Here is a 111,442-nt window from a genome sequence, read left to right as displayed (position 1 = left end):
AAAACTTTTCCATATCTTCCCAACCGTCCGCTGGACGATTGGCAATCAAATCTTCCACCTGTCCCTGGCTCAGCTTACCGTCGAACATCCCCACCAACAGGGAGGCCCGCTCTACCGGAACGGTATTCACGTTCACCACCTGAGTGGTGTCGCCGGGGATCACGCAGACATAATCCTTCAGAACTTCATACATGGGCTGGCTGATTCCCAGCACCGCCCGCATTTCGCTGTGGTGCCACAGGGGTTGATTGGCGGCGCGATAGGGCACTTCGCGGGCTTCATAGTCCGGATCTTCCGCGCCATAGCTGCCTTCGGCACGATCATCTTCGTCGATGTAGTCGTGCAACCGCTCTGTCGCCATCTCCGCCAGGTAGAGATCCATCCCCAGGTCCTCGAGCATCGCCTGGAACTGCTTCTGTACCAGAGGCTTCTGGTTGGGGTTTTCGTTTTTCTCAGCCTGAGTCAGTTCCTGGCCCAGGGCATTGAGGTTGAAGCAGCTGCGCATATCATCGATATGACCGATCAGCTGTCCCCCGTCTACCGGATAGATCACATCCGTCGTGGCCCAGTATTGCTGAAGGTGCACCGTATCGTCGGCGTCCTCCATATCCTGCTTCAGGGCTCGCTTGGCCAGCTCCTCCACCGACAGGGCAAACCAATAGGCCTGGGTCAGCTGGTGATGATTGACGGTGCGTCTCACCGCCAATCGGCTGCGCTCATTGAAGCTGGCGGCGATGGTGGTCATCACCGCCAACACCAGCAAAACCGTCAGCAGGGCCACCCCTTTCTGTCTGGAGAACATCAGTTGCCCTCCTCATTGCCACCGGAGCCACCTGAGTTGCCACCGTTCCCACCGGACCCGCCGTTACCACCGGAGCCATTGTTACCCCCGGAACCGCTGTTGCCGCCGTTCCCATTGTTCTCATCGGAGTCCGACTTGGCACTGCCCACGCCGTCCGGAAGCAGGAAGCGACGCTCGATCTCACCAAAGTCTTCCAGCTCCAGCTTCACCGACACAGCCCGGACCAGGGGGCTGCCCTCCAGTTTGGTTTGCCACTTGTCATCCACATAGAAGGCCAGCTTGAGATCCAGCACCCGGTCCAACAGCACCAGCTCTTGTGGGTCGGTATCCACCACGGGGTCCGGGTAGATGTGGTGCAAACGCTGCAGTTGGTTCTTCTGCAGTCGGTACCCCACCTGCTGCAGGCTTCCCCTCGGCAGCTGTCCCCGGGGATTCAGCCATCCCAGTCGAAAAAAGCTGATGCCGTCGGCGTCCGACTCCAGCCAGCCATCACCAAACTGATACTTGGAGTCACTGGGCTTACTGCCCGCTCCCCGTACCGGCCTCATCACCAGCTGGCTGAAATCCCGCTCCATCATCGACATCGCCCGCTGCACCTGTTTCAGTCGCAGATGGTGGGTCTCGCTGGTCTCACTGATGTTGAGGATGTTAGAGAGCACCGCGGCGGTGCTCACCCCCAGCAGGGCGAAGATCGCCATCGCCAGCATCATCTCCAGCAAGGTAAAGCCAGACGCCTTAGTCCGGTTTGGCCACATAGGTGGTTACCTCACTGATTATATTATCGAAATCTTCATCCAGGCTCACTTTAACCCGAATGGCACGGAACTCCGCGTCGCTGGTTTTCACCACTTCCTGTCGCCAGTGCCACTGGCGACCGGCAAGCTCAACCCGACCCTTCTTGCTGTTGCCCAGCTCGGGAAACTCAGATTCCAGCCGGGCGTCCACCAATCGGTTGTGGGCCACGTAGTTCGCAAAGGTCTTCTCCCGAAGAATCGGCACGGCACTGAGCTGCTCGCCGGCGCTGTTGAGCACAGCCACGGCGGCCAGGGCAAACACCGCCAGGGCCACCATCACCTCCAGCAGGGTAAAGCCACGCGGCCTCATGACTCCTCCTCGGTGCGGCGGATGTCACCGATGGCGTTGCCCTCCAGTTCAATCACCAGAGTTGGGCGGGCGCTGATCTCTTCAAACTGCAGGGTGAAGGGGGTGATCTCCCCGGAGGGAAGCAGAATCAGCTGAGGCTCGGGGGTCTTGCGCTTCTCCTCATCACTCTTCTCAAACAGGGAGCGATCCAGGCCAAACTCACTCTCCTCATCTTCGTCTGACTGCTTCAGGGGCATCCCCTCCACCGACAGACTCAGGATCACCCCGTCGGGCATGCGTCGCTCGCGGTAGAGGCGGTCCCCCACCAGCTGTTCCCAGTCATTCTTGTCCAGGTTAAAGCGGGCAAACAGATAGTGGTCTTCCTCCACCACCAGCCCCAGCTCCTGGCCGGAGATCACCGACTCTTCCAGAGCCATGGACACCACGGCGGCAAACTCATTGGCCGCCTTGTCCAGGGTCTCCTGGCGGGGGTCTCCCCCCACCGTCAGGGTCACCGACATCGCCGCCACCCCGATAAGCACCAGCACCAGCATGATCTCCAACAGGGTAAACCCCGCCTGGCGCCGCGCCCGTTTCATCATTACTGGTATTCCGTCAGGTTCCAGTTACAGATGTCGTCATCGCTGCCCAGCTGAAAGTCGGGACCGGCGGAACAGAGATCGTAACGCCCCTTCTCACCCGGGCTCAGCAGCACATAGTCATTACCCCAGGGGTCCTGCGGCAGACGCTTGATGTAGCCGCCTTCGCGGTAGTTGCGAGGCTCAGGGGAGTAGTTGGGACGGTTCACCAGGGCAGTCACGCCCTGCTCGGTGGTGGGGTAGATGTTGTTGTCCAGGCGATACATGTCCATGGCGCCCTCCAGAGTCACGATGTCCGCCACCGCTTTCTGGATGTCCGCCTTGTCTTTGGATCCCATCAGGTTGGGGGCGATCAAAGAGGCCATAATGCCGATGATCACCAGTACCACCATCACTTCCAGCAGGGTAAAGCCGCGCTGGCGGTTATGTTTTTTACTCATGTCTAACCTCAAAAGGCGTTATCAGATAAAGGTATTCATTGCCATCATGGGCTGCATGATGGCCACAACAATAAAGAGCACCACACCGGCCATGGTCACCACGATCAGCGGTTGCAGCACCGCCATGGCCACACTGACCAAGGTCTCAAATTCCCGGTCCTGGTTGTCCGCCGCCCGGGACAGCATGCTGTCCAGTTCACCGGACTTTTCGCCGGAGGCGATCATGTGCAGCATCATCGGCGGAAACAGGCCGGTATGCTGCAGCGACGCCCGTAAGCTGGCGCCCTCACGCACCTTGGTGGTGGCTTCCGCCACCGCATCCCGAACCCTCAGGTTCAGCAGCACGTCCGAGGCGATCCCCATCGCCTCCAGCAGGGGAACCCCGGAGGAGGAGAGGGTGCTCAGGGTGCGGGCGAAGCGGGCGGTGTTCAGCCCCCGGGCCACCTTGCCGATCACCGGCATGTGCAGCACCGAGTTGTGCCACTTCAGCTTGAAATCACGGTTGCGCTGAGCCTGCTTGAACAGCACCAGCGCCACGACCACAGCCCCTACAATGTAGAGACCCCAGGCCTGCAAAAATTCCGATGCGTCGATCAAAAATTGGGTGGTCCAGGGCAGGGACTGGCCCATGGAGCTGAACTGATCCACCACCTGGGGCACCACGGCCACCAGCAGGAAGGAGACCACGCCAATGGCCACCAGCGTCAGGATGATGGGGTAGACCATCGCCTGGATAAGCTTGGAGTTCAGTTCCTGCTGACGCTCCTTGTAATCCGCCAGTCGCTCCAGCACCACTTCGAGATGACCGGACTTCTCCCCTGACGCCACCATGGCCACATAGAGCTCATCGAAGATGTGGGGGAACTCCTTCATGGACTCGGCCAGGGAATACCCCTCCACCACCTTGGAGCGCACCGCCATCACCATACCCTTGGTTCTGGGTTTCTCGCTCTGCTCCGCCACCGCCTTGAGGGCTTCCTCGATAGGCAGGCCACCGGCCACCAGAGTGGCCAGCTGACGAGTCAGCAGCGCCAGCTCCGTGGTCGAGATTCTGGGTTTGAACAGGGTCAGGGAGAACCCCTGGCTGTCACTGCGCTTCTCCTGGGCCGCCGCCTCCTGGAGATCCAGGGGCACCAGCTGCTTCTCGCGCAGCAGGCTGCGGGCCTGGCGGGGGGTGTCTGCTTCGATCACCCCCTTGACCTGGCGCCCCTTGCTGTTGAGCGCTTTGTATTCGAAGGCCGCCATGGATTACTCCTCCCGAGTCACCCGGAGCACTTCCTCCAGGGTGGTGCGACCTTCCAGTACCTTGGCGCAGCCATCGGCACGAATGGAGGGCACGTGTTGGCGCACATACTTCTCAATGGCCAGCTCACCCCTGCCACCGTGGATCAGCTCGCGAATCTGATCGTCCACCACCAGCAGCTCATGGATGCCGGTTCGGCCACGATAACCACTCTGGTTGCAGGCGTCACAGCCACAGGCTCGATAGATGGTCACCGGCTGGGACAGGCCCAGCAGCTCCATCTCACGGGCGTCGGTCTGGTGAGGGATCTTGCACTCGTCACACAGGGTGCGCACCAAGCGCTGGGCCAACACCCCGAGCAGAGAGGAGGAGACCAGGAAGGGTTCCACCCCCATGTCCTGCAGGCGGGTAATGGCCCCGGCGGCGGTGTTGGTGTGCAGGGTGGAGAGCACCAGGTGGCCTGTCAGCGAGGCCTGAACCGCAATGGAGCCGGTTTCCAGGTCTCGAATCTCACCCACCATCACCACATCGGGATCCTGACGCAGGATGGCGCGCAGGCCACGGGCAAAGGTCATGTCCACCTTGGTGTTGACCTGGGTCTGGCCGATGCCTTCAATCTCGTATTCGATGGGATCTTCCACGGTCAGGATATTGCGATCCCGGCTGTTGATCTCGGTCAGTCCGGCATACAGGGTGGTGGATTTACCCGAACCGGTGGGGCCGGTCACCAACAGGATGCCGTGGGGCTTGCGGATCAGGGTGTCGAACTCTTTTCGAAGGGCAGCGCTCATCCCCAGCTGTCTCAGGTTGAGCATCGCCTGATTCTTATCCAGCAGACGCAACACCACCCGCTCCCCGCGGGAGCCAGGCATGGTGGACACCCGCACATCCACGGCTCGGCCACCGATGCGCAGGGAGATGCGGCCATCCTGGGGCACCCGTTTTTCGGCGATGTCCAGTCGGGCCATCACCTTGATGCGGGACACCAGCAGGGAGCTGATCTTACGCTGCTGCTTGAGCACTTCGCGCAGCACCCCATCCACCCGGAAACGCACCACCAGCTCTCGCTCGTAGGTCTCCACATGGATGTCCGACGCACCCACCTTGATCGCCTCAGACAACAGGGCGTTGATCAGGCGAATGATGGGGGCATCATCCTCCGCATCGAGCAGATCTTCCGTCTCCGGCAGCTCGTCCGCCAGAGAGGTCAAATCATCGTCTTTGCCGATGTCTTCCATCAGCTGCTGAGCTTCGGAGCTGTCCTGCTGATACACCTCGGTCAGCTTAATATCGAAGGCGCTCTGATCCAGCGGCTGCAGGCTCACCTGACCACCGGCCAGGCGCCGGGCTTCCAGCAGCGCCTTGGGCGGGCAGTTCGGGCCATAGCTGAGCACCAGCTCGCCGCTGTCGGCGTCGCTGAGTACCAGGCTGAAACGCCGGGCAAAGGCAAACGGCAGGCGATGTTCAGGGCCCTGTTGCGCCTCCTCCATCGCCTCCAGGTCCGCCTCTTGGGCGGCCTGCTCCAGAGCCTCGGTGTGAGTCACTTCGGCCATGGATTACTCCTCCACCGGCGGAATGCCGTTGGTCTTATCCTTCTTGAGACGATCCATCTGGTCATTCATCCAGCTGGAATCATCGCGGATGGGGGTCTCCATATCGTTGCCCTTCTGGTAGTTCTCCAGAATCTCCAGGGCTTCCGGGGTCAGGTTGTTGGGCTGGACCCACTCAGGCAGCACCGGTACCGAGGTGTTGGGCATCAGTGCCACGCCCTCTTCATCCTGGGCCAGCTGGGCGGCGCGGATGTAGTTGTACTTGCGACCGGACAGACCGTTCATGGTCACCCCATCACGGATGATGGTGGGCTTGATGAAGATCATCAGGTTGCGCTTGGTCTTCCTGGAGGAGGTGGAGGTGAACAGCGCGCCCAGGTAGGGGATGTCACCCAGCAGAGGGATCTTGGAGACGCTCTCCTGCACATCTTCGTTGAGCAGGCCGCCCAGGACGATGGTTTCTCCGGAGTCCGCCAATACCGTGGTCTTCAGTTCACGCTTGCCGAAGGTCACGTCCACCGAGGTACGGCCATTGACGTTGGAGGTCTCCTGGACGATCTCCATCTGCACCGCGTCCCCCTCGTTGATCTGGGGTTTGACGGTCAGCTTGATGCCCACCTCTTTCCGCTCCACGGTCTGGAAGGGGTTGTCGTTGCCGGAGCTGGCGGCGGAACCGGTGATCACCGGCACCTCATCACCGACGATGAAGCTGGCTTCCTGGTTGTCCAGGGTGGTGATGCTTGGAGTGGCCAGTACGTTGGAATTGGAGTCGGACGCCACCGCCTGTACCAGGGCACCGAAGTCACCGATCTGCATCCCCCAGGCCATGCCGTTGATCTTGGCCAGGGCGCTGGCCAGGGTGGAGATGTCTCCGGGCTGATCAGGATTCTCGGTACAGGTATCGCCAGTACACACTGTGCTTCCCGGGGTCTCACGGGCATCCCACAGGCCGGCGGCGATCTCACCGATGGTGACGCCGTTGCCGTTGTTAAACTGGGTCAGGGCGCCGGACTCGTGGTACATCTGCACCCCGAAGCTGATGTCATCGCCCTCGGCGATCTCGACGATCACCGCTTCCACCAGCACCTGGGCACGGCGGATGTCCAGCTGGCGGATGACGCTCTCGATCTCCTGCATCTGGTCCGGCTTGGCGTTGATCACCAGGGCATTGGAATCGGCATGGGCCATGATGGTGATGCCCTGATTCTGCTTGCCGCGGGTGCCACCCTTGGCGGCGTCTTCCGCCTGCTCCAGGCTCTCGGCAAAACCAGACAGCACCTCCTGCAGCTCCTCGGCCTGGGCATACTTGAGGTAGAACACCCGGGTGTTGCCGGAGTTACGCATATCCTGATCCAGGGAGTGCACCAGCTGTACCGCACGCTTACGGGCCTTTTCGTCGCCGGAGATCACCACGGAGTTGGTGCGCTCATCCGCCACCACCTTGGGCACGGAACCGGCGGCGGTGGACTGCTGGGCGCCGCTGCGATACAGGGCGTCGATGATGCGAACCATCTCGGCGGCGGAAGCGTACTGCAGCTTCACCACCTGAACCTTGGTGTCACCCTGCAGGTCGACCCGCTTGACGATCTCCACCAGCTTGTTCACTGTCGCCGCGCGACCGGTGATCATCAGCACGTTGGAGGGGTCGTAGTTCACCACGTTGCCGCCGTCGCTGTTGTCGTTGAGCTGACGCAGCAGCGGAGCCAACTGCTTGGCCTCGACGTTGTAGAGGGGGACGATGCGGGTGACCATCTCGTCACCGGCGCCGGGCTGCTGCTCATCAGCCACCCGGATGGCGGCATTCTTGGCGTCTTTGCCTTTCACCACCTTGATGACATTGCCGTCCATCTCCACCACGGCGTAGCCATACACCTCCAGCACCGACAGGAAGAACTGGTAGTACTGGTCGTCGTTGAGCAGGTCATAGCTGCGGACGTTAATCTTCCCCCGCACCGTGGGGTCGACGATGATGGTCTTCTGCAGGTTCTTACCAACGATGTTGATAAACTCCTGGATGTCGGTGCCTTTGAAGTTGGCGGCGTACTGGGCGGCCATCGCTGGCATTCCCATGGCCAGTACGGACGCCCCGGCAATCAGGCCGGCGGCAATCCGGTTGCGAATCCAGGGCATCCGGCGTGTTTGTGTCTTCATTCTCATCCCCATAGCCATGATCAGTTTTGGTTTGGCAGGCTAAACATGATTTCCGTAAGTTGACCTTCCCTCTCCACCATCACCGACATTTCGGTCAGCTCCGGCAGTTCGGCGAGCACCTGCATCGCCTCGGACATCTGGGTCAGGTCGTAGCCATTGATGGCCACTGCGAGATCGCCGGCCTTCAGCCCGGCTTGGGTAAACAGAGCCCGGTCTTTGCCTGGGTTCAGTCGATATCCCTTCAGTCCCCCCTCCTGGGATTTGACCGGACTGATAGAGAGGTAATCGGTCAGTTTGCCCGGATCGCTCAACAACGCACTGCGAGCTTCATCCAGCTGCTGGGAAACGGCCTGGTTTTCCCGCAGGTCCTGCTGTTGTGGTTCAGTTGGAGTCTGCTTTAACCGTTTCGTTTCATCGGTGATGGTTTTACTGTACTCAATGCCATCCAGCATCACAGTTTCGTAACGCCCGCGATTGACGATGATCGCCCGGTCCGCGTAGACCTCATGCAGGCTTGCTGAGGTGCCTTTGATCTTGTCGCCGATGCCATAGGTTTCCTGGCTGCCGGCGCTCTCGATAATGGCAATCCCCCGCTCCTGTTCTGAACTGGCCACCAGGCCGGTCAGCAGGATTCTCAGGGTGGTCTTGGGCGCGTCGGTGATCAGGTTGGTTTCCACCACGGGCTTCTTGGTGGCCTGGGTTTTTTCCGCCTTACCAAACAGGTTCAGTGACTGAACCTGGCTCATGTCCCGCCCCTGGGTCTGGGTACCCTGCTGGGCTTGGGGGCGCCAGGCCTGCTGAGGGCCACTCTCCGTGGGCACCATCATCCAGGTCAACTGCGACGCAAGGTAGATGGCGTACACCGCCAACAGGGCAGTCAGGACGCGAGCGATGGCCGCTTGAGGCAGTTTGGCAAGGCCATTGAGTCCCTGCTGCAGATAATCCATAAATTCAGTGCTCTTTACTCTTAGTGCCGGCAGCGTATCGAGTTAGAAATAATAAGAAAATTCGTAAAGTTCATGCTAACCCACCACCTAAGGTGCAACAACCCTTAACCATACTTGGTGGCAGCCCGCCTGTCATGGTCAAATTTGGCTAGTTATGCTACCCTTGGCGGCCCCATCACGCTGTGAGGCTCCCCCAGTTTTTGATCTTCATAGTTCGCGCGACCTCTCGCTTTAGATAGTAGAACATCAAATCATGGCCAAAAAACAACCGCATACAGAATTGACTTCAGTCCGCATCGACAAATGGCTGTGGGCGGCACGGTTCTACAAGACCCGGCCACTGGCCCAGGAGATGGTCAGCGGCGGCAAGGTCCACTATAACGGCCAGAGATGCAAGCCGAGCCGACTCATCTCCGTCGGCGGAACCATCACCCTGTGGCAGGGCAATGATGAGCGGGAGGTGGTGATCCAGGGGCTGTCTGAGAAGCGCCTCTCAGCCCCCCTGGCACAAGAGATGTACCGGGAAACGGACGAGAGCTTGAAAAAGCGGGAAGCCGCCTCCACATCACGGAGACTCGAGGCTGCGGGTCAACCCCTCACCTCCTCACGGCCGGACAAGAAACAACGCCGCCAGATCATGAAGCTGAAGCAACAGTAAGCAAAGAGACCATCATGAGCCAAGACAAGTTATACCGTTACCTGTTTGACCAAGCCGATGTGCGCGGCGAGATCGTACAACTGCAGCAGAGCTACCAGCAGATGCTGGGCGGCAAAGAGTACCCGGATGCGGTCGCCCGCCTGCTGGGTGAAACCCTGGCTGCCACCTCTTTGCTGACCGCCATCCTCAAGTTTGAGGGGGAGATCGCCGTTCAGCTTCAGGGCAGCGGCCCCATCAGCCTGGTGGCCATCAACGGCAACCACAACCAGCAGCTGCGCGGCATTGCCCGCTGGGAAGGCACGCCCGAAGGCGATCTGAAACAGCTGGTTGGCCAGGGCCATCTGGTGATTACCATCACCCCGGACCAGGGAGAGCGCTATCAGGGTATTGTCGCCCTGGATCAGGACACCCTGGCGGGCTGCCTGGAGCAGTACTTTGCCCAGTCCGAGCAGTTGAAAACCCGACTGTGGCTGCACGCCGACAATCAGCACGCCGCCGGCATGCTGCTGCAGATCCTGCCTGAGAGTGCCAAGGAGCAGGAGGTGGAGTTTGAGCACCTGGAGTCCCTGACCGATACCATCAAGCCGGAAGAGCTGTTCTCCCTGGATGCGGAAGAGGTACTGCATCGCCTTTACCACCAGGAAGAGGTGCGCCTGTTCGACCCTGCCGAGATCAGCTTCAAGTGCGGCTGTTCCCGCGAGCGCAGCCTGTCCGCCCTCTCCACCCTGCCGAAAGAGGAGCTGGAGAGCGTGCTGGAGGAGCAGGGTCAGATCGCCATCAACTGCGACTACTGTGGTGCCGGCTACCGTTTCGACCGCATCGACATGGAAGCCCTGTGGGCGGGATCAGCCGCCAGCTCCAGCCAGAGTCACTAGCACATACTGGCTAATAGCCAACATCAATCAGCAGATAAGGGCGGCCACTGCGCCGCCCTTTGATCTTTGTCACAAATATCGATTTTTTGCCCCATCGACGCTACACTCCCCCCGTTGAACAGAAACTGTTCACACCCTACAGACCCCCTCTATAAATAGAAATCAGGCGAACGGCAGGAGCCCCGACGCCAAGGAGTCAAAACAGTATGACTACATGCAGGATGCGTGTATTGAGCAACCTCTCCGCCGCAGAGCTGGTTGAGCATGCCCTCGACCGCGGCGAAGGCACCCTGGCCGACAACGGCGCCCTCTGTGTCGAAACCGGTCAGCGCACCGGCCGCTCCCCCAACGACCGCTTCATCGTCAAAGAACCCTCCACCGAAGCCGACATCGACTGGGGAAAGATCAACAAGCCCTTCGATGCCGACAAGTTTGATGCCCTCTGGTCTCAGGTTGAAGCCTACCTGGCCGAGAAAGAGTGCTTCCAATCCGAACTGGAGGTGGGTGCCGACCCGGAGCACTACCTGCCGGTTCGGGTGACCACGGAAACCGCCTGGCAGCAGCTGTTTGCCCGTAACCTGTTCATCGTCCCCAAGCGTTACAATCAGGGCGACAAGGCCGAGTGGCAGATCTATAACGCGCCCGGCTTCCAGTGTGTGCCCGAACGGGATGGCACCAACTCCGACGGGGCGGTGATCATCAACTTTGCCCAGCGCAAGGTGTTACTGGCAGGCATGCGCTACGCCGGCGAAATGAAAAAGTCGATGTTCTCCGTGCAGAACTTCCTGCTCCCCGCCAAGGGCGTACTGCCGATGCACTGCTCCGCCAACGTGGGCGAGATGGGCGACACCACTCTGTTTTTTGGCCTCTCCGGCACCGGCAAGACCACCCTGTCCGCCGACCCCAAGCGCGCCCTGATTGGCGACGATGAACATGGCTGGGCACCCGGCGGCGTATTCAATGTCGAGGGTGGCTGCTACGCCAAGTGCATCGACCTGTCTGCCAAAAATGAGCCGGTGATCTGGAACGCCATCCACTTCGGCACCGTACTGGAAAATGTGGTGCTCAATGAAGAGCGCACCCCAGACTATGGCGATGACCGCCTGACTCAGAACAGTCGTGCCGCCTACCCCCTGGAGCACATCGCTCGCCGCATTGAAGCCAACCGTGGGGCCGAACCCCATGCGGTGGTGTTCCTCACCTGCGATGTGTCCGGCGTCCTGCCTCCGGTCTCCTGCCTGAGCAAGGAAGCGGCGGCCTACCACTTCCTCTCCGGCTATACCGCCAAGGTGGGCTCCACCGAGATGGGCAGTGCCGCAGGCATTCAGTCCACCTTCTCCACCTGTTTCGGCGCCCCCTTCTTCCCCCGCCCTGCCGGGGTCTATGCCGAGCTGCTGATGAAGCGAATTGATAGCTTCGATACCAAGGTGTACCTGGTGAATACCGGCTGGACCGGCGGCCCCTATGGCATTGGCCAGCGGTTCGATATCCCGACGACCCGAGCCATCATTGACGCCATCGTCTCCGGTGAGCTGGCCGATGCCAAGACCCGGCACCTGCCCCAGCTGAACCTGGAGGTGCCCTTGACCATCGCCGGTGTCGACAGCAAGCTGCTCAACCCCAGAGACACCTGGGAGGACGGTCAGGAGTACGACCGCTACGCCGCAAAGTTGGCCGCCGAGTTCAAAGAGAACTTCAGCCAATACGAAGTATCTGAAGGGATTCGACGCGCCGGGCCTCAGGGATAACGCCTGAACCAGACTCAAAAAACCAACGGGCCGCCAATATGTTAGCGGCCCTTTTGCATTTCTATTCGCCTCAAAAATAATTCGCCGAATGATTAATTATTTCGACGCACATTCGTTCTGGGCGATCTCCTACGCAATCGATTGGAAAACGGCCCATTTCATTGACCAAGCCGGGACGGATTTTCCCTTTACCCACCCCAACTTAGTGAAATTGCGACACTTTATCAGGTCGCAATAACCAATGCTTCAGAACGTTAAATTTGTAATGATTTTGTTTATTTTGGTCGAAATTCTGAGCAACACCCCATTGAGAGTTATTTCCGGCGGTGATAGGTTCGGCAGGTCAACGTATGGAAGGCGTTGATTAATCAGCAATCACAATTAGGAAATAACAATGATTCAAGGAAAAGACTTGACCAAGCTGGCACTGTGCGTCGCCCTGGGCTCCGCCGTTGCCGCACCGGCCATGGCATGGGAGCCTGCCGGACAGGGTGGATTCAAGAGCTTCAATCTGATGCTGGACGATCAGAGTGCAACCGGGCCTCAGACCCGTTTTATTGTCCGCTACAAGCAAGAGAGTAACGCGCCTTTCCTGTTCTCCTTCATGGGCAATGGCAACCAGGCCAGCCTGATGAAAGAGAAGGCCCGCACCATGGCGGCCCAGCTGGGCAGTGATATGCGCTTCGTCCGCAGCATGGCCCTGGCCAAGCACCACGTGTTCGCCATGAAAGGCGCCATGAGCAAGCAGGAAGCCAAGCAGGTGATGGAAACCATGCTGGCTGCAGACAGCAACATCGAGTCCATCGAGCTGGACCAGATGCTGCGCCCCATGGCCACCCCCAACGATCCCCGCTACGGCGATCAGTGGCACTACTTCGAGTCCGCCGCCGGCATGAACCTGCCTGCGGCCTGGGACAGCGTAACCGGTGCAGGCACCGTGGTGGCGGTACTGGACACCGGCTATCGTCCCCATGCCGACCTGAATGGCAACATCCTCCCTGGCTACGACATGATCAACGACACCTTCGTCTCCGTGGACGGTGATGGCCGCGACAGCGATGCCACCGATCCCGGCGACCACGTTCAGGCCGGTGAGTGCGGCAACGGTTATCCTGAACAGGATCAGGGCAGCTCCTGGCACGGCACCCACGTCGCCGGTACCGTGGCGGCGGTGGCCAACAACAACACAGGTGTGGCCGGGGTGGCCTACGGCGCCAAGATCGTTCCGGTACGTGTACTGGGCAAGTGCGGCGGTTACACCTCGGACATCGCCGACGGCATCATCTGGGCCTCCGGTGGCAGCGTCCCCGGCGCCCCCGCCAACGCCAACCCCGCCGACGTGATCAACATGAGCCTGGGCGGCGGCGGCAGCTGCTCCTCCACCACTCAGAACGCCATCAACACCGCACGCTCCAACGGCGCTACCGTGGTGGTGGCCGCCGGTAACTCCAACCAGAATGCCGCCAACTTCAACCCGGGCAACTGTGACGGCGTAGTCAACGTGGCCGCCCTGGGACGCGACGCGACCCGCGCCTACTACTCCAACTACGGCAGCGCCATCGACGTTTCCGCTCCGGGCGGCGCCATGAGCTTTGCCGGCGACTCCAACGGCATCCTCTCCACCCACAACAGCGGCAGCCTGGGCCCCGCGTCCGATAACTACGACTATCTGCAGGGCACCTCCATGGCGGCCCCTCACGTAGCCGGTCTGGTGGCGCTGATGTATGAAGCGGATCCCACCATGGATCCCGATAAGGCGGAGAGCATCCTCAAGTCCACCGCCCGCGCCGACAGCTGCTCCAACTGTGGTGTTGGCCTGGTCGATGCTGCAGCCGCGGTGGCCGCCGCTGCTGGCGGAGACACCGGCGGTGGTAACGGCAATGGTGAAGGCAACAGCTGGACCTTCGACAACCTGTCTGCCTCCCGCCGTGACTGGGTGATGTATGAAGTGGAGGTGCCTGCCGGTGCCACCAACTTCACCGCCACCATCAGCGGCGGCAGCGGTGACGCTGACCTCTACACCCGCTTCGGCGCCCAGCCGACGACCCGCTCCTACGACTGCCGCCCCTACGAGTCCGGCAACAGTGAGAGCTGCGTCGAAGCCAACCCCAGCGCCGGTACCTGGTTCGTGGGCATTCGCGCCTACCGCGCCTTCTCCGGCGTTACCCTGAACATCAGCTACGAGTAACAGCGTCGCTGGAAACAGAAGAGGACTCCCTGGGGAGTCCTCTTTTTTGTTGGGGTGTCCTAGTCCGTAGACACCTGCGGCGGCTGCCACAGCTGCCAGCCATGATCGCTGACGTCACTGGACTCCTTGCCCAGCAGCAAGGTGGTGGGCGACACCCAGGTCAGCGCCTCCCACTGACCATCCTCAAGAGGGGTGTAACGCTTGGCGGTATCCCAGTTCACTCCGCTCTCATCCATCTGGGCTATCCAGATGAAGGGACGAAACGCCAGTCCGCCACGGTACCCCAGCAGGGCGATGCGGCCGGTCTCCGGCTGCCAGTCCGCTGCGGTAATCTGGCCGTGCACCGCCAGGGTCTGCACCGCGGTCGGGCTGTACTCACCCGGCTCCTTGGGCAGGCGGTATACCCGGCTCTGACCGTCCCCCCAGTTCTTGGAAAACACCCAGAGAGCGCTTTCAGTCGCGGCGATCGCCTCACAGTCGAAGTTGTGGATGTAGCCTTTGCGGCTGAAATCCTTCTGTTCGGCAAAGGAGAAGTGGATGGGCACCGCACTGACCTTGCCGCCCTCCTCTGCGGGGAGAGGGGTGCGGTAGATGGTCAGATCCCGGCGATTGCCCCTGTTGTTGCCGCAATCAGCCACGAACAGGTGCTCGCCATCACTGGTCATGTCCTCCCAGTCCCGGGCATCGGCGCCGTGAAATCCCACCCGTCCCAGATAACGTCCCTGGCCGTCAAACCGGTAGATCCTGGGCCCATCGCCACTGTCGTTGTGGGCCCACAGATGCTGACCATCAAAGGCCAGGCCGGAGATCTCCTCCATCAGGGGAGGCAAGGGTTGCAAGGGGGCCGCCAGGGCAGCGGCCAACATCAGGATCGGGGTAACCATACGGTTGCTCGTAAGCCTCCATGACTGCGGTTGGCCAGCTCAACCCGGCCAGCTTCACTGTCCACCACTCGTTTGACGATGGCCAGGCCCAGGCCGGAGCCTACAGAGCCTCGAGCCACATCCCCCTGGGTGAAGGGTTCAAATAGAGATTCAATCTGTTTGGGGGGGATACCCGGCCCATTGTCGGACACGGCGAACCACACCCAGCGACCGTCGTAGCCGGAACTCAGCTTGAGATCGCCCCCGCCGTAGCGCACACCGTTCTCAATCAGGTTGGCCAGCACCCGCTTGATGGCGATCACCGGCATGGCAACCGGCGGCACCTTGCCCAGACTCAGCTCCACCTTGGTGTGGCGAAGACTCTCCTGCTGGGCCGCCTCCTGCAACAGGTCATCCAGGCTGATTCTGCTGTGCTCCTCCGCCGGACTACCGCGGACAAACTCAATAAACTGATCGATGATGTTGTTCATATCATCGATGTCATGCTCTATCCCCTCTTTGAGGAAGCTGTCCTGGTCGCTCATCATCTCACTGGCCAAACGGATTCGGGTCAGGGGGGTGCGCAGATCGTGGGACACCCCGGCCAGCAGCAATTGCCGGTCGGTCTCCAGCTGCTTCATGGAGCGGGACATCTGGTTGAACGCCTGGGTTACCGCCACCACCTCCGCGGGCCCCTTCAGTGGCAGGGGATCGGGAAACTTTCCCCGGGAAACCGCCAGGGCCGCCCGCTGCAGGCGCCTCAACGGCCGGCTCTGTTGACGGGCAAACCACCAGCCTCCGGCCACGGACAGGGCACCGATCACCATCAGGTAGACGGTCAGCGGGGAGATCACCGACTCATCGAAGCCGGTCAGGGGCACCCTCAGCCACACCGTGGGTGCCTGAGGGGGGCGAATCCAGATCAGGTACTGCTCACCGAAGGAGATGCGCACCTCGGCCTCGCCGCCCAGGTATTGGGACATCTGATCCGACAGAACGTAGTAGAGCCGCGCTTCCCTCAGCCCATTCTGGCGGGCCTCAGGCAGGGTGAATACCTCCATGTAGTTGTCGTCCGCCAGCTTGTCCCTCAGGGCATCCACCACGGTCAGCTTGGTCCGGTCCAGCTCCAGATCGCGGAACAGCAGCTCCACCTGACGGGAGAGCAGCTGGTTGATCTGCTGGGTGGAGGGACGCACCACATAGATGTCCATGGAGATGTAGGACACCAACTGGTTGATCAGCAACAGGCAGCCGATCAGCAGAACCGTCTGACCGAAGTTGCTGCGAGGCAGCAGTCTGGAGACCATCTACTTGGCTGAGCTGCCGTCGGGAACGAAGACGTAGCCCAGGCCCCATACAGTCTGAATGTACCTGGGGTTACTGGGATCCTCCTCGATCAGCCGGCGCAGGCGCGACACCTGCACATCGATGGAGCGCTCCAGGGCACTGTAGTCCCGGCCACGGGCCTGGTTCATCAGCTTATCCCGGCTCATGGGCTCCCTGGGGTGGGAAACCAGCACCTTGAGCACGGCAAACTCACCGGAAGTGAGGGAGATGGGTTCTTCCCCCTTGAACATCTCCCGGGTAGCCAGGTTGAGGCGGTACTCACCGAACGCCACCTCCTGCTCCTTGAGTGAGGGGGCGCCGGGCACCTCACCGGGGCGGCGGCGCAGCACCGCCTTGATGCGGGCCAGCAATTCACGGGGGTTGAACGGCTTGGGCAGATAGTCATCGGCGCCCAGTTCCAGGCCGATGATCCTGTCCACCTCATCCCCCTTGGCAGTAAGCATCACTATGGGGATCTCATTGTTGGACTGGCGCAGACGGCGGCAGATGCTCAAACCATCCTCGCCGGGCAGCATCAGGTCCAGCACCAGCAGATGGAAGTTCTCCCGCTCCAGCAGGCGATCCATCTGCTCGGCATTGGCGGCCGCCCGCACTTGGTAGCCCTGCTCACCAAGGTAACGTTCAATCAGGCCCCTGAGCCTGAGGTCGTCATCTACCACCAGAACCTTTGAGGTTTCCTGAGTCATCTGCCTCTCCCTTATTCCGCTACCTTATAGCGTATCTCATTGATATAGTAGACCTGCTCGCCTTCGGGCGTACGAACAATTACCTCGTCGTCCACCTCTTTGCCCAGCAGGGCCCTCGCCAGTGGGGAGTCGATACTGACTTTGCCCTCACTGACATTAAATTCATCCGGGCCCACCAGCCTGTAGCTGCTCAGGCCGCCCTCTTCCGCCTCCAGGACCACCCAGGCTCCGAAGTACACCTTGCCCTCCTGGCGCGGATCCGGCTCGACGATGCGCAGCTGCTCCATCCGCTTGGAGAGGAAGCGCACCCGACGGTCGATCTCCCTCAGCCGCTTCTTGCCATAGATGTATTCGGCGTTTTCGGAGCGATCCCCCAGGGCCGCGGCCTCCTGGACCGCCAGGGTCACCCGCGGGCGCTCCTCCTTCCAGAGGTACTTCAGTTCCTGCTCCAGGGCGTTCCACCCCTCTCGGGTAATAAGGTTGGCTTTTTTCATTCAGTCGCTAAGGTGTTGTGGGTAAAACCGGGAAGGTCTGTGATAGATTCCGGTTTAGTTTTATCTCGCATAACCATTAAAGGCAAATTCAACCGCTATGCAGACTCTTGCCCAACGACTCGCACAGGAACTGGAGGTGCGAACCCAACAGGTGGACGCCACCATCACCCTGCTGGATGAGGGGGCCACCGTCCCCTTCATCGCCCGTTACCGAAAGGAGGTCACCGGCGGCCTGGACGACACCCAGTTACGCCAGCTGGACAGCCGGCTCACCTACCTGAGGGAACTGGATGCCCGTCGTCAGACGATTCTGCAAAGCATTGAGCAGCAAGGCAAGCTGGATACATCCCTGCTTACAAAGATTAACTCGGCCGCCACCAAGACCGAACTGGAAGATCTCTATCTGCCCTACAAGCCCAAGCGGCGCACCAAAGGGCAGATCGCCATCGAGGCGGGGCTGGAACCTCTGGCCGACAAACTGCTGGCCCAGCGCCAACTGACGCCAGAAAACGAAGCCCAGGCCTTCCTCAACGGCGACGCCGGCTTCGACTCCACCAAGGCGGTGCTGGACGGCGCCCGGGCGATCCTGATGGAGCGCTTTGCCGAGCAGGCGGAGGTGATCGCCTCGGTGCGGGAGCATATGCGTCGCCAGTCCCGGGTGGAGGTGCGGCTGATCCCCGGCCAGGAGCAGGCTGGGGCCAAGTTCCGCGACTACTTCGAACACGATGAGGCCCTGACCAAGGTGCCCTCCCACCGCGCCCTGGCGATGCTGCGCGGCCGTAACGAAGGGGTGCTGGCCATCAGCCTCAATGCCGATCCCAACCGGGAGGAGGGGCAGAAGCACAGCATCTGTGAGTCCCTGATCGCCCAGGCCCTGTCACTGAACCTGGGCAGCCAGCCGGCGGACCTCTGGCTCAAGAGCGTGGTGCAGTGGACCTGGAAGGTGAAGCTGAGCCTGCAGATGGAGAGCGAACTGCTCACCACCCTGAGAGAGAGGGCGGAAACCGACGCCATCAAGGTGTTTGCCGACAACATGGGCGATCTGCTGATGGCCGCCCCAGCCGGCCCCCGTGCCACCCTGGGCCTGGATCCCGGTCTGCGCACCGGGGTCAAGGTGGTGGTGGTGGATCACACCGGCAAGCTGGTGGCTACGGACACCATCTATCCTCATGCTCCCCGCAATCAGTGGGATCAGTCGATTCAGTCCCTGGCCAGGCTGGCCAAAGCCCACAAGGTGGAGCTGGTGGCCATCGGCAACGGCACCGCCTCACGGGAAACCGACAAGCTGGCGGCAGACCTGCAGAAGCGTCACCCCGAGCTGAAACTGGAACGGGTGATGGTCAGTGAGGCCGGCGCCTCGGTCTACTCCGCCTCGGAAACCGCCGCCAAGGAGTTTCCGGACCTGGACGTCTCCCTGCGCGGCGCGGTCTCCATTGCCCGCCGTTTGCAGGATCCCCTGGCGGAACTGGTGAAGATCGAGCCCAAGTCCATCGGTGTGGGCCAGTACCAGCACGACGTCAACCAGACCCACCTGGCTCACTCTCTGGACGCCGTGGTGGAGGACTGCGTAAACGCCGTCGGGGTGGATCTCAATACCGCCTCCGCCGCCCTGCTCACCCGGGTAGCCGGACTGTCCCGCACCCTGGCTCAGAATGTGGTGGATTTTCGGGACCAGAACGGCCGCTTCGACGAGCGCAAACAACTGCTGAAGGTGCCCCGCCTGGGGCCCAAAGCGTTTGAGCAGTGTGCCGGTTTCCTGCGCATCAATGGGGGCAACAACCCCCTGGACGCCTCCGGGGTTCACCCGGAGAGCTACTCCCTGGTGAAGCGCATTGCCGACCACACCGGCCAGGGTATTGAGGCCCTTATCGGCAATGGCGGCGTCCTCAGGAGCCTGAAACCGGCCCAGTTCGTCAGTGACCAGTTTGGCCTGCCAACAATCACCGACGTGCTGGCGGAACTGGAAAAGCCTGGACGGGATCCCCGAGGCCAGTTTGAAACCGCCCAGTTTGCCGACGGTGTGGAGACCCTCAAGGATCTGGATCCTGGCATGGTGCTTCAGGGGGTGGTCACCAACGTCACCCACTTCGGTGCCTTCGTGGACATCGGCGTCCATCAGGACGGTCTGGTGCACATCTCTGCCCTGTCCCATCAGTTCGTGGATGATCCCCGCAAGGTGGTCAAGACCGGCGACGTGGTGAAGGTGAAGGTGATGGAGGTGGAGATCGATCGCAAACGCATCGGGCTGTCCATGCGCCTGGACGATGAACCGGGTCAGCAGAAAAGCCCCAGACGGGAGAATCAGCCCAAAGGTGGCCAGGAGCGTCGTGGTCAGCGCAGTCGCAATGACCGGCAAAGCCAGGCCCAATCCGGACACAGCGCCATGGGCAACGCCTTCGCCGACGCCTTCAAGAAGGCTAAGCGTTAATCTGAAAGGTTGGGGGCTCGGCGGGCCGGGCCACCTGACTGTAATGACGATGGAGAATCAGGGTAAACCTCTGGTACTCGTTGTCACTGAGCTCCAGAGAATGAGCGCCACTCTCCCGGTGCGTCGCACCCGTGCCCTGCCGTCGCACGCCGGGGCGATCGAAGGTCGGAGGCCGCCACAACTCAAACAGCCCCCCCCTCTGTTGCTGCTGCTCCGGAGACTCCTCCCTGGACTCCTCATCGTCGGCATTGCGCCTTTTGAGTTTGCCGTCTCTGGCCAGCTGCACCGCATCGTGTTCCGGGTCCAGCGCCCGCTCCGATGCCGACTTCTCTGCCTCCCTGGGCGGCACCACAGGGGCACGGGCCAACGTCTGCTGACGGAGATCATCCGTGGCAGGGTTGGTGGTCACTATGGGCACTTGGGGGTAGTTGGAAACCAGGAACATGGGCTCTCCTATTCCTGGTCAATTATTCAACAATCTGGCTGAAATGTAAAAAGTTACCTTAGGAACTCTCTATTCTTTCAGAGATTAGGCTCGCCTCAGGAAAGACGCGATGCACTCCAGGGTTTCCATGGGATGAGAGATGAAGGGGGCGTGAGCCGCCTTGGGCAACACCACCTGCTCACTGGCGGGCGCCAGGGCGGTCATCGCCGGCAACGACTGTGCCGGCACCAGGGCATCCAGTCGTCCGTAGAGTCGCAACCAGGGCTGGCTCAGACTCTGCAGCTGGGCGCGCTGGTCCACATCCTTGAGGATCGCCAGCCCCTGGGCCAGCGCCTCACCATCGGGCTCGGGCGCCTCAGACAACAGGCTGCGAATCGCCTTGGTGTCCTTGCGGGCGCTGGCACTGCCCATGGCCTGCAGCGCCACAAACCGCTCCAGAGTCCCGGGCAGATCCTGGGTCAGGGCCTGGGCAAATCCCGCCAGCACCCTGGGCTTGATGCCCGCCCAGTCATCCCGGGCACTGAAACAGGGGGAACTGGCCAGGGTGATCAGGTGACTGACCCGCTCAGGACTGTCCAGGGCCAGGCGGGTGGCCGCCATCCCCCCCAGGGACCAGCCCACCAGGACACAGGCCTCAGGCAGCAGAGGCGCCAGGGCCTGACTGACTCCCTCCAGAGTCAGGCCTTCACTCAGCGGGGCACTGTGGCCGAAACCGGGCAGATCAACCCGGCCCACCCGAAATCCCCGCTCCGCCAGCAACTGGGCAAAGGGCTCGAACACCTGGCCATTCATCCCCCAGCCATGAAGCAACAGCAGCGGCTGTCCTTCACCCTGCCAATGAATGTGAATGGATTCGTCTAGGCTTAATGACATGTTAACCCTCTCCCATGCCCTGTCGTCGATTCTGGCGGCCAGTCTACCCAACCGCTGCACCCTGTGCCAGCAACCCCTGGCCCGAGGAGCAGGGCTGTGCGACGTCTGCCTGGCTGACGGCGCCCTCGGTCAGGTGTGCCTCCACTGTCACCGCCCGCTGGTCATCGCCCCGCCTCATCGCTGCGGCAGCTGCCTGACCCGCAAACGATGGCGGCCGGTGGTGAGCGCCTTCCACTATCACGGTCCCATCGGCCCCTGCGTGGCCCGCATCAAGGCTCAGGGGCAGCCGCAGCTGGTCAATCCCCTTGCCAAGATCCTGGCCAGTCGAATCCGGGCCTACCATGACCAGGGGCATCTTCCCCTGCCCCAGGCCCTGGTGCCCGTCCCCACCCACGCCTCCAGGCTACAGCAACTGGGGTTTAATCCCGCCTGGCTGGTGGCCCGAGCCCTCTCCAGGGAGCTGACGCTGCCATTGCTGGACCAACTGGTGGTTAAGGCCCGCCCCACCCGATTGCAGCACCAACTGGATGGTCAGGCGCGACGGGACAACCTCAGGGAGGCCTTCAGTCTGGCAGGAGAGGGAGAGGGGCAACAGGTGGCATTGGTGGATGACATCATCACCACAGGCTCCACCCTGAAAACAGTGACCCGCACCCTAGACCAGGCCGGGGTGCGGGTCACTCAGTTCTGGACCCTGGCCAGCGCCCTCAACAGGCGCTGACTCGGGTCAGTGCAGGGCGGGAACCAGGAACAGACTGTTGGCCACCAGCCGCTCTCCCCCTAACCAGAAGTTGCGGAACAGGGGGTTATCCGCCAGCAGCACCACGGCGCCCTTGCCGCTTTTGGCCACCACCGCACTGCCCTGACTGGCCAGGGACTGACGATACTCCGGCGCCATAAAGCCGGACAGCAGAGGTTGGTCGCCATAGCGTCCCACCACCACCCCGCCGCGGGCCTCGAGGACCATCTCTCTGTCCTTCATCATCGGCAGGGTGGGTCTCAGGCCGAAGGCCAGGGGATGGCTGACATCCAGGTCCCAGCCGACGATGGCACCGCCTATGGTGCGTCGGGCATCCTCATGATGGCGCTCGGCAAACTGGATCGGATGCTCCTCAAACTCACGACCCAGCTCCTCCCTTCCCTGGATATCCACCGGCACCATGCCCCAGTCCGACACCTCTCGGGCACCGCCCTGCCAGGCCACCAGCACCCCGCCCCGACGGACAAAGGTCTGAATGCGACTGCTCAGGGCCGGCGTCAGGCTGCGGTAACGGCCATCCACCAGGAACAGATGGGTGAACTCCTCCATGGGCACCCGCTCGGCATACTCACCGTCGATCAGGGTGGGGGCAACTCCCAGCTGCTGATCCAGGTAGTGCCACAGCTGGCCCACCTCATACTGGGAGACATTGCGCCCCACCAGGATCATCGGCCTGACTTCGCTCACCGCCCGAAAGGTTCGGCTGCCCAGGTCGGGGCCATTGAGGGCCTGGCCTCGGGTCACTGCTTTGGCCACCAAGCCAAACTCCTGTTGCACCTGTTGCAGTGCCTGGGCGACGCCGGGCTGATGGCCGTTGATCACCAGGGCCCCCGGAGCCAGATCCAGCTCGCCGTCACTGCCCTGAAGGCGACTGGGCAGCTCGCTGAAACGCACCTGAATTCCCGTGCTCAGCAGACGCTGCAACGCCGCCGGTGAGTGTCTGTCGGACCAGGGGATCACCCAGGCCAGGGCCCTCTGCTGCGGCAGCAGCGTCGGCTGAGGCCGTTGCTCAGCCAACTTGGGCTGACGCTTCACGGTGGCGACATCCAGGTCAAAGGCCAGGTCTACCGCAAAAGCGGAGACATCGTAGAAGGTGTTGTCCTCAAACTCGGTGCGCTTGTCGAACAACGCTTCCACCAGGGCGTAACGACTCTGGGCAAAGGGGATAAACAGGCTGCCCGGGTCAAAGGTGCGCTGTTGCGCAGACACTGACTTGGCCAGGTAGCCGTATTTGATCTTGTGGGCATTCAGCACCTGAGTCAGGGCGTCCAGACGCCCCTGATCTCCCTGGGCAGCGACGATGAAACCGGCGCCACGGCGATCCTGGCCGCGCTCCAGGGAATCGATAAAGAAATCATACTGATACTGTTGCAGCGCCTTCTGCTGATCGAAGCTGCCCCTCACCGTGGAGAAGGAGGTGGCCAGCTGATTGCGAATCGCCTCACCAAAGGTGCGGGGACCAAAGTCGGTCTCCCGCAGATGACCGCGCACCGTCGCCTGCTCGAACAGGATGCCGACACCACCGTTGATGTCCGGGTAGGTGGAGCCCTTACCGTAATAGAAGTCATCAAACGACTCCCGGGAGAAATAGGGCTGACCCAGGGCATCCAGAGCATCGGCATGGTAGTTGCCCAGTGCCGAGGTGAGGGACTGGTTCTGGGAAGGGGTCAACGGGTGGGTGCGGCTGGGCACGCCGGGCTGAAAGAAGTAGCTGCTGTTGTGTCCCATCTCATGGAAGTCGCCCACCACATGAGGCTGCCAACGCTGGAAGACCTCTACCCGTCCGCGGCTTTCCGGGTGTCTCATGTAGAGCCAGTCCCGGTTCAAGTCCGCCAGGAAGTGGTTGACCCGGCCGCTGGGCCAGGCCTGAAAATGCTCCCTGTGCCAGCTGGAACCATTGAGGGTGTTGCCGGTAAAACCGTTGACCCAGTTGGCAAAGCGGTCGTTACCATCCGGGTTTTGGCTGGGGGTGATAAGAATCACCATCTCCTTGAGCCAATCGGCCACCTCCTGGGAGCGGGATGCCGCCAGGTAGTAGGCAAACAGGGTGCCCGCATGCAGGCCGCTGGCTTCATCCCCATGAATGCTGTAGGCCAGCCACACCACAGTGGGCCCGGCAACCCGCTGCCCCTGGGTCACCCTGGCGCGCTGGGCCAGGATCCTGTCCAGCCGCTGCTGATTCTCCGGCGAGGTGATCACCGCAGCGATCTGCTGTCGTCCCTGATGGCTGAAGCCGGCAGACTCCAGAGTCACTCGGTCCGACTCCCGGGCCAGGGTCTGGAAGTAACTTAGCACCTGATCGTAACGCAGATGACGCTCCCCAACAGGACGGCCAAACGCCTGCTGCGGGGTCTGAATGCTGGTCAGATACGCCTGATCCTTAGGGAGCAGGGCAGAGGGGGAGGCCCAGGTGAATCCACATATCACACTGAATAGTAATAAAAAATATCTCATCTTCCGTGAGGTTCTTCTGCTTTTATAGTAGGCAAATGCTAACAGTGGGACCGGTCATGATCCAGCCAAAGCGTGACTGTGATCGCCCTTCAAGGGTGTTATCCGACTTCGCATCGGAGTATGATTCGGATATCCGACTCCACTACTCAGGCTTTAGTCGCAGCAGAGAGCAGTTATGATCACCATTACCGAATCCGCCCAGGGCCACTTCAAGAAGCTGCTGGAGCAGCAGGCCGACGGCACCAACATCCGTGTATTTGTCATCAACCCCGGCACCCCTCAAGCTGAGTGCGGCGTCTCCTACTGCCCGCCGGATGCGGTGGAAGAGGATGACATCACCCTGCCTTTTGAGGGTTTCGATGCCCTGGTGGATGAGAAGAGCGCCCCCTTCCTGGAAGAGGCCCTGATCGATTACGTGACCGACCAACTGGGTGCCCAACTGACCCTGAAAGCCCCCAACGCCAAGATGCGCAAAGTGGCTGACGATGCTCCGCTGAAGGATCGCCTCGACTACATCATCCAGTCCCAGGTTAACCCGCAGCTGGCTGGCCATGGCGGCTTCATCACCCTGATGGAGCTCACCGACGATGGCGTGGCCGTGATTCAGTTTGGCGGCGGCTGTAACGGCTGCTCCATGGTGGACGTGACCCTGAAAGATGGCATCGAGAAGCAGCTGCTGGAAGCCTTCCCTGGCGAGCTGAACGGTGTGAAGGACATGACCGAACACCAACACGGTGATCACTCCTTCTACTGAGCCGTCTCAGACACGACAACGCCCGGCCTGTGCCGGGCGTTTTTTATGGTGTCCAGAGTTCTTCGGGCTTCAGTTTCACCAGATAGTGCCAACCCAGAGTCACCCCGCGCACCAGCATGAAGCCGCAGAGCGCCAGCCACAACCCATGGTTGCCCAGCTCCCGAAAGCCCCACCACAGCAGGAAGAAGCTCATGGCGGAGACCAGCATGGCATTGCGCATGGCCCGGCCCTGGGCTGCACCGATGTAGACGCCGTCAAACAGGAAGCAGCTGAACGCCAGCAGCGGCAGCGCCACCACCCAGGGCAGGTAATGCAAGGCGTGGCTGCGCACCTCCTCGATGTCGGTCAGCATCCGGATCATCCCCTCTCCGGCCAGGGCAAACACCAGGGTAAACAGCAGGGCAGTCACTGCGGACCAGAACCAGCCCAGCACCACCGCCTGACGCAACTTATCCCTGTCCCTGGCGCCCCAGGCGCGCCCCACCTCCACCTCGGCGCTGTAGGCGAAGCCATCCAGGGCGTAGGAGATCACCAGCAGGAAGTTCATCAGCACCGCATTACCCGCCACCACGGAGTCTCCCAGCCTGGCCCCCATCAGGGTGACAAAGCTGAAACAGAGCTGCAGACACAGGGTGCGCAGGAAGATGTCCCGGTTCAGCTTCACCAATCGTCCCATGCCGCTGAGTTTAAGCTGCCACTGCAGCTGCCTGCCCTGTCGCAGCTGACGCCATACCAGCACCGCCGCCAGCGCCATGGTGCCGTATTCGGCCACCAGACTGGCCCAGGCCGCGCCAGCCACCCCCCAGCCCAGGCCAACCACAAACAGCACGTCCAGCAGGATGTTCAGTCCGTTGCCCAGCAACAGCTGCCACATCGCCACCTTGGGTTGGCCCCGGCCCAACAGGAAGCCCAGCAGCACCAGGTTGGTCAGGGCCGCCGGCGCCCCCCAGATGCGGATGGCAAAGTACTGCGCCGCATACTGCTGCACGTCACCGCTGCCTCCCGCCAGGGGGAGCCCCCAATGGAGGATGGGCCACTGCAACAGCACCACCCCCAGGGCCAGTCCCAATGCCAACAACAATCCCTGCTTCAGCACCTCGAACTGGGCCTGCAGGTCGTCGGCTCCATGCCCCTGGGCCACCAGGGCGGTGGTGCCCATGCGCAAAAAACCCAGCATCCACATGAGAAAGGTTATAATCATCGACCCGACGGCCACACCACCCAGGTAGTAGGCCTCATCAAGATGACCAATTACCGCCGTATCCACCAGCCCGAGAAGGGGAATGGTGATATTGGACAGAATCATCGGCCAGGCCAGGGCGAAGGTACGCCGGTGGGCCTGACGCCGGGAGAGGATGGCGGTAAGGGTCATGGAAACTTGGAACCTGTTATGAAACGAATGACAACACTGGTGTCCCTGCTGGCGATGCTGTGGGTACAGAGTGCAGCAGCGGCGGTGATTCTCCAGTATCACCATGTTAGCGAGGATACCCCCGCCAGCACCAGCGTCACCCCGGCCCAATTCCAGGAGCAGATGGCCTACCTGGCCCAGAATGAGTTCAGCGTGGTGCCCCTGTCCGAGGTGATCGACGCCATACGTCTGGGCAAGCACCTGCCGCCGAAAACCGTGGCCATCACCTTCGATGACGGCTATCAGAATGTGGCGGACAACGCCCATCCGGTACTCAAAGCCCACGGCTTTCCCTACACCCTGTTTGTGGCCATCGAGCCCATAGAGCGCAATTTTGCCCGGATGATGAACTGGGACACCCTGAGACAGCTGTCGTCAGAGGGCGCCGTCATCGCCAATCACAGCTGGGGGCACGAGCACCTGATTCGCCGCCAGGAGGGAGAGGATGAAGCCGCCTGGCTGAACCGCATCCAGGCCAACCTGGAACGCACCGAGGCGGCCATCGACAAGGAGCTGGGCTACAGTGTCCGCCAGCTGGCCTACCCCTATGGGGAGTTCAACCCTGCCCTGCGCCAACGCCTGGCGCAGATGGGCTTTGTGGGCATAGGTCAGCACTCCGGTGCCGCGGGTCCCTACTCCAGCCTGACGGCGGTCCCTCGGTTTCCGGTGGCCGGTCCCTACGCGGACATGGACGCCCTCAAGGTGAAGCTGCACAGCCTGAACATGCCGGTGGTGAAACTGGACGGGGATGAGTCCGAATTGAAGGAGCGCCCCCGACCCATTCTCACCGTTACCCTGGAGGGGGAAGACCTGCGTCGTGACGCCCTGATGTGTTACATCCAGGGGCAGGGCGGCAAAGCCCCCACCTGGCTGGACGAGCACAGCTTCACCATCCAGGCTGACCTGCCGTTACCGGCAGGGCGCTCCCGCTACAACTGCACCGCCCCCAGCCGCAGCAGCGGCGGTTACTACTGGTTCTCCCAGCCCTGGGTTCAGGCCAGGGCCGACGGCAGCTGGCCTAAGGAGTAGCGTCTTTTGGGCTGCTGACCAAGGTTGGTAGCACAAGCCCTGGCTGCTGCTGGGCCATCCAACGACTTATTGGTCCATGCTGTCCGGGGCCAATGAGCCCCATCTGCAGATGGTCCAGGCCGGGGAGGTTCTCCACCTGGACAGCATCGCCCTGAAGTGGCTGCAACACCCCGAATGGGGCGAAAGGGTCCTCATCCGAGGCCAGAATCAGGGCAGGAAGAGAGCTCTCCCTCATCAGTTGGCGACAGCTCAGCTGAGACGGGCTCAGGCCCAGGCGATGCAGAGCCAAACCTACCCCCTCCTCGAGGTCCTCATCGGCGATCATCCGCATGGGGGCGCTGGCAAAACTCCGCTGATACGCGCGGACACCGGTCTCCAGCTCCAGCATGGGCGCCTGGAAGATCAGCCCCGCGACATCCTCGCGGATACTGGCCAGATGCAGGGCCGCCACCGCCCCCATGGAGTTGCCAAACAGATACAACGGCCGCTCCAGATCCTCCTGGGCATCCAGCCATAGACTCAGCAGCGGGGCATCCTTCACCCCGAAGCTGAAGGGGCCGTCACTCTGACCATGGCCTCCCAGGTCCGGCACCAACACCTGATAACCCAATAACCGCCAGTAGGCCGCATTGAGGACCATCGCCTCTTTGTAAATCTGATAGCCGTGGAGCAGCACCACGGTACCTTGGGCGTTGGGCTCCCTCTCCCACTTCAGAGTCAAATAGTCTGTGGTTTCATCCGCCGTCCGGACTTTGACCTTCAGCTGCTTCGCCCCCGGAAAGCCTGCTCGAGTACGGAGGTAACTCAGGCAGCGATTCGGCGCACAAAAGCGTTGGGACTCAAGCTGGGCGACCTCGACCAGTCTCATCTCATCCTCTCCGGGCTGAGGCGCAGGAAAGTCGGTGATCCGGTTGGCCACCAGGGAGGCGCAGCCACCCACGAGCAGGGGCAGCAGCAAAGGGAGGAGCCGTAACATGATACATCCTTGTATTCACATCATATTCCGGAGGATGGGGTCTACCGCTAGCCACCATAGGCGGCGATCTTGGGCAGATCCTCGCGGATGTGGCCCATGGAGACCAGCCTGAGTTCGCCGGGCCCGCCCTGGGGCCGAAACAGGGCTTCCAACTCCCCCCTGGGATTGATCAGGGCGATGTCGGCACTGTGGTCCACCGAGTAGCCGTCCGCCCCGTCGCTCTCCACCATGGCGTACACCAGGCCCATGCTGCGGCTCAGGGCATAGAGCTGATCGTGGGGGCCGGTGATGCCGCGGAACTGCGGATTGAAATAGGTGACGTACTGGTGCAGCCGCTCGGCGGTGTCCCGCTGCGGGTCCACCGACAGCAGCACCACCTGAAGCGGCACCGCCTGAGACAGCTCGTCATAGCCGGACGCCAGGCGGGCCATGGTCCCCGGGCAGACATCGGGGCAGGAGGTAAACCCCATAAACAACAGGGTCCATTGTCCCTGGAGGCTGTCGTTGCTGAAGGGGCGGCCCATGTCATCGGTCAGCTCAAACGGGGCCAGGGGCCGGGGTTCAGGCAGCCACAGGGCCGAGACCTCGGGCGGCTTGCTGCTCCACAGGGCCAGCATGGCACCGGCCCCCAGTGCCACCAGGGCGATGGCCAGGGTCAAGGCGCGACTCACAGTGCCACCCCCAGGTAGTGATCCACCAGAATCAGCACAAACAACGCCAGCAATTGCCAGATGGAGAGCAGGAACAGCTTGATGGCCGAGTCCGGTTTGGGGGCAAACTTCAGCTGCCACGCCCGGGCCAGGAACCACAGACTCAGCAGGGTGGAGCCCATCAGGTAGAGGGCACCGCTCATGCCCACCAACACGGGCAGCATGCAGGCGATCACCAGCAGGAAGCTGTAGAGCAGAATGGAGGTCTTGGTGTACTCCACCCCATGGGTCACCGGCAGCATGGGAATGGCGGCCTTGGCATACTCTTCCCGACGGTGAATCGCCAGGGCCCAGAAGTGCGGCGGCGTCCAGGTGAAGATGATGATCACCAGCAGCCAGCCATGGCCATGGAGATCCCCGGTGACGCTGGTCCAGCCCAGCAGTGGCGGCATGGCCCCGGCCAGCCCGCCGATGACGATATTCTGCGGCGTCGCCCGCTTGAGGAAGCCGGTGTACACCAGGGCATAGCCCACCAGGCTGGCCAGGGTCAGCCAGGCGGTCAGCGGGTTGATGAAGCCATAGAGGATCACAAACCCCAGGATGCCAATCACCAGGGCAAACACCCCGCCCTGCAGCGGGGAGACCCGGCCGGTGGCTACCGGCCGCTTGTGGGTCCGGGCCATCTTCAGGTCGATCTGCCGGTCCAGCAGGTGATTCACCGCCGCCGCCGCTCCGGCCATCAATCCGATGCCGGTCAGTCCCAGGAGCAATACTCTGGGGGAGATCATCCCGGGGGAGGCCAGGGCCATGCCCACCAGGGCGGTGACCAGCATCAGCAGCACTACCTTGGGCTTGGTCATCTCCAGCAGGTCCCGCCACGCCAGTCCCTGACGCCCCTTACTCCATCCAATCACCTTCAGCATGGCACCTCCTCCCCCACAGGGCTTGAACGTCGGGCCCGGGCCCGCAGCAAATAATTGGTACTGACCAGCAGCATCGCCAGCAGCGCGCCGCCGCCGTTGTGCGCCACCGCCACCGCCAGCGGCAGCTGGAACAGCACATTGGCAAGACCCAGCCCAACCTGCAGCAGGGTCATCAGGGCGATGGCCAGCCCCAGGGAGCGCCACAGCGGCCGACGCATCAGTTGCCAGGCCAGATAGAACAGCGAGGCTGCCGTCACCACCGCCCACAACCTGTGGGTCACGTGGATGGTCATCCGCGCCGAATAATCCAGGGTGCCGAACTCATAGCTGTCGGCCCGGGGCTGAACCAGGCGGAACGCAGAGGCAAAATCCAGGTTCTGCCACCAGCTCCCCTCACACACCGGCAGGGTGGTGCACACCACCGCCGCATAGTTGGCCGAGGTCCAGCCTCCCAAGGCGATCTGCACCACCAGCGCCACCAGCGCCAAAGCCGCTGCCCCGCCCAGGGCGGGCAGCGCCGTCGGCAGATGGGGCCGGCGCCTGAGCCACAACAGAATCAACAGACAGAACAGGGTCAGGCCGCCAAGCAGGTGGCCCATCACCACCACCGGCATCAGGTTGAGGGTAACGGTCCACATCCCCAGCGCCCCCTGAAACAGCACCAGGGCCGCCAGGGCCAGGCCGTGGCCCCGCTGGGGGGTGCGCCAGCACTTGACCGCAATCGCCAGGATCAGCAGCCCGAGCAGGGAGGCCACGTAACGGTGGCCCATTTCGGCCCAGGCCTTGGCCACCTCCAGGGGTCTGTCGGGATAGCGGCTCAGCGCCAGATCCGCATTGGCCTGAGCCGCGGTGGGGGTCAGGAAGCCATAACAACCTGGCCAGTCGGGACACCCCAGACCGGCATCGGTGAGTCGGGTAAAGGCCCCCACCAGAATCACGGTAAAGGCGAGGGCGGCGGTGGCCAGTATCAATCGATTCATGGTGCCTCCTATCCGATGCGGGACAACTTGAGCATCTTACGCAGGTCCGTCAGCAGCGCCTTGCCCTGGGCAATCTGCTGATCGCGACCTTGGGCCGGTTCATAGCCCATCACCCACTGTCCCAGGGGATCGACGATCACCAGGGGATAACGCTCGAGTAATCGGCTGACCTGCTCATTGGCTGTGGCCGTGGCGAAACCTCGCTCGCTGAGCAGGCGGGTGGCCTCACTCTGGCCCTGTTGCAGATAGAGCACGGGCACCACCCTGCTCTTCTCCCGCCCCAGGGCCACATGGATCTGTTGCAGCGCCGTCAGCCGATCTTCACATTGGGCATCACAGTCTGCAGGGACCAGGGTCAGCAGCTGCCAGTGCCGCTCCGCAGGGTTCGACTGGGCCATGGCCAAGTAATCGAGGCTGTCCAGCAGGGTCCCCTTGTTGGTACTGCCCCCCTGATACCATCCCTGGTTGAGCACCAGGTAGGCCGCCGCCACCGGAACCACAAAGGCGAGTAACAATAGGATCAATGGTGCTCGGGAGTTCATAGGCTCTCCTCTACTGGTCGCCCCTCATCGTATGAGGGCGGATTAAGTTCAGGACTCAAGGGAGTTGGGTTCCTGAACACGTGTTGTCGGGCGTCGCCACACCAGGGCCACCACCACCACCCAGGCCAGGGCCAGGCCGAACCACTGCATGGCGTAGCCGTGATGCCGCTCCGGCGACAGGGTCACCGGCCGCCAGTGGCGCTCAAACCCCAGGTCGGCGGGCCGATCCACAAACAACAACCAGGGATGCAGCGGGTGTTCCAGCCAGGCGGACAGCTCCTGGAAGTTCACCGCCTGGATGCGGGTGACCGCCCCCTGCTCCGGCAGCAACCGGTTTGCCAGGGGGTTGTGTCCCGGGCGATAGAGCCGCCCCGTCAATTGCAGCCGCTGCGCCACTTGTGGCAACTCAGGCAACACGGCCCTGTCGCGTCCCGATGGTACGAACCCCATGTCCAGCAGCAGCCAGGGTTGTCCTGGGGTCACTTCCAGGGGCAGCAGCCACTGATAGCCCACCCGCCCTGACAGGGTGCGGTTGTCCAGCAGCAGGCTGTGCTCGGGCCGGGGGACACCGCTGATGTTCAGCGGTCGCCCGGTCAGGGCAGGCTCATCACTGATCTGTTCCCAATGCAGTTCCACCCGACCGTTCTGGACCATCTGGGCCAACAGATCCCGCTTCTCCTCCGCCCGCTGCAGTTGCCACCAGCCCAGCTTGACCAGTGCGCAAAATGTCAGCAAAGTAACCAGAGGAACAAGGACCTTCTTTATCATCCGCTTCCGTCACCCGGGGCGGTTACCACGGGACACTGCCATGGAACTCGCCATCAAACTGCTGATCGTCGCCCTGCTGCTGTTCATCATCTTCAACCTGGGCCGGGCCCTGGTGATGATGCTCAGGAGCAAGGACGCCCCAAAATCGATGAGCCATTTCCTGGGACGACGGGTGGCCCTCTCCGCCTTTGTCATCATCCTGCTGATCCTGGCGATGATGGGCGGCTGGATCGCCCCAAACCCCCGCCCCTACTGATCGCCAACGGCGTTTACAGGATGTAGACGAACACGAACAGCATCAGCCACACCACGTCCACGAAGTGCCAGTACCAACTGGTGGCCTGGAACCCAAAATGGTTTTCCGGGGTGAAGTGGCCTTTGACCACCCGGAAGAACATCACCAGCAACATGATGGTCCCCAGGGTCACGTGCAGTCCGTGGAACCCGGTCAGCAGGAAGAAGGTGTTGCCGTACACCCCTGAGCTCAGGGTCAGGTTCATCTCCTGGTAGGCGTGCACATACTCCTCCGCCTGCAGCACCAGAAACGCCAGCCCCAGCAGTATGGTGCCCCCCAGCCACAGGGTGAGCGCCTTTCGCCGGTTCTGCTCCAGACCCAGATGGGCAAAGTGCAAAGTGATGGAGGAGGTCAGCAGAATCAGGGTGTTGTACAGCGGCAGTCCCTGCCAGCCCATGGCCTGGGTGGTTTGTCCGGATGGGGTGGTCTCCAGCGGCCAGATCGCCTCAAATCCCGGCCAGAGCACCTCGTTGGTCATGGCGTTGTTGCCCTCGCCTCCCAACCAGGGCACGGCGATCATCCGGGCGTAAAACAGGGCACCGAAGAAGGCGGCGAAGAACATCACTTCGGAGAAGATGAACCAGGACATCCCCTGTCGGAAGGAGCGATCCATCTGCTTGGAGTAGAGACCAGCCATGGACTCATCGATGACGTTGCGGAACCAGCCCACCACCATCACCACAATCACGGCGATGCCGGAAAGCAGCACATAACCAAAGATGCCGGTGTCACCGGATTTCAGGCCCCCGACATAGTTGCCGGCTCCCAGGGCAATGAGAAACAGCCCCACCGCGCCCACTATGGGCCAGTAGCTCTGTTCAGGTACGTAGTACTTTTCGTGCTTCATCGGATTACACTCCTTTGCCACGCTCTTGCACCTTGTCGGTGACGTTGTAGAGGGTGTATGACAGGGTCAGGGTCTGAATCTCCTCCGGCAGGGCCGGATCCAGATAGAACAGCAGCGGCATCTTGGTCTGCTCGCCCGCGCCCAGGGGCTGATGATTGAAACAGAAGCACTCGATCTTGGAGAAATAGAGTGCCCCCTGGCCCGGGCTCACCGACGGGATCGCCTGACCGATGATCGCGTCGCCGGACAGGTTGCGCGCTAGGAAAGCCACCTGTTTGGTCTCCCCCGGGTGCACCTGGATGCGGTTGATCTCCGGTTCAAACTCCCAGGGCATGGCGCTATGGACCGAGGTGACAAACTCCACGGTCACCAGACGTTCGCGGTTGACCGCCGATGCCTGGGCCGTGGCCGGGCCGCCGGTTTTGCCATTGATGCCGGTCACCTCACAGAAGACGTCATAGAGGGGAACCAGGGCAAAACCGAAGCCGAACATCACCAGGGTGACCAGCAGCAGCCGGGTCACCAGGGCTCGGTTCGCGTCACGGCCAGCCATCACTTCACCTCAGGCGGGGTATCGAAGGTGTGCAGCGGCGCGGGCGAAGCGACTGTCCACTCCAGCCCTTCGGCGCCGTCCCAGGGTTTGGCCGGGGCCTTCTCGCCGCCACGAATGCACTTGATCACCAGGGCCAGGAAGATCAGCTGTGACAGGCCAAAGGCAAAGCCACCGATGGAGACGATCTTATTGATGTCGGCAAACTGCAGGGCGTAATCGGGAATCCGTCTCGGCATCCCCGCCAGCCCCAGAAAGTGCATGGGGAAGAACAGCAGATTGACCGAGATGATGGAGCACCAGAAGTGCCACTTGGCCAGGGTTTCGCTGTACATGTGGCCGGTCCACTTGGGCAGCCAGTAGTAGGCGGCCGCCATAATGGAGAACACCGCGCCGCTGACCAGCACATAGTGGAAGTGGGCCACCACGAAGTAGGTGTCGTGGTACTGGAAGTCCACCGGCGTGATCGCCAGCATCAGCCCCGACAGGCCGCCGATGGTGAACAACACGATGAAGGCTAGGGCAAACATCATCGGCGCTTCAAAGCTGATGGCCCCGCGCCACATGGTGGCCACCCAGTTGAACACCTTTACCCCGGTGGGTACCGAGATCAGCATGGTGCAGTACATGAAGAACAGCTCCGCCGCCACCGGCATCCCGGTGGTGAACATGTGGTGCGCCCAGACGATGAAGGAAAGCAGGGCGATGGAGGCGGTGGCGTACACCATGGAGGCGTAGCCAAACAGCCGCTTGCGGCTGAAGGCGGGCACAATGGCGGAGATGATGCCGAAGGCCGGCAGGATCATGATGTACACCTCGGGGTGACCGAAGAACCAGAAGATGTGCTGGAACAGCACAGGATCCCCGCCGCCGGCGGCATCGAAGAAGCTGGTGCCGAAGTATTTGTCGGTGAGCACCATGGTCACCGCACCGGCCAGCACCGGCATTACGGCAATCAGCAGGAAGGCGGTAATCAACCAGGTCCAGACAAACAGGGGCATCTTCATGTAGGTCATTCCCGGTGCCCGCAGGTTGACTATGGTGACGATGACGTTGATCGCCCCCATGATGGAGCTGATCCCCATGATGTGCACCGAGAACACGAACAGGGCGGTGGAATCGCCGCTGAAGGTGGTGGACAGCGGTGCGTAGAAGGTCCAGCCGAAGGCGGGGCCGCCCCCCTCCATAAACAGGCTGCCCAGCAGCATGGCAAAGGCAAAAGGCAGGATCCAGAAACTCCAGTTGTTCAGCCTGGGCAGAGCCATGTCCGGCGCCCCGATCATCATGGGGATCATCCAGTTGGCCAGGCCGGTGAAAGCGGGCATCACCGCCCCGAACACCATCACCAGGCCGTGGACCGTGGTCATCTGGTTGAAGAAGTTGGGCTCCACCAGTTGCAGACCGGGCTGAAACAACTCCGCCCGAATCACCATGGCCATGGCGCCGCCCACCAGGAACATGGTGAAGCTGAACCACAGATAGAGGGTGCCGATCTCCTTGTGATTGGTGGTGAGCAACCAGCGCTTCAGTCCCCGGCGGGGGGCATGATGGTGCTCCTGTTCAGGGGTTTCGATGTGGCCGACGTCGGCCTGATTCTCTCGCGTTGCTAAAGTCATTGGCCTGTCCTCACTGTCCCTTGGAGGCAGCCACATCCGCCGCCTGAATCACGTCGCCTGCGTTGTTGCCCCAGGCGTTTCTCTCATAGGTCACTACCGCCGCCAGCTCCTTGTTGGTCAGCTGCGCGGCGAACGCCTGCATGGCGGTGCCCGGTTTGCCGTGCACCACGATGTCGATGTGGGCCTTAGGCTCGCCAAGAGCGATGGGGCTGTCTTTCAGAGCGGGGAACACCCCCTGGAGTCCGGCGCCATTGGGCATGTGACAGGCGGCGCAGCGGGAGAGATAGACCTGCTCACCCAGGGCCATGGACTCCTCCATGGTCAGGGTCTCGGTCAGGGCGGCGGTCTCCGCCTGGGCCGCTGCGGCGGCCGAGTCCTGCTGCTCCGCCAGCCAGATGTCGAACTCCGCTTCGGGCAGCACCTCCACCACCACGGGCATGAAACCGTGGTCCTTGCCACAGAGCTCGGCACACTGACCACGGTAGGTGCCAGGCTTGTCCACCTTGGTCCAGGCCTCGTTGATGAAGCCCGGGTTGGCGTCTTTCTTCACCGCGAAGGCTGGCACCCACCAGGAGTGGATGACATCGTCGGAAGTCATCAGGAACCGCACCTTGCGATTGGCGGGGATCACCAGCGGCTTGTCCACCTCGAGCAGGTAGTTCTCCCCCTTGGCTTCGGCGTTCTTGATCTGTTCTTGTGGGGTCGACATCAGGCTGAAGAACTCCACCCCCTTGTCGAAATACTTGTAGTGCCACTTCCATTGGGAGCCGGTCACCTGGATGGTGAGATCCGACGCACTGGGATCCTCCATGGCCACCAGGGTCTTGGTGGCGGGAACCGCCATGACGATCAGGATGATGAACGGGATCACCGTCCACAGCACCTCAATCTTGGTGCTCTCATGGAAGTTGGCGGGCACGGCACCCTTGGACTTGCGGTGACGGATCAGCGAATAGAGCATGATGCCAAACACCACCGCCGCAATGGCACAACAGATGTAGAAGATGGTCATATGCAGGCCGTAAACCTGCTCGCTGATGGCGGTCACCCCGGGTGTCAGGTTGTAGTCTGATTCCGTGGCCAGCGCCAGGGTTGGCATCAGCACCAGGCCGATCACCAACGAAAAGTAACGTCTCACAAATACTGCTCCTCTGTGTATTGCAACCTGCAATATCCAGAAGAGAGCCAGCACAGTAATTCACAGCCCTATGAAGCTCCCCTCCCCCTCAAAAGGTTTGGGCATACCGCGGAACCGCTAAATCCGGAGTCACTCCGCCGCACACGATTCTGCGATCGTGTCTTTTCCTAACCTAATGAGACAAACTCATTTGATCAAGATCAAGAATAGCACTCAATGAAACAATGGAAGGGCAAAATAGAGGAAATGCCTTATATGCCGCCCGAGTCGGGATATAAGTCTAAACAGATGAAAGAATGAGCGAATTATCGCAGACAAGGGGCGAATAAGATTCAAAAATCGGGATTGGGGCTAATTACAGCCTAAAGCCCCCCTTTTTCCCGAAAATCAGTGGATCCAGTTGCTGACCAGGGCAGGAGTCATGGAATGGCGCTGGGGTTGAAACAGATAACCACAGCAATCGGCTCGACGACTGGCCAGCTCCAGGCGGCGCCAGTCACGGGCGGCGATGGTGGGCAACCAGGCCAGCACCGCCGAACAGGTGCGCCCGCGCAAGGCCTGCTCCACGGCCCACTGGCCCTCGACCTCGTCCTGACAGCGCACCAGCAGGATGCGATCCATGGCCACACCGGCCTCCTGAAGGATCCGCTTCCAGCCGAAGGCGGGTGGGTTGACCAGCACCAGCCAGCGCTGCTTACGGCTCAACTCGGCCAGTTCCGGCGCGAGGCGGGTCAGGGTCTCGATGTCATCTTCCAGCTTGTTCAGGCTGGCGCCGTGGTTCCAGTTGCCCTGCCACAGGCCAGGGTGACGGTATTGTGTTGCCTGGCGGCTTTTCATCAGTGCAATCCTCCATTTCGAATCACCCCCACTGCCAGACCCTCGATGCACATGTACTCCTGCTCCAGGTCGACCACTATGGGTTGATACTCTTGGTTCTCTGCGTGCAGATAGACGACGTTACCCTTACGTTCGAAGCGTTTTACCGTCACATCTTCTCCAACTCTGGCCACCACCACCTGACCGTTTCGAGCGTCCTTCTGACTGTGTACCGCCAGCAGATCGCCATCCATGATGCCGATATCCACCATGGAGTCTCCGCGCACCCTCAGCAGAAAGTCGGCGCTGGGGTGAAACATGGCCGGATCCATCTGGCAGTGCTGCTCGATATGCTGCTGAGCCAGAATGGGTTCACCGGCGGCCACCTGACCAATCAGGGGCAAACCCAGCTGCTCCGGCTCGGGTCCGCTGTCCAGCAGACGAATGCCCCTGGAGGTGCCGGGCACTATCTCGATCACCTGTTTGCGTGCCAGGGCCTTGAGGTGCTCCTCGGCGGCATTGGCACTGCGGAACCCCAAGCTCTTGGCGATCTCAGCCCGGGTGGGTGGCATGCCGGTCTCCTGCATGTGACTGCGGATAAGCTCCAGCACCTGGCTCTGTCTCGGGGTTAGCGGCTTCATATTTCTACCTGTTTATCTATACAGTACCACTGTGAGTATATACAGGTAGGCGATTAATTCAACAGTTATTTGCAGACAGAAGTCTCAGAACAGTTTGAGACAACGGACTCTCTGAGCCACTGCCGCATCGGGCGCTTTCGGTGTAGAATCTACGTCAATTGAAGAACAAGAAGCGAACTCAACGGTGAATCAAAACTACCTTTCACCCTGGATGCAGGGTGCCCGCTGGCTGCAAAAGCCGGTAGTGACCACCCGCCTGGTGCCCGAGGACCCCATCTCCGAGCTGGATATCGATCCCAAGCGGCCCCTGGTGTACGTGATGGCGCACGAATCTCACTCCGACCTGCTGGCCCTTCATGAAGCCGCCCTGAACTGCGGCCTGCCCAGCCCCCTGGAGCCTCTGGAAGTGAAAGGGGAGAAGGTCAGCCGGGTGGTGTGGCTCAATGGGGCAACGCCCCTGTTTGGCAAGCGCAAGAAAGCGGACTTTATGGCCCGCTTCGAGAAACTGCTGGGCTTGCACCGCACCCACGACGACCTGGACGCCCAGGTGGTGCCGGTCTCCCTGTTCTGGGGCAGAGATCCAGGCAAGGAGGAGAGTGTCTCCGCCACCCTGCTGAACCGCGAGCACCCCACCTGGCTGCGCAAGTTCTTCATTCTGATGATGCTGGGCCGGGATAGCTTTATCCGCTTCTCCCGACCTGTGTCCCTGCGCTACATGGCCGACAATCACGGCACCGACGAGGGCATTGCCCAGAAGCTGGCCCGGGTTGCCCGGGTGCATTTCGGTCGTCAGCGCACCGTGGCCACCGGCCCGCGTCTGCCGGACCGTCAAGCCCTGTTTGCCAGCCTGCTGGCTTCGAAAGGACTGCAGCAAGCGGTGGCCGACGAAGCCAGGAGCAAAGGGATCAGCGAAGAGAAAGCCCGTGAAAAGGCCACAGAATATCTGGAGGAGATCGCCGCCGACTACTCCAGCAACCTGATTCGCATTGGCGAGCGCATCCTCTCCTGGTTGTGGAACAAGATCTACAATGGCATCAACGTCCGCGGTGCCGAGCAGGTGCGTCAGTTGTCTCAGGATGGTCACGAGATCGTGTTCGTGCCCTGCCACCGCAGCCACATGGACTACCTGCTGCTCTCCTACATCATCTACCAGCAGGGGATGGTGCCACCGCACATCGCCGCCGGGGTGAACCTGAACTTCTGGCCCGCCGGCCCCATCTTCCGCCAGGGCGGTGCCTTCTTTATCCGCCGCTCCTTCCGAGGCAACAAGCTGTACGCCGACGTCTTCCGTGAGTACCTGCACCAACTGTTCGCCCGGGGCTACTCCATCGAGTACTTCTGCGAAGGGGGCCGCTCCCGCACCGGTCGCCTGCTGCCACCCAAGACCGGGATGATCGCCATGACCATCCAGACGGTGCTGCGCGGCATCGAACGGCCGGTGACCCTGGTGCCCATCTACCTTGGTTATGACCATGTGATGGAGGTGTCCACCTATCACAAGGAGCTGAAAGGTAAGAAGAAAGAGAAAGAGGGAATGGGTCAGGTGCTGTCCGCCATCAAGAAGCTGCGCAATTATGGTGAAGGCTACGTCAACTTTGGCCAGCCCATCACTGTGCACCAGTTCCTCAACGACAAGGTGCCCAACTGGCGCGAGGACACCCAGGATGATCCAGAGCAGCGACAGCCGTGGCTGACCCCGGCGGTGAACGAGCTGGCCAATCAGCTGATGTGCAACATCAACGACGCCGCCGCCGTCAGCTCGGTGACCCTGACCGCCACCACCCTGCTGGCGACGCCTCAGCACGCCATGCCAAGGGCCACCCTGGAGCAGCAACTGGATTTCTACCTGAAATTGCTGCAGGCGGTGCCCTACACCCCCTACACCACCCTGACCGAGGGGAATGGCAAGGACGTACTGCAAACCGTCTTGGATCTGGAGAAGTTTCAGCTGAGCCAGGATGATCTGGGTGAAATCGTCAGCATCGCCGACCACCAGGCGGTCACCATGACCTACTACCGCAACAACATCCTGCATCTGATGATCTTGCCCAGTCTGCTGGCCTCACTGGTGGTAAAAAGCGCCAAACCCAGCCGCAAGCAGCTGATCAACGACGCCCACAAACTCTATCCCTTGCTGCAGGCCGAGCTGTTTATGGGCCTGGATGGCGAGCTGGATGAGTATCTGCACGCCCTGATCAACGAGCTGATCAACCATGGTCACCTGCTTGAGGATGACCATGGCCAGCTGACCATAGTGGAAAGCCATCGCAACAGCCTGATGCAGCTGGCGGCCATCAGCCAGGAGACCCTGCAGCGATACGCCATTCTGCTGGCCCGGCTGCAGACCGAGCCTAACATCGAGCGTGGTTCTCTGGAGAAGGAGGCCACCAAGCTGGCCGAGCGCCTGTGCAAGCTCCACGGCACCAGTGCGCCGGAGTTCTTCGACAAGAAGGTGTTCAACACCCTGACCCTGAGACTGAAGGAGATGGGCTGCATCGGCGACCAGCCGGACACCGACCTGATCAAGGAACTGGCCCAGCTGGTGCTGACCCAGCTGCCGGTCAGCATGCGCGCCTCCATCAGCCAGGCAGGCTGACCACGGCTTTACTGTCCAAGGGCCCTTCGGGGCCCTTTTTGAGTTTGGAATACCCAATGACACACCGCTCCTCCCCCGGCCTCCTTGGCGGGGCCATGATCATCGCCGCCACCACCGTCGGGGCCGGCATGTTTTCCCTTCCGGTCACCGGCGCCGGCATGTGGTACGGCTACAGCCTGGCGATGCTGGCCTTCGCCTGGCTGTGCATGCTGCTTTCCGGCCTGTTTGTGCTGGAGACCAACCTGCATTTCCCCGTCGGGGCCAGCTTCGACTCCATGGTGGGCGAAACCCTGGGACGCCCGTGGCGGGTGGCCAACGGCGTCTCCATCGCCTTCGTACTCTACATCCTGACCTACGCCTACATCAGTGGCGGCAGTTCCATCGTCAGTCACGGACTCTCCGCTTCCTTGGGACTGGAACTGGGCGCCAAGCCGGCAGCCCTGTGCTTCGCCGGGGTACTGGCAATCATCGTCTGGCTGGGGGCTGCGGCGGTGGATCGTCTCAGCACCATCATGATCGGCGCCATGCTGATCACCTTCGCCGCCTCCACCCTGGATCTGGCTCCGGGCATCGAGGCCGCCAAGCTGTTCCCCGCTCCGGAAGAGGGCAAAAGCTACGCCATCTTCGGCCTGGCGGCGCTGCCCTTTATGCTGGCCTCCTTCGGCTACCATGGAAACGTGCCCAGCCTGGTGAAGTACTACGGCAAACAGCCCAGGCGCATCGCCCTGGCCCTGCTGTTGGGTACCGGCCTGGCCTTCACCATCTACCTGCTTTGGTTGACCCTGACCTTTGGCAACCTCAGCCAGCAGCAGATGCTGCCGGTGATCCAGGCCGGGGGCAACATGGGCGACCTGGTGGCGGCCCTGGAGCACAACGACGGCGGCAACCTGGGCACCATGCTCTCGCTGTTCGCCAATCTGGCGGTGGCCAGCTCCTTCCTGGGGGTGACCCTGGGCCTGTTTGACTTTATCGCCGACCTGTTTGGCTTCGACAACTCGGTCTCCGGACGCAGCAAGACCGCCGCCATCACCTTCCTGCCACCGCTGCTGCTGGCTCTGGCCTGGCCCCATGGCTTTATTTACGCCATCGGCTTTGCCGGGCTGGCCGCCACCCTGTGGGCCGCCATTGTGCCGGCACTGATGGCCCGTGCCGTACGCCGCCGCCACCCCAGCGGCGACTACCGCGCCCCGGGTGGCCAAGGTGCCATCTGGCTGGTGGTGGCATTTGGCCTGACGGTGGCCCTGTGTGAAATTGCCGGTAAACTGCAACTATTGCCGGTATTCGGACAGTGATGATGGAGAACGCGGTACTCACCTTGCGGAGCAGGCTGGTGACCGAGTCCAGCAAGCCCTATCAATCCCGGGGCGCCACCATGGTGCGCTGTCCCCGCTGTCAGATTGCCCAGAGCCATTGCGTCTGCGATTGCCGTCTGCCTCAGCAGGTGACCCCGGCGTTCTGCCTGATCATGCACCGCAAGGAGCCGATGAAGCCCACCAATACCGGTCGGCTCATCGCCGAGATCCTACCGGACACCGCCGCCTTCGCCTGGGATCGCACCGAACCGGATCCCCGGCTGCTGGCCTATTTGGCCGACCCCGGCTGGCAACCCTACCTGGTGTTTCCCGATGCCTATGTGGAAGACCAACAGGTGGTGGAAGCCCCGCAGCCCTGCCCACCCGGCAAGCGGCCGCTGTTTGTCCTGCTGGACGCCACCTGGGCCCAGGCGCGTAAAATCTACTTTAAGAGCCCCTACCTGAGGCAGATGCCGGTACTGAGCATCAATCCGGCGCGATTGAGCAACTACAAACTCAGGGAAGCGGTTCACGATCATCAGCTGGCCACCGCCGAGGTAGCCGCCATGGTGCTGGAGCTGGCAGGGGAACCCCACGCCGCCGAGGTGATGGACGCCTTCTTCCAGGTGTTCTCCCGCCGCTACTACGCAGGTAAACACCAGCTGCCGGTGCCCACAGAGGGGGAGGCGTTTGACCGCCTGGCCGCCTGCCAACAGAAGGAGCAACGGGATGCGACACCGCTTTGATCAATGGCTCACCTTTCGCACCGTGGCGGAACGGGGCAGCTTCGCCGCGGCCGCCGAGGCACTGGATCTCTCCCGCGCCCTGATCTCCGGCCATGTGCGCCAACTGGAGGAACACTACGGCGTTCGCCTGCTGCATCGCACCACCCGGCGCCTGTCCCTCACCGATGAGGGACAGCGGCTGCTGGAGCAGATCACCCCGTTGCTCAACGACGCGGAGCGCACCGATCAGCAGATGGCCGACCAGGCCACGGAGATTCGGGGCTCTCTGAGAATTCAGGTGCCGGCGGTATTGGACGCCGAACCCCTGCACCACTGCCTGGCGCAGATGCTGTTGAAGCACCCCAGCGTCAGGCTGGAGGTGCTGATTGGCGAGTCGGTGGAGGACCTGGTGGGTCGGGGTATCGATCTGGCGCTGCAGATCGGTCGTCTGGAGGACAGCTCCATGGTGTGCCGCCCCCTGTGCCAGCTGGACACCAAACTGGTGGCCAGCCCGGACTACTGGCGCCAGGCCGGGGTGCCCACCACCATAGAACAGTTGGCGGGACACCGCTGCATCCACTATCGCCACTGCCTCACCGGCCGCAACTGGGACTTTATCGACGAATCCGGTCAGCCGGTGCTGGTCAAACCCCAGTTCGTGGTGGAGACCGACAGTGAAGCCATGGCCCTGCGTCTGGCCCGCAGCGGCGTCGGCATCACCACCGCCCTGGAGTTTCTCTGCCGCAGCGAGTTGAACCAGGGCACCCTACAGGCGCAGATGGATCAGTGGCTGCACCCGGTTCCCCTGTCTGTGGTCTACCCCGCCCGGGAGAACAAGCCTCCCAGGCTGGAGCGACTGCTGGAACTACTGGGGAGCACCTTTGCGGATCCAGTGATCCACCGCTAGCCTGGCCACCTGCATCTCGATGGGTCGGGGCACCGGCTGTGGCTCATTGGGGTACGCTTGGCCGGGGCGCGCCACCGCCGCCAGACTCAGGGCCTGCATCGCCAGCCCCAGGTCCATGATCTCCACCGGATTGCCGTCCCCAGCCGCCAGGTTCACCAGATTGCCGCCACTGAGCAGGTAGAGGGTTTTGCCCTTGTAGCGAAACGCCTCCACCTGTTCACGGATGCGGGTAACGCTCTCCGATTCGGCCCGCAGAGAATCGAGCTCCATCTCCCGGGCGAAGTGGCCGGCGTTGGCCAGGATCGCCCCATGTCTGAGCAGGGGAAAATGATCCCGGGTCAACACCCCGTCGCAGCCAGTCACCGTCACCACCAGCTCTGCCTGTGCCAGGGCCGGCTCCAGGTCGTTTGTGGGGAACCCCTCCATATGGGCTTCGAGGCGGATAAGGGGATCCTGTTCCACCACGGTGACATGGGCGCCCATGCCCCGAAGACGCATCGCCACACCGCTGCCACAGTAGCCATAGCCGATCACCACCGCCCGCTTGCCATGAAGCATCACGTTGGTGGCGCGCATGATGCCATCCACCACGGAGCTGCCGACACCGTAACGGTTCTCGACGATGCGCTTGGCCTGGGTGTCGTTGATCACCAGGGTCGGGAAGCCCTGGTCCGGCGCCAGCTGGCGCAAACGGTTGGCCCCGGTGGTGGTCTCCTCGGTGGCCCCCAGCAGGGTGCCACGCAGAGGGGCAAACTCCGCTTCGCTGAACAACAGGCTGTGAAGATCGGCGCCGTTGTCCGACAGGATCTGCGGCTCGGCCCGCAGTACCTGACGACACTGCTCGATGTGATCCTCGAAGCTCTCACTCCTGTGCCCCAGAACCTGCACCCCGTAATCCTGTCGGATCGCCTCGGCGGTATCATCCTGAGTGGTGCCGGGACTGCCGGTGATCACCACCCGGGCGCCCCCCTTGGTCAGCGTCTCCAACCAGACTCCGGTCTTGGCCTCAACGTGCAGGCAGATCCCCAGCGTCAGGCCCTCGAAGGGGCGGCTGCGGGCAAACTCCTCCCCCAGGGCACGCACGATGGGCATATGGGCCCGAGCCCATTTGATGCGGTTGCGGCCAGATTGCAGTAACTCGGTCATGGTGTGTCTCCTTGCGTTTAGGTCAGCGCCATTGTGGGCGCCAGCGCCAGGGGGAAAAACCAACAGGAGTGAATGCAGTGTTCAGTGAATTTGGCAGCTGGCTAACCCGGAGCTTGACCCTCCTGTCAGGGGAGGCTTTACCCTGGCCACATGATTAGGAACGCTTCCCGTCAATACGGGTTCTGGCTCCCCTTGCTGATGATGCTCCTGATGGTCAGCCTGGCCCAGCCAGCCCAAGCCCAACCCATCCACCGGATGCCTGTCAGCACAACGCTGACCTGCGAGCTGGCGATGCATCACGCCGATGCACCACTGTGCCAGCAGTGTCAATCCGGTTGTGTGTGGGTCACTGCGGCCACTCTGCTTCCCATGGAGATGCCGCAGCTGCCCTTGCCGGGAAGCGTTCCGCCCCCCTTCCGGATGCCGGCAGCCTACCCCGCTCCCTGCGGCAGGCCCTTGCGCCCTCCCATCTCCTGACGGTTCGTACCCCACCAACCCAATAGTGAACGAATCTTTATGGAGAACCACCTTATGAAAACCCTGATTTCCGCAACCCTGCTCACCCTGGCGTCCCCCCTGACCCAGGCCGCCACCCTGGAACTGCCCTCCTCCATCTGGGCCAACAAGGTCAATGGTGAAGCGGTCCCCAGCTACCGCAGCGCCCTGCCTCTGCAGCCGGGCCTGCAGATTCTGGAACTGCGTTATGCCGAACTGCTGCAGCTCAACGCGGAAGACCACGAGTACGTCAGCTCTGAGCCCCTCTACCTGAGTTTCGAGGCCAAGGACGATCAAACCTACAGGCTGCAGCTGCCAGACCTGCGCAGTGAAACCGAAGTGCGCCAGTTTGCCCGCCAGCCATACGCCAGCCTGCGTAACGACACCGGGGCGGTGGAGAGCCAACTGCTGACCCAGAGCCAGCTCATGGCCCTGATGGCCAGAGCAAACGCCCGTTTCTGACCAACCTTGGCGGCTTCGGCCGCCTTTTTTTTGTCTGGCCCCCAACCGTTAAAATTCCGCCCCCTTTCCCCATACCACCCAAGGCGTCGCAGCGTACCAGCCCCCAGGAAACCATAAAAAAAGAGGCGCCAGGCGCCTCTTTGGTCTATTGGCAGAGCTAATGCCCTGACCCATTTAGTGAATCCAGGATGCTGCACTGAGGGGCTGCCCCTCCAGGACAGTCTCCGACCAGGCCGTTCAAACGCCGCTCCAGTGACTGAAGCTGGGCCAGTTTGTCACGCACCTGGCCCAGTTGTTCGTTGGCCAGAGCCCTGACCTGCCCCGCACTGCGCTGCTCATTCGCGTTCAGTGCCAACAGGGTGGCGCACTGATCCAGTGAGAACCCCAGGGATCGACACCTGGCCACAAACTGCAACTGAGCCAGCTGCGATCTGCCATAGGCGCGATAGCCGTTCTCCCCCCGGGGGGCCTGCACAAGTCCAATATCATGGTAATAGCGCAGTGTCTTGACACTGAGCCCGGTCTCCCGGGCCACCTCGCCTATCTTCATGATGCCTCCTCTTTCAGCTCCCTCCCGTAGATCAGCAGGTAAAGCGCAGGTATCACAAACAGTGACAGCAGCGGTGCGGTCACCATACCGCCCACCATGGGAGCGGCGATCTTCTGCATCACGTCGTTGCCGGAGCCGGCCCCCCACATGATGGGCAGCAGGCCGAAGAAGATGGTCGCCACCGTCATCGCCTTGGGTCGGATGCGCATCACCGCCCCCTCCATCAGCGCCTCACGCAGATCAGACACCGACGAATAGTCACCAGACTTGCGTCTGGCCTTGATGGCGTTGTTCAGGTACACCTGCATCACCACGCCGAACTCCGCCGCCACCCCGGCCAGGGCGATCATCCCCACGGCCACGGCCACCGACAGGTTGTACTCCAGCAGATAGAGCAGCCAGGCGGAACCCACCAGGGCGAAAGGCAGGCTGAGCATGATGATCCCCGCCTGCAGGGTGGAGCCGAAGGTAAGCATCAGCAGCAGGAAGATCACCGCCAGGGTCATGGGGATCACCTGAACCATCTTGGCCTCCACCCGCTGCATGTACTCGTACTGGCCCGCGAAGCTGACGCTGTAGCGAGGCGGCAGCTTAAGCTGACTGTCCAGGGCCTGGCGGGCATGATCGATGTACTCACCGATGGAGATCCCCTTGATGTCCACAAACACCCAGGAGATGAGACGGCCATTTTCACTCTTGAGCATCGGCGCCCCGTCGCTGATGCTGATGTCGGCGATGTTGGACAGGGGGATGTAATGCCCCTTGGCGGTCACGACGGGCAAGGCCCTGAGCTTATCGATGTCGTCCCGCAGTTCCCTGGGGTAGCGCAGGTTGATCGGGTAGCGCTCCGCCCCCTGCACCGACTCTCCGATCTGCATGCCACCAATGGCCAGACGCACCACATTCTGCACATCGTCCAGGCTGAGGCCGTAGCGAGCCGCCACCGCCAGCTTGGGTTCGATGTCGATATAGCGGCCGCCTCCCACCCGCTCGGCGAAGGCGGAAACGGTACCGGACAGCGGCGACAGGATCGCTTCCACCTCGCCACCGATGCGCTGCAGCTCGTCCACGTCCGCACCGGAGATCTTGATGCCGATGGGGGTCTTGATGCCGGTGGAGAGCATGTCGATGCGGGTCTTGATCGGCTGCACCCAGGCGTTGGTCACCCCGGGCACCTTCACAGTGCGCTGCAGATCGTCGATGATCCCCTCCAGGGTCATCCCTTCCCGCCAGGTCTCCCTGGGGTTGAGCATGATGGTGGTCTCCAGCATGGTCAGCGGCGCGGGATCCGTGGCGGTTTCCGCCCGACCCACCTTGCCGAACACCCTCTTAACCTCGGGAATGGTCTTGATCAGCCGGTCGGTTTGCTGCAGCACCTCCGCCGCCTTGCCGGCACTGACCCCAGGCAAGGTAGTGGGCATATACAGCAGATCCCCCTCCTCCAGCTCCGGCATGAACTCCGACCCCAGGCGGCTGGTGGGATACCAGGCGCTCGCCAGGGCGACGATGGCCAGGACCAGGGTGATCCGGGGAAAGCGCAACACCAGCCCCAGTGACGGGCGATAGAGGGCGATCAGCAACCGGCTGATGGGGTTCTTACGCTCATCGGGAATACGACCGCGAATGAAGTAGCCCATCAGGACCGGAATCAGGGTGATCGCCAGCAGCGCCGATGCAGCCATGGCGAAGGTCTTGGTGTAGGCCAGGGGGTGGAACAGCCGTCCCTCCTGGGCCTCCAGCACAAACACCGGCATAAAGCTCAGGGTGATGATCAGCAGACTGAAGAACAGCGCCGGCCCCACCTCCACCGAGGCCTCCTTCATCAGTTGCCAACGCTCCTGCTCCAGAGGCTCACGCCCGGTATCGGCCCGGAAATGCTCCAGGTGCTTGTGGGCGTTCTCCACCATCACGATGGCGGCATCCACCACGGCACCAATGGCGATGGCGATTCCCCCCAGGCTCATGATGTTGGCGTTGACCCCCATCCAGCCCATGACGATAAAGCTCACCAGGATAGAGAGGGGCAGGGTGATCACCGCCACCAGAGTGGATCGGGCGTGCAGCAGGAACAGCAGGCACACCAGGCCCACCACCGCCATCTCCTCGATCACCTTGCCTTTCAGGTTATCCACCGAATTGAGGATCAGCTGGGAACGGTCGTAGGTGGTCACCACCTCCACCCCTTCCGGCAGCCCCCCCTTGAGGGTGGCCAGCTTGGCCTTGACCGCGTCGATGGTGGCCAGGGCGTTTTCACCGTAGCGCATGACGATGATGCCGCCCACCACTTCGCCTTCACCATCGAGCTCCGCCATGCCACGGCGTGACGCCGGCCCCAGGCGCAGGGTGGCCACATCCTTGAGCAACACCGGGTTGCCGGCGTCGGACACCACACCCAGGGGGATCTCGGCGAAATCCGCCAGGCTCTGACGGTAACCCTTGGAACGGATCATGTACTCCGCTTCGGCCATCTCCACCACAGACCCGCCCACCTCGGCGTTGGCCCGGTCGATGGCCATCTTCACCCGGCCGATGTCCAGCTTGTACAAAGCCAGCTTGTGGGGATCCACCACCACTTGATAACTCTGCTCCATGCCGCCGATGGTGGCCACCTCGGAAACCCCGGCCACACTCTGCAACTCCAGCTTCAGGTACCAGTCCTGCAGGCTGCGAAGCTGGGCCAGATCGTGCTTACCACTGCGATCCACCAGAGCGTATTCAAACACCCAGCCCACCCCGGAGGCATCCGGGCCCAGCTCGGGCCGGGCGGCGGCAGGCAGTTGTCCCTGCACCTGAGACAAGTACTCCAGCACCCGCGAGCGGGCCCAGTAGATGTCGGTCCCATCCTCGAAGATCACGTAGACGTAGGAATCGCCGAAGAAGGAGTAACCGCGCACCGTCTTGGCGCCGGGCACCGCCAGCATCGCCGAGGAGAGAGGATAGGTCACCTGCTCCTCCACCAGTTGCGGCGCCTGCCCGGGATAGGGAGTCTTGACGATCACCTGAACATCGGACAGATCCGGCAAGGCGTCCAGGGGGGTGGTGCGCAGCGCCTGCCAGCCCACCAGGGCGATCACCGCCATCACCACCAGCACCATCACCCGCTGACGGATAGAGGCTTCAATGATTTTTTCCAGCATGGGGCCTCCTAGTGGCTGTGGCCGCTGTGGGCGCTGCCACTGGTCATCCGCATCAGGCTGCCCTTGAGGCTGGCCTCGGAATCCAGCAGGAACTGGCCGGACACCACCACCCGCTCACCGGGCTCGATGCCGGAGAGGATCTCCGCCTTGCCCCGGGCGATCATCCCCAGAGTCACCTCCTTGACCACAAATTCGGTCTCGGATCTCTGCACCACCACCCGGTTGCTGCGGCCGGTCTGGATCAGTGCCTCGGTGGGCACCAGGGTCAGGCCACGCTTGGCGGTGCCATAGAGCTCCACGTCCACCAGGGAGCCGGGGCGCAGCTTGCCGTCCGGATTCGCCAGGCTGACCCGAACCTGCATCGCCCGGGTCACCGGGTCCAGCTCGGGATAGATGTAATCGATCTGCCCCTCCAACTCGAACAGCCCCAGGGCGGAAGCGGTTACCGCCGCATCCTGGCCCACCTTGAACCAGCCCTGCTGGTTCTCAAACACCTCGGCAATCACCCAGACGTTGTCCAGATTCACCAGCTTCATCACCTCAGTAGCAGGCTGGATGTACATGCCGTCGCGGACATTCAGCTGGCTGATGTAGCCATCCTGCTGAGCGTAGAAGGGCACCCGGTACAGGCTCTTGCCGGTACGTTCCAGCCGCTGAATCAGACGGGTGTCCATTCCCAGCAGCTCCAGCCGCAGCCTGGCCTTGCGCATCAGCTCAGGGCCGCGGATGGTGTCACTTTTAAGGCTGCTCATGGCCAGCAGGTAATCGTCCTGGGCGTTGATCAGCTCCGGGCTGTACAGCTCAAACAGCAGGTCGCCCTGCTTCACCTGGTCACCGACGGAGGCAACCCCCAGCTTTTCGATCCAGCCGGACACCCGGGCATGGATGTGGCTGAGGGCATCCTGGTCGTACTCCACCGTGCCTATGGTATTGATGTAGCGCCACAGGGTGCCCTGCTCCACGGCTTCCACCCGCATACCCAGGGCCTGTTGCATGCCCCCGGGCACCCCCACCACCACCTCTTCGGTGCTGGCACCCAGCTCCACCTTCTCCAGGTCCATGCCACAGATGGGGCAGGAACCGGGGTCATCAGAGACGATATGGGGGTGCATGGGGCAGACATACTTCACCCCTCCGCCGTTGGACGACAGGGGGCTTTGCTTGGCCACCGGCGACGACATGGGCATCTCCATGGCAGCGTGGTCGTGCCCCTCATGAGAGTCGCCCTCTACCGGCTGCAGGAACATATTGCAGATGGGGCAGCGATCCCCCTCCCCTCCCGTCTGCTCCGGGTGCATCGGGCAGGCATAGGGCTGGACCGCTTCCTCCTCCTCCTCCTCCGGGGTCAGATACATGTTGCAGATGGCACAGCGGTCGCCGATGGCGCCGGTCTGCTGCGGATGCATGGGGCAGGCGTAGGGCGCATCCACCGGGGTCAGAAACATCTTGCACTCGGGGCAACGGTCACCTTCATGACCGGTCTGGTCCAGGTGCATGGGACAGGCATAGGGTTCGGCCTGTTCAGCGTGGTTATGGGCGGGCTCACTGGCCTGCTGGGCATGGAGTGGCATGGCCAACATCGGCAAAACCAGCATCAAAGCCAGCAGCCAACGGGCGGAAAAGTTGTCACCAAACATCTTGGCTTCTCCTCGAATCCGGCTCTATCGCGGGGATAGCCCGGAAACCTCTTTATAGTCGGTTGGCCCGGTCAACGGGCCAGGTAGGGTGCCGGTCAAGGCACCCTGGGTGTCAAAGTCGTCGCTATAAAGGGTCAGGCGATGGGAGGTCGCTCATCGGACTCCAGACAGACGGAGTCAAAACTGGTGAGGTAGGCGGGGGGTTCGCCATGCTGTGGCGAACGGCCAATCTGCAGGGGCGAAACCGGCGTGGAGCTGTAGTGGAAACAGTCCTGACACTGGCTGCAGCCGCTGTCGCAATCCATGGCCATGGTCCCGGTCATGGTCCCGCCATCACAACAGCAGTTCTCCTCTTCGGCCTGGGCCGAATCGGACATCTGGCTGTGGCAGTCCATGGTGGCCATAGCCTGAACCGACTCCCCCATGGGCATCATCGGCATGCGCGCCACCGCGCCCTGGCTTATCAGCGCCAGTGCGAGTAACAGCATGCTCAGTACTCTGCTCAAATGGGTCATGGTCGGTTCAGTTTGTTAGCCTGTGGCCACCATTATGAACGAATTCCCGAAAAAAAGTTCACCCTTTTTTTTCAAAGCCGCCCTCAATGATGGCTGTGACCCTTGCCGGCCTGGGCCATGGGCTCCAGGTCCATGCCGCATTTGGGGCAGCTGTCGCCCTTGAAGCCGCGGATCTTGGAGTTCATCGGGCAGGCGTGGGTGTACGCCTGACGGTCAGCCTTGGCCACCGGCTCCAGGTCCATGCCGCACTTGGGGCAGCTGTCGCCCTCGAAACCGACAATCTTGGGGTTCATCGGGCAGGCGTGGGTGTAGTGGGCACCTTTGCCGCTCATCTTGGGGCAGTTGGCGCAATCATGCTTATGCTGATGCTTGGCATGCTTGTCCTTGTTGGGGCAGTTCGCCTTGTCACAATCGTGCTTGGCCTGTTTGCCCTTGTTGGGACAGTTGGCCTTCTTGCAGTCATGCTTGGCGTGCTTGCCCTTGTGGGGGCAGTTGGCCTTATCGCAGTCGTGCTTGGCGTGCTGATGCTTATGATGACCCTTACCGGCCACGGGAGTCAGTGCCATCCCACACTTGGGGCACTCATCCCCGGCCACACCCTTCACCTTGGGGTGCATGGGGCAGGCGTGGGTGGCCTCGGCCACGGCATGGGCGCCATGGCCCTCGGCGTGGGCCTGAACCTGGGCAGAAAATGGGGTGGCGATCAGAGCGGCCATCAGGGCCACTGCAGCAAAAAACTTGTTCATGGATACTCCAAAATTCAATTAAATCGGTGACATTCTGTCGAGCTGAGAACTGGAGTTAACCGATGGGAGGCCGCAGTGCCCGTTCCGGTGGACAGGAGTCCACATGCATCGGGGGGGGCGCCAGAGGCGGCGAATGCCTGGCCACCACCATGGCCCCCTGGGAGGTCACTAGGCTGGTGGGCGGAATCAGGATCTGGCAGTGACCGCACTCGCCTTCGCAGTAGTGCTCCACACCATGACAGGGAGTCGGGTGACAATCGGTCTCGGACTGGTTCATCACCACATGATGGCCATGCTGCTGATGCCCCGTTGGCGGCGCCATAAGATGGATGCGCGCGACCGCCCCCTGGCACACCAGGGTCAGCACTAACATCAACATCATCGGTATGGAGCAGCGAGTCACCCTCACCCCCTTATATTAGACATTGCGCATATTATGCCCGAATAGAGCAGATGAGAATGAGTGCGGGTTCACATTTAGCGAACAGAAAAAAGCCTATAGAATCAGGCTGAGAGTAACAAGGTCTCATAGGCAGGAGGCAGGAATACCTCGGAGACACGCAGACTTCGTCCAGCCAGTTCAAACTCCCGCTGGCGGCCCCAAAGGCCTTCGGCCACCGGATACCCCAGCTTTTTCGCCTGAATGCCTGCGCTGCTGCGCTCCCCATAGCGGCACACCTGCAGTGGCCCTCTGACCAGGTTACCGGACGCAAACAGCCGTTCTCCCAGGGGCTGGTTGCCCAGGTTGGGAAAATCGATTTCAGAACATTCCAGCGTCACCCTGGGCACTTCGGTGATGGCGTACACCCAGGGGACACCGTCAAGTTTCAGCAACACCACCCGTTGCCAGATGGGCTGACCCACCGCCCAGCCGGGACCGGGCTGCACCGCGGGCCCTACCCCTTCCTGCAGCAGCTCCACCTCGAAGCGTCGGCAGAGCGCCTTGAGCTTGAGTGTCAGTGAACCCTTATCCCGCAGCCAGGGCAGCAGCTTGGCCGGCGGCTGGGTCATCTCCATGACCGGATGCACGTCCGCCTGGTTGAGGGCTTCTAAGGTGGTTGCCGTCATTCCGACTCCTATACAGTAGGTCAGGGTGTGTCTGCCTTTGGTGGCCCGCATTTGAACCCGCAGGACGCCAACAAGATGGCCGGCAATGGGTCCACCGTAAGCTGCCTCTAGGCACCTTGATGCCACCGCCGACACAGGCTGGCGCAAAAATGTCCAGCAAAGATCAACACACCCTTCGACATAGTATCAAAACTAGATTTGGAGCCAAGGGATACTCTGTATTAGAGTTGATATGCTAACCACTCGCCCGTGTGAATATGGAGACCCAAGGGATAATGCGTTCAGCCAATTACCTGCTGGTCCTGCTTTTAGTGCTGTCACCCTGGGCCAAGGCCGAAGAGACACCGGAGCAGGGGGCACAAAGTGCGATCACCGATCAATACGGTTACTACGGTCTGGAGCCGGAAATCGTCACTAACTATGTCACCGACAGCAATCGCCTGGGCTATATCCGGGTCAGCATCGAGTTGATGCTCGAAGACGCCAATAACCTGGCCATTGTGGAACACCACGCTCCCCTGATCCGCAGTACCATCATTGAGATCCTCGGCGAACAGAACAAAGAGAAGATCCAGTCTCTTACTGGCCGAGAGGAGATTCGTCGCTACTGCTTTGAAACCGTCAACCAACTGCTGGAGCAGGAGGTGGGGGAGCCCTTGCTGGTCAACCTGCTGTTCACCAAGTTCCTGTATCAGTAACCACCAGAGAAAAGGGGAGCCGCGGCTCCCCTTTCTTTATGCCCGACGAACCCGGCCACCACTGTCCATCAGCGCCTGGGCCAGTCCCACCAGCAGGCCGCCGAGGTGAGCCCAGTTGGCCATATTCATAAAGCCCATGAACCCCATCACCAGCCACAGGATCAGGAACGTCATGTAGGAATCGGGCAGCACAATGCCGCGCTGGGGAGCCAGTCGGCCCATCAGCCAGCAGTACCCCACCAGGGCGTACACCACGCCGGAAAGGCCGCCGAACGCCGGCCCCACCATGGCAAACTGTACCAGGTTGGGCAGGGCCGCCCCCGCCAGCAACAGGACAAACAGCTTGCCACTGCCGAGACGCTGCTCAACCTGTCCCCCCAGGAACCACCACCACAGCAGGTTGAAGACGATGTGCATGGGATCAAAGTGCAGCAGTATGGGGGAGAACAGCCGCCAACCCTGCTCCAGGGAGAAGGCGTCCCAGCTCTCGAAGAAGTGCAGGGCGTAGAACAGCGGCTGCTGCCAACGCAACACGCCCCAGGGGATGTAGATGGCGATGCAGATCAGCATCACCAGCAGGGTCACCGGGCCCGCCCGGCTGAACAGGCTCCCCATCATCTGCTTCAGGGGCTTACCATAACTCAGGCCATTGTCGGTGCTGCCGTTGTTCCAGGACGCTTCGTGATACCTGGGATGCAGGGGATCGGCCAGGAATCGCTCAAACTCCACCTGTGCCCTGGGCTGATCGGCCTCAGGCACCCAGATCTCGACACCCTGCTCACTGCGACTCAACTGAGCAGTGATCTTCAGCCCCGCCAGATAATCGACGAACGCCTGCGCCGCCCTGGGATTGTTCAGTACACCCAGGGCAATCATCCCGCTTCCACCTCGGCCCCGGACTGCGCCCAGGCCTCCATACCGCCCATCAGGCTGTACACCTGCTCAAACCCCTGCTCCGCCAGGTACTGGGCGGCACTCTGGCTGCTGATGCCGTGGTAGCACACCACCACCAGGGGATCGTCATACTCCCCCTCCAGCATAAACTGAGCCAGGTTACCCTGATGCAACCTCAGGGCACCGGGAATGCGTCCCCGGGCATAGGACTCGGGGTCACGGATGTCCACCAGTTGCACCTCTCCCTGCTGCTGCAGCTGGGAGAGCGCCCCAAGGTCGATGTTCTGATAGTTGGCCACACACTTCTCCTTTGGACCTGCCGAACCCTGTTGATTAACCTTGCACCACAGAGCGCCAGAGCCTCAGTGTATCGAAAAACCCTGGCGGATAAAAAAGGGCCGGTAGACCGGCCCTCTCCACGATGACAACAACATCAGTCCCAGTTGAGGATCACCTTGCCGGACTGGCCACCGCGCATCACGTCGAAGCCTTCCTGGAAGTCGTCGATGTGGAAGTGGTGGGTGATGATGGGGGTGATGTCCAGGCCGGACTGGATCAGGCTGGCCATCTTGTACCAGGTCTCAAACATCTCACGACCATAGATACCCTTAAGAATCAAACCCTTGAAGATCACTTGATTCCAATCGATGCCCATGGAACCGGGAGGAATCCCCAGCATGGCGATCTTGCCGCCATGGTTCATGGTTTCCAGCATGGAGTTGAACGCGCTGGGGACACCGGACATCTCCAGGCCCACATCGAAGCCTTCGGTCATCTTCAGCTCCGCCATCACGTCTTCCAGCTTCTCCTTGGCCACGTTGACCGTGCGGGTGGCACCCATCTTGGCAGCCAGCTCCAGGCGGTAATCGTTGACGTCGGTGATCACCACATGACGGGCACCGACATGACGCGCCACGGCGGCGGCCATGATGCCGATGGGGCCGGCACCGGTGATCAGCACATCCTCACCCACCAGATCGAAGGAAAGGGCGGTGTGCACCGCGTTGCCGAAGGGGTCGAAAATGGACGCCAGATCATCGCTGATGTCATCTGGGATCTTGAAGGCGTTGAAGGCGGGGATCACCAGATACTCGGCAAAGGCACCGTCACGATTCACCCCCACCCCCGAGGTGTTGCGACACAGATGGGTGCGGCCGCCACGGCAGTTGCGGCAGTGACCACAGGTGATGTGGCCTTCACCGGAAACCCGGTCGCCCAGCTCAAACCCACGCACCTCCTGGCCCATGTCCACCACTTCACCGACGTACTCGTGGCCCACCACCATGGGCACGGGGATGGTCTTCTGGGACCACTCGTCCCAGTTGTAGATGTGCACATCGGTACCGCAGATGGCGGTCTTCTTAATCTTGATCAGCAGATCGTTGTGCCCCAGCTTAGGCTTGGGGGCATCCACCATCCAGATCCCCATCTCGGGCTTGAGTTTAGACAGCGCTTTCATGGTGGTCATCAGATGATCTCCAGCTCTTTACCGATGCGGATAAAGGCGTCGATCGCCTTATCCAGCTGTTCGCGGGTGTGGGCGGCAGACATCTGGGTACGGATGCGCGCCTGCCCCTTGGGCACCACGGGGAAGGAGAAACCAATCACATAGATCCCCTCCGCCAGCAGGCGGTCGGCAAACTCGGAGGCCAGGGCGGCATCACCGATCATCACCGGGATGATGGCGTGGTCGGCACCGGCCAGGGTGAACCCGGCGTCGCTCATGCGGCTGCGGAAGTGGTTGGCGTTATCCCACAATTGGGCACGCAATGCCTGCCCCTCGGCAATCAGATCCAGCACCTTCAGGGAGGCGGCAACAATGGCCGGTGCCAGAGAATTGGAGAACAGATAGGGACGGCTGCGCTGACGTAGCCAGTCAATCACCTCTTTCTTGCCGGAGGTGAAACCGCCGGACGCCCCCCCCAGGGCTTTACCCAGGGTGCCGGTGATGATGTCCACCCGCTCCATCACCTTGCAGTGCTCGTGAGTGCCGCGACCGCCTTCACCGACGAAGCCCACGGCGTGGGAGTCGTCCACCATCACCAGGGCACCGTACTTGTCCGCCAGGTCACAGATCCCCTCCAGGTTGGCGATGACGCCGTCCATGGAGAACACACCGTCGGTGGCGATCAGGATATTGCGGGCACCGGCCTCACGGGCCTGAGTCAGGCAGTTTTCCAACTCGGCCATGTCATTGTTGGCGTAACGGAATCGTTTCGCCTTACACAGGCGCACACCGTCGATGATGGAGGCGTGATTCAGGGCGTCACTGACGATGGCGTCCTCTGGGCCCAGCAAGGTCTCGAACAGACCGGCGTTGGCGTCGAAACAGGAGGAGTAGAGGATGGTGTCTTCCATGCCCAGAAATGCGGACAGCTTGGCTTCCAGCGCCTTGTGGATGTCCTGGGTGCCACAGATAAAGCGGACGGATGCCATGCCGAAGCCGTGATCCGCCAGCCCCTGCTGAGCCGCGGCAACCAGTTCCGGGCTGTTGGCCAGGCCGAGGTAGTTGTTGGCGCAGAAGTTGATGACCTGCTCACCGGTGTTGACCTCAATGGCGGTCTGCTGGGGTGAAGTGATGACTCGCTCGTGCTTGTAAAGCCCATCGGCCTTTACGTCCTCCAGTTGCTGCTGGATCTGGGCGTAAAACGCTGAAGATGACATGCTGCCTCCCATTGGCATCCTTGATTATTGTGGGACGCGCCGCGCTGGTGAACACAGACACTCCCCAGACTCTGGTCCCGCTAACGGAGGGAATGGAGAGGACGTGCGACGCGACAGCCCGCCTTAATTATTGGCGACATTCTAACGGGGGATGGGGCAGCTTGCAGCAGCAATCTGCCCCTTGGGGTATTTAAAGCTGTAAAGGGTGGGCTGGCGCAAATACAGCCAGCCGAGGTCAATGCGGCCTAAGTCGGCTCGCCACCCAAGCTGTCGTAAAGTTCACGGTACTTGCGTTCGATGCGATCAAACTCAGGCATCGCCGCCTCGGATACGATTCCCCGGAAGGTAATAAGCACCCGAATCACCCCCTTGTAGATCTCTCTCTGAGTGATGCTGCTCTCCAGCATCTGGGCATTGCGATAGGAGATCCAGCAGGTGACGATCTGCTTCAGGGTCTGAGCCAGGTCATCGATGTATTTGTCTTCGACCACCACGGTGCCGTTGTCCCGGAGCAACCTCAGGTTATCCGCCGCCACCTTGGTCATGCTGCGATGCACCTCCAGGTAACGCTGATGCAACTCCTTGTCCCTGGCCAGGATGTCGGTGAGGTTGGCGTAGAAGAAGCGGAAGCGCCACATCGCCTGGAACATGCCGTCGAGGTAACGGACCAGGAACTCCAGATCACTCTCGTTCTCCACATCCAGAGGACGGAACGCCTCAACGATGTAGTTCTCATACTCCTTGTAGATGCAACGAATGATCTCTTCCTTGTTGCGGAAGTGGTAGTAGAGATTGCCGGGACTGATCCCCATATGGGCTGCGATGTGGTTCGTGGTAATCGCTCGCTCACCATGCTCATTGAACAGTTCACGGCTGGCAAGAATGATTCTGTCTTTAGTCTTCATAGTTTTATCTTCTCTCTGACCTGGCCTAGCTTAACAGACACCGGTGGATTTGAAACAGCCCTGCCCCTGCCTTATGATGCGGGCTCCGACCAGTCACAGACCCGGCCATGAACCGAATACTCTACAGCCTGCTGCTGATCCTGCTCACTCCCCTGGTGCTGGCCTACCTGGGCTGGCGCGCCCTGCGCAGTGCAGATTATCGCGGCCGCCTCGGCGAACGCTTCGCCCTGGGCCTGCCCACAGTGCGCGCCCCGTTGGTCATTCACTGCGCCTCCATGGGAGAAACCCTGGCTGCTCTGGGACTGATTCGCACCCTCAAGAGCCAGCGTCCCGACACCCCCATCCTGGTGACCACCACCACCCCGACGGGCTCCGCCCAGGTGAAACAGCACTTGGGCGATCTGGTGCACCACTGCTATCTGCCCCTGGATCTGGGTCCGGTGATGGCCTGGTTCCTGAACCGGCTTAAGCCAGTCGGGGTGGTGCTGATGGAGACCGAGCTGTGGCCCAACCTGGTACACCACTGCCATAAGCGGCAGATTCCGGTGATCCTGGCCAACGCCCGCCTGTCCGCGCGCTCCGCCAAGGGCTACGGCCGCTTCCCCGCCCTGGTGGGCCCCATGTTGGCCAAACTGACCGCCGTGGCCGCCCAGAACAGCACCGACGGCGCCCGCCTGGTGAAGCTGGGGGTCGCCCCGGCCGCCATGACCGACTGTGGCAGCCTCAAGTTTGATATTGCGGTGGACGATACCGAACGAAGCCAGGCCAACGCCCTGCGCCTGCAGCTGATGGGCGAGCGCCCCTGCTGGCTGGCTGCCTCCACCCACCCGGGCGAATTTGAGCTGGCCCTGGCGGCCCACAAAACACTGCTGCAACGCTTCCCCGATCTGTTGCTGATGCTGGTGCCCAGACATCCGGAGCAGTTTGCCCGCGCCGCCGATCTCAGCCGGGAAGCGGACCTGACTCTGGCCCGGCGCAGCGACGGCGGCCCCATCCCCGAGTCCACCCAGGTGCTGATTGGCGACACCATGGGCGAGCTGAAAACCCTGTGCGGCATGAGTGACATCGCCCTGGTGGGCGGCAGCCTCATCGAGCGGGGCGGCCACAACCCGCTGGAGCCGGCGGCCTTTGGCAAGCCGGTGCTGATGGGGCCCCACTACTTCAACTTCAAGGAGATCGGCGACCAGCTCAAGCAGGAGGGGGTGATGCTGGTGGTGGTGGATGACCACAGCCTGGTGCAAGCCCTGGATCAGCTGCTGAGCGATGCTGATGGCCGTCGGCACATCCAGGACGCGGCGCTGCGGTTTGTGGCGCGCAACCGGGGCGCCACCCAGCGTCAGGCGGACGTGATCCTAGGCGTGATACCCGGCTAACAACGCCTGCCAGTGGGACTCCTGCCAATGGAGTCCCTCAACCCGTCCCAGCTCCTTGCGGAAGGAGCGCAGCAGCCGCTGCAGATTCCCCTGTTGCCAGCCGCTGTCCGGCGTACGAATCTCGCCCCGGTCAAAATCGATAAGGTAGAACTGCTCGTCGTCCATCAGGATGTTGCGGGCATTGAGATCCGCATGATAGACCCCGGCCCGGTGAAAGCGGGCCAGCAGGGCGCCGAGCTGACGCCACTTCGCCTCAGGCAGAGGCCCCTTGACCAGGCGCTTCACCAGATCCTGGCAACCCTCGAGACGCTCGGTGATGAGGTCCGCCCGATACACCGGACCGGAGCGCACCACCTGAGCGGCCACCGGCCGGCTCACCGGCAGCGCCAGGGCCACCAGTTGCTCCAGCAGCGCCAGCTCCCGATAGGCCCGGGTCTGCTCCAGGCCAGGCCACAGGTAGAGGTCCTTGATCAGCTTGCCGGGCAGGCCTCCACGGTAGTAGTGGCGCAATACGCAGCGAAGCCCGTCGACATTGAGAAACCAGGCGGGATTGCGGCCACTGGCGTCGGAGTGCCCCTCAATCCGGCCGGCGGCCTTCAAAGCCTGCCGATCAAACCAGGAGGCATCGGCCGGGCTGCCGTCTGCCAGCAGCAGGCTGGTGTGGTGGTGCTGAATCAGCTGCATGGGGCTCGCCTCCGTATTGATGGCCAGAAAAAGTGCGCTCATTGTGACCCTGGTCCGAGGCGATGGCAACACAGCGGACAAAGAGACTTGGTCACAGCGGGGAATTTCATTAAAATTGCCGCTTTATCGGCCGGAATCCGCCCTGCTTATGCACTCCAGTTCGCCAATCCCATCAACGCCCAGCTCCATCTGCATCATGCGCCTCTCCGCCATCGGCGACGTCTGCCATGCCGTCGCCATGGTGCAGGCCCTGCAGCGCCGCCACCCCCAGGCCAGCATCACCTGGGTGGTGGGAAAGGTGGAAGCCACTCTGCTTGCAGGCCTGCCCGGCGTCGAGCTGGTGGTGTTCGACAAGCGCAAAGGCTGGGAAGGCTACAAGGCGTTGTGGCGCACACTCAAAGGCCGCCGGTTCGACGTGTTGCTGCATATGCAGGTGGCGCTGCGCGCCTCCATTGCCACCCTGGGCATTCGCGCCAGGGTGAAGGTGGGCTTCGACAAGGCCAGAGCCAAAGAGGGGCAGTGGCTGTTCACCAACCACAGGATCCAACCCCAGGCCGAGCCCCATGTGCTCGACGGCTTTATGAATTTCGCCCGTGAGCTTGGGGTGACCGACACCTCACCCCAGTGGCAGATGCCGCTGTCGGACGAGGACCTGACCTTCGCCGAGGAGCGGATCCCCCAGGGGCAGCGGACCCTGATCATCTGCCCCGCCGCCAGCAAGGGCGAACGCAACTGGCTGCCGGAGCGCTATGCGGCGGTGGCCGATCACGCCGTCCGTCACCAGCTGACCGTGCTGCTGTGTGGCGGCCCGGCCCCCCTGGAAAAGCTGTTGGCCCAGGAGATTCAGCACTATGCTGAAGCTGACGTCATCAATCTGGTGGGCCAGACCAGCCTGAAGCAGCTGCTGGCCCTGCTGGGCCGTGCCACCCTGGTGCTGGCACCGGATACCGGCCCCGCCCACATGGCGGTCACCCAGGGCACCCCGGTGGTGGGCCTGTACGCCCACTCCAACCCGGGACGCACCGGCCCCTACACCAGCCAGCCGCTGGTGGTGAGTGCCTATCAGGGCCATGTGGAAGCCCAACAGGGTAAACCCCTGTCGGCGATCCCCTGGGGTACCCGGGCCAAGGGCCAGGAACTGATGCACAGCATTGAGGTCGATGAAGTGATCAATAAGGTGGACGCCCTGCTGGCGCAGGCCTGACGATACGTCCCTAGGGGACAAAGGAAAAGATTATGAGAATTCTGGTTACCGGCGCCGCCGGTTTCATCGGCTTTTACACCAGCAAACGACTGCTGGCCATGGGCCATCAGGTGGTGGGTCTGGACAACCTCAACGATTACTACGACGTAGCCCTCAAACAGGCCCGCCTGGAGCAACTGCTGCCGGAAGCAAACTTCAGCTTCGTAGAGCGGGATCTGGCGGACCGGGAGGGGATGGCCCAGCTGTTTGCCAACGACCGATTCGACCGGGTGGTTCACCTGGCCGCCCAGGCCGGGGTGCGCTACTCCATCGACAACCCCATGGCCTATCTGGACTCCAACCTGGCGGGGATGATGACCATCCTCGAGGGTTGCCGCCAGCAGAAGGTGCCGCACCTGGTGTACGCCTCCTCCTCCTCGGTGTACGGCATGAACAAGAAGGTGCCCTTCAGCGAGAGCGACGCCGTGGATCATCCGGTGAGCCTGTACGCCGCCACCAAGAAGTCCAACGAGCTGATGGCCCACACCTACAGCCACCTGTATGGCCTGCCCACCACCGGGTTGCGGTTCTTCACCGTCTACGGCCCCATGGGCCGTCCGGACATGGCCTACTTCAGCTTCACCCGCAAAATTCTCGCCGGTGAGCCCATCGACGTGTTCAATCACGGCAAGCTGTCGCGGGACTTCACCTACATCGACGACATCGTCGAGGGCGTGGTGCGGGTGATGGAGGCGATCCCTGAGCGGGACGACAGCAACCACTGCGCCACTCCGGACCAGTCCAGCGCCCCCTACCAGCTGTTCAACATCGGCAACCATCAGCCGGTGGAGCTGCTGACCTTCATCCAGACCCTGGAACAGGCCCTGGGGGTCAAGGCCAAGCTGAACATGAAACCGATGCAACCCGGTGACGTCTACACCACCTTCGCCGACACCGACAACCTGCAGCAGGCGGTGGGCTTCAGCCCGGACACCTCCCTGGCCGAAGGGTTGCAGCGATTCGCCGACTGGTATCGCCGCTTCTACGGCTAACCGGGCCTCTGAGGCGTCAACATGATAAGATTTTTCCAATTCAATGAACTAAGGGTTCCCAGGCAATGAAAGTATCCCTGCCCTCTTTTAATCAATCCCGGGTACTGGTCGTCGGCGACGTGATGCTGGACCGTTATTGGGATGGCCCCACCGGCCGCATCTCTCCGGAAGCCCCGGTGCCCGTGGTGAAGATCAATGAGATTGAGGACCGCCCCGGCGGCGCCGCCAACGTGGCCCTGAACATCGCCGCCCTGGGAGGCCAGAGCGAACTCATCGGCTTGGTGGGCCAGGATGAAGCCGCCGACACCCTGGTCAACAAGGTCAAAGGCCTGGGGGTCACCCCCAACCTGGTGGCCCTGGACAGTGCCCCCACCATCACCAAGCTCAGGGTAATGTCCCGCAACCAGCAGCTGATCCGCCTGGACTTCGAAGAATCATTCGGCACCGGCGGTGAGCAGGCGATCAACGACAGGACCGAGCAGGCGCTGGAACGGGCCGGGGTGGTAGTGGTGTCTGACTATGCCAAGGGCGCCCTGTCCGACGTGCAGGAGATCCTGAGACTGGCCCGCAAGGCCGGGGTTCCCAGCCTGGTGGACCCCAAGGGCACCGAGTTTGAGAAGTACCGCGGCGCCACCCTGCTGACCCCCAACATGGGCGAATTCGAAGCCGTGGTGGGCAAAGTGACCGACGAAGCGGATCTGGTGAGCAAGGGGCTGGCCCTGATTGAACGGTTCGAATTCGATGGTCTGCTGGTGACCCGCTCCGAGAAGGGAATGACCCTGCTGCGCCCCGGCCAGCAGGAGCTGCACCTGCCCGCCATGGCCCGGGAAGTCTATGATGTGACCGGCGCCGGCGACACGGTGATCGGCACCCTGGCCGCCGCACTGGCCGCGGGCAGCGATCTGGCCCAGGCCTGTGCCCTGGCCAACGCCGCCGCCTCGGTGGTGGTGGGCAAACGTGGCACCTCCACCATCTCTGCCGTGGAGTTGGCAGCCATGGTGGCCTCCATGCACGACGAGAGTGGCTTCGGAGTGATGAGCGAGAGCCAGCTGCTCTACGCCGTGGCTGACGCCAAGGCCCGGGGGGAGAAGGTGGTGATGACCAACGGCTGTTTCGACATCCTCCATGCCGGCCACGTCAGCTACCTGATGCAGGCCCGCAAGTTGGGGGATCGCCTGATTGTGGCGGTCAACAGCGACGACTCGGTCAAGCGCCTCAAGGGGGAAGCCCGCCCGGTAAACAACCTGGAGCGTCGCATGAGTGTGCTGGCGGCCCTGGGCGCCGTGGACTGGGTGGTGCCCTTCGGCGAAGACACTCCGCAGCGGCTGATCGCCGAAGTCCTGCCCGACCTGCTGGTCAAGGGCGGCGACTACCAGGTGGAGCAGATTGCCGGCCACAAAGAGGTGATCGCCAACGGCGGTGAAGTGAAGATCCTCGGCTTCGAAGATGGGGTCTCCACTACGGAGATCATCAAGAAGATCAACAGCAACTGATCTCCTTGCCAGAAAACAGAAAGAGGCGCCAAGGCGCCTCTTTTTTGTTTTTAACACGGAGCTCAGTCCGCCATCTGCTCCTCGATGAGCATGATCAGGATGTGAATCACCTTGATGTGCACCTCCTGGATGCGGTCGGCGTAGCCGAAATGGGGCACGCGGATCTCCACGTCCGCCAGGTTGGCCATCTTGCCGCCATCCTTGCCGGTGAGCACCACAGTCTTCATCCCCTGGGCCTGAGCCGCCTCGATGGCGTTGAGGATGTTCTGGGAGTTGCCGCTGGTGCTGATGCCGAACAGCACATCCCCCTTGCGCCCCACCCCTTGGATGAAGCGGGAGAACACATGCTCGTAGCCATAATCGTTGCTGACGCAGGAGAGGTGGCTGGGATCGGACACGGCGATGGCGCCATAGGCGGGACGGTTGTCACGATAGCGGCCGGTCAGTTCCTCGGCGAAATGCATGGCATCACAGTGGGAGCCACCGTTGCCGCAGGAGATCACCTTGCCCTCCAGCTTGAGGGAGTCGGCAATCAGCCGAGCGGCCGCTTCAATGGCCGCCAGCTGGGCCTCGTCGTTGAGGAAGCTGTCCAGCACCTGGGCCGCTTCAGTCAGCTCTCGAAGAATACTCTGCTTCATAACGCAGTCCTTTAGTCTTGGCCATCCCTGACCGGGTTAAGGGCCCGCCCACTCCGGCGGACTCAAATCGAAACTTAACTCAACAGCTGTCGATACAGAGCCAGGTACCGCTGGGCCACGCTCTGGGGGGTAAAGTCCACCAACCGCGCCTTGGCTCCTGCGGCCAGCCGGGCTTGCAGCTCGGCGTCGCCAGCCAGGCGCACGATCGCCTGCTCCAGGGCCTGGCTGTCACCGGCGGGCACCAGCAGTCCAGTGACCCCATCGTCAATCATGTCCGGGATGCCGCCGGCGTCGCTGCCGATCACCGGGGTGCCATGCTGCCAGGCTTCCAGCACGGTGGAGCCCAGTCCCTCGTTGAGGGAGGGGAACACCATCAGATCCATCGCCGCCAGGTAGTGGCCCACCTCGGCCTGATGTCCCAGGAAGCGCACATTCTCCAGCCCCTCGGCCTGAGCCTTGAGTTCCTGCTCATCGGCGCCGGCGCCCAGGAACAGAAACTGCATCTGCGGCTGGCTGTTGCCCAGGCGCGAGGCCGCCTCAATGGTCAGCTGATACCCCTTGTGGTGGATCAGCTTGCCCACCTGACCCACGATCACCTTTCCAGGGAATTGGCTGCGAATCTCGGCCACTTTGTCGGCATCGGCCTCGAACGCCGAGTAGCTGCTGGGGATAATGCTGGTGGCAATCTCACCGGAGAGTTTGCCGACCTGAGCGGCAATGGCCCGGCTCAGGCACACCACCCGCTGGGCCCGGCTGTACCCCATTCGGGTCAGCCGGTTGGATTTGAGCGGGTTGTCCACCCGGCGAGTGATCACATAGGGGTTGCCGTGCAGCAGATTTTGCAGGGCGCACCAGTAGACCGCCTTACCGTCGTGGGCGTGCAGCAGGGTCCCCTGGGGCAGGCGACGCCGCAGGTGGCCGGTCAGGTGGTGGTTGATGTGGATGATGGTGACATCCAGATCCGCCAGGTGCTGATTCAGCGGCGAGTCTGCCCGGATCACCGCACTCTGTCGCACCTCACCCTGGCTGGCCAGGGTGCGGATCAGGTTCAGGGTCTGGCGCTCGCCGCCGCTGAATCCTTTTGCCAGGTTCACATGGCAAATATGCATCGTCTATTCCCGTCGTTCACTTGCGCGCCGGCGTGCCGGCAAGATCATTATTTGTGGAACTTGCCTGCCAGGAAGTCCCCGTACAATCCGTCCAGACACTGAGCCAGACGCTCGGTCACCTCCTCCACCACGGCATCGCTGCTCTGATGCACCTTGCCGTCTCGGCTGACCGCCATGATTCCCTCACACAGCTCGTCAATCTGCGCCGGTGTGGCCTTGGTGTAGGCATTGGGCAGACGCGCCCACTTGCTGGGACCCACCCCCAGCTTGCTCATGCCCCGCTTGAAGCCGTGCTCCACGCTCTGCCCCAGGTTCAGGGGGTAGTGGGCCACGAAAGGCAGAGGGGTCACCTCCAGATCCATCTTCAGGGCCCGGGTAAAATCACGCCACTTCTCCGGCATAAACTTGGGGCTGAAGCTCACCGGCACCCAGGGCACCCGCAGGGCATCGGACACAATGGCGCCATGCATCGCTTCGGTGATCACCAGTTCAGAGGCCAGCAGCTCCTCCAGGAAGCTGTCCACAGGCTGGCGGGCGGTGATCATCTTGATGCCGCACTGGTCGCAGATCGCCTGCCAATCCGCAAAGTCCTCACTGCTGTGGTGGGGAATAAAGGCGATCTTGTGCTTCTTGACCGGGTTGCGGTACTCCACCAAATTGCGCAGCAGGTAGGCGCCGTCGGCAATCACCTTGGAGGCGTCCACCCCCAGTTGGCGGGCGGTGTGCTCACCGCGGACACAGTAGATATGCCAGCTGTCATTGATGGTTGGTGGCGTACCAAAACCTGCGCCTGAGCTGAAGACAATATTGGCCCGATTGGCGTTGAGATTGCTGCGATCGATGCGCTTCTGGTCGAGAATGGTACCGATTCCAAGGAAGGCAACCTTGTCGGATTCATCTTCAAAGGCTTTGGGCATCAGCTTGGGGAACATCCAGGGATTGAGATCATCCCCAAAGTTACCCAGCTTACTGTGACAGTACTCTAAATACACGGCAGACTCGAATGGTGACGGGAAAAGAGGAAAAGTGTACCACGGTATCTTGGGCCGATCCCATGCTCCCTGATTTCAGGTTCAGTCAACATTCATCAATCTCCCTCTACCCCGCTCATTTTCATTGATATAATGCGCCCTTCTCCACCCCCTAAGCCAAGGTAATGCCATGTCATTCAAACTCCTTATCATCAGCTCCTACAAGGACACCTGGAACAGTGTGCGCCCCGAAGCGGAGATCTTCATTGGCATGGCCAAGCTGGGAGTGGACGTCACCTTGATGACCCAGGGAGACGCGGATTATGTGCCCAGGTTCCGGGAAAACGGGGTTAAGGTGATCGACTTCCACCCCAAGAAGAAGTTCCAGTGGAGCGCGGTCAAACGGATTCGCCAGGAGCTGAAACAGGGAGGCTACGACGCCGTCTACATGTTCAACAACAAGGCGATCACCAACGGCCTGTTTGCCGCCATCGGCCTGGACGTGAAGATGGTCAGCTACCGGGGCCAGACCGGCAACATCAGTCGCTGGGATCCCAGCAGCTACCTGACCCACCTGCACCCCCGTCTGGATGGCATCCTCTGTGTGGCCAACGCGGTGCGCGATGACCTGCGTCACCACGTCTGGATCAACCCGGAGAACGTGGCCACCGTCTACAAGGGCCACAGTCTGGAGTGGTACCAGGATACCCCTGCGGACCTGGGTCAGTTTGGCGTGCCCAAGGACGCCTTCACCTTCGGCTGTGTGGCCAATGCCCGTCCCCGCAAGGGCCTGCCGGTGCTGCTGGCGGCCACCCATCACCTGCCGGCGGACAGCAACATCCACCTGCTGCTGGTGGGCGGCGGCATGGACACCGACGAGGTTCGCGCCCTGATCGATGCCAGCCCCATGAAAGACCGCATCCACCTGGCGGGCTTCCGCACCGACGCCCCGGCGCTGATCGCCTCCTGCAGCGCCTCCATCCTGCCCTCCACCAAGCGGGAGGGGCTGCCCAAGACCGTCATTGAAGCCATGGTGTATGGGGTGGCCCCCATCGTCTCCGACACCGGCGGCAGCGCCGAGCTGATCGTCGATGGCGAGAGCGGCCTGGTGGTGCAACCCGGCGACGACGCCGGCCTGGCCAAGGCGATGCAGACCCTGTGGCAAAGCCCCGAGCAGACCCTGGAGATGGGGCGTCTGGCCAAAGAGCGCATCGAGGCGCACTTCCACACCGACCAATCGGCCCAGCAGACCAAGGCCTACTTCGAGCGGCTGCTGCGGCGCTGAATCTCCCAGACAAAAGAAAAGGCGCCCCAGGGCGCCTTTTCTGTGCTGCTCCATCGGCCTATCGCCGGTTTTGCATCACCCACAGGGCGAAATACTTGTTGAACACGTAGTGGCTGGACTGCAACGCCAGCAGCAGGCCATGGCGCCCCTCCAGGCACCCCAGCTGCAGCAGGTACTTGCGGATGAAACACCACAGGCTGCTGCCGATGATCCCCGCTACGCTGGTGCGTTTGCCCTTGGCATGGCGCGCCTGTGCCCAGGCGGTGGCGTAGTTCAGGGACTTGCCCATGTAGCCCTGGAAATCGTCCGAGGTGTAGTGGAGCAGATCCCCCTTGAGGGCTCGCACCTTCTCCTTGGGCACCGCCACCGCCTCATGCACCATGGCGTCGTTGTAGCGGTAGCTGTCCCGGGCATGCAGCCGCACCACCGCATCGGGGTACCAGCCGCTGCGGCGGATAAAGCGACCGAAGAAGTCGCTCAGCCGGTTCACCCGGTAAGCCAGTTGTGGATCCGGATCCACCAGCACCGCTTCGATGGCGGTGCGCAGCTGTGGGGTGACCACCTCATCGGTGTCCAGCCACAGAATCCAGTCGGCGGTCACGTGCGTCTGGGCCCGTTGGCGCTGGGGGCCGAAGCCGGGCCAGTCACTGCTGTGGAACACCTTGGCACCCGCTTGCTGAGCCAGCTCCAGGGTGTTGTCGGTGCTGCCGCTGTCGAGGATCACTATCTCATCCACCCAATTGACGCTCTCCAGCACCTGGGCGAAGCGGGGACCGGCGTTCTTGGTGATCATGGCACAGGCCAGGCGTACGCTGCGGCTCATGCTGGGTTCTCCACCGCCGCAAGCACCCGGTCGACGCTGATGCCGGTGAGACACTTGTAGTGGCCATAGGGGCACTCCCGCTTGAAGCAGGGGGCACAGTCTGTGGGCACCGACACCACCACCGCCTGATCGCTCAGGGGCGGGGTAAACTCGGCGCTGGAGGAGCCGTAGATGCCGATGGTTTTCACCCCGGTGGCGGCGGCTACGTGCATCAGGCCCGAGTCATGGCTGACCACGGCGGTGGCCAGGCTGAACAAATCGATGGCATCCACCAGCTGAGTCTTGCCACAGAGGTTGAGAATGTGGGGGTGGTCGCCGGCGGCGATGGTGTCACCGGCCGCGGCCTCCTTGGGCGAGCCGATCACCCACACCTGATAGCCCTTGTCCACCAGGGTTCGTGCCAGCTCGGCGTGACGCTCCAGCGGCCACTGCTTGGCCGGACCATACTCGGCACCGGGACAGAGACACACCACCGGACGGCTGAGATCCAGCCCCAGTTTGGCCACCACCTGATCGAGGTTGGCCTGGTCGATGCCCAGAACCGGGTTGAGCACCTCGATGGGCTGGCGCGCCTGTTCGGCGGTCAGGCCCAGTGAGATAAAACGGGTCACCGTCTGATCGGCGATGCGGCCATCGATCTCCCGGGGCAGACGCTTCCTGGCGTCGGTCAGCATCCAGCTGCGCAGCTCGCCACTGAAGCCCACCCGCTCAGGAATGCCGGCAAAAAACGGGGTAACCGCGGTCTTGAAGGAACGGGGCAGGATGATCGCCTTGTCGTAGCCGCGGCCTTTGAGGCTGCGGCCCAGCTGCGCCCGGGGGCCCAGGGCGGTTTCCCCGTGCTTGAACGGCAGGTCCAGAGCCTCATGCACCTCCGCCATCCGCCGGACCACCGGCAGGGAGAAGGTGGGGGCCAGCACGTCGATCACCGCCTCGGGATCCTGCTTGCGCAACTGGCGCAGCAAGCTGTGAGCCATCACCATGTCGCCGATCCAGGCGGGCCCCACTACCAGATATTTCATCGACGCCGTCCTACTGATTCAGCCAGGCCAGGTACTCCGCGACCCCCTGGGCCACGGTCTTGAAGGGGCGGTCGTAGCCCGCCGCACGCAGCTTGGCCATGTCCGCCTCGGTGAAGCTCTGGTAACGCCCCTTGAGCTTATCGGGGAAGTCGATGTACTCCACCTGGCCCTTGCCATGGAAGTCGATCACCGCATCGGCCACCGCCTGGAAAGGCTCGGCGGCACCGGTGCCCAGGTTGTAGATGCCGGACTCGGCCTTCTCCTGCCAGGCCCACAGGTTTACCTGGCACACATCGCCGACGTAGATGAAGTCACGGGTCTGGCCGCCGGCTTCGTAGCCGTCGTAGGCGCCGAACAGTTTGGGGTTCTCACCCTGGTGGATCTGGGTGTTGAGGTGGAAAGCCACGCTGGCCATGCCGCCTTTGTGCTGCTCACGGGGACCGTAGACGTTGAAGTAGCGGAAACCCACCACCTGGCTGTCGAAGGTGGGCAGCAGCCGGCGCACATACTGGTCGAACTGGAACTTGGAGAAGCCGTAGACGTTCAGAGGCTTCTCGTGGGCACGATCCTCCTTGAACACCGGTCCCATGCCATACACCGAGGCGGAGGAGGCGTAGAGGAAGGGGATCTTACGGTCCAGGCAGTAGTGCAGCAGCACCTTGGAGTACTCGTAGTTGTTCTCCATCATGTAACGGCCATTCCACTCGGTGGTGGAGGAGCAGGCCCCCTCATGGAACACCGCTTCCACGTCACCGAAGTCGTGTCCCGCCTTCACCAGCTCCAGGAAACGATCCTTCTCCAGGTAATCGGCAATATCACAATCCGCCAGATTGACGAACTTGGTGCCATCCTCCAGCTCATCCACCACCAGGATGTCGGTACGTCCCTGGTTGTTGAGCATCTTCACCAGGTTGCTGCCAATAAACCCGGCTCCACCGGTCACAATAATCATGATCTCTGTCCAAACCTCTGTTCGGGGCCACCGCGCCGCCGACGCCATGCCGACGGGGGGCCAAATTCAACTGGGGGCAGTATACCCTGCCCAAGTTTTCCGCACCAATGGCACGGCGCCCAAGGTGATCTTCGCCACCCTGACCCAGCCCAATTTTTCCCGTCCCGGGGTGATCTCCGGCGCCAATTGACATAGCATCAATATTTCAATCCTTTCCAATTGAATACCTATGAAGCGAATTGCCATCTACCCCGGAACCTTCGACCCCATCACCAATGGCCACCTGGACCTGATCAAGCGCAGCGCCAAGCTGTTTGACAAGGTGGTGGTGGGCATCGCCGCCAGCGCCAGCAAACGACCGCTGTTTGATTTGGCCAAGCGGGTGGAACTGGCTCAGGCGGTCACCGCCGAGATGGACAATGTCGAGATTCAGGGGTTCACCGGACTGCTGGTGGATTTTGCCAAAGATCAGAACGCCGACGTGCTGATCCGCGGCCTGCGGGCGGTGGCGGATTTCGAGTATGAGTTCCAGCTGGCGGGGATGAACCGTCACCTGCATCCGGAGATGGAGACCATCTTCCTGACCCCGGCCCAGGAGTACACCTTCATCTCGTCCTCCCTGGTGAAGGACGTGGCCTTCCACGGCGGTGACGTCAGCAACTTCCTCCATCCCATCGTGGAGCAGGCGGTGGCCGAGGAGATGGCCAGCCGCCAGTAATCAGCCTTGGCAGCTGGGGCAATAGGTGGTGGTGCGCTGTCCCAGCTTCACCGTTTTCAGCTCATCGGCGCATACCGGGCAGGGCTGACCCCCTTTGCCGTACACCAGCAGCTCCTGGGCGAAGTAGCCGGGCTTGCCATCGGCCTGGGTGAAATCCTTCAATGTGGTGCCCCCTTGGGTAATGGCCCGCTGCAGCACCCCTTTCACCTCGGCCACCAGCCGCTCGATGGCCGCCGGTTTGAGCTCTCCCCCAGGCTTGCGGGGATCGATGCCGGCGCTGAACAGCGCCTCATTGGCGTAGATGTTGCCGACCCCCACCACCACGTGATTGTCCATCAGCGCCAGTTTAACCGCCTTGGTACGTCCTTTAAGGCAGTTTGCCAGGTGCTGGGCATTGAAGGCCGCAGAGAGCGGTTCAGGGCCCAATTTGGCCATGAGCGGATGGGCCTCCAGCGGCAGGGTCCACCACAGGGCGGCGCCGAAGCGCCTGGGGTCGTTCAGCCGCAGCACGGCGCCACTGTCCAGTTCGATGTCCAGATGGTCGTGCTTCTGCGGCGGCGGAGCCGGCAACAGCACCCTCAGGCTGCCGGACATCCCCAGGTGCAGGATCAACACCCCGGCGGCACTCTCCACCAACAGGTACTTGGCCCGGCGGCTGACGGCGGTGATCACCTGCCCTTCAAGTTGCAGGATCTCCGGCGGCACCGGCCAGCGCAGCTTGGGCTGGCGCACCACCACCTTGGCCACGGTGCGCCCCATCAGGTGAGGGGTCACCCCCTGACGGGTGACCTCAACCTCCGGCAGTTCAGGCACCCTTCGCCTCCTGGTTCAACATCGCCTCACCCTGGGCCGACAGCAGCTTCCACCACTGCTCCTGTCCCAGCAGTTTCAGGTAACCCAGCTCCGGATAGAGCAGCACGGTCACCGGCGCCTCACCGTTGTCCAGGTAAAGATCCACCTGCACCGGTCCCCGGGGCAAGGGCTGCGGCGGGTTGATGGGCAGCAGCCGGGCGTCACTCCACAGGGCCATCAACCCATCGAGCCGCTCTGCCGCCAGCGCAGGCGCAGATCGCCAGCCGTTGCCGTCGCGGCGCACCACCAGCTGATGGAACACCAGTGCCTCGATGGCGCTGCCCTCGGGCAACAAGGGGTAGCTGCTGGATTTCGGGCTCACCAGACTGGTGACATAGAGCAACAGCATGCCAAACAGGGAGAGGGCGATGATCAGCGCGTTGTTCCAGGAGCGTCGTTTGGCCATGGCGAGCCTCAGGGTAGCCAGTATTGAGATCGATTGTAGGTTTTTGGCGGGCATAAAAAAACCCGGCAGATGCCGGGTTTTTTCAAGGTGCCGATCAATTACTTGATCTTGGCTTCCTTGTACAGAACGTGCTGACGTACCTTAGGATCGAACTTTTTGATTTCGAACTTTTCAGGCATGTTGCGCTTGTTCTTGTCAGTAGTATAGAAGTGACCAGTACCAGCAGTGGATACCAGACGGATCTTCTCACGACCACCTTTAGCTGCCATGATTTATCTCCTTAAACCTTCTCACCGCGGGCACGCAGTTCAGCCAGAACTACATCGATACCCTTCTTATCAATGATACGCATACCTTTGGTGGATACGCGCAGCTTCACGAAGCGCTTCTCGCCTTCAACCCAGAAACGGTGGGTCTGCAGGTTGGGCAGAAAACGACGCTTAGTGTGGTTTTTAGCGTGGGAAACGTTGTTCCCGGTTACCGGACGCTTGCCGGTAACTTGACATACTTTAGACATTTCAGTCTCCAAAATATTGCTCGAGCATCATTGTACCTCGTATGGCCGTCGCCCGAGGCACACGAAGGGCGCATTTTATACAAGATAAAGAAGCAAAGATCAAGCAAACTGAGCTTATAGCCATCCTCTTTCGGCAAATGAGCAGCACTCGCCGTGGCCGATGACCAAATGATCAAGCACCGATACGTCGATCAGTGCCAAGGCATTCTGTATCCGTTTGGTGATGGCGCGATCGGCCTGGCTGGGCTCACTCACCCCGCTGGGATGGTTGTGGGCCAGGATCACCGCGGCGGCGTTGGCGGACAACACCGTCTTCACCACTTCCCGGGGGTACACGTTAGCGGCGTCTATGGTACCACGAAACAGCTCGGTAAGTTCCACTACTCTGTGCTGACTGTCGAGCAACAGCATGGCGAACACTTCGTGATGACGATGACCCAGGGTCGCCCGAAGATACTCCTGGGCGGCATTCGGGCTGTTGAGGGCACTCCTGGCCTGGCTGCGCTCCCCCAGGCAACGCCGCCCCAGTTCCCGGGCGGCCTGCAACTGCACGTACTTGGCCGGCCCCATGCCGTGGATGGCGGTGAAGCTGTCGGGGCTCATGCCCAGCAGGGCGTTGAGGCTGCCCGCCTGACCCAGGGCCTGCCGGGCCAGCTCCACCGCACTGACGCCGCTGTGGCCGGTGCGCAGAAAGATCGCCAGCAGCTCTGCGTCGCTGAGGGCCTGGGCCCCGCAATCCATCAGCCGCTCCCTTGGCCGCTCCGACGCCGGCCAGTCTCCAATTGCCATAGGGTTCCCTCCCTGATGCCTATTTAGTTAGTGACCCGGTCGTCACCGACCCGGTCCGCCATGTGTTATCTTAGGCGCCTCTCTCAGAAAACGACCAATGGCCATGAGCAAAATCACCCGAAATATCGTGCTGGGGATCTCCGGAGGCATCGCCGCCTACAAGGCCCCCATCCTGGTTCGCCGCCTCAAGGAGACCGGCGCCGACGTCCGCGTTGTCCTCAGCGGTGGCGCCAAGGCGTTTGTGACTCCCATGTCGCTGCAGGCGGTCTCCGGCCACTCAGTGGCCCATGACCTGCTGGACCCGGCCGCCGAGCTGGGAATGGGCCACATCGAACTGGCCCGCTGGGCCGATGAGGTGATCATCGCCCCCGCCAGCGCCAACTTCATCGCCCGCATGGCCAACGGCATGGCGGATGAGCTGATCACCGCGGTCTGTCTGGCCACCGAAGCGCCGATCCGGGTCTGCCCGGCGATGAATCAGGTGATGTACCTGGCCCAGGCCACCCAAGACAATCTGGCCACCCTGAAACGCCGGGGCATTACCCTGTGGGGACCCGCCAGCGGCGATCAGGCCTGCGGCGAAGTGGGCCCCGGCCGCATGCCGGAGCCGGAAGAGATCACCGCCCTGTCCCTGGCCGCCGCCCAGGCGGACGCCGAGCCCGGCCCGCTGGCGGGCAAAAAGCTGCTGCTCACCGCCGGCCCCACCCGGGAAGCCCTGGATCCGGTGCGCTACCTGTCCAACCACAGCTCCGGCAAGATGGGCTTCGCCCTGGCCCAGCAGGCCGCCCGCCTCGGCGCCGAGGTGACCCTGGTCAGCGGCCCGGTCAACCTGGCCACCCCGGATGGCGTCACCCGCATCGACGTGGATTCCGCCCAGCAGATGCTGGACGCGGTGATGGCCCAGGTAGAGAACCATGAAATCTTCATCGGCTGCGCCGCCGTGGCCGATTATCGTCCAGTCAGTGCCGCCTCGGACAAGATCAAAAAGTCCCAGGAAACTCTGACCATTGAGATGGTGCGAAACCCGGACATCCTTGCTACAGTAGCCGGCCACAGTAAGCGACCGTTCACTGTCGGCTTTGCCGCCGAAACCCGGGATGTGCAGCACTATGCCCTGGATAAGCTGGCCCGCAAGAAGCTGGACATGATCGCCGCCAATGACGTCTCCAAGCCTGGCCAGGGGTTCAATGCCGACAGCAACGCCCTGACCCTGTACTGGCCCGGAGGCAGCAAGGATTTGGGCCACAGCGACAAGGCCACCCAGGCTGAGGCACTGCTGCTGACCATCGCAGAGAAACTGACGAACTAAGAGACAAGAATGAAAACACCCATCGAGCTTAAAATTCTGGACGCCCGCCTGGGCAGCGAGTGGCCCCTGCCCGAGTACGCCACCCCGGGGTCTGCCGGCATGGATCTGCGCGCCATGGTGGACGAGCCTCTGGTGCTGGAGCCCGGTCAGAGCCAACTGGTGCCCACCGGCATGGCGATCCACATCGGCGACGCCAGCCTGGCGGCCACCATCCTGCCCCGCTCCGGCATGGGCCATAAGAAAGGGATCGTGCTGGGCAACCTGGTGGGCCTCATCGATTCCGACTACCAGGGGCCACTGATGTGCTCCCTGTGGAACCGCAGCAGCCAGACCGTCGCCATCGAGCCTGGTGAGCGAGTGGCCCAGCTGGTGTTCCTGCCCGTGGTCCAGGCCGCCTTTACCCAGGTGGAGTCCTTCGACGCCAGTGAGCGCGGCGAGGGCGGTTTCGGTCACTCCGGTACCAAGTAACTCCGGAGTCACGACCATGAGCAGTAATCACAAAAGCAACCGTCGCGAGCAGATCCTGCAGTCCCTGGCCAAGATGCTGGAGACCTCCCCCGGGGAGCGGATCACCATCTCCAAACTGGCCGCCGAAGTGGGCGTGTCTGAAGCGGCCCTGTATCGTCATTTTCCCTCCAAGGCGCGGATGTTCGAGGGACTCATCGAGTTCATCGAAAACGCCCTGCTCTCCAGGATCAACCTGATCATGGAGGAGGAGGAGGACACCATGGTGCGCTGTCAGCTGATCCTGCAGCTGCTGCTGACCTTCGCCGAGCGCAACCCGGGGATCACCCGACTGCTGACCGGCGACGCCCTCACCGGTGAACAGCAGCGCCTGCGTGAGCGGATGAACAAGCTGTTTGCCCGCATCGAGACCAACCTCAAGCAGGCCCTGCGGGAGAAGGCGATTCGGGAAGGCTCCGGCTTCTACCTGGAGGAGGGGATGCTGGCCAACCTGCTGCTCTCCTACGCCGAGGGCCGCATCGCCCAGTACGTGCGCAGCGAGTTCAAGGTGCTGCCCACCGAGCGCTTCAGCGAGCAGTGGGCCTTTATCCAGCGCCAGCTGCTGCAGAGCTAAACGGCCGCGAAAAGAGACAAAAACGGCGCCATCTGGCGCCGTTTTTCGTTGAATTTCAGGAAAGCCTGAAGCTTAGATGCCGTACTGGGCGCGGTAGGCGCTCACCTGTTCCAGCTCCTGCTCACGGCCCGGCTGCTCCTGCAGATAGGCGATGAGATCCCCCAGGGTGACGATGGCGATGATGGAACAGCCGTAATCCCGCTCCACCTCCTGGATGGCCGACAGTTCGCCCTTGCCCTTCTCCTGGCGATCCAGGGCGATCAGCACCCCGGCCAGAGAAGCGTCGTTGGCCTGGATGATCTCCATGGATTCACGGATGGCGGTGCCGGCGGTGATCACGTCGTCCACCAGCATCACCCGACCGGCGAGCTCGGCACCCACCAGGTTGCCGCCTTCACCATGATCCTTCTTCTCCTTGCGGTTGAAGCAGTAGGGCTTGTCGGTGCCGTGATGGTCCGCCAGGGCCACCGCGGTGGTGGTGGCGATGGGGATCCCCTTGTAGGCGGGGCCAAACAGCAGGTCATAGTCGATGCCGGAGTCCGCCAGCGCCGCCGCGTAGAAGCGGCCCAGACGCGCCAGATCGCCGCCGGTATTGAACAGGCCCGCATTGAAGAAGTAGGGGCTCTTGCGGCCAGATTTCAACGTAAACTCGCCAAAACGCAGCACATTACGTTCCAGGGCAAACTCGATAAATTCTCGTTGGTAAGCTTTCACTCTATTCCGACCTTATTCTCGTTGTGTGGGTACAAAAAAGGCGACCTCTCAGTCGCCTTCAATAAAACAGTTATCCTTCGGCCAACGCCGCCTTCTGGGCCTCGACGATGTCGTGGATCCCCGACTTGGCCAGCGCCAGCATCTCCAGCAGCTCCTCGTGGGTGAAGGGTTCGCCCTCGGCGGTGCCCTGCACCTCAATCATGCGGCCATCCTCCGCCATCACCACGTTCATGTCGGTTTCGGCAGCGGAGTCTTCCACGTACTCCAGGTCGCAAACCGCCTGACCGTCCACCACGCCGACGGAGACCGCAGCCACCATGAACTTCAGCGGATCCACGGTCAGCTTCTTGTCGCGCTGCAGGCCGTTGAGGGCGTCCACCAGGGCCACGCAGGCACCGGTGATGGCGGCGGTGCGGGTGCCGCCATCCGCCTGAATCACGTCGCAATCCACGGTGATGGTGTATTCACCCAGCTTCTCCAGGTCCACCGCCGCACGCAGGGAGCGGGCGATCAGTCGCTGGATCTCCAGGGTGCGGCCACCCTGCTTGCCCCGGGCCGCTTCCCGGCCGCTGCGGCTGTGGGTGGCGCGAGGCAGCATGCTGTACTCGGCGGTAACCCAGCCCTGGCCCTTGCCCTTGAGGAAACGGGGTACACCCTCTTCGACGGTGGCATTACACAGCACCTTGGTGTGGCCGAACTCCACCAGTACGGACCCTTCCGCATAACGGGTGTAGTTACGGGTCAGGGTAATGGGGCGAGTCTGGTTGGGGGCTCGGTTGTCTGGACGCATGAATAGTGCCTTGGCTCTGAAAATGTGCGGCACATTATACCGATCCGGCCCTCTGGACGCGAGGCTCTGTCCGCCTCGGCTCAGTTGGTTGTTTAACCAGCAGTATCTGATATAACTGAACCATAGCCCGAACAAAAAACAGACGACGATGATGCGACTAGGACATGGATTGCTGTTGCTCTGTCTGCTGCTGCCTCTGAGCCTGCAGGCCGAACCCCCGACGCTGAAAAACATGATGGAGCAGGAGACCCCGGCGGAAACCGAGGAGGCGGCGCCGGACAAACCCGCCCCGGAGCCCACTGTGGTGGATGAATATGAGCGGGGCTCGCCCCGCTCCTCCATGGAGGGACTGCTGCACGCCCTGCGCCACAACGACTTCGAGCGGGCCGCTCACTACCTGGATGGGCGCAACCTGCCCAAGGGGGTGGCCGACCTGCCGCTGTCGCTGCTGGCCGAGGAGTTCAAGCTGATCCTCAACCGCACCCTGTGGGTGGATCTGCACACCCTGAGCGAATCGAAGGACGGCCTCACCGGCGACGGCCTGCCGCCCTATCGGGACCTGGTGGGGCGAGTTCCCCTGGGATCCCGCCAGGTCAGTGTCTACCTGCAGCGCGTGCCCCGGGGCGACGGTCAGTATATCTGGAAAATCTCCAATGCCACCCTGGGTGAGGTCCCCAACCTCTACCAGCAGTACGGCGACGGCCCCATCGGCGAATACCTCAGCGACCACCTGCCCGAGTTCGAAATCCTCGGGCTGCAAAGCTGGCAGTTTGTGGCGGTGCTGCTGATGTTCCTCCTCGCCTACCTCATCAGCCTGCCGCTGTTTGCCATCAGCAAGTGGCTGGTGCGGCGGCACTACCCGGACAACACCCAACTGCAGCGCTTTATCAGTGGTCCTCTGAGGCTGCTGTTTGTGGTGCTGGTGGTGCGGGAAGCCTTCCCCCTGGTGCGCCCCTCCATCGAGGCCAGGGCCATTGCCGAAGGCCACGCCCTGATGATCCTGGCGCTGGTGTGGGTGATGGTCTCCGGCATGGAGCTGGCCCGGGAGCGGCTCAACCGCAGCTTCCAGGAGAAGGGCAAGGATCAGGGGGCTCAGTTGCTCAAGCCCCTGTTCACCATAGGCAAGATCCTGATCATCATCATCGGCCTGCTGATGTGGCTGGAGAACCTGGGGTTCAAAGCCACCACCATACTGGCGGGCCTGGGGATCGGTGGCCTGGCGGTGGCCCTGGCGGCGCAGAAGTCGGTGGAAAACCTCATCGGCGCCATCACCCTCTACCTCTCCTCGCCGGTGAAGGTGGGCAACTTTTGCAAGTTCGGCACCCAGATGGGGGTGGTGGAGGAGATCGGTCTGCGCTACACCCGGGTGCGCACCCTGGATCGGACGGTGATCCACATCTCCAACGCCACCTTCGTCGACCTGCAGCTGGAGAATTTTTCCGAACGGGAGAAGATCCGTTACAGCCCGTCGCTCAACCTGCGCTACGACACCCCGGTCAGCAAACTGCGGGGAGTGATGGACGAGATCACCCAGGCGCTGAAGGATCACCCCATGACTCATGAGTCGCCGCTGAGGGTGCGCTTCCACAAGTTTGGCCCCAACGCCCTGCAGCTCAATGTGCTCAGCTACATCCAGACCACCGCCTTTCCTGAATACCTGGAGGCGGCAGAGGAGCTGAATCTGGCCATCCTCACCATACTGGAGCAGCACGGGGTGGCGATGACCGACACCACCCAGCTGCGCTGGCTTGGGACTCCTAAAGCAGCCGACGGGCAATGACCCTAAACCCCTGGAATGTCCGGGGGCTTTGCCGTCTCCCCTCGCCCGTGGGTATAATCGGACCACTGACACTTTACAAGGCCACTTCCAATGATCCACAGCATGACCGCCTATGCCCGCAGCGACGTTAAAGCTGACTGGGGCAGCGCCTCCTGGGAGATCCGCTCCGTCAACCAGCGCTACCTGGAGACCTACCTGAGACTGCCCGAGCAGTTCCGCTCCCTGGAACCCATGCTGCGGGAGCGCCTGCGTAAGCGCCTGGCGCGCGGCAAGGTGGAGGTGAACCTGCGCTTCGAACTGACCGAAAACGCCGGCGACACCGTGCAGATGAACGAGCAACTGGCGGCCCAGCTCATCGAGAAGGCCCAGCACCTGCACACTATGGCCGGCATCGGCCAGCTGAACCTGGTGGAACTGATGCGCTGGCCCGGCGTTCTGGAAGCCAGTGAGCGCGACATGGACGCCATCGGCAAGGAGCTGCTGCAAAAGTTCGACGACACCGTGGATCAGTTTCTGGAAGCCCGCGGCTCCGAAGGCCAGGCCCTGGAGAAGATGATCAGCGATCGCCTGGACGGCGTGACCGAGCAGGCCGCCTTTGTTCGCGGCCGCATGCCGGAGATCATGGAGTGGCAGCGCCAGAAGCTGAACGACCGCCTGGCGGAAGTGAAAGAGGACATGGACCCCGGCCGCATCGAGCAGGAGATGATTCTGCTGGCCCAAAAGATGGACGTGGCCGAGGAGATCGACCGCCTCGATACCCACGTGAACGAGACCCGCAAGGTGCTGAAGAAGGGCGGTGCCTGCGGCCGTCGCCTGGATTTCATGATGCAGGAGTTCAACCGTGAGTCCAACACCCTGGCCTCCAAGTCCATCAGCACCGACATCACCGCCGCCGCGGTGGAGCTTAAGGTATTGATTGAGCAGATGCGCGAACAGATCCAGAACATCGAGTAAGCCCAAGCGCACTCAGCCGAGCCCCGCATCGCGGGGCTTTTGTTTTTTAAGTGCTTTTTGACGAAACCGCCGGCTCTCTCCTATAGTTGCAATTGGGCATGGAACCGCCCGAGACTCGGCAACACAAGGAACAGGTTATGAGCCAACCTAAGCTGGTCAGCTACTTCTCCAGTGGCAACATTCCGCTGGGGCGGGCACTGGATCGCCCCTATACCCACCTCATTCTCGCCTTCCTCAGCTGCAGTGAACACAGCCCCTTCACCCTGGAGCTGTCCGGCGCCATCGCCGCCCAAACCTCTCCGCCCCAACTGACCCAGGGCACTAAGCAGGCCATTCGCCAGCTGCAACAACAGGGGATCAAGGTGATGATCAGCTTCGGCGGTGCCACCATGACCAGCGCCGCCTACCGGCAACTGGTGGGGCAGGAGAGTTACCTGGCCTACATCCTGGCGCAGTTTGTCACCCACAACGAACTGGATGGCATCGACATCGACTGGGAGGACAGCGCCGCCTTTGTCGGTCAGGGCGGCTATGACGGCATCGAGTTTCTGGTCAACCTGACCCTGGCCCTGAGGCGGGAGCTGCCCAGTGACCGCTACCTGATATCTCACGCCCCCCAGCCTCCCTACCTGGAGTCCGGCTATCGCATGAGTGGCTACCTGAAGGTGTTGGAGCAGGCCGGCAGCGCCATCGATATGCTGAACATCCAGTTCTACAACAATCGTCCCTGGAGCGGCGACCCGTTGCGGATCGTGGAGTCCTACCAGAGATACTGCCGGCTGCCGGGGATGAGTCCGGACAAGGCGATACTGGGCCTGCCGGTCAGTCGCCACAATGCTCAGGCCAGCAGCTACATTCCGGTGGAGCGCATCGTCACGGAGATCGTCCAGCCCCTGAAGGCCGCCCACTGCCTGGGAGGCCTGATGAACTGGGAGTTCGCCTCAGACACCGAGGGTCACTGGAGCCACCCGGTCAGCGAGGCGCTGGAGGACCAAAGCGTCACCGGCTAACCCATGAGGGCCGCGGAGCTGCCGACCGGCCAACGGCTCGGAGGCAAAAATGCGATGCTTGATGTTGCAGTCCCTTCGGACAGGACAGGGCCGCCCTGCTGCACCCAGCGGTGGAATGTCATCAGCTGATGAAAGGTGGTCCCCTTTCTCCCCGTCCTGTCGAATTCTATGCGCCCGATGATTATGGTTAGCCATCACTCATCACAGCCAAGGGCACTGATTCTGGATTGGGGACAGTGTCACAAGGTAACAACACGGCTATATTTAGATGAGTTAACTAAGTCAAATTAGATATATTCCCCCCATGAAAATATGACGTTTGTCACCAAATAACTTCTGCGCGACATTTCACCAGTCACATTTCTTTCTATTTCACCAATTTACTCAAATTTTAATTCTTTAACGATTTTGTCTCTTTTGTTCGAAATTTCTTCTCCGGTCACATATCCCCTAACTTCAGAGATCTGCCAATTGACATCTTATTGATACGTTTGATTTTATTACCAGCCCCATCGATGGCAGCTCCTAGCGCAACGGCCTGACACATCGGCGCTCTTTGACGCCAAGCCTATTCTGACCATGGGGCAGAAGCACTTTAGATTTATTTAAACGGCGTCATTAACTACGGATAAATAATATGTCCACCTTCAATGTGCAGAATAAAAGCATCGGCTTTCAGCTTTGCTCCATTATTACTGTCCTTATCGTTATTGCCTTTTCACTTACCGGGTATCTGGTCTACCGGGAGAGTTATCAGACTCTGATGGATAAGGCGCTCTCTGAGCACCAATCCAAGGTGCAGGCCCTGAGTGCCACCCTGAAACAGAGTTTTGACGGCTACCTGAAGGAAGCCAAGGTGCTGGAGACAGCCTTCCAGAACCGATATCTGGAGGGTCTGCAGCCAGCCGGCTCCAGTGTGGAACTGAAAGGGCGCGCCTTGCAGGATCTCAGCGCTCATGGTGAGCGAGTCAGCGACAATCGGCTGGTGGATGCCTTTACCCGGGATACCGGTGCGGTGGCGACGGTGTTTGTCAAAGAGGACCGCGACTATGTTCGCCTCTCCACCTCTTTGACCAACCTCAATGGCGAACGGGTGGTGGGCACCGAACTGAACCGCACCAGCGATGCCTACCGGGCCCTGAGCCGGGGTGACAGCTACTACAACAAGGTCACCCTGTTCGGTAAGCAGTACCTCACCTACTACGCCCCCATAAAAAGTGCGGACGGTTCCCAGGTGGGCGCCTCCTTTGTGGGCTTGCCAGTGGACCAGGCGTCTCAGGATCTGTTCGACAACCTGGCCACCATCCAGTGGGGTGACACCGGCTACTCCATCGTCTTCGACGACAGCGACGCCAAGCGGGGGATGTACATCCATCACCCCCTGAAAGAGAATCTGGCCAAGAACATCATTCAGTTGGCCACGGAAGAGAAACCCTTCCAGAAGCTGTTTGAGAGCGACACCGGCGTGGTGCGCTACCCCCACACCTACAACGGCGTCACCGGTGAAAAGTACCTGGTGTTTGCCAAGGTACCCGGATGGAATTGGGTGCTGTCCGGCGGCACCTTCCTGGATGAGGTCACCAAGGAGACCCGCTCCCTGCTGACCACCATCGTTCTGGTGGCCTCCCTGGCCGGGCTGTTCACCATCGTCGTGGTCACCTGGGTACTGCAGCGGATCCTACGCCCCCTGGGCCAGGCCAGTGACTACATGACCGCCCTGGGCGAAGGCCGGGTCAGCATTGACATCCCTAAGGTCTGTGGAGACAGTCGCAACGAGATCACCCGCCTGATGTTCGCCATGGGTCAGATGGCCAGGCGGCTGAACCAGCTGGTGGGGGAGATCAAGACCACCAGTAACGACTCCAATGCCGCCGCGCGTCTGGTGGCCGAGCATGCCCAGTCCAACCTGGGTCAGTCTGAGCAGCAACAGCAGCAAGTGGATCAAATGGCCACCGCCATTGAGGAGATGGCCTCCTCCGCCAACGCCGTTGCCGAGCAGGTGGAAGCGGTGGCCCACAGTGTCCAGACCGCCAACCAGGACAGCAACGCCGGCTCGGTGCTGGTGACCGACATGGAGCAGGAGATCAACAGCCTCAGCGATCAGCTCAACGACTCCACCGACGCCATCCGTCAGGTGCACGAGGAGAGCCGCAACATCGAAAGTGTCACCACCATGATCGACACCATCGCCGAACAGACCAACCTGCTAGCGCTGAACGCCGCCATCGAAGCGGCCCGTGCCGGTGAGCAGGGGCGGGGCTTTGCGGTGGTGGCCGACGAGGTGCGTCAGCTGGCCCACCGCACCCAGAGTTCGGTTCAGGAGGTAGTGTCCATCATCAGCCAACTGCAGCAGCGCATCGAGTCTGCGGTGTCCATGATGAACTCCAGCCAGAACACCAGCGTGTCGGTGAAGGAAAAAGCCCAGGCAGCCGGCGGGGCGTTGCACAACATCACCGGTCAGATCAATGCCATTGCGGATATGGCCCAGAGCATGGCCACCACGTCCGAACAGCAAGCCCAGGTTTCCCAGGAGATCGCAGCCAATGCAGCCTCAGTCAGCGATCTTAATCGCATGACCCGCGACACCTCGGCGCAAACCGCCGACAGTGCCGTCGAGCTGCAGCAGCTGTCCGATAACCTGGACAAACAGGTGGCCTACTTCAGTTAGGCCCCAGGGAAAGAGAGAAGCAAGGGGAGCACAGCTCCCCTTTTTCGTGCCGGCCGTCGAGATACGGCGACGACCGATCGCCACATCGGCCACCAGACGCTGCCGCCGCTCCCGCCAGGGAGAGCCTGCTTTGAGGCGCACCCCATGACCGGTTTGCACCAACCCCAGATACTCGTAGGGTCGGCTGAGATCAGGAAAGCCGGTTCGAGGCATCAGCGCCGCCTTGGTGTCGGCAAACAGGGTGGTGCCGCTGAGGCGGTCAAACACCTGCACCAGGCTGTCCACCGTCCAGTGGCGGCTTTGCTGACGGCAACAGGCGACAAACTGAGCCAGCACCTGAGTCAGAGACCCCTTGCCCGACCGCCGGAGCTCGGTATCCACCGCCAGGAAGTAGGCGGCGCCGCTCCAATACACCCGCCGATAGGCGTGACGGCGCCACATGTCCCGGGACAGCTCCTCCAGGGCAATGGCACCATGGTCATCGTCTTCGACGCCACGCCTGAAGCCCCGATCCAACCGTTTCATCGCCTCATCGGAAGAGAGGATGCCCGCCCTGGCCATCAACAGATACTGCAGATAACTGGCCAGCCCCTCACTGAACCAGGGCTGGTCGTTGCCGGGAAAGGGGATCAGCAGATGGCTGAACTCGTGCATGGCGGTCCAGTCACTCCTCAGGGAGTGAAGAGGAAGACGGTAATCCACGTAGAAGCGGATCCCCTCCGCCGCGCCTCTGTCTATCTGAGCCCAGGGTACCGCTCCCCGGCCCCGGCCACCGTCGTACACCCGGATGCGGGCGCAGCGCACCGGGTGCTGTCCCGCCAGCTCCGCCACCGTCTGGGCCGCCTCCCCCAGCCAACGGCGGAGCTTGGCCCGTTCACCATCCGGTATGCGCTGGTCGAACTGAAAGCTGGGCGGCCCCTCACAGCCGGCACTCGCCGGTCCGGCCCACAGACACAAACAAACCAATAAGCGTTTCAACCAGTTCATTTTGCCTCCCTGCGCCCAATCCCCTGATTACTTCTAACTCAAATACGGGAATTGAGTTAGACTAGATGGGCATAACCTCCTAACAATGACTACAAAGAGATTATGCCTATGACCCTGGCCACCGATTTTCTCCACGCCCTGCCCAAAGTCGAACTCCATATGCACATCGAAGGCTCTCTCGAGCCGGAGCTGATGTTTCGGCTGGCACAACGCAACAACATCACCCTGCCCTACGATTCCGTGGATGCCCTGCGCCAGGCGTACGACTTCAGCAACCTGCAGTCCTTCCTGGACCTTTATTATCAGGGCGCCAATGTCCTGCAGACGGAGCAGGACTTTTTTGACCTCACCTGGGCCTACCTGCAGCGCTGCCACGAACAGAACGTCGAACACGTCGAAATCTTCTTCGACCCCCAGACCCACACCGACCGCGGCATCCCCTTCGAAACGGTGATCAACGGACTGACCCAAGCCCTGGCGCAGGGAGAACAGCAGTTGGGCATCAGCCACGGCCTGATTCTCTGCTTCCTGCGTCACCTCAGCGAGGAGTCCGCCCTGGAGACCCTTGAGCAGGCCAAGCCTTTCAGGGAGAAGATCCTTGGCATCGGCCTGGATTCCTCCGAACTGGGTCATCCACCGGAGAAGTTCCAGCGGGCCTTTGCCGCCGCCCAGGCTCAGGGGTACAAGCTGGTGGCCCACGCCGGCGAAGAGGGTCCGGCGGAGTACATCTGGCAGGCCTTGGATCTGCTCAAGGTGCAGCGCATCGACCATGGGGTGGCCTGCCTGCAGGATCCCGAGCTGGTGGCCCACCTGGCGGAGCATCAGATCCCGCTGACGGTGTGTCCCAACTCCAACGTCCGCCTGCGGGTGTTCGACACCATGGCGGACCATAACCTGAAAACCCTGCTGGACAAGGATCTGAAAGTAACGCTGAACTCGGACGATCCTGCGTATTTTGGTGGCTATATGCTGGAAAATTACGTGAACGTGCAAGAGGCGCTGAATCTGAGCAAAGAGCAGTGGCTGAAGTTGAGTGCCAACGCCATCGACGCCAGCTTTGCCTCGGATGCTCGCAAGGCCCAGCTCTACCAGCAGCTGATGGAGCTGTTCTGATCTTCAGCCGGTAAAAAGCCCAGCCAATCGGCTGGGCTTTTTTGTATCAGGCGCTGCGGCCGCGGTAGGCCGCCAGCATCCAGCTCTCCTTCTCCTGCTGGGACAGGTAGTCGCTCATCAGTGAGGCAGTGCCTTCATCCCCCAACTCACCGGCAGACTCCAGGATGGCACGCTGCTTGGCGATCAACACCATGTAGCCGTCCAGCAACAGGTCAATGCCTTCACTGCCGCTGCTCACCTGCACCGCCTCGCGGATCTCGCTGTGCTGCAGGTAATCGGAAAACGCGTGCAGCGGCTGATGCCCCAGTGTCAGCACCCGCTCGGCGATCTCATCCACCTTCTCCAGCAGAACGTTGTAGATCTCCTCAAACTTGGTGTGCAGCTCGAAGAAATCGGCCCCCTTGATGTTCCAGTGAAAACCGCGGACGTTCATGTACAGAATCTGGTAGTTGGCCAGCAAGTCATTCAGTTGACCGGCCAGTTGCTCGGCACCCTGGCTGTTCAGCCCAATCAGGTTGGTGTTGTTCATGGCTATCCCCTTATCTCAATTTCGGGCCACCCTGTGTGGCGATTGAGTCTAGAATAGCCCCAGTCTTGAATCTGATAAAGCGAGCAATAGGCATTGCCGCAATCTACTTTATGAATCACCAGGAGTGTCGGCGGTGAGAGTGCGGCATCGCTGGGTGATCTCCGACCGGCAGGAGCCGCAACCGGTGCCGGCACCACAAGCGTTGGCCACCTCATCGGCGCTGGTGGCACCGGCAAGAATCACTTCGTCCACATCCTGCTGCGTCAATCGCAGGCAACAGCAGAGCAGAGTCGGAGGGGTTGGCTGAGTCATCTCAATCTTCACCTTTTCAATAGGATGGCCGCGCCAAAACAGGGCACTGTGCGCCAGTGCCGCGCAGTATAGCAGCCGACCACCTTGATTCTGCTCAGACCAAAATCTCAGCTTTTTCTACTTAAGACTCTGATTAAAAACCAAATACTTAATTAGACTTTGATGTTTCAATGACCCGGCCCCCTTCTTGCTCTGTCATGTCAGGGTCATGACGACCCGTTATCGTGACGGGAAGCAAAGGAGGTGCTTATGAGCCGTGATTGCCCAGACTGGCAGGATATCTGTGCCCTGTCGGAACTCATTCCGGGAGAGGGGGTGTGTGCCCTGGTGCAGGATCAGCAACTGGCACTGTTTCTGTTGCGTTCAGGCCAGCTGTTTGCTCTGGACAATCACGATCCCCTGGGCAAAGCCAACTCGATTTTTCGCGCCCGGGTCGATGAAGAGTCCCGCACCCTGGCCCTGGAGGCCGCTGGCCAGCCGCGGCGCTACTGTCTGCACAGCGGTCGCAACCTGGAGCAGCGGGAGATCTCCCTGGCCACCTTTCCGGTGAGGGTGAGGAACAATCGGGTGCAACTGGCACTGGAATAAAAAAAGAGGGCCATCAGGCCCTCGAGGAAATCGATAAGATAAGGTCGTGAAACTGGAGACTCTGGTCCTTGGTGCTGTGGGCCATTGACTACAGCATAACCAGCCCCTTCGATGTCGTATAACGCACTCTTACTATTGCACTAATCGACTTTGCCGCTTTGAATCCCGCTCCGGCTTTTCCTGTGCTTCTGTCGATGCTGCCAGGCTGAAACTCAGGCAAAAAAAGAGGGCCAACAGGCCCTCAACAAAAACGATATGAGATGATGATGAAACTCGGTACTCTGGGCCTTGGTGCTGTGGGCCATTGGTTACAGACTACCCAGTCTCACCCTCTTGGTATAACGGAGTGTGGCTATCGCCCTAATCGACTTTGTCGTTTTGAACGCCAGTTGGTGATTTCGCCAGGCGCTCAGGATGGGCGCAGATCACACTTCTTCCTGCCACAGGGTCTCACCGGCCACCCAGGTGCGGCTCACCCGCATCCCCGGTCCCAACAACGCCATATTGGCCAATGCGCCGGGTTTGAGGTGCCCCAGCACCTCCTCCATACCCAGGGCCCTGGCCGGGTTGGCCGACGCCATGCGCAGTGCCTGACCCGGGGCCACACCCAGGCCATCGATGGCGTTGAGCACCGCCTGGTTCATATCCAGCACCGAGCCCGCCAGCTGGCCATCGGGTCCCTCCAGCCGACACTGGTGACGGGTGACCTGACGCCCCACCAGCTCAAAGCTCTGCTGATCACTGCCCACCGGTGGCATGGCATCGGTGACCAGCATCAGGTTGTCCTGTCCCTTGCACTTCAGCGCCAGACGGGCCGCCCGGTAATCCATATGGTGACCGTCGAGGATGATCCCCGCCATGCTGTACTCATCCAGCAGAGCACTGCCGACCATACCCGGCGCCCGGGACGCCAGGGGCGACATGGCATTAAACAGGTGGGTAAACCCGACGGCCCCTGCGGCCAGGGCAGCGTCCACCTCATCGGCGCTGGCGTTGGAGTGGCCCAGGAAGACGATCATCCCCAGAGAGACCAGGGTGCGGATCTCCGCCTCCGACACCACATCCGGCGCCAGGGTGATCATCTTGACCCCCAGATCGTCCCGGGCATAGAGCTGCCACTCCGCCTCGCTGATGGGGCGCATATGCTCGGCGTTATGCACACCACCCTTGGCCGGTGCCAGGTGGGGTCCCTCGAAGTGGATGCCCAGAACCCCATAGGGTGAGTTCTGCCTCGCCCGGGCCACCGCGTCCGCGGCCCGGGTCATATTGGCCAGATCATCGGTGATCACCGTCGGCAGCATCGCCGTGGTGCCAAACTGGCCGTGAGCCTTGAGCACGGTCAGCACCTGATCGGCGTCGACCGCATTGTTGATCAGCACACCGCCGCCCCCGTTGACCTGCAGATCCACAAAGCCCGGCGCCAGGATGCCCACCAGCTTCTCATCCCAGCGATTGCGCTCCTTGTCGATGCTGGCCACCCGGCCGTTCTCCACCGTGAGTACCACGTTCTTAAACATCTGCTGGCCATCGAACAGCTGACTGACCAGGTAGCGTTTACTCATTACTCTCCCTCCTTCAGGGGCATAAGGCCGGGTGCCGGAGCCAGGCCCAGCAGCACTCTGGCCAACGAATCGTAACTCGCCCCCCGTCCGGGGCGATCCAGGTGATAGGCAAAGCTGGCCAGACCCCAGTGACACCAGGGACTGACCAGTGAAAATTCGTAAGGGGCGCGCAGGCTCAGGTGAATCACCGAGCGACCGGACGCCTTGGCTTGCTTCAGCAGAGGCACCAGTCGCTCAGGCTGATGGGCCTGGATCAGCGCCTGCTCGTCCAGGGCAGACACATCCTCCATCCCTCCCAACTCGGCGGCGCTCTGGCGGGGGGAGATAAAGCCACTGATCACCAGATCGGCCTGCGCCATCGCCTGGTGCAGTTCCGCCTCTGGCTGAAGCAGGCTGGCGCAACGTATCTCGAGCTCAGGCTTGAGCTCCTTGAGAGCGGCCGCCAGGGCGTTGGCCTTTTCCAGATCGGGCAGCATCAACAGCCAGTGTCGATGTGCAGTGGCAGGCCGAGGCAGGGTGTTGGGGCACAGCTGGGTAACAGCCGCGGTCGCCAGCTTGCGCTCCAGGGAGCGGTGAGCGTCACAGCCCAGGACCTCGGGGGAGGGCAGCAGATCAGGCGCCAGCCGCCGCTTGAGGTCGGCGATCCTCGTCAGAGAGTCCTGCCACTCCCCGGGGTCCAGCTTCCCGGCGGCCAGCGCTTCGGCCACCGCATCGATGAGTTCATCCAGCTTGACCAGGTCCGCCTCACAGCGGATTCGCACCGGCATCAGGGCGATATCCACCCCGGCAGCAAAGCTGTGGATCACCGCCTGGGTCAGGGAGAGCCAGCCGCTGATGCCCGCCATATCCAGAGCATCGGTGATCACCACCCCCTGATAGCCCAGCTGCTGCCTCAGTAGGCCGGTAATGATCTTGCGGGACAGTGTGGCCGGCACCAGATGCGCCAACCCGTCCCGACCGATCAGGGTCGTGTCATCCAGGGCGGGATACTGAATGTGGGCGGTCATCACCATGTCCGGCTGGATCTGCTGCAGGATGGCCCGGTAGGGGGCCAGCTCCATGCCGTCGAGGTGGGAACGGTCATACTCCACTCTGGGCAGACCGGTATGACTGTCACTGTGAGTATCCCCATGGCCGGGGAAGTGCTTGAGGGTTGAGAGGATACCCGCGGAGGCAAACCCCTGGACCTGGGCCAGCCCCAGTCGCGCCACCAATTGAGGATGGTCACCGTAGGCACGCACGTTGATCACCGGATTGTCCGGGTTATTGTTCACATCGATGCAGGGCGCGTGATTGACATTGATGCCCAGGGCCAACAGCTCCCTGCCCATGGCGACGGCCACCTCGTTGGCCAGCTCCGGATGGACGGAAGACGCCGCCCCCAGGGCCATGTTGCCGGCAAAGGCGGTGGTGTGCGCCTTGGGGGTTCGACACACCCGTCCCCCCTCTTGATCCACCGAGATCAGCAGCGGAGCGCCCAGGGAAGAGCGCGCCGCCGCCCACTGAAGCGCTGAGGTCAAGGTGCGAATCTGCTCCGGACTCTCCAGGTTCTCCGAGAACAGAATCACCCCACCCAATCCACAGCGGGCAATCCAGTCAGCCACCGCCCCGGGCAGCCGGGTCATGGGCGTGCGCGCCGTGGGCGAATCGCCAAAATAGCGCAGGTCGATCATCAACTTCTGGGCGATCTGTTGTTTCAGGTTCATCACGAGGTGGTCGGCTCCAATTATTGAGCTAGAGTCACACCGGCACTGGTGCCGATCAAGAGGAAATGGCCACGGCCATGGATGCGCTCCCGTTTTCCTGCCCCAAACGGGTGATTTATCCACCCATTCATGGTAATTTACGCCGCCTCAGAATCAGGTGGCCGGCCCTTGCTTCTTGCCGCCACTGTCACTAGAACTTAGACACCGGTTTCCCCCGACCCTGCTCTGCAGAGGCGGCGGCCCGGTTTTAACTTTTTTTCAGGGTGGAATCAGCCATGGCCCGTCGTGGAAACCTCTTCATTGTATCGGCCCCCAGTGGGGCAGGTAAGTCGTCGCTCATCGGCGCCCTGCTCAAGGACAAGCCTGCGGATATGCAGGTGTCGGTCTCTCACACCACCCGAGCCCCCCGTCCCGGCGAAAGCGACGGCGTGCATTACCACTTCGTCGAGAAAGAGGCCTTCAAGACGCTGATCGATCAGGGCGCTTTCTTTGAGTGGGCCGAAGTGTTCGGCAACTACTACGGCACCTCCCGCGTCACCATCGAGCAGACCCTCGATAATGGGATCGACGTCTTCCTGGACATCGACTGGCAGGGTGCCCGTCAGGTGAAAGCCCTGATGCCCGAAGCGATTGGCATCTTTATCCTGCCCCCCTCCCGGGAGGAGCTGGAGCGTCGGCTCAACAGCCGCGGCCAGGACAGCGCCGACACCATCGCCGCCCGCATGGCGGATGCGGTGGATGAGATGAGTCATTATGATGAGTATGACTACCTGATCGTCAACGAAGATTTCGACACGGCACTGGCGGATCTCACTGCCATTGTTTTGGCCAACCGACTGCATCTGGCTGGGCAAAAATCTGTCCACGGTGATATGCTAGATGATCTGTTGGCAGGCTAGTCAACTTCATGTACACTTTTGCGTCATTTTTTTAAGCTCAAACACAGGAGTTCCTTTTCATGGCACGCGTAACTGTTGAAGACGCCGTAGATAAGATTGGCAACCGTTTTGACCTGATCCTGGTCGCCTCTCGCCGTGCGCGTCAGCTGTCTGTAAACGGCAAGGAACCGCTGGTCGAGGAGCAGAACGATAAGCCCACCGTCATCGCCCTGCGCGAAATCGAAGCGGGTCTGATCGATGCCAAGACTCTGGATGAGCAAGAGCTGCAAGCTCAGCGCGAGCAGGAAGCGGCCGAGCTGGCTGCGGTAGCTGCCATCGCTGAAGGACGCACTCTGTAATTCCAGCACCGGGGGTCGTCGTTGTATCTGTTTGAAAGCCTGAGGGAACTGGTATCCAGCTATCTGGATCCTGAGCAGGTCGAGAATCTCACTCGAGCGTACATCACCGCCAGAGATGCCCATGATGGGCAGACCCGATCCAGCGGCGAGCCCTACATCACCCACCCGGTTGCGGTCACCCGCATCCTGGCGGAGATGCGTCTCGACTACGAGACCCTGGCCGCCGCCCTGATGCACGATGTCATCGAGGACACCGAGCTCACCAAAGAGGACCTGGCCGAACAGTTCGGTCCCTCTGTGGCCGAGCTGGTGGAGGGCGTCTCCAAGCTCGACAAGCTTAAGTTCCGCGATAAGAAGGAAGCCCAGGCGGAAAACTTCCGCAAGATGGTCCTGGCCATGGTGCAGGACATTCGGGTGATCCTGATTAAACTCGCCGACCGCACCCACAACATGCGTACCCTGGGCTCACTGCGCCCGGACAAGCGCCGCCGCATCGCCAGGGAAACCCTGGAGATCTACGCCCCCATCGCCAACCGTCTCGGCATCCACAACATCAAGAATGAGCTCGAGGACCTGGGTTTCTCGGCGCTCTACCCCATGCGCCACCGGGTGCTGCGGGACACCTTGCAGGCCGCCAGCGGTAACCGCAAGGCGATCATGAACTCCATCCGCGAAGCGATCATCGGTCGCCTGGATGACGTCACCATCGACGGTGACGTATCCGGCCGGGAGAAGAACCTCTACTCCATCTACAACAAGATGGTGAACAAGGAGCTTCAGTTTCAGGAGGTGATGGACATCTACGCCTTCCGGGTGATCGTCAAGGACATCGACACCTGTTACCGGGTGCTCGGTGCCATGCACACCCTGTATAAGCCCCGCCTGGATCGCTTCAAGGATTACATCGCTATCCCCAAGGCCAACGGCTACCAGAGTCTGCACACCTCCCTCTATGGCCCCCATGGGGTGCCGGTTGAGGTGCAGATCCGCACCGAAGACATGGATCAGATGGCCGATAAGGGTGTGGCGGCCCACTGGCTCTACAAGGGCAACGCCGAGGCCAACGCCACCACCGCCCAGGTCCGGGCACGAAAGTGGATGCAAAGTCTGCTCGAATTGCAGCAGAGTGCCGGCAACTCCTTCGAATTCATCGAAAACGTCAAAACCGATCTCTTCCCCGATGAGATCTACGTTTTCACCCCCACCGGCAAGATTCTGGAGCTGCCTCTGGGCGCCACGCCGGTGGATTTTGCCTATGCGGTGCACACCGATGTGGGCAATGGTGCCGTCGGCGCCAAGGTCAATCGCCATGCCTACCCCCTGAGCCAGCCGCTGAAATCTGGCCAGACCGTGGAGATCATCACCGCCCCGGGCGCCCGTCCCAACGCCGCCTGGCTCAACTTCGTGGTGACCGCCAAGGCCAGGGCCAAGATCCGTCACGTGCTGAAGAACCTGCAGGACAGGGACGCCACCGCTCTGGGTAAGCGGTTGCTGAACCACGCCCTGGGAGACATGACCCTGGAGGATATCTCCGCCGAGCGCATCGAGCAGGTGGTGGCCGAATACCGTCACAGCGACTTCAATGGTCTGCTGGCGGACATCGGCCTGGGCAACGCCATGAGCCTGGTGGTCGCCCAGAAGCTCAAGGGAGAGTTGGAGTCCACCGAAGGCCGTGACAAGCTGCCGATTCGTGGCGCCGAAGGCGTGCTGCTCTCCTTCGCCAAGTGCTGTCGGCCCATTCCCGGCGACGACATCGTCGCCCACGTCAGCCCGGGCAAGGGGCTGGTGGTGCACAGAGACAACTGCCGCAACATCCACCGCGCCCGAGAGGTGGAAGCGGAGAAGTTCCTCAATGTGGAGTGGGATCAGGACAACCGGGAGGAGTACGTCACCGGCCTGAGGATGGACATCATCAACCATCAGGGGATCCTGGCCAAACTCACCTCCATCATTGCGGCCTGCGACGCAAATATTCATAATCTCAACACCGAGGAGAAAGAGGGGCGGGTCTACACCATCACCCTGACGCTCACGGTGAAGAACCGGGTACACCTGGCCAATGTGATGCGCAAGCTGCGCGTTCAGCCGGAAGTACTGAAAGTCGCGCGAAACCGTAACTGATAAACTCTGTGGGGACACCATGACCGACAAGCTCGTTATTGCCACCGACAACGCTCCCGCCGCCATCGGCACCTACTCCCAGGCGATCCGTACCGGGGACACCGTCTACATCTCCGGCCAGATCCCTCTGGTTCCCGAGACCATGGAGATGGTGGGTGACGACTTCGACTCTCAGGTCGTTCAGGTGTTCAACAACCTGAAAGCGGTCTGCGAAGCCGCCGGTGGTGACCTGCAAAAGCTGGTGAAACTGAACATCTACATGCTGGACCTGGCCAACTTCGCCAAGGTCAACGAGGTGATGGGTCAGTACATCCAACAACCTTACCCCGCCCGAGCCGCCATCGGCGTCAAGGAGCTGCCCAAGGGCTCCCTGGTGGAGATGGATGCGGTGATGGTGCTCTGACGCAGACCCATACACACCTATACTTTCGGGGGCGCATGGGCGCCCCCGGCTTCGTTTCTAACCTTAAGGAATCCCCATGAGCCCCGAACGCTTAGCCCGAATCAACGCCATGCTGGACAAACGCCAGCCGGACCTGACCATCTGCATGGAGGAGGTCCACAAGCCGCACAACCTGGCGGCCATGGTGCGCACGGCAGACGCCGTCGGGGTTCATCAGGTGCACGCCATCTGGCCGGATCAGAAAACCAAGCTCTCCGGCGGCACCGCCACCGGCAGCCAGAACTGGGTCAGCCTGAAGTCCCACGCGTCGATCACCGACGCCATCCTGGCGCTGCGCGAGCAGGGGATGCAGATCATCGCCACCAACCTCTCCGATACCGCTGTGGATTTTCGCGAGATCGACTACACCAAGCCCACCGCCATCCTGATGGGACAGGAGAAGTTTGGCATCACCCAGGAAGCCCTGGCCCTGGCGGATCAGGATGTGATCATCCCCATGGTGGGCATGGTGCAATCCCTGAACGTGTCCGTGGCCACCGCCCTGATGCTTTACGAAGCCCAGCGCCAGCGTCAGGAGGCGGGCATGTACGACGCGCGCACCCTGGACAACAGTGAGTGCCAGCGTCTGCTGTTCGAAGGGGGGCACCCGATCTTCGCCAAGATCTGCCGCCAGAAGGGGATCCCCTATCCCCGTGTCGATGAAGAGGGCCAGATCGACGCCCCCGATGAGTGGTGGCAGAAGATTCAGATGACCAAGGACTCCTGGGAGCACCTGGACGACTGATTTCGCCGATTCCGGGGCGCAGCCAGCGCCCTTCGGCCCTGCCTTCTTCAATCCGCACTCTTCCCAAGCTTTCACCCGCCACCCTGCTCATTTTTTACCCGATCAGGGCGCCGGCCGCGACTTCCTCTCACTGGTGCGGTGAAACAGCAAAAAACAGGGTTACCCACGGGCTACTGCCACAGCACCAAACGAACTCTCTGTATATTCGGCCCTTTATCGACAGAGATCACACAAATTCAGACTATCGCGACACCTTCACAGGTCGCATCCGCCCACAAAGGCGCAGAGATCACACAAAGGGTGCTTTAAAATTGACCGTTTCCTGCTATTTTCAAGTGGTTAGACCGGTTTTTCGTATTCCGGCGGGAGAGCGGAATCCATAATCCCCACCAGGCGCGTGGCACAAAAAATACAGAAGAGGGACATCTGATGGCTGAAAGTTTCAAGACTCCGGTAGAACTGCTGGATGAATGGGCCAGGGTACAGGGCGACCAGATCTATCTGCGTCAGCCCAAGCAGCGGAAACTGCACGACTACTCCTGGTGCCAGGTTCACCAGATGGCCCACCGTCTGGCCGGTGCCCTGTACAAGCTGGGCTTCGAGAAGGGAGACAAGATCGCCATCCTCTCAAAGAACTGCGCCGAATGGTTTATCACCGACCTGGCCCTGATGGTGGGTGGCTTCATCAGCGTCCCCATCTACCCCACCGCCAATGTGGACACCATCAGCTACGTGCTCGATCACTCCGGAGCCAAAGGCATTCTGGTGGGCAAACTGGATGACGGTCCCGAGCAGGAGCCCGCCATCCCCGCTCACATCATCCGTATGGGGATGGGCTACGAAGGGATCACCACCCAGTACCACTGGCAGCAGTTGCTGGAGATGGCCGATCCGGTGGAGACCCACTACCCGGACGCCGATGAGGTGATGACCCTCATCTACACCTCAGGCTCCACCGGCAACCCCAAGGGGGCGGTGATGACCTTTGGTGCCTTCAGCTGGGCCGCCGATCGCCTCACCAAGCACCTGGGCGGCACGCCGAAGGACAGGGTCATCTCCTACCTGCCCCTGGCCCACATCACCGAGCGCGCCTACATCTTTGGCAGCTCCATCGCCGGTGGCGGTACCGTCTATTTCGCCGAGAGCCTGGACACCTTCGTGGAGGATGTGCAGGTGGCCAACCCCGACTTCTTCCTGTCGGTTCCCAGACTCTGGACCCTGTTCCAGAAGAACATCATCGCCAAGGTGGGGGAGAGTAAACTCAACCTGTTACTGAGCATCCCCATCCTCAACGCCTTTATTGCCCGCAAGATCCGCAAGCAACTGGGGCTCAACAATGCCCGCATCCTCGGCTGTGGATCGGCACCGGTTTCTCCGGCTCTGCTGCACTGGTACCGCCGTATCGGCATGGACATCACCGAGGCCTGGGGCATGACCGAAAACGCCGCCTACGCCACCCTCAATTTCCCCTATCGCGCCGACAAGATCGGCAGTGTCGGCGCGCCCGGCATCGATTGTGAGGTGAAGATCGGCGACGACCATGAGCTGCTGTTCAAGAGCCCGGGCCTGTTCCGGGAATATTACAAGCAACCGGAAGCCACTGCCGAAGCCTTTGATGAAGATGGCTATTTCCGTACCGGAGACCAGGCAGAGCTGGACGACGACGGGTACGTCACCATCACCGGCCGGGTGAAGGACAACTTCAAGACCGCCAAGGGCAAATTTGTGGCCCCGGTGCCCTTGGAGCGCAAACTGGCTCAGGAGAGCCGCATCGAGTTGCTGTGTGTCATCGGTTCCGGCCAGCCCTATCCGGTTGCCCTGGTGCAGCTCTCGGAAGCGGCTCGCGCTGAAACCCGCACCGAGGTGGAGATCGCCCTGCGCAGCGTCTGCCGTCAGGTCAGCGGCACCATGGAAAGCCACTCCACCCTGGGCGGGATCCTGGTGGTGGACGAACCCTGGACAGTGGAGAACGACGTCCTCACCCCCACCCTGAAGATCAAACGCCACGTACTGGAGAGGCGCTACGGCCCGATGATCGGCCACATGCGTGACGACATGGTGGTGTGGGAAGACCAGCTCTCCAAGGCCGCCAAGGCCAGCTAGCAAGCACCGCACCACTCGGGGGCCCATGGGGCCCCGAACCATAAGGGGCTGATTCCCGTAGGCAGGACTGCTATTATCTGATCATATTTACAGTAGTTGTGGACAACAGAGTGACGGATCTGGCGGCTCTGCCCATCACCTCCCTCAAGGGTGTCGGCAGCAAAGTAGCAGAGAAATTGGCCAAAATTGGCATCGAATCGGTTCAGGATCTGCTGTTCCACCTGCCCCTGCGCTACGAAGACCGCACCCGGCTGTGGGCCATCGCCGAGCTGATGCCCGGCATCCACGGCACCGTCGAAGGGGAGATCCTCTCCAGCAAGGTGACCTATGGCCGCAAGCGGATGATGACCGTCAAGATGATGGACGCCAGCGGCAGCCTCACCCTGAGGTTCTTCAACTTCGCCATGGCCCAGAAAAACACCCTGCAAACCGGTAAGCGTATCCGCGCCTTCGGCGAGATCCGTCGTGGCCTCCACGGGCTGGAGATCATCCATCCGGAATACAGCCTGCCCGGTGAAGGCAATGGCCTGGAGCTGGAGGAGCGCCTCACCCCCATCTACCCCACCACCGAGGGACTGAAACAGCTGAGCCTGCGCAAGCTGGCGGAGCAGGCGGTGGACAAGCTGCTCAATGCCAGGGTCCCCGAGCTGCTGCCTGACGGACTCTACGACCAGCAGATGAGCATGGAGCAGGCCCTGGAGTATGTGCACCGGCCTCCGGCGGAGGCCGACGTCGAGTTGCTGGCCGAGGGGCAACACCCCACCCAGCAGCGCCTGGCCATGGAGGAGCTGCTGGCGCAGAACCTCTCCATGTTGCAGCTGCGTCAGAGTGCCGACGAGCACAGCGCCCTGCCCCTGAGCGTGGACGCCGCCCTGGAGAACGACTTCCTGGCCCGGCTCCCCTTCGACCCCACCAACGCCCAGAAGCGGGTAGTGACGGAGATCCGGGCCGACCTGGCCGCCAGCCAGCCGATGATGCGCCTGGTGCAGGGAGACGTAGGCTCAGGCAAAACCCTGGTGGCTGCCCTGGCGGCACTGACCGCCCTGAGCCAGGGACGTCAGGTGGCCCTGATGGCCCCCACGGAACTGCTGGCGGAACAGCACGCCCTGGCCTTTGCCAGCTGGATGGAACCCCTGGGGTATCCGGTGGCCTGGCTGGCCGGTAAGCTCAAAGGCAAGGCCCGGGAGCAGACCCTGGCTCACGTGGCCGACGGCACCGCCAAGATGATTGTCGGCACCCACGCCATCTTCCAGGATCAGGTTAGCTTCGATCATCTGGCACTGATCATCATCGATGAGCAACACCGATTCGGGGTGCATCAGCGACTGGAGTTGAGGGAAAAGGGGCTCAAAGAGGGCAACTACCCCCATCAACTGATCATGACCGCCACCCCCATTCCCCGAACCCTGGCGATGACCGCCTATGCGGATCTGGATACCTCCATCATCGACGAACTGCCTCCTGGCCGTACACCGGTCACCACGGTGGCCATCGGCGACAACCGCCGCCACGAGGTGGTGGAGCGGGTGCGACAGGCCTGCAAAGAGCAGGGCCGGCAAGCCTATTGGGTCTGTACCCTTATCGATGAATCCGAGGTGCTTCAATGCCAGGCGGCGGAGGACACCGCCGTGGAATTAGGGGAACAACTGTCTGATTTGCGGGTCGGATTGGTACATGGCCGAATGAAACCTGCAGAAAAGCAGCAGGTGATGGAACGGTTCAAGGCGGGCGACCTGGATCTGCTGGTGGCCACCACGGTGATCGAGGTTGGGGTCGATGTCCCCAACGCCAGCCTGATGATCATAGAAAACCCGGAGCGACTGGGTCTGGCCCAGTTGCATCAGCTCAGAGGCCGGGTCGGCCGCGGCAGCACCGCCAGTCATTGTGTGCTGCTCTACCATCCGCCCCTGTCCAAGACAGCCCAGGCCCGCATCGGTGTCCTGCGCGAAAGCAACGACGGCTTCGTCATCGCCCAGCGGGATCTGGAGATTCGCGGGCCCGGCGAAGTACTGGGCACCAAGCAGACCGGCCTGGCGGATCTGAAGATAGCCGACCTGGTTCGGGATGGCGCCCTCATCCCCCAGGTGAAGCGATTGGCGGAACACCTGATGCGGAATCACCCCCAAAGTGTGCAGCCGCTTATAGACAGGTGGTTAAAAGGGCGAGAGATTTACAGCCAAGCCTAGACAGCCCGGGCTAATTTTGCACAATGAAAGTTCGGGTCGGCACAGGAGTAGAGAGACCAGATGAATTCCAACGAACGCGATACCTCCAGTTCCAGCAACAATACCCTCATGATGGGGACCGTGGCGCTGGTGATCCTGCTCAGCGTCGGAGCCTGGGTCTATCTGGCCGGCGAGCCGGAAACGCCCCAGGTCACCGCCGACCCCATTGAGCCGGTGATTGAACCTGCGGTGGAGGTCCCTGCCGAACCCCTGCCCACCGAACCCGTGGTGGAGCCCGAGCCGGAGCCAGAGCCATTGGTCGAGCCCGAGCCCGTTGTGGAACCCGAACCCCAGCCTGAGCCCGAACCCGAAATCGTGCTGCCCAGCCTGGGCGAATCCGATGATTTCGCCAAGGGTGAGCTGAACAAGCTGGCCGATGGCATGCAACTGGGCCAGTTTCTGGTCTCCGACAGCCTGGTCCGTCGCTTCGTCAGCCTGGTGGACAACCTGGCCGAAGGCAACGTGCTGCGCACCCAGGGCCCGTTCAAGAAGCTCACCGAAGAGTTCAAAGCGGTGGACGTGAATGGCCAGCTCTACCTGGACCCCGACGGCTTCCACCGTTTCGATGCCTACACCAGTTTCCTCTACCGCCTGGATGAACAGGCACTGCGCGACAGCTACCTGCTGATGGAGCCCCTGTTCGAGCAGGCCTACGCCGAGCTCGGATACAGTGACGGCTTCCGCGACCGGATGATGGACGCCGTCAACCTGATGCTGGCCGCCCCGGAGATGGACACCGCCATCGCCCTGGAAAGCCACTCGGTGAACTACACCTTCCAGGATGAGCAGTTGGAGGCGATGAGCGATGCCGAGAAACTGATGCTGCGCATGGGGCCGGAAAACGCTGGCAAGCTCAAGTCCACCCTACGCCGCTTCAAAGCCGCCATGAACGACTGAGTGCCCGCAAAAAGACAAAGCCCCGCACTGCGGGGCTTTGCTGTTTCTGAGGCCGGGAGGGAGTCTGGCCATCACGCCTTGGGCGGCAATACCGCAAACAGCGCTTCCAGGGTCAGTCCGTCCGCCAGCTCAATGGTCAGAGGCACCTTGGCATTGCGCCCCTGCGCCAGGCGCGACAGATCCAGCTCCTGTGCCTGAACCCAGGCATGGGGGGTGTGGCGCACCGGCTTGCTGTATTTGACCTCGGCCCTGGCCAGGACAATCTCCCCCTCCACACCTTTAAGCTGCAACTCCAGCCAGACCCGGCCCCAACCGGTCAGTGTCGCCTGGGTATAGCCGGCGCCGGCAAACAGAGTGCCATGCAGGTTACAACCACGCTCGAAGCTGGCCCGGGTCTCAAACCTCTGGCCGTCGAAGCTCAGCCCCTCCACCCGCATAAACTCGGACACCGGGATGGTCTGATGCCAGGTCTGGGTCAGTCGGGCAACCGCCCCCGGCAAGAGCCTGGCCATGCGCCTGTGGCCTATGGTGCCAAACAGGGTCTGCCCCGGCCCCAGATCCCGGTACTCCCTGGCCAGGTAAAAACCGGTCTGGTCCTCCCTGGACTGTAACTCCAGGGCTTCCATGCCCGTCTCATCTGCCGCCTGCTCCAGAGCCGTCAACAGCCGGGCCCCCAATCCCTGCCCCTGGAGCTCGGGTTCCACCGCCAGATAACGGATCTGCCCTCGTAACGGGGTCAGGCGATGCAGGCGCCCCGTGGCCACCACCCTGCCCAAATCATCCACCAGAACGCGGTGTATCGCCTCGGCCTCCAATTCATCCCGCTCACTGCCCCTGGGCTGTCCCCAGGGGGCTCTGAGCAATCGGTATCTCAACTCGAATGCCTGTGACAATTGGTCTGGGGTGGGGGCAAGCAGCTTCATCGGGGGCCATAACCTGTTTCAGAGCAAATTAGCGGTGAGAATATCACAGTTAAACTGGACACCCTGACCCGACCAAGGCATCTTGAGCGAACCGCGGATTCAAGCCTGTGCCGCGGTGGTCGATATAACTAATAATCTGCCGTCTGTTGGAATTTGTGGGATGACTCAAGAGAACAATCGCCAGGAGTTTCTGGTATTCACCCTGGGCCCTAAGCGCGCCTTTGCTATCACGACCCTGAAAGTGAGGGAGATTGTTACCACCCGTCAGTTCAACCAGATTCCGGGAAGCCATCCCTGCGTCGTGGGCACCATGCCCCTTCGGGGCCACACCCTGACGGTGATCGATCTGGCCAGCGCCATCGGCATGCGGCCCGATGACTGCAAACAGGTGGTGGTCTGTGAGGTGCAGGGCAAGTTCTTCGGCCTGCTGGTGACCGGCATCGACACCATCCACTACTGCAACAGCGACGATGTGGCGGCCATGCCAACCAAGCTGGGGGAGTCCAGCTACAGCTCCGGCGTAATTCGTCGTGAACACGACCTGGTGCAGGTACTGGACCTGGAGCGCATCCTCAACGAGACCGTGGGCCTCAATGCCAACAAGCAGGTGGACGATCTCATCCTGACCCCTGAGACCCTGGCCGAGATCCGCGGCCAGCGCATCCTCATCTGCGACGACTCCCGCTTCGCCCGCCGTCAGTTGGCCATGGTGCTGGAGCAGCATGGCATCGACTACCACAGCGCCCCCAATGGCCGAGCCGCCCTGGAGACGCTGCAACACCAGGCCAATGTGGGCCAGCCGATTCAGATCCTGGTGTCCGACATCGAGATGCCAGAGCTGGATGGCTATCAACTGGCCACCACGGTACGCGGTGAAGAGTGTCTCAAGGAAACCTACATCATCCTGCACACCTCGCTGAACAGCGACGTGTGCCGCCGCTACACCGAAAACAGCGGTGCCAACGAAGGTCTGTGCAAGTTCGACCCGGAAGCGCTGCTGTCGGCCATCGCCCGGGGTGCCAACCACGACTGAGCCGGATCAGCACACACTAAAACGCCGCGGAGTCCGCGGCGTTTTTCGTTTCAGCCCACTGTCGACACGGCACTACACCTGCAAATGGAAAGTCACCGGCCCGTCGTTGGTCAGCGACACCTGCATATCGGCGGCAAACTCCCCGGTCTCCACGGCCATGCCGGTACTGCGACAGTAGGCGACAAACGCCTCATACAGCGATTCGGCCTGATCCGGCTTGCCGGCACCAGAAAAGCTGGGTCGCAGCCCTTTGCCGGTGTCCGCCGCCAGGGTGAACTGGCTCACCACCAGCAGCTTGCCTTGGGCCTGGCGGACATTCAGGTTCATCTTGCCCTCATCGTCACTGAAGATGCGGTATTTCATCACCTTGTCCGCCAGCTTGCGCATCCGCTCGCCATCATCCTGTTGTTCCACCCCCAGGAGCACCAGCAACCCCCGGTCTATCTGGCCGGTGATGCGCCCCTCAACTTCCACCTTGGCGGTGGAGACCCGCTGCACTAATGCGATCATCTGTTACCTCGTCTAAAACCAATTGCACCAGGTACAAAGCGCATCAGTGTGGCGAAGAGCGCCCCTCAACTCAAGAGGCACTGTCGGGACCTTAGAGGTCGCCCAGCTTCACCTCTTTGGCCATGGGCTGGGCCTGAGGGAACTGCTGACGCACCAGAGCCAGTCCCTGATTGGTCCAGGCCATGAAGCGGGTCAGTTCCAGCAAACTGATCTCATCCACGAAGGTGGCGGAACCGCGTACCTCGATGGCCCGCCCCTCCTGACGGACAATGAACTTGGCAAAGTCCAGTTGCTGATTCAGCTTGCCGATCACCAGCAACAGCTCCGGTGTCTGAGCCAGATCGGGGTGCAGCAGGTAATACTTGGTGATCACCACCCGGTCCAGGCTGTCAGGCAACATTCTGGGCTGCAGCATGAAGTGGCTGCCATCATACTCCACCAGCAACCGGTCAGCGGCCGCTCGCTTCACCTGGTAGGCCTCCGCCTGCAGTGCTTCCAGCAGCGTCTCGGTGGCCTGCTCATTGGTTTTGCCGCTCAAGTCGATGCGGTCCTGAGACTGACCGGTAGCCGCACAGCCAGTCATCAGCATCAGGATCACCATTGCCATCCAGTGTTTCATCATTTCACGTCCTTTTGTGGTTCGGTCACGGCAAAAAACTCAGGCAGGGAGGCGGTGACCTCGGCTCCCAGCAGGAGGATCATCCAGGAAAGATAGACCCAGACGAAAAGAATCGGGATAACGGCCAGCGCACCATAGATCGCCTCATAAGAGGGGAAGGTGGTGATGTACCAGGCGAAGCCTTTCTTACCCGCCTCAAACAGCAGGGCCGCCACCACCGCGCCGGTCAGGGCATGGTGAAAGCGCACCTGGGCATTGGGCACCAGGGAGTAGATCAGCACAAAGGCCAGCACCGACAGCAGGAAGGGCAACTTGGCCATAAAAAAGGGCACCATCCCGGACAACCCGACATCGGAGAGCAGTTTCAGGGAAACCAGGTAGGAGGTCATGGCGATACTGGCCCCCATCAGGATCGGCCCCAGAGTCAGGATCATCCAGTACATGGAGAAGGAGTAAACCCAGCGACGCCGCTGCTGAATTCGCCAGATCTGGTTCAGTGCCTTATCGATGGCGGAGATCAGAGCCAGGGCCACCACCGCCAGGAACACCACCCCCACGGCGGTCATCTTGGAGGCATTGGCAACAAACTCGGTCAGGTACTGTTGCACCACACCACTGGCCGTGGGAACGAAGTTGGTGTAGACAAACTGCTCCACCTGCTCCTTCACCCCGACAAAGCCGGGAAACGCCGAAAAAATGGACAGCACCACCGCCATCATGGGCACCAGAGAGAGCAGAGTCATGTAGGCCAGGTAGCCGGATGTCACCTGCAGGCGATTCTCCATGCTGCGCCGAAACAGAAAGTGGAAATAGGCGGGGATCCGCCGCCAGGGGAAGCTTTGCCACTGCAACCGCGCCCGGGTGATGATGTTCATAGTAATCCTGTTTTTGTACCACCACTCGAACGAGGCCCCGATTCCTTCGCGGTGACGCCTACATTCAGTGGCAGTGAGACGTTCTGAATGGAGCAAATAATTAATGCACTTAGTATTATCTCCATAAATGGATCATAACACCGGGAGCAAACCTGTACAGGGTTGCGTCAGTTGACCCGGCAGAATCCCCACCCTATAGTGCGCCACTCTTACACCCGGAGACCGTCAGGCCCATGCCCAACCCCAGCGCACCCCATGAGAACCTCAGCGTCTACTACGCCCTGATGTCGGCCCTGGGTTTCGCCCTGATGTCCGCCTGCGTCAAGCTGTCCAGCGCCCGGGGCATTCCCGTGCTGGAGATCGTGGCCGCCCGGGCCCTGGTCTCGGTGCTGCTGAGCTACCTGGATATCCGTCGTAAGGGGCTGGCACCTCTGGGCAACAACAAGCCCTTGCTGCTGGCCCGTGGCGCCACCGGTACCCTGGCGCTGATCTGTGTCTACTACGCCGTCACCACCCTGCCTCTGGCGGAAGCCACCCTGCTGCAATACCTGCATCCGGTCTTCACCGCCCTGCTGGCTTTCCACTTCCTCGGGGAGCGGATCCATCGCTTTACCCTGGTCTGCATCGCCCTCTCTCTGGCCGGCCTCAGCGCCATGATGGTGCCGGTGTGGTCCACCACCGGCAGCCCTCTGCCCCTGCTGAGCATCGCCGCCGGATTGATGGGCGCCTGCGGCAGTGCCATTGCCTACATTCTGGTGAAAAAACTGAGCAAGACCGAGGACAGTTCGGTGATCATCCTCTACTTCCCGATGCTGGCCCTGCCCCTGTCGCTGGTGTTGCTGGGTGACAATCTGGTGCTCCCGGACTGGCAGACCCTGGGGCTGTTGCTGTTGGTCGGCGTCTTTACCCAGGTGGGCCAGGTGGGGCTGACCAAGGCGCTGCAGGGTGAAGTGGCCAACCGGGTGGTGGCTTACTCCTATGTGCAGATCCTGTTCTCCATCGCCCTGGGCTGGCTGGTCTTCGCAGAAATTCCCACCCAATGGACCCTGATCGGGGGAGGATTGATCCTCGGCGGCGCCCTGTTCAATCTCCTGGGACGCACTCGCTAACACTCTCGCCTTGCTCCAGGTTGCTTCGGTGTTAACATAACTGTCTAAATTACTGAGTTATCAGCACCCTCAGGACGAGGGAAGCAAGGAGGTTTGTATGTCCCGACAGGGTTCCGCCGGCAATGTCATCGCCGCCATCTGCAGTTTCTTCATTCCCGGCCTGGGTCAGCTGGTGCAGGGACGGATACTGCCGGCGCTGCTGTTTTTCGTCTTTATCAGCTCAGGCTACTTCTTCTACTTTTTGATCGTGCCCGCGGTGATTGCCGCCGTGCTGCACCTGTGGTGCATCATCGACGCCGCCCGCTACCGCAGTTAAGGAGCTTCCATGCGTTTTCTTATCCTTGCCCTGGCCCTGATGCTCAGTGGCTGCCAATCCGCCTATTACGCCGCCGCGGAGCAGGTGGGTTACCACAAGCGTGAAATCCTCACCGATCGGGTAGAGAGCGCTCAGGAGAGCCAGAAAGAGGCCCAGGAGCAGTTCAGTTCGGCCCTGGAACAGCTGAAGACCCTGGTGGACTTCGAGGGAGGCGACCTGGAAGCCGTGTACGACCAGGTGCGTGGCGAATACGAGGCCTCGGAGAAAGCCGCCAACGAGGTGTCTGAACGCATCGACGCCATTGATCATGTGGCCGGCGCCATGTTCGACGAATGGCAGGATGAGCTGGAGCAGTACCAGTCATCCTCCCTGCGCCGTAACAGCGAGAAGCAACTGCGCTCCACCCAGCGCCAGTACGACAAGATGCTCAGCAGCATGCGCCGTGCCGAAACCAAGATGGAACCGGTGCTGGCCAGGCTGAAGGACAACGAACTCTATCTGAAGCACAACCTGAACGCCCGGGCCGTCATCGCCATCGGCAATGAGTTCGGCGACCTCAAGCAGGAGATTCAGTCCCTTATAACCGAGATGAATCGTGCCATTGCGGAATCTGATCAGTTCATTCAGACCCTGGGACAATAAAGATTTGGTTTCCACGCCAAACTGTTAAATGGGTCTAAAATCCACAAATCAGCCCCTGCTTTAGCGGGCAAGGGCTGAGATACTTATGGCCATCTGAATCCATATGGATGGCCCATGTCCTTTCTCGAGTCCCTTCTTTTGCTCACAGGCTGCACCGTGGCCCTGGGCATACTCATTACCCTGAGTCGCACACTCGGGGCGGTCACCACTGTGCTGACCGCGGGACTGGGACTGCTGATGGCCAGGGATGCTCTGCTGCTGCTGGCAGCGCTGTGCTTCCTGATGACCCTGGGCGCCGGCCGCCAGCTGATGCCCAACCGGCGGCCCTCCCGAACCCTGGATCATTTCGACCGTTTGCGGCAATTGACCCAGAATGCCTTTGCCGTGGCCATGGTGGTGATCGCCGTCCAATACGGACTGTACGCCATGCAGATGGAGGCAGGCAGCGTCTGGCTGACCCGCCCCAGTGTGGTGGACATCTACCTGCCGGTCACCGCTGGCATCTCATTACGAGCCTGGATTGAACAAGGCGTACTGGACCACCAGCACCCCGCAGCCCTGGTGATGTTCCTGGCACTGATGGCCTCGGCACTGGTGACCAAGCGCGCTTTCTGCAGCTGGATCTGCGCCGTCGGTTTTATCTCCGAGCTGATCTATCGCCGCGGTCACAAAGCGGTCAAGCCCAGCATTCGGGTACCCAACTGGCTCGACAGCGGCCTGAGAATGACCAAATACGGCGTGCTCATCTGGCTGCTGACTCTGGTCCTGGAGATCCCCTCAGTCGAACTGGCCTCCTACCTGGACAGCGACAAGCACCTGATGGCCGACCTTTCCATGTGGAAGCAGTTCACCCACCCCAATGTGGTGATGATGGTGCTGCTGACCATGTTGCTGCTGCTGTCCATGGTGAAGCGTAACGCCTTCTGTCGTTACTTCTGCCCCTATGGCGCCCTGATGGGCTCCCTGTCCCTGCTGAGTCCCTTCAAGATTCGTCGGGACCGCGCCACCTGTCTGAGGGAGAGTGAGGGTAAGGATTGCAGTAAGTGTCACCAGGCCTGCCCCTCCCAGATCCCGGTGCACCGACTGGACACCGTGAATGTGGATGAGTGCCACGCCTGCCACCGCTGTGCCCAGGCCTGCCCACAGAAGGGCGCCCTGACCCTGTCACTGCCTGGTCGCTACCTGCCACTGAAACCCTCGGTGATCCTGTTCATGCTGCTGATGTTTGTCGCCGTGGTGCCACTGCTCAGCTACCTCAGCGGCTACTGGCAGAGCAGCACACCGGAGCAGATCCGCCAGTCCATTCTGCCCCAGCTGGAGACCCTGACCCTGCTGCCTCAGGCGGAGTAATCTCGGGCAAATACCGACCAATAAAAAAGGGCCGCTTCTGCGGCCCTTTCTGATTCCTTAAGCGGAATTACTTCTTCGCTTCCCGGGAAGCGCGCTTACGATCAGACTCGGTCAGCAGCTTCTTGCGGATGCGGATGCTCTCTGGGGTCACTTCCACCAGCTCATCATTATCGATGAACTCCAGAGCCTGCTCCAGGGTCATCTTGATGGGCGGAGTCAGAACCTGAGCATCGTCGGTACCGGAGGCACGAACGTTGGTCAGCTGCTTGCCCTTGAGCACGTTTACGGTCAGATCATTGTCACGGCTGTGGATGCCCACCACCATGCCTTCATACACCTCAACACCGTGACCGATCATCAGACGGCCGCGCTCCTGCAGGTTGAACAGGGCGTTGGTCAGGGCCTTACCGGTGGCGTTGGCGATCAGTACGCCGTTGATGCGCTGACCGATCTCGCCGCCCTTGTGAGGGCCGTACTTGAAGAAGGTGTGGTAGATCAGGCCGGTACCAGAGGTCAGAGTCATAAACTCGGTCTGGAAACCGATGAGGCCGCGGGAGGGCATGATGAAGTCCATGCGGATGCGACCCTTGCCATCCGGGGCCATGTCGGTCAGCTCAGCCTTACGCAGACCCAGCTTCTCCATGATGCTGCCCTGGTGCTCCTCTTCTACGTCCACGGTTACGGTCTCGTAGGGTTCTTCCAGCACACCGTCAACGGTACGCAGGATCACCTCGGGGCGGGATACCGCCAGCTCGTAACCTTCACGGCGCATGTTCTCAATCAGAACGCCCAGGTGCAGTTCACCACGGCCGGACACGCGGAACTTGTCCGGATCATCGGTCTCTTCCACGCGCAGGGCCACGTTGTGCACCAGCTCTTTCTGCAAACGCTCCAGAATATTCCGGGAGGTCACAAACTTGCCTTCCTGACCGGAGAATGGAGAGGTGTTTACCTGGAAGGTCATGGTCACGGTGGGCTCATCCACGGACAGAGCAGGCAGCGCCTCAACCTCGGAGGGGCAACACACGGTGTCGGAGATCTTCAGTTCACCCAGGCCGGAGATGGCGATGATGTCGCCCGCCTGAGCTTCTTCAACTTCGTGACGCTCCAGGCCCAGGTAACCCAGCACCTGGCCCACTTTGCCGTTACGGATGGTGCCGTTGGCGCAGTTGATGGTCACCTGCTGACCCACTTTCACCTTACCGCGGCTCACACGGCCCACGCCGATTACGCCCACGTAGGAGCTGTAGTCCAGCTGGGAAATCTGCATCTGGAAAGGACCGTCGACGTCGCCCTGGGGCGCTTCCACCTGCTCGACAATAGTCTCAAACAGGGGAGTCATGTCGGTACCGGTCTCGTCGGCATCGTTGGACGCCCAGCCGTTCAGGGCGGAGGCGTACACCACCTGGAAGTCCAGCTGTTCGTCGGTGGCTCCCAGGTTGTCAAACAGGTCGAAGACCTGGTCCATCACCCAATCGGGGCGGGCACCGGGCTTGTCGATCTTGTTGATCACCACGATGGGCTTCAGGCCCTGGGCGAAGGCTTTCTGAGTTACGAAGCGGGTCTGGGGCATAGGGCCCTCTTGGGCGTCCACCAGCAGCAGTACGCTGTCCACCATGGACATTACCCGCTCTACCTCACCACCGAAATCGGCGTGTCCGGGAGTGTCCACGATGTTGATGCGGTAGTCGTTCCACTTGATGGCAGTGTTCTTAGCCAGAATGGTGATACCGCGTTCTTTTTCCAGATCGTTGGAGTCCATCACCCGCTCATCCAGCTCGGTGCGGCTCTCCAGGGTTCCGGACTGCTGCAGCAGCTTGTCCACCAGGGTGGTCTTACCGTGGTCAACGTGCGCAATGATCGCAATATTTCTTAATTTATCCAGCACTGTTCTGCCTGGCTCCATATTAGGTTGCATCAAAAAGGCGGCCATTCTACTCTGTCATCACGCATCAGGACAGTGCTTTTTTTCACCAACGGACGCAAGCCATGGACGCCGCTGCCTTATCTCGGGTGCAATGCACCAAAAATGACCATGATATGCACCAATTCAGTGCAATAACGCGTCCCTCCATCCCCCTCTCCTGTAACAAACTCTTCATAATCAGCCACTTATTTTTTTGGCACACCTCTGGCATAAGAGGTGACAGAAACTTAGGGGCGCAATCGCCATTTGGAGGTAAATCGGATGTCTGTCGAACACGTATTAGAACTGATTAAAGAAAATGATGTGAAGTTTGTCGATCTGCGCTTCACCGATACCAAGGGTAAAGAGCAACACGTCTCCCTGCCCACCCATCAGGTGGACGAAGATTTCTTCGAAG

At 61.4% G+C, this 111,442-nt stretch carries 111 protein-coding genes and 1 pseudogene (2 of these 112 only partly in view); 46 read left to right on the top strand and 66 right to left on the bottom strand.

The annotated features are described in order from the left end of the window. The 9 genes in view from gspK to gspC are tightly spaced (at most 21 nt apart) and all read right to left on the bottom strand, a layout consistent with a single transcriptional unit that may run on beyond the window. Positions 1-802 carry the 5' portion of a type II secretion system minor pseudopilin GspK gene (gene gspK, locus G505_RS0109915; protein WP_028109416.1) on the bottom strand. It extends 194 nt beyond the left edge of the window, so 802 of the gene's 996 nt are visible here — the first part of the coding sequence; it begins with the start codon at positions 800-802; its stop codon lies off the left edge, out of view. Next, the gene (gene gspJ, locus G505_RS0109910; protein ID WP_028109415.1) at positions 802-1,557 is read right to left on the bottom strand and encodes a type II secretion system minor pseudopilin GspJ; all 756 of its coding nucleotides are present in this window, start codon (positions 1,555-1,557) and stop codon (positions 802-804) included. The genes gspK and gspJ overlap by 1 nt, the downstream gene beginning before the upstream one ends. Then, positions 1,538-1,906, bottom strand: coding sequence for a type II secretion system minor pseudopilin GspI (gene gspI, locus G505_RS0109905; protein ID WP_028109414.1), 369 nt, complete (start codon positions 1,904-1,906; stop codon positions 1,538-1,540). Before gspI ends, gspJ begins: the two co-directional genes overlap by 20 nt. Continuing rightward, positions 1,903-2,487: a type II secretion system minor pseudopilin GspH gene (gspH, locus tag G505_RS0109900; RefSeq protein ID WP_028109413.1), complete on the bottom strand. Its 585-nt coding sequence runs from the start codon at positions 2,485-2,487 to the stop codon at positions 1,903-1,905. The genes gspI and gspH overlap by 4 nt, the downstream gene beginning before the upstream one ends. Further along, a complete protein-coding gene (gspG, locus tag G505_RS0109895; RefSeq protein WP_028109412.1) occupies positions 2,487-2,924 on the bottom strand; it encodes a type II secretion system major pseudopilin GspG in 438 nt (145 codons plus the stop codon). Before gspG ends, gspH begins: the two co-directional genes overlap by 1 nt. A 21-nt stretch (positions 2,925-2,945) precedes the next feature. Continuing rightward, on the bottom strand, positions 2,946-4,169 hold the full coding sequence (gspF, locus tag G505_RS0109890; protein WP_028109411.1) for a type II secretion system inner membrane protein GspF: 1,224 nt from the start codon (positions 4,167-4,169) through the stop codon (positions 2,946-2,948). Between the two features lie 3 nt (positions 4,170-4,172). Further along, positions 4,173-5,720: a type II secretion system ATPase GspE gene (gspE, locus tag G505_RS0109885; protein WP_028109410.1), complete on the bottom strand. Its 1,548-nt coding sequence runs from the start codon at positions 5,718-5,720 to the stop codon at positions 4,173-4,175. A 3-nt stretch (positions 5,721-5,723) separates the two neighbouring features. Beyond that, positions 5,724-7,868, bottom strand: a complete 2,145-nt coding sequence (gene gspD, locus G505_RS0109880) for a type II secretion system secretin GspD (protein WP_028109409.1) — start codon at positions 7,866-7,868, stop codon at positions 5,724-5,726. Between the two features lie 20 nt (positions 7,869-7,888). Further along, a complete protein-coding gene (gene gspC / locus G505_RS0109875; protein WP_028109408.1) occupies positions 7,889-8,815 on the bottom strand; it encodes a type II secretion system protein GspC in 927 nt (308 codons plus the stop codon). Between the two features lie 280 nt (positions 8,816-9,095). On the opposite strand from gspC, the gene hslR reads away from it, so the two are divergent. From hslR to G505_RS0109855, 4 genes are all read left to right on the top strand, one after another. Continuing rightward, the gene (gene hslR / locus G505_RS0109870) at positions 9,096-9,473 is read left to right on the top strand and encodes a ribosome-associated heat shock protein Hsp15 (RefSeq protein ID WP_342662885.1); all 378 of its coding nucleotides are present in this window, start codon (positions 9,096-9,098) and stop codon (positions 9,471-9,473) included. A 14-nt stretch (positions 9,474-9,487) separates the two neighbouring features. Then, on the top strand, positions 9,488-10,348 hold the full coding sequence (hslO, locus tag G505_RS0109865) for an Hsp33 family molecular chaperone HslO (RefSeq protein WP_028109406.1): 861 nt from the start codon (positions 9,488-9,490) through the stop codon (positions 10,346-10,348). Positions 10,349-10,554: 206 nt separating this feature from the next. Next, on the top strand, positions 10,555-12,096 hold the full coding sequence (locus G505_RS0109860; protein WP_028109405.1) for a phosphoenolpyruvate carboxykinase: 1,542 nt from the start codon (positions 10,555-10,557) through the stop codon (positions 12,094-12,096). Between the two features lie 394 nt (positions 12,097-12,490). Beyond that, positions 12,491-14,284 carry a S8 family peptidase gene (locus tag G505_RS0109855; RefSeq protein WP_028109404.1) on the top strand — a complete coding sequence of 598 codons (1,794 nt, stop codon included), beginning with the start codon at positions 12,491-12,493 and terminating at the stop codon, positions 14,282-14,284. Positions 14,285-14,343: 59 nt separating this feature from the next. On the opposite strand, the gene G505_RS21210 is transcribed toward G505_RS0109855, so the two are convergent. Genes G505_RS21210 through greB form a run of 4 tightly spaced genes read right to left on the bottom strand, consistent with a single transcriptional unit; the run spans position 14,344 to position 17,674 of the window. After that, a complete protein-coding gene (locus G505_RS21210) occupies positions 14,344-15,168 on the bottom strand; it encodes an NHL repeat-containing protein (protein ID WP_051216047.1) in 825 nt (274 codons plus the stop codon). After that, positions 15,150-16,454, bottom strand: coding sequence for a two-component system sensor histidine kinase EnvZ (gene envZ / locus G505_RS0109845; protein ID WP_028109403.1), 1,305 nt, complete (start codon positions 16,452-16,454; stop codon positions 15,150-15,152). Before envZ ends, G505_RS21210 begins: the two co-directional genes overlap by 19 nt. Then, on the bottom strand, positions 16,455-17,180 hold the full coding sequence (gene ompR / locus G505_RS0109840) for an osmolarity response regulator transcription factor OmpR (RefSeq protein ID WP_028109402.1): 726 nt from the start codon (positions 17,178-17,180) through the stop codon (positions 16,455-16,457). It lies immediately after the preceding gene. A gap of 11 nt (positions 17,181-17,191) precedes the next feature. Next, positions 17,192-17,674: a transcription elongation factor GreB gene (gene greB / locus G505_RS0109835; RefSeq protein ID WP_028109401.1), complete on the bottom strand. Its 483-nt coding sequence runs from the start codon at positions 17,672-17,674 to the stop codon at positions 17,192-17,194. Positions 17,675-17,771: 97 nt separating this feature from the next. Between greB and G505_RS0109830 the strand changes: the two genes are divergently transcribed. After that, positions 17,772-20,102, top strand: coding sequence for a Tex family protein (locus G505_RS0109830; protein WP_028109400.1), 2,331 nt, complete (start codon positions 17,772-17,774; stop codon positions 20,100-20,102). Here the strand turns inward: G505_RS0109830 and G505_RS0109825 are convergent. Continuing rightward, the gene (locus tag G505_RS0109825; protein WP_028109399.1) at positions 20,092-20,547 is read right to left on the bottom strand and encodes a hypothetical protein; all 456 of its coding nucleotides are present in this window, start codon (positions 20,545-20,547) and stop codon (positions 20,092-20,094) included. The genes G505_RS0109830 and G505_RS0109825 overlap by 11 nt on opposite strands. Before the next feature lie 84 nt (positions 20,548-20,631). Beyond that, a complete protein-coding gene (gene bioH, locus G505_RS0109820) occupies positions 20,632-21,420 on the bottom strand; it encodes a pimeloyl-ACP methyl ester esterase BioH (RefSeq protein ID WP_028109398.1) in 789 nt (262 codons plus the stop codon). Between bioH and G505_RS0109815 the strand changes: the two genes are divergently transcribed. Beyond that, positions 21,419-22,141, top strand: coding sequence for a ComF family protein (locus G505_RS0109815; protein ID WP_051216046.1), 723 nt, complete (start codon positions 21,419-21,421; stop codon positions 22,139-22,141). The two genes, bioH and G505_RS0109815, sit on opposite strands and share 2 nt — an antisense overlap. A 6-nt stretch (positions 22,142-22,147) precedes the next feature. On the opposite strand, the gene G505_RS0109810 is transcribed toward G505_RS0109815, so the two are convergent. Continuing rightward, positions 22,148-24,634 carry a M14 family zinc carboxypeptidase gene (locus G505_RS0109810; protein ID WP_028109396.1) on the bottom strand — a complete coding sequence of 829 codons (2,487 nt, stop codon included), beginning with the start codon at positions 24,632-24,634 and terminating at the stop codon, positions 22,148-22,150. Between the two features lie 175 nt (positions 24,635-24,809). Between G505_RS0109810 and nfuA the strand changes: the two genes are divergently transcribed. After that, positions 24,810-25,388, top strand: coding sequence for a Fe-S biogenesis protein NfuA (gene nfuA / locus G505_RS0109805; RefSeq protein ID WP_028109395.1), 579 nt, complete (start codon positions 24,810-24,812; stop codon positions 25,386-25,388). Positions 25,389-25,431: 43 nt separating this feature from the next. Here nfuA and dinF read toward each other — a convergent pair whose 3' ends face one another. Beyond that, positions 25,432-26,760 carry an MATE family efflux transporter DinF gene (gene dinF / locus G505_RS0109800; protein WP_028109394.1) on the bottom strand — a complete coding sequence of 443 codons (1,329 nt, stop codon included), beginning with the start codon at positions 26,758-26,760 and terminating at the stop codon, positions 25,432-25,434. An 18-nt stretch (positions 26,761-26,778) separates the two neighbouring features. Between dinF and G505_RS0109795 the strand changes: the two genes are divergently transcribed. Next, the gene (locus G505_RS0109795) at positions 26,779-27,828 is read left to right on the top strand and encodes a polysaccharide deacetylase family protein (RefSeq protein WP_028109393.1); all 1,050 of its coding nucleotides are present in this window, start codon (positions 26,779-26,781) and stop codon (positions 27,826-27,828) included. Here G505_RS0109795 and G505_RS0109790 read toward each other — a convergent pair. From G505_RS0109790 to G505_RS21205, 6 genes are read right to left on the bottom strand one after another with little or no spacing between them, the layout of a single operon-like run. Continuing rightward, positions 27,818-28,804: an alpha/beta hydrolase gene (locus tag G505_RS0109790; protein WP_084643936.1), complete on the bottom strand. Its 987-nt coding sequence runs from the start codon at positions 28,802-28,804 to the stop codon at positions 27,818-27,820. The two genes, G505_RS0109795 and G505_RS0109790, sit on opposite strands and share 11 nt — an antisense overlap. A 47-nt stretch (positions 28,805-28,851) precedes the next feature. Next, positions 28,852-29,475: an SCO family protein gene (locus tag G505_RS0109785; protein ID WP_028109391.1), complete on the bottom strand. Its 624-nt coding sequence runs from the start codon at positions 29,473-29,475 to the stop codon at positions 28,852-28,854. Further along, complete coding sequence (gene cyoE, locus G505_RS0109780; RefSeq protein ID WP_028109390.1) at positions 29,472-30,377, bottom strand: heme o synthase; 906 nt, start codon at positions 30,375-30,377, stop codon at positions 29,472-29,474. The genes G505_RS0109785 and cyoE overlap by 4 nt, the downstream gene beginning before the upstream one ends. Beyond that, positions 30,371-31,357 carry a COX15/CtaA family protein gene (locus G505_RS0109775; RefSeq protein ID WP_035385269.1) on the bottom strand — a complete coding sequence of 329 codons (987 nt, stop codon included), beginning with the start codon at positions 31,355-31,357 and terminating at the stop codon, positions 30,371-30,373. The genes cyoE and G505_RS0109775 overlap by 7 nt, the downstream gene beginning before the upstream one ends. Positions 31,358-31,365: 8 nt before the next feature. After that, positions 31,366-31,899, bottom strand: a complete 534-nt coding sequence (locus G505_RS0109770; protein WP_028109388.1) for a hypothetical protein — start codon at positions 31,897-31,899, stop codon at positions 31,366-31,368. Between the two features lie 48 nt (positions 31,900-31,947). Further along, positions 31,948-32,667, bottom strand: a complete 720-nt coding sequence (locus tag G505_RS21205; RefSeq protein WP_028109387.1) for an SURF1 family protein — start codon at positions 32,665-32,667, stop codon at positions 31,948-31,950. A gap of 40 nt (positions 32,668-32,707) precedes the next feature. Between G505_RS21205 and G505_RS0109760 the strand changes: the two genes are divergently transcribed. Next, complete coding sequence (locus G505_RS0109760) at positions 32,708-32,923, top strand: DUF2909 domain-containing protein (protein WP_028109386.1); 216 nt, start codon at positions 32,708-32,710, stop codon at positions 32,921-32,923. Positions 32,924-32,936: 13 nt separating this feature from the next. On the opposite strand, the gene G505_RS0109755 is transcribed toward G505_RS0109760, so the two are convergent. The 6 genes and pseudogenes from G505_RS0109755 to lexA form a co-directional block, all read right to left on the bottom strand. Then, positions 32,937-33,809, bottom strand: a complete 873-nt coding sequence (locus tag G505_RS0109755) for a cytochrome c oxidase subunit 3 (RefSeq protein WP_035385268.1) — start codon at positions 33,807-33,809, stop codon at positions 32,937-32,939. A gap of 4 nt (positions 33,810-33,813) precedes the next feature. Further along, complete coding sequence (locus G505_RS0109750) at positions 33,814-34,362, bottom strand: cytochrome c oxidase assembly protein (protein ID WP_028109384.1); 549 nt, start codon at positions 34,360-34,362, stop codon at positions 33,814-33,816. Beyond that, positions 34,362-35,975: a cytochrome c oxidase subunit I gene (ctaD, locus tag G505_RS0109745; RefSeq protein WP_051216044.1), complete on the bottom strand. Its 1,614-nt coding sequence runs from the start codon at positions 35,973-35,975 to the stop codon at positions 34,362-34,364. Before ctaD ends, G505_RS0109750 begins: the two co-directional genes overlap by 1 nt. A gap of 22 nt (positions 35,976-35,997) precedes the next feature. Further along, positions 35,998-37,113: pseudogene (coxB, locus tag G505_RS0109740) on the bottom strand (cytochrome c oxidase subunit II); the annotation flags it as partial. 387 nt (positions 37,114-37,500) lie between these two features. Beyond that, positions 37,501-37,950, bottom strand: a complete 450-nt coding sequence (locus G505_RS21200) for a SulA-like leucine-rich domain-containing protein (protein WP_051216043.1) — start codon at positions 37,948-37,950, stop codon at positions 37,501-37,503. After that, positions 37,950-38,570 carry a transcriptional repressor LexA gene (gene lexA / locus G505_RS0109730; RefSeq protein ID WP_028109381.1) on the bottom strand — a complete coding sequence of 207 codons (621 nt, stop codon included), beginning with the start codon at positions 38,568-38,570 and terminating at the stop codon, positions 37,950-37,952. Before lexA ends, G505_RS21200 begins: the two co-directional genes overlap by 1 nt. Before the next feature lie 211 nt (positions 38,571-38,781). Between lexA and plsB the strand changes: the two genes are divergently transcribed. Genes plsB through G505_RS21195 form a run of 4 tightly spaced genes read left to right on the top strand, consistent with a single transcriptional unit; the run spans position 38,782 to position 44,090 of the window. Next, positions 38,782-41,166: a glycerol-3-phosphate 1-O-acyltransferase PlsB gene (gene plsB / locus G505_RS0109725; RefSeq protein WP_035385267.1), complete on the top strand. Its 2,385-nt coding sequence runs from the start codon at positions 38,782-38,784 to the stop codon at positions 41,164-41,166. A 56-nt stretch (positions 41,167-41,222) separates the two neighbouring features. Beyond that, entirely contained in the window at positions 41,223-42,458 is a 1,236-nt protein-coding gene (locus tag G505_RS0109720; RefSeq protein ID WP_028109379.1) for an aromatic amino acid transporter, read from the top strand. 2 nt (positions 42,459-42,460) lie between these two features. Continuing rightward, positions 42,461-43,204 (top strand): tRNA-uridine aminocarboxypropyltransferase, encoded by a 744-nt coding sequence (locus tag G505_RS0109715; protein WP_028109378.1) that lies wholly within the window; start codon positions 42,461-42,463, stop codon positions 43,202-43,204. After that, entirely contained in the window at positions 43,188-44,090 is a 903-nt protein-coding gene (locus G505_RS21195) for a LysR family transcriptional regulator (RefSeq protein ID WP_051216042.1), read from the top strand. The genes G505_RS0109715 and G505_RS21195 overlap by 17 nt, the downstream gene beginning before the upstream one ends. On the opposite strand, the gene G505_RS0109705 is transcribed toward G505_RS21195, so the two are convergent. After that, complete coding sequence (locus G505_RS0109705; protein WP_028109377.1) at positions 44,049-45,236, bottom strand: adenosylhomocysteinase; 1,188 nt, start codon at positions 45,234-45,236, stop codon at positions 44,049-44,051. The genes G505_RS21195 and G505_RS0109705 overlap by 42 nt on opposite strands. Before the next feature lie 150 nt (positions 45,237-45,386). Here G505_RS0109705 and G505_RS0109700 point away from each other — a divergent pair, with 150 nt between their 5' ends. Both G505_RS0109700 and G505_RS0109695 read left to right on the top strand, forming a co-directional pair. After that, positions 45,387-45,713 (top strand): hypothetical protein, encoded by a 327-nt coding sequence (locus G505_RS0109700; protein WP_157509155.1) that lies wholly within the window; start codon positions 45,387-45,389, stop codon positions 45,711-45,713. Between the two features lie 54 nt (positions 45,714-45,767). Further along, positions 45,768-46,193, top strand: a complete 426-nt coding sequence (locus G505_RS0109695; protein WP_028109375.1) for a DUF2057 family protein — start codon at positions 45,768-45,770, stop codon at positions 46,191-46,193. 157 nt (positions 46,194-46,350) lie between these two features. Here the strand turns inward: G505_RS0109695 and G505_RS0109690 are convergent, their stop codons facing one another. The 7 genes from G505_RS0109690 to G505_RS21190 form a co-directional block, all read right to left on the bottom strand. Next, a complete protein-coding gene (locus G505_RS0109690; RefSeq protein WP_028109374.1) occupies positions 46,351-46,743 on the bottom strand; it encodes a MerR family transcriptional regulator in 393 nt (130 codons plus the stop codon). Then, entirely contained in the window at positions 46,740-49,880 is a 3,141-nt protein-coding gene (locus tag G505_RS0109685) for an efflux RND transporter permease subunit (protein ID WP_028109373.1), read from the bottom strand. Before G505_RS0109685 ends, G505_RS0109690 begins: the two co-directional genes overlap by 4 nt. Positions 49,881-49,888: 8 nt before the next feature. After that, the gene (locus G505_RS0109680) at positions 49,889-51,517 is read right to left on the bottom strand and encodes an efflux RND transporter periplasmic adaptor subunit (protein WP_028109372.1); all 1,629 of its coding nucleotides are present in this window, start codon (positions 51,515-51,517) and stop codon (positions 49,889-49,891) included. Positions 51,518-51,651: 134 nt separating this feature from the next. Then, positions 51,652-52,005 carry a hypothetical protein gene (locus G505_RS0109675; protein WP_157509154.1) on the bottom strand — a complete coding sequence of 118 codons (354 nt, stop codon included), beginning with the start codon at positions 52,003-52,005 and terminating at the stop codon, positions 51,652-51,654. A gap of 110 nt (positions 52,006-52,115) precedes the next feature. Further along, positions 52,116-52,778 (bottom strand): heavy metal-binding domain-containing protein, encoded by a 663-nt coding sequence (locus tag G505_RS0109670; protein ID WP_028109370.1) that lies wholly within the window; start codon positions 52,776-52,778, stop codon positions 52,116-52,118. 55 nt (positions 52,779-52,833) lie between these two features. After that, entirely contained in the window at positions 52,834-53,181 is a 348-nt protein-coding gene (locus G505_RS0109665) for a hypothetical protein (RefSeq protein WP_157509153.1), read from the bottom strand. A gap of 101 nt (positions 53,182-53,282) precedes the next feature. Beyond that, entirely contained in the window at positions 53,283-53,846 is a 564-nt protein-coding gene (locus G505_RS21190) for a chorismate--pyruvate lyase family protein (RefSeq protein WP_051216041.1), read from the bottom strand. Between the two features lie 275 nt (positions 53,847-54,121). Here G505_RS21190 and G505_RS0109655 point away from each other — a divergent pair, with 275 nt between their 5' ends. Then, positions 54,122-54,544 (top strand): flagellar basal body-associated protein FliL, encoded by a 423-nt coding sequence (locus tag G505_RS0109655; RefSeq protein WP_028109368.1) that lies wholly within the window; start codon positions 54,122-54,124, stop codon positions 54,542-54,544. A 36-nt stretch (positions 54,545-54,580) separates the two neighbouring features. Here G505_RS0109655 and glpG read toward each other — a convergent pair whose 3' ends face one another. The 5 genes from glpG to G505_RS0109630 all read right to left on the bottom strand — a co-directional run bounded on the left by glpG (position 54,581) and on the right by G505_RS0109630 (position 59,007). Beyond that, positions 54,581-55,420, bottom strand: coding sequence for a rhomboid family intramembrane serine protease GlpG (gene glpG / locus G505_RS0109650; protein WP_028109367.1), 840 nt, complete (start codon positions 55,418-55,420; stop codon positions 54,581-54,583). Next, on the bottom strand, positions 55,417-55,737 hold the full coding sequence (gene glpE / locus G505_RS0109645) for a thiosulfate sulfurtransferase GlpE (protein ID WP_028109366.1): 321 nt from the start codon (positions 55,735-55,737) through the stop codon (positions 55,417-55,419). The genes glpG and glpE overlap by 4 nt, the downstream gene beginning before the upstream one ends. A gap of 134 nt (positions 55,738-55,871) precedes the next feature. Then, the gene (gene tdh / locus G505_RS0109640; RefSeq protein WP_028109365.1) at positions 55,872-56,897 is read right to left on the bottom strand and encodes an L-threonine 3-dehydrogenase; all 1,026 of its coding nucleotides are present in this window, start codon (positions 56,895-56,897) and stop codon (positions 55,872-55,874) included. Positions 56,898-56,905: 8 nt separating this feature from the next. Further along, positions 56,906-58,102: a glycine C-acetyltransferase gene (locus tag G505_RS0109635; RefSeq protein WP_028109364.1), complete on the bottom strand. Its 1,197-nt coding sequence runs from the start codon at positions 58,100-58,102 to the stop codon at positions 56,906-56,908. 245 nt (positions 58,103-58,347) lie between these two features. Further along, a complete protein-coding gene (locus tag G505_RS0109630) occupies positions 58,348-59,007 on the bottom strand; it encodes a TetR/AcrR family transcriptional regulator (protein ID WP_028109363.1) in 660 nt (219 codons plus the stop codon). Positions 59,008-59,114: 107 nt separating this feature from the next. On the opposite strand from G505_RS0109630, the gene waaA reads away from it, so the two are divergent. Then, positions 59,115-60,380, top strand: coding sequence for a lipid IV(A) 3-deoxy-D-manno-octulosonic acid transferase (gene waaA / locus G505_RS0109625; RefSeq protein WP_028109362.1), 1,266 nt, complete (start codon positions 59,115-59,117; stop codon positions 60,378-60,380). Here the strand turns inward: waaA and G505_RS0109620 are convergent. Beyond that, complete coding sequence (locus G505_RS0109620; RefSeq protein ID WP_245568356.1) at positions 60,360-61,106, bottom strand: 3-deoxy-D-manno-octulosonic acid kinase; 747 nt, start codon at positions 61,104-61,106, stop codon at positions 60,360-60,362. The genes waaA and G505_RS0109620 overlap by 21 nt on opposite strands. A gap of 106 nt (positions 61,107-61,212) precedes the next feature. Between G505_RS0109620 and G505_RS0109615 the strand changes: the two genes are divergently transcribed. The 3 genes from G505_RS0109615 to hldE all read left to right on the top strand — a co-directional run bounded on the left by G505_RS0109615 (position 61,213) and on the right by hldE (position 64,792). Beyond that, positions 61,213-62,268, top strand: coding sequence for a glycosyltransferase family 9 protein (locus G505_RS0109615; RefSeq protein ID WP_028109360.1), 1,056 nt, complete (start codon positions 61,213-61,215; stop codon positions 62,266-62,268). Positions 62,269-62,300: 32 nt separating this feature from the next. Beyond that, positions 62,301-63,299, top strand: a complete 999-nt coding sequence (locus tag G505_RS0109610; RefSeq protein WP_028109359.1) for an NAD-dependent epimerase — start codon at positions 62,301-62,303, stop codon at positions 63,297-63,299. 65 nt (positions 63,300-63,364) lie between these two features. Next, on the top strand, positions 63,365-64,792 hold the full coding sequence (hldE, locus tag G505_RS0109605) for a bifunctional D-glycero-beta-D-manno-heptose-7-phosphate kinase/D-glycero-beta-D-manno-heptose 1-phosphate adenylyltransferase HldE (RefSeq protein ID WP_028109358.1): 1,428 nt from the start codon (positions 63,365-63,367) through the stop codon (positions 64,790-64,792). Positions 64,793-64,854: 62 nt separating this feature from the next. Here hldE and lpcA read toward each other — a convergent pair whose 3' ends face one another. The 3 genes from lpcA to G505_RS21185 all read right to left on the bottom strand — a co-directional run bounded on the left by lpcA (position 64,855) and on the right by G505_RS21185 (position 67,531). Continuing rightward, the gene (gene lpcA / locus G505_RS0109600; RefSeq protein ID WP_028109357.1) at positions 64,855-65,430 is read right to left on the bottom strand and encodes a D-sedoheptulose 7-phosphate isomerase; all 576 of its coding nucleotides are present in this window, start codon (positions 65,428-65,430) and stop codon (positions 64,855-64,857) included. A gap of 74 nt (positions 65,431-65,504) precedes the next feature. Beyond that, the gene (locus tag G505_RS0109595; protein ID WP_028109356.1) at positions 65,505-66,539 is read right to left on the bottom strand and encodes a glycosyltransferase family 4 protein; all 1,035 of its coding nucleotides are present in this window, start codon (positions 66,537-66,539) and stop codon (positions 65,505-65,507) included. Positions 66,540-66,586: 47 nt separating this feature from the next. Continuing rightward, a complete protein-coding gene (locus G505_RS21185) occupies positions 66,587-67,531 on the bottom strand; it encodes a polysaccharide pyruvyl transferase family protein (protein ID WP_035385266.1) in 945 nt (314 codons plus the stop codon). Between the two features lie 169 nt (positions 67,532-67,700). Here G505_RS21185 and G505_RS0109585 point away from each other — a divergent pair, with 169 nt between their 5' ends. Continuing rightward, a complete protein-coding gene (locus tag G505_RS0109585; protein ID WP_028109355.1) occupies positions 67,701-68,795 on the top strand; it encodes a glycosyltransferase family 4 protein in 1,095 nt (364 codons plus the stop codon). Positions 68,796-68,853: 58 nt separating this feature from the next. On the opposite strand, the gene G505_RS0109580 is transcribed toward G505_RS0109585, so the two are convergent. Genes G505_RS0109580 through rfaD form a run of 3 tightly spaced genes read right to left on the bottom strand, consistent with a single transcriptional unit; the run spans position 68,854 to position 71,589 of the window. Next, the gene (locus tag G505_RS0109580) at positions 68,854-69,618 is read right to left on the bottom strand and encodes a glycosyltransferase family 2 protein (protein WP_028109354.1); all 765 of its coding nucleotides are present in this window, start codon (positions 69,616-69,618) and stop codon (positions 68,854-68,856) included. After that, positions 69,615-70,637, bottom strand: a complete 1,023-nt coding sequence (gene waaF / locus G505_RS0109575; protein ID WP_035385265.1) for a lipopolysaccharide heptosyltransferase II — start codon at positions 70,635-70,637, stop codon at positions 69,615-69,617. The genes G505_RS0109580 and waaF overlap by 4 nt, the downstream gene beginning before the upstream one ends. 10 nt (positions 70,638-70,647) lie before the next feature. Next, complete coding sequence (gene rfaD / locus G505_RS0109570; RefSeq protein WP_028109352.1) at positions 70,648-71,589, bottom strand: ADP-glyceromanno-heptose 6-epimerase; 942 nt, start codon at positions 71,587-71,589, stop codon at positions 70,648-70,650. Between rfaD and G505_RS0109565 the strand changes: the two genes are divergently transcribed. Continuing rightward, positions 71,588-71,779 carry a hypothetical protein gene (locus G505_RS0109565; RefSeq protein WP_028109351.1) on the top strand — a complete coding sequence of 64 codons (192 nt, stop codon included), beginning with the start codon at positions 71,588-71,590 and terminating at the stop codon, positions 71,777-71,779. The genes rfaD and G505_RS0109565 overlap by 2 nt on opposite strands. A 39-nt stretch (positions 71,780-71,818) precedes the next feature. Then, entirely contained in the window at positions 71,819-72,307 is a 489-nt protein-coding gene (coaD, locus tag G505_RS0109560) for a pantetheine-phosphate adenylyltransferase (RefSeq protein ID WP_028109350.1), read from the top strand. Here the strand turns inward: coaD and mutM are convergent, their stop codons facing one another. From mutM to radC, 5 genes are all read right to left on the bottom strand, one after another. Beyond that, positions 72,308-73,120 carry a bifunctional DNA-formamidopyrimidine glycosylase/DNA-(apurinic or apyrimidinic site) lyase gene (gene mutM, locus G505_RS0109555; protein ID WP_028109349.1) on the bottom strand — a complete coding sequence of 271 codons (813 nt, stop codon included), beginning with the start codon at positions 73,118-73,120 and terminating at the stop codon, positions 72,308-72,310. Next, complete coding sequence (locus tag G505_RS0109550; protein WP_028109348.1) at positions 73,113-73,565, bottom strand: hypothetical protein; 453 nt, start codon at positions 73,563-73,565, stop codon at positions 73,113-73,115. The genes mutM and G505_RS0109550 overlap by 8 nt, the downstream gene beginning before the upstream one ends. 98 nt (positions 73,566-73,663) lie before the next feature. Next, positions 73,664-73,834: a 50S ribosomal protein L33 gene (rpmG, locus tag G505_RS0109545; RefSeq protein ID WP_028109347.1), complete on the bottom strand. Its 171-nt coding sequence runs from the start codon at positions 73,832-73,834 to the stop codon at positions 73,664-73,666. 11 nt (positions 73,835-73,845) lie between these two features. Next, positions 73,846-74,082, bottom strand: a complete 237-nt coding sequence (rpmB, locus tag G505_RS0109540; RefSeq protein ID WP_028109346.1) for a 50S ribosomal protein L28 — start codon at positions 74,080-74,082, stop codon at positions 73,846-73,848. A gap of 114 nt (positions 74,083-74,196) precedes the next feature. Then, positions 74,197-74,871, bottom strand: a complete 675-nt coding sequence (gene radC, locus G505_RS0109535) for a RadC family protein (RefSeq protein ID WP_028109345.1) — start codon at positions 74,869-74,871, stop codon at positions 74,197-74,199. Positions 74,872-74,974: 103 nt separating this feature from the next. On the opposite strand from radC, the gene coaBC reads away from it, so the two are divergent. Genes coaBC through slmA form a run of 3 tightly spaced genes read left to right on the top strand, consistent with a single transcriptional unit; the run spans position 74,975 to position 77,258 of the window. Then, the gene (gene coaBC / locus G505_RS0109530) at positions 74,975-76,180 is read left to right on the top strand and encodes a bifunctional phosphopantothenoylcysteine decarboxylase/phosphopantothenate--cysteine ligase CoaBC (protein ID WP_028109344.1); all 1,206 of its coding nucleotides are present in this window, start codon (positions 74,975-74,977) and stop codon (positions 76,178-76,180) included. Between the two features lie 9 nt (positions 76,181-76,189). After that, positions 76,190-76,648 carry a dUTP diphosphatase gene (gene dut / locus G505_RS0109525; protein ID WP_028109343.1) on the top strand — a complete coding sequence of 153 codons (459 nt, stop codon included), beginning with the start codon at positions 76,190-76,192 and terminating at the stop codon, positions 76,646-76,648. Positions 76,649-76,664: 16 nt separating this feature from the next. After that, positions 76,665-77,258 (top strand): nucleoid occlusion factor SlmA, encoded by a 594-nt coding sequence (gene slmA, locus G505_RS0109520; protein ID WP_028109342.1) that lies wholly within the window; start codon positions 76,665-76,667, stop codon positions 77,256-77,258. Between the two features lie 72 nt (positions 77,259-77,330). Here the strand turns inward: slmA and pyrE are convergent, their stop codons facing one another. Beyond that, positions 77,331-77,972: an orotate phosphoribosyltransferase gene (gene pyrE / locus G505_RS0109515; protein WP_028109341.1), complete on the bottom strand. Its 642-nt coding sequence runs from the start codon at positions 77,970-77,972 to the stop codon at positions 77,331-77,333. 70 nt (positions 77,973-78,042) lie between these two features. Continuing rightward, positions 78,043-78,762 (bottom strand): ribonuclease PH, encoded by a 720-nt coding sequence (gene rph, locus G505_RS0109510; protein ID WP_028109340.1) that lies wholly within the window; start codon positions 78,760-78,762, stop codon positions 78,043-78,045. A gap of 148 nt (positions 78,763-78,910) precedes the next feature. Here rph and G505_RS21180 point away from each other — a divergent pair, with 148 nt between their 5' ends. From G505_RS21180 to G505_RS0109485, 4 genes are all read left to right on the top strand, one after another. Next, a complete protein-coding gene (locus G505_RS21180; RefSeq protein ID WP_157509151.1) occupies positions 78,911-80,542 on the top strand; it encodes a mechanosensitive ion channel family protein in 1,632 nt (543 codons plus the stop codon). A 90-nt stretch (positions 80,543-80,632) separates the two neighbouring features. Beyond that, on the top strand, positions 80,633-81,496 hold the full coding sequence (locus tag G505_RS0109500; RefSeq protein ID WP_028109339.1) for a YicC/YloC family endoribonuclease: 864 nt from the start codon (positions 80,633-80,635) through the stop codon (positions 81,494-81,496). A 137-nt stretch (positions 81,497-81,633) separates the two neighbouring features. Further along, positions 81,634-82,506 (top strand): glycoside hydrolase family 18 protein, encoded by an 873-nt coding sequence (locus tag G505_RS0109495; protein WP_028109338.1) that lies wholly within the window; start codon positions 81,634-81,636, stop codon positions 82,504-82,506. A 637-nt stretch (positions 82,507-83,143) separates the two neighbouring features. Continuing rightward, the gene (locus G505_RS0109485) at positions 83,144-85,174 is read left to right on the top strand and encodes a methyl-accepting chemotaxis protein (protein ID WP_035385264.1); all 2,031 of its coding nucleotides are present in this window, start codon (positions 83,144-83,146) and stop codon (positions 85,172-85,174) included. Here G505_RS0109485 and G505_RS22730 read toward each other — a convergent pair. Continuing rightward, entirely contained in the window at positions 85,058-86,161 is a 1,104-nt protein-coding gene (locus G505_RS22730) for a M61 family metallopeptidase (protein WP_028109336.1), read from the bottom strand. The genes G505_RS0109485 and G505_RS22730 overlap by 117 nt on opposite strands. 108 nt (positions 86,162-86,269) lie before the next feature. Here G505_RS22730 and G505_RS0109475 point away from each other — a divergent pair, with 108 nt between their 5' ends. Further along, positions 86,270-87,274 carry an adenosine deaminase gene (locus tag G505_RS0109475; protein WP_028109335.1) on the top strand — a complete coding sequence of 335 codons (1,005 nt, stop codon included), beginning with the start codon at positions 86,270-86,272 and terminating at the stop codon, positions 87,272-87,274. A gap of 46 nt (positions 87,275-87,320) precedes the next feature. Here G505_RS0109475 and G505_RS0109470 read toward each other — a convergent pair whose 3' ends face one another. Beyond that, on the bottom strand, positions 87,321-87,803 hold the full coding sequence (locus tag G505_RS0109470) for a Dps family protein (protein ID WP_028109334.1): 483 nt from the start codon (positions 87,801-87,803) through the stop codon (positions 87,321-87,323). Between the two features lie 108 nt (positions 87,804-87,911). Continuing rightward, a complete protein-coding gene (locus G505_RS0109465; RefSeq protein WP_035385263.1) occupies positions 87,912-88,115 on the bottom strand; it encodes a (2Fe-2S)-binding protein in 204 nt (67 codons plus the stop codon). A 249-nt stretch (positions 88,116-88,364) separates the two neighbouring features. Here G505_RS0109465 and G505_RS0109460 point away from each other — a divergent pair, with 249 nt between their 5' ends. Continuing rightward, entirely contained in the window at positions 88,365-88,703 is a 339-nt protein-coding gene (locus tag G505_RS0109460; RefSeq protein ID WP_035385262.1) for a nitrite reductase (NAD(P)H) small subunit, read from the top strand. 425 nt (positions 88,704-89,128) lie between these two features. On the opposite strand, the gene nagA is transcribed toward G505_RS0109460, so the two are convergent. After that, positions 89,129-90,265: an N-acetylglucosamine-6-phosphate deacetylase gene (gene nagA, locus G505_RS0109455; protein ID WP_028109331.1), complete on the bottom strand. Its 1,137-nt coding sequence runs from the start codon at positions 90,263-90,265 to the stop codon at positions 89,129-89,131. Next, positions 90,265-91,971, bottom strand: a complete 1,707-nt coding sequence (locus G505_RS0109450; protein ID WP_051216038.1) for a glycoside hydrolase family 3 protein — start codon at positions 91,969-91,971, stop codon at positions 90,265-90,267. The genes nagA and G505_RS0109450 overlap by 1 nt, the downstream gene beginning before the upstream one ends. A 275-nt stretch (positions 91,972-92,246) precedes the next feature. Between G505_RS0109450 and gmk the strand changes: the two genes are divergently transcribed. The 8 genes from gmk to G505_RS0109410 all read left to right on the top strand — a co-directional run bounded on the left by gmk (position 92,247) and on the right by G505_RS0109410 (position 101,741). Beyond that, positions 92,247-92,870 (top strand): guanylate kinase, encoded by a 624-nt coding sequence (gene gmk / locus G505_RS0109445; RefSeq protein WP_028109329.1) that lies wholly within the window; start codon positions 92,247-92,249, stop codon positions 92,868-92,870. 59 nt (positions 92,871-92,929) lie between these two features. Further along, on the top strand, positions 92,930-93,208 hold the full coding sequence (gene rpoZ, locus G505_RS0109440) for a DNA-directed RNA polymerase subunit omega (protein WP_028109328.1): 279 nt from the start codon (positions 92,930-92,932) through the stop codon (positions 93,206-93,208). A 21-nt stretch (positions 93,209-93,229) separates the two neighbouring features. Continuing rightward, positions 93,230-95,329 carry a bifunctional GTP diphosphokinase/guanosine-3',5'-bis pyrophosphate 3'-pyrophosphohydrolase gene (gene spoT / locus G505_RS0109435; protein WP_028109327.1) on the top strand — a complete coding sequence of 700 codons (2,100 nt, stop codon included), beginning with the start codon at positions 93,230-93,232 and terminating at the stop codon, positions 95,327-95,329. Positions 95,330-95,348: 19 nt separating this feature from the next. Further along, the gene (locus G505_RS0109430) at positions 95,349-95,732 is read left to right on the top strand and encodes a RidA family protein (protein WP_028109326.1); all 384 of its coding nucleotides are present in this window, start codon (positions 95,349-95,351) and stop codon (positions 95,730-95,732) included. 76 nt (positions 95,733-95,808) lie between these two features. After that, a complete protein-coding gene (trmH, locus tag G505_RS0109425) occupies positions 95,809-96,516 on the top strand; it encodes a tRNA (guanosine(18)-2'-O)-methyltransferase TrmH (RefSeq protein WP_028109325.1) in 708 nt (235 codons plus the stop codon). Between the two features lie 429 nt (positions 96,517-96,945). Then, the gene (locus G505_RS0109420) at positions 96,946-98,619 is read left to right on the top strand and encodes an AMP-binding protein (protein ID WP_028109324.1); all 1,674 of its coding nucleotides are present in this window, start codon (positions 96,946-96,948) and stop codon (positions 98,617-98,619) included. Between the two features lie 110 nt (positions 98,620-98,729). Further along, positions 98,730-100,805, top strand: a complete 2,076-nt coding sequence (gene recG, locus G505_RS0109415; RefSeq protein ID WP_211219959.1) for an ATP-dependent DNA helicase RecG — start codon at positions 98,730-98,732, stop codon at positions 100,803-100,805. A gap of 60 nt (positions 100,806-100,865) precedes the next feature. Continuing rightward, positions 100,866-101,741 (top strand): DUF3014 domain-containing protein, encoded by an 876-nt coding sequence (locus G505_RS0109410; RefSeq protein ID WP_028109322.1) that lies wholly within the window; start codon positions 100,866-100,868, stop codon positions 101,739-101,741. A 71-nt stretch (positions 101,742-101,812) separates the two neighbouring features. Here the strand turns inward: G505_RS0109410 and G505_RS0109405 are convergent, their stop codons facing one another. Then, the gene (locus G505_RS0109405) at positions 101,813-102,664 is read right to left on the bottom strand and encodes a bifunctional GNAT family N-acetyltransferase/hotdog fold thioesterase (RefSeq protein ID WP_028109321.1); all 852 of its coding nucleotides are present in this window, start codon (positions 102,662-102,664) and stop codon (positions 101,813-101,815) included. Positions 102,665-102,824: 160 nt separating this feature from the next. Between G505_RS0109405 and G505_RS0109400 the strand changes: the two genes are divergently transcribed. After that, positions 102,825-103,697 carry a chemotaxis protein gene (locus G505_RS0109400; protein ID WP_028109320.1) on the top strand — a complete coding sequence of 291 codons (873 nt, stop codon included), beginning with the start codon at positions 102,825-102,827 and terminating at the stop codon, positions 103,695-103,697. A 72-nt stretch (positions 103,698-103,769) separates the two neighbouring features. On the opposite strand, the gene dtd is transcribed toward G505_RS0109400, so the two are convergent. The 3 genes from dtd to G505_RS0109385 all read right to left on the bottom strand — a co-directional run bounded on the left by dtd (position 103,770) and on the right by G505_RS0109385 (position 105,701). After that, positions 103,770-104,207: a D-aminoacyl-tRNA deacylase gene (gene dtd, locus G505_RS0109395; RefSeq protein ID WP_028109319.1), complete on the bottom strand. Its 438-nt coding sequence runs from the start codon at positions 104,205-104,207 to the stop codon at positions 103,770-103,772. A gap of 91 nt (positions 104,208-104,298) precedes the next feature. Next, positions 104,299-104,829: a YbjN domain-containing protein gene (locus G505_RS21175; RefSeq protein WP_051216036.1), complete on the bottom strand. Its 531-nt coding sequence runs from the start codon at positions 104,827-104,829 to the stop codon at positions 104,299-104,301. Then, the gene (locus G505_RS0109385; protein ID WP_084643933.1) at positions 104,826-105,701 is read right to left on the bottom strand and encodes a virulence factor BrkB family protein; all 876 of its coding nucleotides are present in this window, start codon (positions 105,699-105,701) and stop codon (positions 104,826-104,828) included. The genes G505_RS21175 and G505_RS0109385 overlap by 4 nt, the downstream gene beginning before the upstream one ends. A gap of 233 nt (positions 105,702-105,934) precedes the next feature. On the opposite strand from G505_RS0109385, the gene G505_RS0109380 reads away from it, so the two are divergent. The 4 genes from G505_RS0109380 (at position 105,935) to G505_RS21170 (ending at position 109,118) form a co-directional block, all read left to right on the top strand. Continuing rightward, positions 105,935-106,810: a DMT family transporter gene (locus G505_RS0109380; RefSeq protein WP_028109317.1), complete on the top strand. Its 876-nt coding sequence runs from the start codon at positions 105,935-105,937 to the stop codon at positions 106,808-106,810. Between the two features lie 97 nt (positions 106,811-106,907). Then, entirely contained in the window at positions 106,908-107,126 is a 219-nt protein-coding gene (locus G505_RS0109375; RefSeq protein ID WP_028109316.1) for a hypothetical protein, read from the top strand. A gap of 9 nt (positions 107,127-107,135) precedes the next feature. Then, positions 107,136-107,768: a DUF2959 domain-containing protein gene (locus G505_RS0109370; RefSeq protein ID WP_028109315.1), complete on the top strand. Its 633-nt coding sequence runs from the start codon at positions 107,136-107,138 to the stop codon at positions 107,766-107,768. 114 nt (positions 107,769-107,882) lie between these two features. Continuing rightward, positions 107,883-109,118 (top strand): 4Fe-4S binding protein, encoded by a 1,236-nt coding sequence (locus G505_RS21170; RefSeq protein ID WP_051216035.1) that lies wholly within the window; start codon positions 107,883-107,885, stop codon positions 109,116-109,118. Positions 109,119-109,185: 67 nt separating this feature from the next. Here the strand turns inward: G505_RS21170 and typA are convergent, their stop codons facing one another. Then, positions 109,186-111,024 (bottom strand): translational GTPase TypA, encoded by a 1,839-nt coding sequence (gene typA, locus G505_RS0109360; RefSeq protein ID WP_035385281.1) that lies wholly within the window; start codon positions 111,022-111,024, stop codon positions 109,186-109,188. 282 nt (positions 111,025-111,306) lie between these two features. On the opposite strand from typA, the gene glnA reads away from it, so the two are divergent. After that, positions 111,307-111,442, top strand: partial view of a glutamate--ammonia ligase gene (gene glnA / locus G505_RS0109355; RefSeq protein ID WP_028109313.1) — the beginning only. The gene runs 1,274 nt beyond the window's last position; only the first 136 of its 1,410 coding nucleotides appear in the window; the start codon lies at positions 111,307-111,309; its stop codon lies off the right edge, out of view.

It is taken from the genome of Ferrimonas futtsuensis DSM 18154 (assembly GCF_000422645.1).
Taxonomy (GTDB): domain Bacteria; phylum Pseudomonadota; class Gammaproteobacteria; order Enterobacterales; family Shewanellaceae; genus Ferrimonas; species Ferrimonas futtsuensis.
The sequence above is the reverse complement of the archived record's forward strand: the minus strand, read 5'-3'. Positions and strand labels throughout refer to the sequence as shown.

What these genes read in the sequence shown, in the direction of transcription:
- nagA (WP_028109331.1), bottom strand. Translation starts at nt 90,265, where the DNA reads ATGAGTAAACGCTACCTGGTCAGTCAGCTGTTCGATGGCCAGCAGATG.
- G505_RS0109685 (WP_028109373.1), bottom strand. Translation starts at nt 49,880, where the DNA reads ATGCTGGAAAAAATCATTGAAGCCTCTATCCGTCAGCGGGTGATGGTG.
- G505_RS0109550 (WP_028109348.1), bottom strand. Translation starts at nt 73,565, where the DNA reads ATGGCCAAACGACGCTCCTGGAACAACGCGCTGATCATCGCCCTCTCC.
- G505_RS0109615 (WP_028109360.1), top strand. Translation starts at nt 61,213, where the DNA reads ATGCACTCCAGTTCGCCAATCCCATCAACGCCCAGCTCCATCTGCATC.
- bioH (WP_028109398.1), bottom strand. Translation starts at nt 21,420, where the DNA reads ATGTCATTAAGCCTAGACGAATCCATTCACATTCATTGGCAGGGTGAA.
- G505_RS0109485 (WP_035385264.1), top strand. Translation starts at nt 83,144, where the DNA reads ATGTCCACCTTCAATGTGCAGAATAAAAGCATCGGCTTTCAGCTTTGC.
- G505_RS21200 (WP_051216043.1), bottom strand. Translation starts at nt 37,950, where the DNA reads ATGAAAAGCCGCCAGGCAACACAATACCGTCACCCTGGCCTGTGGCAG.
- G505_RS0109405 (WP_028109321.1), bottom strand. Translation starts at nt 102,664, where the DNA reads ATGAAGCTGCTTGCCCCCACCCCAGACCAATTGTCACAGGCATTCGAG.
- G505_RS0109705 (WP_028109377.1), bottom strand. Translation starts at nt 45,236, where the DNA reads ATGACCGAGTTACTGCAATCTGGCCGCAACCGCATCAAATGGGCTCGG.
- G505_RS0109370 (WP_028109315.1), top strand. Translation starts at nt 107,136, where the DNA reads ATGCGTTTTCTTATCCTTGCCCTGGCCCTGATGCTCAGTGGCTGCCAA.
- G505_RS0109770 (WP_028109388.1), bottom strand. Translation starts at nt 31,899, where the DNA reads ATGAACTCCCGAGCACCATTGATCCTATTGTTACTCGCCTTTGTGGTT.
- G505_RS21195 (WP_051216042.1), top strand. Translation starts at nt 43,188, where the DNA reads ATGCGACACCGCTTTGATCAATGGCTCACCTTTCGCACCGTGGCGGAA.
- gspF (WP_028109411.1), bottom strand. Translation starts at nt 4,169, where the DNA reads ATGGCGGCCTTCGAATACAAAGCGCTCAACAGCAAGGGGCGCCAGGTC.
- rfaD (WP_028109352.1), bottom strand. Translation starts at nt 71,589, where the DNA reads ATGATTATTGTGACCGGTGGAGCCGGGTTTATTGGCAGCAACCTGGTG.
- waaA (WP_028109362.1), top strand. Translation starts at nt 59,115, where the DNA reads ATGAACCGAATACTCTACAGCCTGCTGCTGATCCTGCTCACTCCCCTG.
- G505_RS0109465 (WP_035385263.1), bottom strand. Translation starts at nt 88,115, where the DNA reads ATGACTCAGCCAACCCCTCCGACTCTGCTCTGCTGTTGCCTGCGATTG.
- G505_RS0109400 (WP_028109320.1), top strand. Translation starts at nt 102,825, where the DNA reads ATGACTCAAGAGAACAATCGCCAGGAGTTTCTGGTATTCACCCTGGGC.
- ompR (WP_028109402.1), bottom strand. Translation starts at nt 17,180, where the DNA reads ATGACTCAGGAAACCTCAAAGGTTCTGGTGGTAGATGACGACCTCAGG.
- hslO (WP_028109406.1), top strand. Translation starts at nt 9,488, where the DNA reads ATGAGCCAAGACAAGTTATACCGTTACCTGTTTGACCAAGCCGATGTG.
- G505_RS0109860 (WP_028109405.1), top strand. Translation starts at nt 10,555, where the DNA reads ATGACTACATGCAGGATGCGTGTATTGAGCAACCTCTCCGCCGCAGAG.
- gspI (WP_028109414.1), bottom strand. Translation starts at nt 1,906, where the DNA reads ATGAGGCCGCGTGGCTTTACCCTGCTGGAGGTGATGGTGGCCCTGGCG.
- G505_RS0109470 (WP_028109334.1), bottom strand. Translation starts at nt 87,803, where the DNA reads ATGAACAACACCAACCTGATTGGGCTGAACAGCCAGGGTGCCGAGCAA.
- G505_RS0109380 (WP_028109317.1), top strand. Translation starts at nt 105,935, where the DNA reads ATGCCCAACCCCAGCGCACCCCATGAGAACCTCAGCGTCTACTACGCC.
- G505_RS0109655 (WP_028109368.1), top strand. Translation starts at nt 54,122, where the DNA reads ATGCGTTCAGCCAATTACCTGCTGGTCCTGCTTTTAGTGCTGTCACCC.
- gspE (WP_028109410.1), bottom strand. Translation starts at nt 5,720, where the DNA reads ATGGCCGAAGTGACTCACACCGAGGCTCTGGAGCAGGCCGCCCAAGAG.
- nfuA (WP_028109395.1), top strand. Translation starts at nt 24,810, where the DNA reads ATGATCACCATTACCGAATCCGCCCAGGGCCACTTCAAGAAGCTGCTG.
- G505_RS0109670 (WP_028109370.1), bottom strand. Translation starts at nt 52,778, where the DNA reads ATGAACAAGTTTTTTGCTGCAGTGGCCCTGATGGCCGCTCTGATCGCC.
- rpmB (WP_028109346.1), bottom strand. Translation starts at nt 74,082, where the DNA reads ATGTCTAAAGTATGTCAAGTTACCGGCAAGCGTCCGGTAACCGGGAAC.
- G505_RS21180 (WP_157509151.1), top strand. Translation starts at nt 78,911, where the DNA reads ATGATGCGACTAGGACATGGATTGCTGTTGCTCTGTCTGCTGCTGCCT.
- G505_RS0109565 (WP_028109351.1), top strand. Translation starts at nt 71,588, where the DNA reads ATGATCTCTGTCCAAACCTCTGTTCGGGGCCACCGCGCCGCCGACGCC.
- greB (WP_028109401.1), bottom strand. Translation starts at nt 17,674, where the DNA reads ATGAAAAAAGCCAACCTTATTACCCGAGAGGGGTGGAACGCCCTGGAG.
- typA (WP_035385281.1), bottom strand. Translation starts at nt 111,024, where the DNA reads ATGGAGCCAGGCAGAACAGTGCTGGATAAATTAAGAAATATTGCGATC.
- G505_RS0109460 (WP_035385262.1), top strand. Translation starts at nt 88,365, where the DNA reads ATGAGCCGTGATTGCCCAGACTGGCAGGATATCTGTGCCCTGTCGGAA.
- slmA (WP_028109342.1), top strand. Translation starts at nt 76,665, where the DNA reads ATGAGCAGTAATCACAAAAGCAACCGTCGCGAGCAGATCCTGCAGTCC.
- G505_RS0109790 (WP_084643936.1), bottom strand. Translation starts at nt 28,804, where the DNA reads ATGTTACGGCTCCTCCCTTTGCTGCTGCCCCTGCTCGTGGGTGGCTGC.
- lexA (WP_028109381.1), bottom strand. Translation starts at nt 38,570, where the DNA reads ATGAAGCCGCTAACCCCGAGACAGAGCCAGGTGCTGGAGCTTATCCGC.
- G505_RS0109855 (WP_028109404.1), top strand. Translation starts at nt 12,491, where the DNA reads ATGATTCAAGGAAAAGACTTGACCAAGCTGGCACTGTGCGTCGCCCTG.
- rpmG (WP_028109347.1), bottom strand. Translation starts at nt 73,834, where the DNA reads ATGGCAGCTAAAGGTGGTCGTGAGAAGATCCGTCTGGTATCCACTGCT.
- lpcA (WP_028109357.1), bottom strand. Translation starts at nt 65,430, where the DNA reads ATGAAGCAGAGTATTCTTCGAGAGCTGACTGAAGCGGCCCAGGTGCTG.
- cyoE (WP_028109390.1), bottom strand. Translation starts at nt 30,377, where the DNA reads ATGCTGAAGGTGATTGGATGGAGTAAGGGGCGTCAGGGACTGGCGTGG.
- tdh (WP_028109365.1), bottom strand. Translation starts at nt 56,897, where the DNA reads ATGAAAGCGCTGTCTAAACTCAAGCCCGAGATGGGGATCTGGATGGTG.
- G505_RS0109825 (WP_028109399.1), bottom strand. Translation starts at nt 20,547, where the DNA reads ATGTTCCTGGTTTCCAACTACCCCCAAGTGCCCATAGTGACCACCAAC.
- G505_RS0109680 (WP_028109372.1), bottom strand. Translation starts at nt 51,517, where the DNA reads ATGTTTGGTGACAACTTTTCCGCCCGTTGGCTGCTGGCTTTGATGCTG.
- G505_RS0109620 (WP_245568356.1), bottom strand. Translation starts at nt 61,106, where the DNA reads ATGAGCGCACTTTTTCTGGCCATCAATACGGAGGCGAGCCCCATGCAG.
- G505_RS0109755 (WP_035385268.1), bottom strand. Translation starts at nt 33,809, where the DNA reads ATGAAGCACGAAAAGTACTACGTACCTGAACAGAGCTACTGGCCCATA.
- ctaD (WP_051216044.1), bottom strand. Translation starts at nt 35,975, where the DNA reads ATGACTTTAGCAACGCGAGAGAATCAGGCCGACGTCGGCCACATCGAA.
- G505_RS0109630 (WP_028109363.1), bottom strand. Translation starts at nt 59,007, where the DNA reads ATGAAGACTAAAGACAGAATCATTCTTGCCAGCCGTGAACTGTTCAAT.
- trmH (WP_028109325.1), top strand. Translation starts at nt 95,809, where the DNA reads ATGAGCCCCGAACGCTTAGCCCGAATCAACGCCATGCTGGACAAACGC.
- G505_RS0109795 (WP_028109393.1), top strand. Translation starts at nt 26,779, where the DNA reads ATGAAACGAATGACAACACTGGTGTCCCTGCTGGCGATGCTGTGGGTA.
- dtd (WP_028109319.1), bottom strand. Translation starts at nt 104,207, where the DNA reads ATGATCGCATTAGTGCAGCGGGTCTCCACCGCCAAGGTGGAAGTTGAG.
- G505_RS0109500 (WP_028109339.1), top strand. Translation starts at nt 80,633, where the DNA reads ATGATCCACAGCATGACCGCCTATGCCCGCAGCGACGTTAAAGCTGAC.
- gspC (WP_028109408.1), bottom strand. Translation starts at nt 8,815, where the DNA reads ATGGATTATCTGCAGCAGGGACTCAATGGCCTTGCCAAACTGCCTCAA.
- G505_RS0109495 (WP_028109338.1), top strand. Translation starts at nt 81,634, where the DNA reads ATGAGCCAACCTAAGCTGGTCAGCTACTTCTCCAGTGGCAACATTCCG.
- G505_RS21170 (WP_051216035.1), top strand. Translation starts at nt 107,883, where the DNA reads ATGTCCTTTCTCGAGTCCCTTCTTTTGCTCACAGGCTGCACCGTGGCC.
- G505_RS0109715 (WP_028109378.1), top strand. Translation starts at nt 42,461, where the DNA reads ATGGAGAACGCGGTACTCACCTTGCGGAGCAGGCTGGTGACCGAGTCC.
- dut (WP_028109343.1), top strand. Translation starts at nt 76,190, where the DNA reads ATGAAAACACCCATCGAGCTTAAAATTCTGGACGCCCGCCTGGGCAGC.
- rpoZ (WP_028109328.1), top strand. Translation starts at nt 92,930, where the DNA reads ATGGCACGCGTAACTGTTGAAGACGCCGTAGATAAGATTGGCAACCGT.
- dinF (WP_028109394.1), bottom strand. Translation starts at nt 26,760, where the DNA reads ATGACCCTTACCGCCATCCTCTCCCGGCGTCAGGCCCACCGGCGTACC.
- gspG (WP_028109412.1), bottom strand. Translation starts at nt 2,924, where the DNA reads ATGAGTAAAAAACATAACCGCCAGCGCGGCTTTACCCTGCTGGAAGTG.
- G505_RS0109690 (WP_028109374.1), bottom strand. Translation starts at nt 46,743, where the DNA reads ATGAAGATAGGCGAGGTGGCCCGGGAGACCGGGCTCAGTGTCAAGACA.
- G505_RS21210 (WP_051216047.1), bottom strand. Translation starts at nt 15,168, where the DNA reads ATGGTTACCCCGATCCTGATGTTGGCCGCTGCCCTGGCGGCCCCCTTG.
- envZ (WP_028109403.1), bottom strand. Translation starts at nt 16,454, where the DNA reads ATGGTCTCCAGACTGCTGCCTCGCAGCAACTTCGGTCAGACGGTTCTG.
- G505_RS0109375 (WP_028109316.1), top strand. Translation starts at nt 106,908, where the DNA reads ATGTCCCGACAGGGTTCCGCCGGCAATGTCATCGCCGCCATCTGCAGT.
- G505_RS0109475 (WP_028109335.1), top strand. Translation starts at nt 86,270, where the DNA reads ATGACCCTGGCCACCGATTTTCTCCACGCCCTGCCCAAAGTCGAACTC.
- G505_RS0109410 (WP_028109322.1), top strand. Translation starts at nt 100,866, where the DNA reads ATGAATTCCAACGAACGCGATACCTCCAGTTCCAGCAACAATACCCTC.
- G505_RS0109810 (WP_028109396.1), bottom strand. Translation starts at nt 24,634, where the DNA reads ATGAGATATTTTTTATTACTATTCAGTGTGATATGTGGATTCACCTGG.
- waaF (WP_035385265.1), bottom strand. Translation starts at nt 70,637, where the DNA reads ATGAAATATCTGGTAGTGGGGCCCGCCTGGATCGGCGACATGGTGATG.
- G505_RS0109610 (WP_028109359.1), top strand. Translation starts at nt 62,301, where the DNA reads ATGAGAATTCTGGTTACCGGCGCCGCCGGTTTCATCGGCTTTTACACC.
- G505_RS0109700 (WP_157509155.1), top strand. Translation starts at nt 45,387, where the DNA reads ATGATTAGGAACGCTTCCCGTCAATACGGGTTCTGGCTCCCCTTGCTG.
- G505_RS0109815 (WP_051216046.1), top strand. Translation starts at nt 21,419, where the DNA reads ATGTTAACCCTCTCCCATGCCCTGTCGTCGATTCTGGCGGCCAGTCTA.
- glpG (WP_028109367.1), bottom strand. Translation starts at nt 55,420, where the DNA reads ATGATTGCCCTGGGTGTACTGAACAATCCCAGGGCGGCGCAGGCGTTC.
- G505_RS0109450 (WP_051216038.1), bottom strand. Translation starts at nt 91,971, where the DNA reads ATGAACCTGAAACAACAGATCGCCCAGAAGTTGATGATCGACCTGCGC.
- G505_RS0109430 (WP_028109326.1), top strand. Translation starts at nt 95,349, where the DNA reads ATGACCGACAAGCTCGTTATTGCCACCGACAACGCTCCCGCCGCCATC.
- G505_RS0109420 (WP_028109324.1), top strand. Translation starts at nt 96,946, where the DNA reads ATGGCTGAAAGTTTCAAGACTCCGGTAGAACTGCTGGATGAATGGGCC.
- G505_RS0109585 (WP_028109355.1), top strand. Translation starts at nt 67,701, where the DNA reads ATGTCATTCAAACTCCTTATCATCAGCTCCTACAAGGACACCTGGAAC.
- G505_RS0109695 (WP_028109375.1), top strand. Translation starts at nt 45,768, where the DNA reads ATGAAAACCCTGATTTCCGCAACCCTGCTCACCCTGGCGTCCCCCCTG.
- G505_RS0109750 (WP_028109384.1), bottom strand. Translation starts at nt 34,362, where the DNA reads ATGGCTGGCCGTGACGCGAACCGAGCCCTGGTGACCCGGCTGCTGCTG.
- G505_RS0109775 (WP_035385269.1), bottom strand. Translation starts at nt 31,357, where the DNA reads ATGAATCGATTGATACTGGCCACCGCCGCCCTCGCCTTTACCGTGATT.
- plsB (WP_035385267.1), top strand. Translation starts at nt 38,782, where the DNA reads ATGCAGGGTGCCCGCTGGCTGCAAAAGCCGGTAGTGACCACCCGCCTG.
- gspD (WP_028109409.1), bottom strand. Translation starts at nt 7,868, where the DNA reads ATGAAGACACAAACACGCCGGATGCCCTGGATTCGCAACCGGATTGCC.
- G505_RS0109720 (WP_028109379.1), top strand. Translation starts at nt 41,223, where the DNA reads ATGACACACCGCTCCTCCCCCGGCCTCCTTGGCGGGGCCATGATCATC.
- G505_RS0109760 (WP_028109386.1), top strand. Translation starts at nt 32,708, where the DNA reads ATGGAACTCGCCATCAAACTGCTGATCGTCGCCCTGCTGCTGTTCATC.
- G505_RS0109385 (WP_084643933.1), bottom strand. Translation starts at nt 105,701, where the DNA reads ATGAACATCATCACCCGGGCGCGGTTGCAGTGGCAAAGCTTCCCCTGG.
- G505_RS0109580 (WP_028109354.1), bottom strand. Translation starts at nt 69,618, where the DNA reads ATGAGCCGCAGCGTACGCCTGGCCTGTGCCATGATCACCAAGAACGCC.
- G505_RS0109830 (WP_028109400.1), top strand. Translation starts at nt 17,772, where the DNA reads ATGCAGACTCTTGCCCAACGACTCGCACAGGAACTGGAGGTGCGAACC.
- G505_RS21205 (WP_028109387.1), bottom strand. Translation starts at nt 32,667, where the DNA reads ATGATAAAGAAGGTCCTTGTTCCTCTGGTTACTTTGCTGACATTTTGC.
- radC (WP_028109345.1), bottom strand. Translation starts at nt 74,871, where the DNA reads ATGGCAATTGGAGACTGGCCGGCGTCGGAGCGGCCAAGGGAGCGGCTG.
- coaBC (WP_028109344.1), top strand. Translation starts at nt 74,975, where the DNA reads ATGAGCAAAATCACCCGAAATATCGTGCTGGGGATCTCCGGAGGCATC.
- gspJ (WP_028109415.1), bottom strand. Translation starts at nt 1,557, where the DNA reads ATGTGGCCAAACCGGACTAAGGCGTCTGGCTTTACCTTGCTGGAGATG.
- G505_RS22730 (WP_028109336.1), bottom strand. Translation starts at nt 86,161, where the DNA reads ATGAACTGGTTGAAACGCTTATTGGTTTGTTTGTGTCTGTGGGCCGGA.
- gmk (WP_028109329.1), top strand. Translation starts at nt 92,247, where the DNA reads ATGGCCCGTCGTGGAAACCTCTTCATTGTATCGGCCCCCAGTGGGGCA.
- G505_RS0109595 (WP_028109356.1), bottom strand. Translation starts at nt 66,539, where the DNA reads ATGCATATTTGCCATGTGAACCTGGCAAAAGGATTCAGCGGCGGCGAG.
- G505_RS0109635 (WP_028109364.1), bottom strand. Translation starts at nt 58,102, where the DNA reads ATGTCATCTTCAGCGTTTTACGCCCAGATCCAGCAGCAACTGGAGGAC.
- hldE (WP_028109358.1), top strand. Translation starts at nt 63,365, where the DNA reads ATGAAAGTATCCCTGCCCTCTTTTAATCAATCCCGGGTACTGGTCGTC.
- coaD (WP_028109350.1), top strand. Translation starts at nt 71,819, where the DNA reads ATGAAGCGAATTGCCATCTACCCCGGAACCTTCGACCCCATCACCAAT.
- G505_RS21190 (WP_051216041.1), bottom strand. Translation starts at nt 53,846, where the DNA reads ATGACGGCAACCACCTTAGAAGCCCTCAACCAGGCGGACGTGCATCCG.
- rph (WP_028109340.1), bottom strand. Translation starts at nt 78,762, where the DNA reads ATGCGTCCAGACAACCGAGCCCCCAACCAGACTCGCCCCATTACCCTG.
- gspH (WP_028109413.1), bottom strand. Translation starts at nt 2,487, where the DNA reads ATGATGAAACGGGCGCGGCGCCAGGCGGGGTTTACCCTGTTGGAGATC.
- G505_RS21175 (WP_051216036.1), bottom strand. Translation starts at nt 104,829, where the DNA reads ATGATGAAACACTGGATGGCAATGGTGATCCTGATGCTGATGACTGGC.
- G505_RS0109675 (WP_157509154.1), bottom strand. Translation starts at nt 52,005, where the DNA reads ATGCTGTTACTCGCACTGGCGCTGATAAGCCAGGGCGCGGTGGCGCGC.